Origin of the sequence: Flavobacterium succinicans LMG 10402, assembly GCF_000611675.1 — a bacterium.
Taxonomy (GTDB): Bacteria; Bacteroidota; Bacteroidia; order Flavobacteriales; family Flavobacteriaceae; genus Flavobacterium; species Flavobacterium succinicans.
The window spans coordinates 1-115,343 of the sequence record NZ_JATV01000008.1; the positions used below are offsets into that span (position 1 = coordinate 1).

The following is a 115,343-nucleotide window of genomic DNA, read 5'->3' on the forward strand; positions in this document are numbered from 1 at the left end:
TGCTCGGATGGTGAAATTGGTAGACACGCTGGACTTAAAATCCAGTGAACAGCAATGTTCGTGCGGGTTCAAGTCCCGCTCTGAGTACAAGAAAGCTTCAAACTATGTTTGGAGCTTTTTTTATTTATGACAAATCCTACTGTCACTCTTAGGTGAACGCAAAAAAAATGATTCTAAAAACATTAATGTAAATTATAAAATATGGGCGCTTTTGTGATCAGTAAACGGTTTAATGACACCTATAAATTTGTTTTTACATCTCGTAAAGGGAAAGTGATTTTTACCAGTCAAAGCTATGAGTTGAAGTTTGAAGGGGAAGAAGATATTGAGTTGATTAAGGCTTCGGTAGGTGAGATGGTTTTTGTTAAGGTAAAATCTGTGAAAGGGATGTATTTTTTTAAGCTTTTGTTGGGGGAGCGTCATTTGGCTACTAGTAGAAAGTATACCACCGAATTGCGATTGATTAAGGGGATTAATGAAATTAAGTCTTCTGCAGTTAGTTCTGAGGTTTTGGACTTCTCGGATAATGATTTTGTTTTTCCAGATTAATCGGGGTGGGGTTGTGTTGTTGCTGTGGTGCTGGTTTTTGGTTGTTGTGAGCAGTGTAAATGGGTTGGGTGAATATTTGTTAGGTGTGTTTATTGGATAAATGTTGTTGATTGTCTAGGTGGTATTGTGTGTTGTGTTGAGGTCGAATCATTATGTTAAATTAGTATAAAACAAAAGCTCAAGGATTTCTTGAGCTTTTGTTTTATATGCATAAAAAAAGCCATCACATGGATGGCTTGATTTTTTCTGTAATTTAAAAATTACTTAGCTGGAGCAGCTTCAGTTGTAGCAGCAGGTGCAGCAGCAGAATCAACTACAGTAGCAGCAGAATCAACAGCAGGTGCAGCAGCAGAATCAACTACAGTAGCAGCAGAATCAACAGCAACTTCAGTTCCTTCAGCAGCAGCGTCAGCTTTTTTACAAGATACAACAGTTAATACAGCAACAGCAGCTAAACTTAAAAATACTTTTTTCATCTTAATTTTATTATAAAGGTTAATTATTAATTCGAGGCAAAGATATAAAAAAATTAATACGCAAAATATTTTTTTGGATTTTTTTTGAATTATATCCTGTGCTCTCATTAGGGTACATTTCAAATAGTGTGCCAAACTATTATTTACCCCTAAAATAGTTATGGCTAGGGATTATTTTTTACTTTTTTTGTTTTTTTTAGGATGAACTAATTGTAGTTCCTCGATAAGATTTTTGGCACCTGCATACTTGTCAATTACAAAAAGAACGTATCTCATGTCTACCATGATATTTCTGCAAATACTTGGGTCATAATAGATGTCGCTCATTGTTCCTTCCCAAACGCGATCAAAGTTAAGGCCGATTAAATTTCCTTGAGCATCTAGTGCTGGACTACCAGAATTTCCCCCTGTTGTATGATTGGTTCCAATGAAACAAACAGGCATTTTTCCGTTTTCAGCATAATTGCCATAGTCTTTGTTTTTGATGAGTTCAATTAATTTAGGAGAAACATCAAATTCATAATCGCCAGGGATGTATTTTTCCATTACACCATCCAAGTAAGTTACAGGGTTGTAGTAAACACCATCTCTAGGTTCATATCCTTTTACTTTACCATAAGTGACTCTCAGTGTGCTATTAGCATCTGGGAATATTCTTGATTCTTTTGTACTTAATTCTAATTGTGCTTTCATATAGTTGCGTTGCAACTCTGTGATTTTTAAATTCAAAGCATCATAAGAAGGAGCTACTTCTTTTAAAAAGGCATCAGCCATAGATTTTACTAAAACAAAAGCAGGATCTAGATTGATTTTGCTAAGTACTGTTTTGGTGTCACCGGTTAGTAATTCTTTAGCGCCTGCATAAGAAGTAAGTTTAGAATTAGAATAGATGTTTTTGGAAAGTTGATTTACATCTATATTATTCAAAGAAGAAGGTAGAAATTGTTTTGGAGATTTCGTGGTGTATAAAACGAGTAGTTGTTCGAATACTTTTTCGTCTACTATTGGGCTAAAGTCTTTGTAGAAATCCCCTAATCCGTTGTAGAGATTGTTTTTTCTATCGGTAAAGGCTTGTTCTCCTTTAGTGTTTAGAATTTGTTCTAATTGATAGAATTTAAACGCAACAGAAAGTAGTTCGGTGTTTCTAAGTACGGTTTCGTTAAAATAGTCTCTTGCTAGAGCATAAGGCGCAATTTCATTGTAGTATTTTTCGAAGTCACTCAATAGTGTGCCGTATTCTTTTTGTTTGTTGGCTTTAATCACGTTTTCTTGAAACTTCTTTTCTGCTTCTTTCTTTACCGCAACGGCATTCGATTTTTTGATCCCTAAAGTTTCACCTTGCCATTTTTTCCAATAATTAGCCGTCCCAGCGTATTTTGAAGCGTATTGAATTTTGATCGCATTGTCTTTTCTCATGAAGCCATCCGCAACTTTTAGGGCTTGTTCTCTGATTTCTATTCGGGCAGGATTCAATTCGTTTGCAATTTGATTGATCGCAACAGAAGGTAAGTATTCATTGGTTTTTCCTGGATATCCAAAAACCATGGTGAAGTCGTCTTCTGCAATTCCGTCTAAAGAAATTGGTAAGAAATGTTTTGGAGTGTACGGAACATTGTCTTTTGAATAGGCTGCAGGACGATTGTTTTTATCAGCGTAAATTCTGAAAAGTGAAAAATCTCCGGTATGACGTGGCCAAACCCAGTTGTCTGTATCGGAACCAAATTTACCAATTGATGTTGGTGGCGCACCAACTAAACGTACGTCTTTGAAGGTTTCGGTAACAAAAAGCAAGTATTGATTACCGTCGTAAAAGGTGCGAATTTTGTTTTCTTGCCAAGCTTCTTTTGGAAATGAATTGCTTAAAGCGCTAATGTTTTCTTGGATTTTCTTTTGCTTTTCGGCTTCATTTGATAGTGTATTTACGCCTTCCAAAACTTGTTTAGTAACATCTTCAATTTTTACAATAAAGGTAACTACTAAATCTTTGTTAGGTAATTCGTCTTCCATTTTGAATGCCCAAAAACCATCGGCTAAGTAATCGTGTTCGGTACTAGAGTGTGATTGAATCTGTCCGTAGCCACAGTGGTGATTGGTTAATAAAAGTCCTTTTGGTGAAATTACTTCTGAGGTGCAACCTCCGTTAAAATGAGGAACAGCATCTTTTAAGCTTGATTTGTTGGTGTCGTAAATATCTTTAGCAGACATTTTCATGCCTAGGCTTTTCATTTCTTTTTCGTTCATCCCTTCTAAAAGCGAAGGAATCCACATGCCGCCTTGTTGGGCATAGGTTTGAAAAACAAAAAGGAGTAAGAGTAGTTTTAAAAATTTCATAGTATTTGTTATGGATTAGAATTGAGTTTTTGAATTTATAATTGAAATTTCATAAGATTTCTTTTGTGAATGGTAAAGCCGTTTTTTAAGTACAGTTGTTGTGCTTTTTCATTGTGCTCTTCCACTTCTAAATACATCAATCGGAAGTTGTTTTTATGGCAAAATTCTTGAGTAAAAGCAATGGCTTTTTTTCCTATTCCTTTGCCTTGGGCCTTGGGTTGAAGGTATAATTCGTCTAAAAATGCAATTTTACCTTGGTATTCAAAACTAAAAATGAACGTTAGAATCACATAGCCGACTACTTCTTTATTGTATTTTATCAACCAACATTCTCCTAGGTGTTTGTCGGTAATGAATTCTTCAAATAATTCTTTGGCTACTAAAGCGTCAAAAGGGTAGTGGTCTATAGCGTAAAAATCTTTCATGAGTGCTGTAACGGTCTCAATATCTTTTTTTTGTAGTAGCTCAAATTGAATCATAAAATTTGATTTAAAATCGTTGTAGTTGCGCCTTTGTTGTTTTGCACATAAATGCTACAAATTTCGCCTTTTTCTTCTCTAGTTGTGGTATTATTTAACAATTCGTTAAATATTAACTCAAGTTCAGTCTTGTTTTTGATGGAAATGCAGCCTTTAATTTTTACTAAAGCTGTCGCTTCTGCAAAATGCGAATAATTTGGTCCAATTACGATTGGAATTCCAAAAGTAGCGGGCTCTAAAATGTTATGTACGCCAGGATTTCCAAAACCACCACCTACATAAGCAATGTCGGCATAGCTGTAGATTTTGGTTAAAATGCCAACTGTGTCAATAATAAAAACTTGTTGGTCAGATAGGGATTGATTTTCTTTTTCAGAAAATAAGACTGTCGGTTTGGTAATTTGTGCTCTTAATTTTGCTATTTGTTCTGCTTTTATATTATGTGGAGCAATAATGAATTTTACGTTTTCATTGTCGTATTCATTAATGTATTGAGTGATAATTTCTTCGTCTTTTGGCCACGAACTGCCTACAACAACTGTGATTTTGTCATTCTTGAATTCGGATATGAAATCAAGGGTGTTATCTTTTTCTAAAATGGTACTCACACGATCAAAACGCGTGTCTCCAGAAACCAAAACATTTTGGTGACCAAGGCTTTGCAAGAGTTGTTTGGAAGATTCGTTTTGCACAAAAAAGAATTCAAAAGCGTCTAATGCTTTTCTGTAAAAGCCACCATACCATTTAAAAAACGCTTGGTTTTCTCTTAGAATTCCAGAAATCAAATAGGTTTTGATGTTTCGTTTTTTGAGTTCGTTTAAGTAATTCGGCCAATATTCGTATTTGATAAAGAAAACCAACTCGGGATTTACTAACTCAATGAATTGTTTGGCATTTTTTTGAGTATCCAATGGTAAGTAAACCGTGCAATCAGCCACAGTATTATTCTTTCGTACCTCGTAACCTGAAGGCGAAAAAAAAGTGACGATAATTTTATGAGAAGGAAATTTTTCTTTTAGTTGTTCAATAACTGGAAGTCCTTGTTCGTACTCGCCTAGAGAGGCCGCGTGAAACCAGATCGTTTTGTCGTTGGGCTGAATTTTATCTTTTAGAGTTTCAAAAACAATAGTGCGACCCTTAACAAAAAGCGCCATTTTTGGGCTAAAAAGCGCTACAATTTTTAACAGCAATCCTGCAAGACGAACAATGCAATTGTACAAAAAAAACATATGATTAAATTTTGGCTAAAATACAGTTTCTTTATGGTTTTTCATTGTGCTAAGGCATTAAATGACTATTTTTGTCTCACTTTTTTTCGAAAATAAATCAGGATATTTTCTCTTTATTTTCAAACTTTAAATTATTTTCCAATGAAAAAAATCCAAATGGTTGACTTAAAAAGTCAATATGATAAAATAAAAGACGTAGTAAATAACTCAATTCAAAACGTTTTAGATACCAATGCGTACATCAACGGACCTGAAGTGCATACTTTTCAAAAAGAATTAGAAACGTATTTGGGAGTTAAACACGTCATTCCATGTGCCAATGGTACCGATGCGTTACAAATTGCGATGATGGGATTGGGTTTACAGCCCGGAGACGAAGTAATCACTGCCGATTTTACGTTTGCAGCAACCGTAGAAGTGATTGCATTATTACAACTTACCCCAGTTTTGGTAGATGTTGACATGCACAACATGAACATTTCTCTAGAAGCTATCAAAAAAGCCATTACTCCAAAAACCAAAGCGATTGTACCTGTACATTTGTTTGGTCGTGCGGCCAACATGGAAGCGATAATGGCTTTGGCCAATGAGCATAATTTATATGTAATCGAAGATAATGCACAGGCTATTGGGGCCAATTGCAAATTCTCTGATGGTACCAAAAAGAAAGCTGGAACTATCGGTCATGTAGGAGCGACTTCCTTTTTTCCTTCTAAGAACTTAGGATGTTATGGCGATGGTGGTGCTATTTTTACTAACGATGACGCTTTGGCACACACCCTTCGTGGTATTGTAAACCACGGAATGTATGAAAGATACCATCACGATGTGGTGGGCGTAAATTCGCGTTTGGATAGTATTCAAGCGGCAGTTTTGAATGCCAAATTACCATTGTTAGATCAATACAATAAAGCGCGTCAAGATGCGGCTCGCAAATATACCTTGGCTTTTCAAGATCACGCTAATATCATTGCGCCAAGTATTTGTGACATCTGTGATTGCCATGTTTTTCATCAATATACCTTACGCATCATCAATGCAGATCGCAATGGATTAATGCAGCATTTGTTGGATAAAGGTATTCCATGTGCTATTTATTATCCAATTCCATTGCACGCACAAAAGGCTTATTTGGATCCAAGATATAAAGAAGAAGATTTTCCAGTTACGAATCAGTTGGTGCAAGAAGTGTTATCTTTACCTATGCATACTGAGCTTGATGATGAGCAAATTAAATTTATTACCGATAGTGTTTTAGAATTTTTAGGATAGTTTTTAGGAGCTATTTCCTGCTGTACGCTGTATCTTGCTTGGTCTCGTAGAAAAAACGAGACCAAGCAAGGATGCCGCTTCCATCAGGGCTAACCCAAACCACACAATTATGAAGATATTGGTTACAGGAGGCTTAGGCTTCATCGGTTCTCACACCGTAGTAGAATTGCAAAACAAAGGATTTGAAGTCCTAATCGTCGATAACTTATACAATTCGTCTATTGACGTTTTACAAAGAATCGAAAGCATATCTGGAATTGCGCCGCATTACAAAAACATCGATATGCGCGACAAAGCAGCCGTGCAGGCGCTCTTCAAAGAATATTCAGATATTGCAGGAGTCATTCATTTTGCAGCTTCCAAAGCTGTAGGAGAAAGCGTTGAGAATCCGTTATTATATTACGAAAATAATATTGCAGCCTTAGTGTATCTATTGCAAGAATTGCAACAAAAAGATGCAGCTTCCTTTATATTTAGTTCCTCTTGTACCGTTTACGGTCAGGCCGAAAAAATGCCTATTACCGAAGATGCTCCTGTACAACAACCCATGTCACCTTACGGGAATACCAAAAAAGTAGGAGAAGAAATCATTAGAGATACTGCAAAAGCATCGTCTATCAATGCGATTTTATTGCGCTATTTCAATCCTATTGGAGCCCATCCAAGTGCCGAAATTGGAGAATTGCCAATTGGTGTGCCACAAAATTTGGTCCCATTTATCACGCAAACTGGAATTGGATTGCGCCAAGAATTATCGGTTTTTGGAAATGATTATCCAACGCCTGATGGTACAGCGGTTCGCGATTATATTCACGTAGTTGATTTAGCCAAAGCACACGTTATTGCTCTAGAGCGCTTGTTAGACAAGAAAAATACAGAAAAAGTAGAGACTTTTAACTTAGGAACAGGTAAAGGAAGTTCAGTACTCGAAGTGATTCAGAGTTTTGAGCGCGTAAGTGGTCAAAAATTACCTTATAAAATCATGCCTCGAAGAGAAGGTGATATCACAGAAGCCTATGCCAATACCCATAAAGCCAACACAGTTTTGGGTTGGAAAGCCGAGTCTACGCTCGATGAAGCAATGGCAAGCGCCTGGAAGTGGGAACAAAAAATACGCTCGTAAATAGTACTCAGTGATCAGTAAAAAGTAATCACTAAGAAGCACCAAAGTATCCATTGATAGTTTGGTGTTTTTTTCTTTAAAGAACTATTTGTAAATTCGTTAGGTAAAAATATAAAGGAATGAGTGCTAAAAAAACATCCTCAAAATTGCCCAAAGTAGAAGAACCAGCTGTGGTTTATGAATCTTCGCAGGTGAAGCATAAAGGAATAGATAGGGCTACATTTGATTTCGATACGGAGTTCGCTAATGGATTGACTCCAGAAGAAGCAAAAGAAGAAGCTAAAAGAAGAATTAGAGCGTGGTGGGGAAAATAAAAGTTATTTTTACCCCCAAAGTAATTGCTGATTTGGATGATCTTGTTCAGATTTTATACAAAAAAGAGTATTTTGGATTTATCGAATCTGCTGAGGAATATGTCTCAAGGATTTATGATGCTACTTCCGAAAGATGTCAACTGGACATACATAAAATAGCTCCGAAAAACATCAGTCATTTAGGGACCTATTATATTTTTTACAAGTCGAATAAAAGAACTACTTGGTGCATATTTTTTGAAAAGAAAGCAACCGCTATTTTGATTACTGGAATTAGTAATAATCATTGCGAAGAAGCGAAAGAGTTATAAATAAAAGTAAAGCCGAATCCCAAGGATTCGGCTTTTTTGTTACTTTATAGCAGCTTCTTTCATTTTGTCGGCGGCTTTGTCTAGTTTTTCAGCGCCTTTTTCGAGGACTTTACTCGTTTTGGCCTGTAAAGTATCTACTGCTTTTTCTACTTTTACGGTGGCAGTATCTATTTTTTCTTCTACTTCTGAGGTTACAGCCTCTTTGGCTTCATCCAATTTTTCTTTGGTTTCTTCCTTGCAAGAAACGGTTACCGCCGCTAAAAAAGCCAATCCTAAAATTATTTTTTTCATAATCAATGTGTTTTTATGGGTTGTTATTTTTTTGAAAACTAAAGATAAACAAAAAATCCCCACAAACTTTACGTTTATGAGGATACTGTTGATAAGAATTGCTATCTAAATTCTGAAATTTGCTATGTGAAATTTCTAAGCATTCGCAGTAGCCACTTCTTTATTGATTTTTCCAATCAGTCCGGTCAATACTTTTCCAGGACCTACTTCTGTAAATAATGTTGCTCCGTCGGCAATCATTTGTTGTACTGATTGTGTCCATCGTACTGGAGCAGTCAACTGAATGATTAAGTTTTTCTTGATTTCGTTAGGGTCAGAAACCGCGCTTGCCGTTACATTTTGGTAAACTGGACAAATCGGAGTAGCAAAAGTAGTCGCTTCAATAGCTGCTGCTAATTCTTCTCTAGCTGGCTCCATCATTGGAGAGTGAAACGCGCCGCCAACAGGCAAAATCAAGGCTCTTTTGGCACCTGCTTCTTTCATTTTTTCGCAAGCCAATTCCACAGCTTTGTATTCCCCAGAAATCACCAATTGACCAGGACAGTTATAGTTTGCCGCCACTACAACACCATTAATCGAAGCGCAAATGTCTTCAACTATTTTGTCGTCTAGGTTCAAAACAGCAGCCATCGTCGAAGGGGTAATTTCGCACGCTTTTTGCATCGCCAAAGCTCTTTGAGAAACTAATTTCAATCCGTCTTCAAAAGACAAAGCGCCATTGGCTACTAAGGCAGAGAATTCACCCAAAGAGTGTCCAGCTACCATTTCTGGTTCGAAATTTTCTAAAGTTTTGGCCAAAATAACCGAGTGCAAAAATACCGCAGGTTGTGTTACTTTGGTTTCTTTTAGTTGTTCTGCTGTGCCTTCAAACATAATATCGGTGATGCGGAAACCTAAAATTCCGTTGGCTTTTTCGAATAATTCTTTGGCAAGTGGAGAGTTCTCATATAAGTCTTTGCCCATTCCTGTGAACTGTGCGCCTTGACCTGGAAAAACGTATGCTTTCATTTTTTTATAATTTAAATGTTTAAAAAAATTGGTCGTATCGTAAACCAATTGGGCAACAAAAATAGTGTTTTTTAGCAAAATGCTCTTTTGTAGTTGAATTTCTTTGCGAGGTCTTTAGTGAACTGTTGGATTGTTTATCTTTACGAAGACGTTTTTTTGCGTGAGCGATGGCAGTGGAGCTCTCCCGATTTTTTTATCGGGAAGCGGGAACGTATAGCGCGACCCGAAGTTTTTACGTAGGGGCACGCCCAAATCAATAAAATTACAAATCGATAATTTCAAAAGTATGCCTTCTGAAAAAGAAAAAATGCTCGCTGGCGAATCCTATCTTAGCAACGACAAAGAGTTGGTGCAAGAGCGATTGTGGGCCAAGAAAATGCTGCAACAAATCAATGCCGAGTATATCGTAAACGGCAAAACACGCGGGCTTTTCAAGCAATTACTGCCCAATGCGCACAAGCGTTTGTACATCGAACCGCCGTTTCATTGCGATTATGGGTACAACATCCACACGGGCGAGAATGTCTATTTCAACCTCAATTGTGTGGTGCTTGATACGATGAAAATCACCATTGGCAACAACGTCTTTTTTGGGCCAGGCGTGCATATTTATACCGCCTCGCATCCTTTGGACATCGTTGAGCGACGCACCTTCGAGCTGTCTAAACCCGTCACGATTGGCGATGATTGCTGGATTGGCGGCAATACCGTGATTTGTCCTGGGGTTACCATTGGCGACGGTTGCACGATTGGCGCCGGCTCGGTGGTGACGAAGAATATCCCGTCACATTCACTGGCCGTAGGCAATCCCGCGCGGGTAATTCGAAAATTGCAGTAATCTTTTTTAGGAGCAGAAAGAAGCGGCTTTTTTATAGGCAAAGTCCCGTCATCCGCTGTATCTTTGCGGCCAAACCCCGGCCACAAAGGATGCCGCTACTACCGGGGCTAGAAGGCAAGAAAGGGCTTGATTAGCCAACATCCCGAAAATAAAATTAATCTATGAAAGTTATCCTACTTACCCCAATGGAAATCGAAGCCGAGAAAGTGCAAAATGCCTTGCAACGCTTCCCATCTTTACAAAATGACTACCAAATCGTTATCTCTGGCGTGGGAAGAGAAACCACCGCCAAAGCGATGATGCATTTGCCAGCGCACGATTTGTGTGTGTTAATTGGCTTTGCCGCCATAGTAGGAAAACCCGAAAATTTGCCAGCCGAATTACAATTAGGAATGCCGATAGAAATTACCAACGCCTCGCTTTATGGTTACGAAGGACAATTGTTCGAAAACGGCAAACCTATATTGACAGTATCCAAAACCAACTTGCTTTGTTTGTCTTCGTTAACTTCGGATAAATTTGTCAAAACGACGAATTTGGACGAACGCACCGTGGTGAATATGGAAGATTATACCTTTATGTATCTCAAACAACCACAAGATTTTATTGTGCGTATTATTTCAGATTTCTTGCCTCATACCCACGAAATCGACTTTTTTGAAGAAGTAAAACCCATTGACTTTTACAAAGCCATCGAAGCGATTGAGAGGGTTTTGTAGGTGAAAGATTTAATGTGCAACTATTTCTTGATGTAATAATTCTACATTAAAATTAACTTTTGCATTTAAAGCTCGAAAAACTTTAATAATCGTATCAAATCTTGCGTCAGTTACGCTGTTTTCAATTTTAGAAATTTGAGCTTTTTTTACACCAACTAATGCACCTAATTGTTCTTGAGTCAAGTTTCTTTCTTTGCGAATTTGTTTAATGGTTTGTCCAATCAAATCAATTTTCAATTCGTTTTCAAAATTATCTCTATTTGGAGTGCCTTTTTTTCCAACGAATTTATCTGTTACTTCATCTAAACTGTACGTTTTCATACTCTTATTTCTTTTCGTTAAAATATTTTACTCTTAGTGATTCTGCTCTTTCAATTTCTAGTTTGGGAGTTTTATCGGTTTTCTTTATTATGCCGTGGGTAGCAATTACAATTGTGTCCTTTTTGTCTGATTTATCCCAAAAGGCAAACAATCTAAAATATTGTTTGTTATATAAAGTTCTAAACTCCCAAATTTCGCCATCAAGTTTTTTGAATAATTCATTATCGTTTACGCTTCTTGATTTCCAGATATTATAAAGTATTTTTTCTCTAGATTTCGGCTCTAGACTTTCCAAAAATTTTATGACTGGTTCAAGAAATTCAACTTTAAATTTATAATCCATTGTTCACTAAGCATAATTTTTTGTAAAGATATAAGTTTCCTTTTTAAGAAACAATTTTTTCAAGTTTATCATTTTAGACGTTCAATCTATTACCTTATTCTATCGCTTCAATAATTTCTAGCAATTGTGCTTTCAACGCCTCGTTGGTGATTCCTTTTTCTGCATCAAAATTGGTGGCAAAACTTGGTAACGAAAAAGCACCTTTAACATCGGCTCCTTGGAAAGGAAATCTGTTTTTGGCCATCTCCAAAACCGAAGCACCTCCTCGTGGTCCGGGAGAAGTAGCGAACAAAAGCGTTGGTTTTTCTTGAAAGGTTTTACCGTTGATGCGGGAAGTCCAATCCAAAATATTTTTGAAAGCAGTCGAATAGGCACCATTGTGTTCTGCAAAAGAAATGACAATAACATCGGCACCGCCCAGTTTGGCAAGAAAATCGTGCGCTAGTTGCGGAATTCCAGTTTTGGTTTCTTTGTCTATTGAGAAAATGGGCATTTCGTAGTCGTTCAAATCCAAAACTTCAACTGTTGCGTTGGCGAATTGATGTGCGGCATAGGTTGCCAATTGTTTGTTGATAGAGGTCGCGCTAGAAGATGCGCCAAAGGCTAGTATTTTTTTCATTACAGATGTTTTTATTTTTATTCATTCATATAATACGTCAATGCTCCCGAAGGACATTTTTTTACCGTACTGATAATGGCTTCGGTAGTCGAATTTTCGGGAACAATCCACGGTTTTTCTTTGGGTTTAAATACGTCGGGATTGTTTTTTACACATTCGGCAGCGTGTTTGCATAAGCTGTTTTTCCAAACAATGGTTACTTCGCCGTTGCTGTACTCTTTGGTTAAATCTTTGGCGTCCATAGTATTTATAGTTGAGTGTTAATACTGACTTTGTTTTTTAATAGTTTCGAAACGGGACATTTCTCGGCTATCAAAAGTAAGCGTTCTTTTTGCGCTTCGGTAATGATTTCAGAAAAAGTGATGGTTCTCGAAATGGTAGTCTCCAATTCGGACTCGTTATTTTGTGATAGATTCAACGCAATCTGAATTTCGGGAATGTTCCAACCTTTGCGGTCGATGTACATTCGCAAGCTAGAAAGTGTACAACCCGCCAGCGAAGCTAATAAAGTAGAATAGGGGTCAGGACCCAAATCTTGCCCTCCAATAGTTTCGGGTTCGTCCATTAGTAATTCGCCGTTACGCCAAGAAATGGTGCACAAGTATTTTTGTGCACCAATACTTCCTTGAACGTCTTTTTCTAGTAAGTTTTCCATTTTAAAGTACGTCTCTAAATTCTGGAGTTTTGTCGAATACTTTTTTGGCAAACGGACAAAGCGGAATGATTTTTATGTTGTTTTCTCGCGCATAGGTCACCGCTTGAGCGACCATTTGTTTGCCCAAACCTTTTCCTTCATTGCCGGGATTTACACCCGTGTGGTCAATTATGATTTTGTCTTCTCCAGCAAAAACAAACGTCATTTCTGCTTCTTGTTTGCCCTCAATTTCAATAAAAAAACTCCCTTTTTTATCGTTGATTTTTACTTGTACTTCGTTCATAACTTACTTTTTTACTGAATACTATGTGTTGACGACGGACTACTTTTTTATTGTTCCATCGGGATTTCCATCACCAAAAATTTAGCAGCTGTTGTTGCCTTGATGTCAATTTCTGGAGTATCCCAAATTCCAAGGGCGTCTCTTTTGCTCAGTTTTTCTCCGTTGACTTCTATTTCGCCCTCAATAGTCATAATGTAAAAACCGTTACCTTCTTTTTGTAAGGCTAATTTTTTAGAGAAATCGGCATCAAAATCAGACAAATAAAACCAAGCATCTTGATGAATCCACACGCCAGCATCGTCTGGATTTGGAGATAGAATTTGAGCAAAATTGTTTTTTTGCTCGGTAACGTCCAAAGTGATTTGTTGGTAGCGAGGCTCTACATTGCGGTATTTTGGGAACAACCAAATTTGGAACAGCTTGGTTTGTTGGTCCGCATTCGGATTGAATTCACTGTGCTGAATACCCGTTCCAGCACTCATTACTTGTACATCGCCTGTTTTGATAGTTGCGGCATTGCCCATACTGTCTTTGTGTGCCAAATCGCCTTCAAGCGGAATGGTGATGATTTCCATATTGTCGTGTGGATGCGTGCCAAAACCCATTCCTGCAGCAACAGTATCGTCGTTCAAAACGCGTAGCATACCAAACTGCACTCTATCGGGGTTGTACCAACTAGCAAAGCTAAAACTGTGATAAGCATTCAACCATCCGTGGTTAGCGTGTCCTCTTGAATCTGCGGTATGTAAAACTGATTTTTTCATCTTCGTATAAATTTAGTGATTACTATGATACAAAGGTATGCTCGTTGTGAGCAAAAGGCACTTAACCTAGATTAAGAAAGTAGTGTTTTGATACAAATGTGAAATAGGGGGTCAGTTTTTGCTTGAAATAGATATCGATCACTTCTTCAATAATCTACTCTTCATTTTACTAAAGAATTCAGGTGTTACGCCAATGTAAGATGCAATGTGTTTTTGAGGGAGTTTGTGAATTAAAGAGGGGTATTTTTTGCAGAATTTTTCGTAGCGTTCTTCAGCGGTCAAGCTCAAATTATCCATCAAGCGTTCTTGGTGGGTTACTAAAGAATTCTCGGCGAGTATTCTGAAAAAGCGTTCCAATTTTGGGATGGCTTTATAGAGTTCCTGATGGTTTTCTTTGGTTATGGTAACTATTTCAGCATCTTCTAGGACTTCGATAAAAAGATTGCCGGGTTTTCCAGAAATATAACTGTACATATCGCCCATCCACCAACCTTCGCAGGCAAAATGCAATACGTGTTCGATAATATTGTCGTTGATATTGAAGCTTCTCAAAATCCCAGAATTGACAAAATAAGTACTGTCTGCTACTTTACCTGCCTGCAATAATAACGATTTGGATTTGTGTTGTTGAGTCGTTGTTTTGGACAAAAATAAGGTCTCTTCCTCAGGGGTTAAGGCCACGTGTTTGGCAATATTTTGAAGAATTAAAGCCATTTATTTTATTTCTGGTAACAATTTGAAATACGTCACCTTAAAGCGATTGTCTACGATTTCGCCAATTACTTCAGCTTTTCTCACTTTGACACAAAAGCCATCTGCTGCATGCGCATCGCCGTGTTTGTCAATGTGTGTACCGTCTACGAAATAAGACTTTCCGTCGATACGAACGGATAAATCACATTCTTTTCCTTCCATTCCAAATTGGCATTGCCCACAAGAAGCTTCTACAATTTGTTTCTTAGGGGTTTCTTTTTTTTCTTGTGCTGTTACAGCAAAACTTACGAATACCAGAATAAGAGTTATAATTTTTTTCATAAACGAAATAAAAATAGGGTTAGATTTTTTCAAAAATAGGAATAAAAAAGGACAGCTCGCAAGCTGTCCGTACATTATTTAATGAAAGTGATCTTCCTCGATTTCGAATTCGGCGTCTTTTTCCCAAATCTCCATTTCGCAGGGTTTGCAATTGAATTTGAGTTTGTATTCCAATTCACCTTGTTTTAATACCAATGGTTCTTTTACTTTTTTGTCCATATTTTCTCGATGGTATTTTGGACAACGTTCCAATTCGTATTTGATACAATATTTCGTAGTCATTACTCTGGATTTTCCAGGATCCCATTGCAGTTCAAAGGCTTTTTCGATTTCGGTAACGCCGTGACGTTCGTAGAATTTACGGGCTAGTTTGTTCGAAACATTGTACATAAAATCTAGCTTGGTCTCAGGGAAAGGATGGTCTGTTTTTACCAATTGATGTTCTTCGCGATGGTAGTTTTTTAAACGAATCTCGGATAATTGTTCCAAAACGGTGCGTCGCATTTCGTTGATTTTGGAAATTGGCAAGAACCAATTCTCAGTGAACAAAATAGTGATCTCATCTACTGTGTAAGGAGTGAAACCAGTTTTGGCTAAATTGATTTTGAAATTATCAGCGAGTGATTCGTTGTTTTTGGTCGTTTCTTTGGCATGAACCAAGCTAACACTGCTTACGTTGCCATTTTCGTCAGTGGCAATTAATTCAAATCCATTTTCATTCTCGGTCAACAATAAATCCGTATGTATTTTACGAATCGCACTGTCTTCACGAGCTACTAATTTGATAAAAGCCGCATCATTATTACGATAAATAAACGTACCGTCTTTGATTTCTTTCAACACATTAGGATACGCCAAACCATTTTCAACTTTGTTGATGTATAATCCCTCGGCTTCTTTATTTTCATTAATAAAACAAAGGCCATCACCGTTGTTTAGGAATTCGCCGTTTTCGATTTCGTAGGCATTTCCAACGGTTTTAATCAATTTACCAATGTATTGTCCTTTCGATTTTGGGCTTTCCCAAGAACCAATGGACTGATGTCTTTCGTTGACAAAATAATCGGTATAACCACGATTAAAGGTTTTGTTCAAAGCGGAATCAAAAGTGTAGGTACAAGTTCCAGAAGAGGCTTTGATGTATTTGTCATAACCATCTCCTTCTAAGAAAGCGTCTAATTTTTGACGCAAATACGAAACGTTATTTTTTACATATACAATATCTTTCAAACGACCTTCGATTTTGAAAGAGCAAATTCCTGCTTCCACTAAATTTGGAATTTGGTCCGAAACGTCAAAATCCTTAATCGAAAGTAAATGACTGTTTTTGATTAAAGTCTCGCCATTGCCATCGATGAGGTTGTAGGGCAAACGACAGTTTTGGGCACATGAACCACGATTGGCAGAACGTTCTCCATTGGCTACACTCATATAACAGTTGCCGCTGAACGACACACAAAGTGCTCCAGTCACAAAAAACTCTAGTTCTACATCGGCTGTGTCTGCAATTTCTTTGATTTGGTGTAAATTCAATTCACGAGCCAAAACCACGCGTTTCATTCCCGCATCTTTTAAGAATTTGATTTTGTGTGGGTCGCGGTTGTTGGCTTGCGTACTGGCGTGTAAAACGATAGGAGGTAAGTCCATTTCCATAATGGCCATGTCTTGAACAATCAAGGCATCAACTCCAATATCGTAGAGTTTCCAAATCATTTGGCGGCATTCTTCCAATTCGTTATCGTACAAAATAGTATTGATTACAACAAAAACTTGCACGTTAAAAAGATGCGCATATTTTACTAATTCGGCAATATCATTAATGGAATTGGTGGCGTTAGAACGTGCTCCAAATTTTGGTGCTCCAATATACAGTGCGTCTGCTCCTGCATTGATGGCCGCCATACCATGAATTAAATCTTTGGCGGGAGCGAGTATTTCAATTTTCTTCTTCATTACTACAACTTTAGCTTTTTATCGGTTAGTGAAAAAAAGTGTGCAAAGGTCTTATAAAAAATTTAAGATTTCTAATTCAGGAATAGATTTTTTTCGGAATAAATGTATCGAAGTTTTGGCTTTCATTTATTTGGCCATTGATTTTACAAAAAAAGCCTCAAGAATGATCCTTGAGGCTTAGTGTAAAAATATAACTTTGGTTTATCCAGCCAAAGCGTCTTTTATTCTTTTTAAAGCTTCGGTTAATACAGCTTCGCTGGTAGCGTAAGAAAAACGGATGCAATTTGGATTTCCAAAAGCGTCACCTGTTACGGTTGCTACGCAAGCTTCAGCCAAAAGATACATCGAAACGTCGTTAGCGTCTTTTATTTCAGTTCCTCTTAGTGTTTTTCCGAAGAAAGAAGAAACGTCAGGGAATACATAAAAAGCGCCTTCAGGAACATTGATTTTGATGCCAGGAATTTCTTTTAATAGTCCCACCACTAAATCTCTACGACTGTGGAATGCTTGTACCATTTCGTTAAGTACTGATGGATCGGCATCAAGAGCCGTGATGGTAGCGCGCTGTGCAATACTGTTAGCACCAGACGTCACTTGACCTTGGATTTTAGTACATGCTTTGGCGATAAATTCTGGGGCACCAATGTAGCCAATTCTCCAGCCTGTCATAGCAAAAGCTTTAGCCACACCATTAACGGTAATGGTTTTTTCTAACATGCCAGGGATAGAGGCGATGCTACAAAAAGTTCCTGAGAAATTAATGTGCTCATAGATTTCGTCTGCTACCACATAAATATTTGGGTGTTTTTCTAATACTTTGGCCAATGCAGTCAATTCTTCTCGGCTGTAAACGGATCCAGAAGGGTTGCAAGGTGAAGAAAACCACATCATTTTTGTTTTAGGAGTGATGGCTGCTTCTAATTGTTCTGGGGTGATTTTGAAATCGGTTTCTACTGAAGTCGGAACTTCTACAGGTACACCACCTGATAATTTCACAATTTCGAAATAAGAAACCCAGTAAGGTGCAGGCAAAATCACTTCGTCACCATCGTTTAACATCACTTGGGCAATGTTGTACAATGATTGTTTGGCCCCCGTTGAAACTACAATTTGAGTTGGTTTATAGTCTAAATCATTGTCTCTTTTGAATTTTCTGCAAATAGCTTCTTTTAATTCTTGATATCCATCTACAGGAGAATAGGTGCTGTAGTTTTCGTCGATGGCCTTTTTTGCAGCTTCTTTTATAAAATCAGGAGTGTTAAAGTCAGGTTCTCCTAAACTTAAACTGATAATGTCTTTTCCTTGTGCTTTTAATTCTCTTGCTAAGGCTGCCATCGCCAGAGTTTGCGAGGTAGCAAGGTTGTTAATCCTGTCTGAAAGTGGGTTCATTGTTATAGTAAATAGATATTAGTTTGTCTTAGTTTTGGTATTCGAGACCTAGGCTAGTTCTGGTTTGGTACCAAGGTCTTTCAAGTGCTTGAAGTGAGCAATTACAGCACTTGTCATTGTTTTGTATTCGTAATAAGGAAGGTTGCATTCTTTAGCCGTTTCCTTTACTATTTTAGCAATTTTACTATAGTGAATATGACTGATGTTTGGAAAAATATGATGCTCAATTTGGTGATTTAGTCCTCCAGTGTACCAGTTGATGAGCCAGTTTTTTGGTGCAAAATTGGTTGTAGTGAATAATTGGTGAATAGCCCAAGTATTTTCTATTTCTCCGTTTTCATTTGGTAGCGGATTGGTAGTTTCTTCTACTACGTGAGCCAATTGAAAGACAACACTCAAGATTAATCCTGCGGTGTAATGCATTACAAAAAAGCCAATCAATACTTTCCACCAAGTAATTCCAATGACCATCGGCAATACAATCCAAATGGATACATATATCATTTTGGTAATGATTAAAGTGGTCCACAATATTTTAGGGCTTTTAGGTGTGCCATAGGATAATTTACGTTTCAAGTAACTTTTCATCTGTTTGAAATCGGTGGTAATGGCCCAATTGAACGTCAATAAACCGTACAAGAAAATAGAGTAGTAGTGCTGAAAACGGTGGAATTTTTGCCATTTGGCTTCTTTCGTAAAACGAATAATTCTTCCTGCATCTAAGTCTTCGTCGTGTCCAGGAATATTCGTGTAAGTGTGGTGTAAAACATTGTGTTGCACTTGCCAGTTGTATACATTTCCAGCTAGGATGTAGATCGAGCCTCCCATGAATTTATTGACCCAATTTTTGGTGGAATACGATCCATGATTTCCGTCGTGCATTACATTCATTCCAACACCTGCCATTCCAATCCCGATAACGATGGTTAGCAATAGATAGGCCCAAAATGGTAAATCAAGAGTTAGAATTATGAAATAGGGAGCCAAAAAAACAGTAAACAAAATAATTGTTTTTAAATGTAGTTTCCAGTTACCCGTTTTTTGAAGGTTGTTTTCCTTAAAGTAGTTGTTAACCCGAGAGTTGAGTGTTCTAAAGAATTTTAAATTATCTTGTTTAGAAAAAGTGGGCGCAGTAGTGTTCATAACGATTTTTATCTAGGGGCAAATGTAAGTATTATAAATTTTCGATTATACATTATAGACTTAAAAATTTCCGCGCTAAAATAAGTACTTTTGTTAAAAATTTTACCATGGACGAGATTCTAAAGTATTTTCCTAATCTGACTGATTTGCAAAAAGAACAGTTTGCCAAATTGGATGTTTTATATCATGATTGGAACGAAAAAATAAACGTTATTTCTAGAAAAGATATTGATGCATTGTACACCAAACATGTTTTGCATTCGCTAGGAATTGCTAAAATAAATAAATTCGAGCCCGGAACTTTTGTTTTGGATGTGGGCACTGGTGGCGGTTTTCCCGGAATACCTTTGGCTATTTTGTTTCCAGAGACTCGTTTTTATTTGATTGATGTGATTGCCAAAAAAATAAAAGTAGTCAAAGCGGTGGCGGAAGCTTTGGAATTGAAAAATGTAAAAGCAGAACAAATACGTGCCGAAAATGTAAAAGGAGATTTTGATTTTATTGTAAGCCGTGCCGTGACCAATATGCCCGATTTTGTATCTTGGGTAAAAACTAAAATCAAAAAGCAACACAAGCACCAATTAAAGAATGGTATTTTGTATTTAAAAGGAGGTGACTTGACCGAGGAATTGAAAGATTTTCCGAAAGCCACGGAATACAATTTAGCTGATATTTTTGAAGATGAATTTTTCGAAACCAAAAAAGTAGTGCATTTACCCTTGAAGTTTGTAGTGTAAATCGATCAACTTTGAGAAATGGATAAACTAAGTTGTAATTTGGTTTTTTACATATTTTAATGACGAATATTCTTATTCTATTTCAGATTTGGTCTTGTTTTGTTTTCTTTTTGAATACTTTTGCTAATAATTTAGTAGGTGTATTTTAAATCAAAATTTGTATGTTGACAAAGAGAAAAATTGTTGTTTTTGTAGTTTTGTTTGTATTTTCTATGAGTTCGAATGCTCAAAAAATCAATGACAAAATTTTAGGTTCTGTAGGTAAAGCGGTTAAAGGTTTTAGTTTTAGTAATGAAGAAGCAGTTGCTTTAGCGAAAGCTGCGGTTGATCAGATGGATAAGGAAAATCCGGTGGCTGACGCTAAAGATAAATATGATATTCGTTTAAGAAAAATTTTCGGAAAGCATGCCACAGAAAATGGACTTAAGCTAAACTTCAAAGTTTATAAGCTAAAAGAAGTCAATGCTTTTGCCTGCGCAGATGGAAGTGTTCGTGTGTACCAAGGTTTGATGGATGCAATGGATGATAACGAGGTTTTGGCTGTGATTGGTCACGAAATTGGCCATGTTGCTAATAATGATTCTCAAGATGCTGTGAAAGCCGCCTACAAGAAAGAGGCTTTTATGGATGCGATTGCTTCCCAATCCGATAAAATTGCGGCCTTAACTAGTAGTGATTTAGGGAAATTGGGAAATGTCATTATTGATAGTAAACATTCAAGAATGCAAGAGTCAGAGGCCGATATGTATTCTTATGATTTTATGAAGAGAAACGGTTACAATGTAAATGCGGTAGAATCTGCATTTTCAATTTTAGCAAAATTAAGTGAAGGTGTTGATGCTTCTTTTTTAACCAGAATCACCAGCTCACATCCAGACGCTAAAGAAAGAGCAGAGAATGCTAAAATGCGAGCAGAAAAAGACGGTTTGTACAAGCCTTATGTTAAGAAGTCTGAGGCATCAAAAACAAAGACAGTATTAAAAAAGAAGAAATAATAGCGGTAGAATTAGGAGCGTTCTCTGGTATTCAAATGTTTTTTGTGCACCAAGACCTTCAATTACGTACTTTTTCGAAAAATGGGTTTGGTATAGTTTTAACCTTTTATTCGTAAAAAAATATAAAACCCACATGAACTCAAACAACTTGAATTCTTGTGGGTTTTATTATTGATTTTTTAAATAAGCTAGCCAATTTTCTTTATAACTACTTCCAATTGGTATTTCTGCTGCATTTATTTCCACTTCGTTTTTTGAGTAAGCCGTTAGTTTTTTGGTTTGAATAATATAAGAACGATGGATTCGGACAAAATTTGAATCCAGTACTTTTTCGAAAGTAGAGATATTCTGCTTAAGATGGTGCGATTTTCCGTTTTCGAGGTGAATGGTAATGTAATCTTTTAGACTTTCGATATAAAAAATTTCGTCCAAAATAATTTTGATATTCCTGTTCCCTGATGATACAAAAATGTGATTTTCAAGAACTTCTTTTTTTTCTTTTTTTTGAGTTTGTAACTGTCTGAATTTTTCTATTGAAACAAAAAATCGATCAAAAGTGATGGGTTTCAAGAGGTAATCAATCACATTGAGTTCGTAGCCTTCTAACGCATATTCTCTGTAAGCCGTTGTGAAAATTACTTTAGGGGGATTCTTTAGTTTTTTTAGAAAATCGTTTCCTTTGAGTAACGGCATTTCAACATCCAAAAACATCAAATCTATCGTATTTGATTCTAAAAAAGCATAGGCTTTCAAGGTATTTTCAAAAGAAGTAACCACTTCGAAACTTTCGAAATGAGCTAAATGTGACTCAATTAATTCTCTAGCCAAAGGTTCGTCGTCAACGATAATGCATTTGTATTTCATACAATAGAGGAATAAGTAGTTTCTAAATTTCTAAAAATCTAATTTAGTTGTTTTGCATTGTCTTTTGTGATTTTTTCTAAAACTTCTTTTCCGTTTTTGTTTTCAGGGTTTAACTCAATTGATTTTTTATACATTTTGATGGCCTCTTCTTTTTGATCAATTTTCAATAAAGCTTCACCATAACTGTCATACGTATTTGCATTTGTTGGGTTTAACAGCATGTTTAACTTAAAAACTTCTGCTGCTTTTTGGTTTTCATTTTTGCCTAACAATTCATACCCCCAAGTATTCAAATCATCATCAGAATTATTGAAAGTCAAATCCTCAGCTTTTTCTTCATTGCAAGCCGTTATCGAATATTGTAACGCACGTTCTTGAATTTCAGCTTTTTGATTAGAAGTTCTTGCATACAATTTTGCTATCGTAGTTATTATCAAAGGCGGATTACCCATCCAAATGCCATGACCACAACCATGTGCTATAATACCTGTAACATTCGCGTTGTTGGCGACATAGTTTCTATGGCATTCTTTCCAACGTTCTATTTCTTCGGTTGTTTTTAAGAAAGGAATTCCGTTCACAAAATCAACAACCGGAATATTTTGAGGAATTGATACTTTGCTCATTATTTTCACAGTTTCAAGAATAGTCGAGGCCATGTAATAAGTCCCTTTATTATTTTTCTTCCATTGCGGAATCAATTTGTCTTGTGTAGCGACTACTTTTTCGATATAACCGTCTTCATAATAATTATGATTCACGTCAATTAAAACAACACCTTTAACTAATTTAGGATGTCTTGAAGCATAAAGTTCAGAAAGATAACCTCCATAAGAATGTGAAACCAGCATGATTTCTTTATCATAACCAAGTTTTTTTAAACCAATTTCTAAATCTTCAATACTGCTTATAATTCCGTGTTTTGAATCGTCCTTTTGTAATGTGTCGATTGTACTTTTGCCAAAACCGGCACGATCATACGTAATTAAAGTAGCATTTGTAATCTTTGAAGTCTGATCTAAAATCGAGTTCCAAACTGAGCCATCGTTTCCTCCTCCGGCATCAAATAATATTGGTATTCCTTCCCCTTTGATAATTTTAAAATGAATTTTATGATTGCCAACATCGACCAAAGTGTCAATGACTTTAGATTGGCTTTTCGCCGAAATAAAACTGAAGAAGACAATAGTACTAATTAAGAAGTAGTTTTTCATGTAATAATTTTGAGGAGTGATTTTTAAGAAATTCTAAGCTGTAAGAGAAAGTTTAACGGTATAATTGGCCAGCGTCTCGTCGATCTCTAATTGATGTTTTTTTGGATATAATAAATCGAGTTGTTTTCTAACATTCTCTAAACCAATTTTAGATTTATCCGAAATTCTTTCAAAGCCATTCTGAGGTTTTGTGTTTTCAATAGTAAAAATGATTTTTTCTTTTTTACTTTCTAAATGTAATCGGATTGTAGCTTTTTCAGTTTCGTTAATTACACCATGTTTAAAGGCGTTTTCTGTAAAAGTCAATATAATCAAAGGCGAAATTTTATTATTTTCCTTGATCTCTTTGGTAAATAAAACATCTAATCGGTTTTCGTTGTAGCGTAATTTTTCTAAGGCAATATAATTTTCAATTAAGGCAATTTCTTTTTCAATAGCAACAAAATCCTCGTTGCAACGGTATAAAACAAAGTCCAGAATTTCAGATAATTTCGCAATTACTTCAGGTGCTTTCTCATCTTTTTTAAGCGTTAAAGTGTAGAGATTATTTAGGGTGTTGAAAAGAAAATGAGGGTTCAATTGGTTTTTTAAAACCTTCAATTCCATTGATTTTTTCTCTTCTTCAAGTTTTAAAAGACGTTGTTGTTTTCTGTTGAAGCTAATAAAACCTAAAATTATAATAGGATAGGTGATAAAAGAAAATTCTCTAAAAATTAATTTGAAAGAAGTCAGCCTTTCCGGAATAGTCATTTTATGTCCTAGCCAATCATCAAAAAAGCCAGGAAATTTAGGTTCAAGATAATAATATTTTAAAGTCATTAATAGAGCAAAGACGAAATACAGCCAACCCAAAGCAGAAACGACAAAAAGCAGGTATTTCTTTTTATTCAGTGTTTGCGGAATAATCCAATAAATCAAGCCGTAGCCGGCTGTTGCTTGTGTCAGAATTTTAAATGTATATACAAAAATAAAATCGTAATAAGTGGTATCGTCAGATTTTCCAGATACATATAATAATAAAAAAGAAATCCAATATACACAATGCATTATGACTCTTTTCAGGTCCTTGTTTTTTAATAAATTCATAAGGTATCTTAATTGGAAGCAAGATAATAAAATATTGAAGTTGGACTAATTCACTAAGATAAATAATGCGTTTTTGCTTCTAAAAAAGGTCTTTTCGCACACGAATATAGTTTTTGTTTTATTTTGATTATTTGAATGTAAAAACATGCTTTTTGAATGCTCATAATTTTAGCGATTTATTCTAGTTCTATATTCGCTAAAACTATAAAGCATGATAAAACTCATTCTGTGCTTCCTGTTATTTGTAATAACTGAGCTGAAAAGAAATTTATTTTAAAAATGAATACTAAACTAAAACTTCATGAAATTACTAATTAAAACTGTATTTGGAATTCTAATTTTACTAAATTATTCAAATTCATTTTCGCAAGAAATTAAATACAATCCTTCTTCAAAATCGATAAAGCCAACATTATTTGCTGATTTAGACGAAACGTGCCAAACGCCAGACGGAATGGCGTTGGACAAAAAAGGAAATTTATATCTGTCGGTTACCAATCCAACAACTTTTGAAAAGTTTGGAAGTAAAATTCTAACTTTCGATAAAAACGATAAACCGATCACTTGGTTCGATAAATTGCCGTTGCATCCAGAAACCAAAAGAGTACATCCAATGGGAATGGAGTTTGGTCCTGATGGAAATTTATATGTGATAGACAATCAGTGTTTTGCAAGGAAATCGGATATTTCAAGATTAATTAGGGTTATTGTGAAAGATGGAAAGCCAATTGAGTCAGAAGTTTTAGTCGAAGGATTTAATTTTTCTGATGGACTTCGTTGGTTTAAAAACCGAATTTATATTACAGATGCATCCTTTAAAAATAGTACGGAAAGTGGTATTTATAGTTTTTCATTAGAAGAATTAAATAAAAATAAGATTGTTTTAGATGTTTCAAATAAACAAAAAAATCTAATTAGCACTTTTAGATTGAAGCCTGAAACCGAGAAACATTCACTTGGAATTGACGGAATCGCATTTGATAAAAAAGGCAATTTATATGCAGGAAGTTTCGGAGATGGTGTAATTACTAAAATTGATTTTTTTAAAAATGGAAAAGTAAAATCGAAGAAAGTTGTTTTTGATTCAGATAAATTAAAATGCTGTGACGGTTTTTTTTATGACAAGGAAAGGAATGCTATTTTCATCGCCAATTATGATAACAACAGTGTGCATCAACTGGATTTAAATACTAACACAATCACTACAATTTGGGAAAACGGTAACAATGATGGTGCCGACGGACAATTGGATAATCCTTGTGAGACGATTATTTATAAAGGAAAATTATTGGTGGTAAACTATGATACATTTAAAGGTCCAAAAAACACAGAAATAGATAATTTTCATACAATTTCTAGTTTTAAGTTGGAAAAATAAAATGGCAAACTCGCACGCTACGATTTCTCCTTTATCGCAATTTACAAAATTGGAGAGCATGACAAAAACAAACCCCACAAGACCTCAAAATAATTTGAATTCTTGTGGGGTTTTAAATCTTAAATCACAAATCGTTAATCCAAAATCTGCAATCTTTTACATCTTTATTCTCCTAAAAATGGATATCTGTAATCTGTTGGAGTAACAAACGTTTCTTTGATAGTTCTTGGAGAAACCCAACGCAATAAGTTCAAGGCAGAACCAGCTTTGTCGTTGGTTCCTGAAGCTCTTGCGCCACCAAACGGTTGCATGCCTACTACAGCACCTGTTGGTTTATCATTGATATAGAAATTACCTGCTGCATTTTGTAAAGCTACAGTTGCTTCTTCGATGGCGTAACGGTCTTGGCTGAAGATGGCTCCTGTTAAAGCGTACTCAGAAGTGGTATCTACTAATTTTAAGGTTTCTGCCCAATTCGCATCTTCGTAAACATAGATTGTGATTACAGGACCGAATAATTCGGTTTCCATTGTCGTGTACTTTGGATTGCTGGTTACGATAATGGTAGGTTCGATAAAATACCCAACCGATTTGTCATAATTTCCACCAACAATAATTTCTGCATCAGCATCTTTTTTCGCTTGATCAATATAGCTAGCTAATTTGTCAAATGATCCTTCGTGAATTACAGCAGTAATGAAGTTTCCAAAATCTTCTGGAGAACCCATTTTCATTGATTTGGTATCTGTAATCAATTGCTCTTTCAAGGCTGGCCACATACTTTGAGGTACATAAGCTCTTGATGCAGCAGAACATTTTTGTCCTTGAAATTCGAAAGCGCCACGAACAATTCCTGTCGCTACTTGTTTTACGTTAGCACTTGGATGCGCTACCACGAAATCTTTACCACCAGTTTCTCCTACAATTCTTGGGTAGGTTTTGTAATGGTGAATGTTCGTTCCGATTTTAGACCAGATATCTTTAAATACATGTGTTGAACCTGTAAAGTGGATTCCAGCGAAATCACGACTAGCCAAAACCGTGTCGGTAATCATTAAAGCATCTCCAAAAACCACATTGATTACACCATCAGGAACTCCTGCTTCTTTGAACACATCGATGATGATTTTTGCAGAGAATACTTGGCTGTCGCTTGGTTTCCAGATCACTACGTTACCCATCATTGCAGCACTTGCTGGAAGATTGGCAGCGATAGCAGTAAAATTGAATGGAGTGATCGCGTATACGAATCCTTCTAACGGACGGTATTCCAATCGGTTCCACATGTCAGAAGTGGAGGCTGGTTGATCAGCATAGATTTGAGTCATAAACTCTACGTTAAAACGTAAAAAGTCAATTAACTCACAAGATGCATCAATTTCAGCTTGGTGAATATTTTTAGATTGCGCAATCATCGTTGCAGCATTAATTCTAGCTCTGTATGGTCCAGCAATCAACTCGGCAGCTTTTAAGAAAATAGCAGCACGTTGTTCCCATGCCATATTTGCCCATGCTGTTCTGGCTTCAAGAGCACTAGCAATGGCTTTTTCAACATGTACTTTTTCGGCTAAATGATACGTTCCTACTACGTGTTGGTGATCGTGTGGAGCGGTCATAGTTCTGGTGTTACCCGTTTTTATTTCTTCACTACCAATATATAAAGGAACGTCAATTTTTGAATTCCACATTTCTTTGTAGGCCGCAAGTACTGCTGCTTTTTCAGGTGAGTTTGGGGCGTAACCTTTTACAGGTTCGTTAACTGCTTTTGGTACGTTAAAAAATCCTTTTAGCATGGTTTTTATTTTAGATGATTGTAAATACTAATTAATATTATTGGGTTTTTCCAAAATTTGAGGTAAAAGTACAAAGTAAAAATGAAATTTTCATTCTAGAATATAGAATAAAAGTCAAATTAATTCAAGGCAAAAGGAGCGCACAATCTAAAATTAGGCACAAATACTTTGAAATTTTTAGTGGTAGTAAAATTTATCATGTTGAAATACCCTTTCATGGCGCCATAAGGAGAGGAAAGTAAACAACCAGAACTATACGTGTGTTGCTCTCCAGGTTTCAAGACGGGTTTTTTCCCGATTACACCTTCTCCGTCTACCATTTCGTTGTCATTGAGTGAGTCATAGATTTCCCAATGACGCGAGGTCAGTTGAACGGAATCTTTACTATGATTTTCAATAGTTATCTGATAACTAAAGGCAAAGTGAATTTTATAGTTTTTGAAGTATGTCCCTTCAAAACTAGTCAAAACCGAAATTTTTATGCCTCGTGTTATTTGTGAAACCATAGGGTGTGAATAGTTACTAGTGGTACAAAATTACAAAAAAATGTATTGGAATTCTTTTTTTTAACTTAATTGGTTGCGCCTACAGATGTTAGTGCGACAAATCCTATGACGCGATCATATCGCTGCGTGTTTTCTCTATAATAAACGATCACTTCGTATTCATTTTCGGTTTGAAAAAAGTTGCCGTCGATGCTGTTTTCTAAATCTATTTTTCCTTTGGCATCGGCCACCACATATTGATAATTAGTAAAGCCTTGTTTGATTAATAATGCTTTTTCAAATACTTTTTTCTTTTCATTGTATTCCATTTTATTTTCGGGAGCAATAGCGTAATTATTAAACATGCCATTGATGTAAATGCCTTTGTCAATTTGAAAAGCTGGAGCCGATAAACTAAAATAAACCCAAGCATAATCGGCTTCAATTTTTGGATTGGTGGCATTAAGGTTGCGTACTACAAAATTTCCGTTTACATCTTGCGTAAAACTATAAGGAAAATTGGCTCGGGCATCGTCTGTAAATAAGAAACTGTTGTAAATCCCACCATTAGAACTAATTTTAGCTACATTATTGGCTGCATTTCTAATTTCTTTATTATCAAAAAAACGGAATTCATTGCCTGCCCAAAACTGAGTTTCGGTATCGTACTTGTAAATCAATTCATTGCCAATGGTGTATTGTGGGACAATGTTTTTGATGCCCGTGTTGAATTGACGGTTTTGTAGCAACAAAACTTTGACATTTTGCAACGGATTTTGAAAGGTAAGGCTCTTGGACGTTATGGTGAAATCTAGATTTTGTTTGCTTTCAATGGTATTTAGATTTCGGCCTCTTTTGATTTGTAATCTTACACTGGCGAGATCTTCGTAGATAATAAATTTTCTAGAAAAAACAACTTCTCTATCGTCGTTTAATATTTTAATAATATAATTCCCGCTTAAGGTTAATTGGGTAAACTGATTGGGTATACTGAGTTGGTAATGTGAATAGAGTTGAAGGCAGTTGAAGGAATTGGAATAGTTGATGATTCTTTGATTATCAAGCCCTTTGAGGTATTCTTGTTTGGGTATGTCTGAGGGTACCCAATTATAATCGCAATGCATAATTTCGTAATAATAATCAGCTTCATTCCCAAATAAATCATCAAAGTTGAGCTCAAAAGATTCTCCTAATTTAAAGACCGGAATTACATTTTGGCCATTGTCCATAAAGGAAACGGTCTTAATGTTGTATGGTGGAAGTATTTCTTTAATAGCTTGAGCTTCAAGTGTGTCTATGAATAATAAGCCAAGTAATCCAAAGATGATTTTAAAAAAGGGGTTCCTCATTTTGATTGTTTTGTAATGTAAATATACTAAACCGCTTTATTTAACGTGTTTTTTTGTAGTTAAATCGTCGACATGATTTTTTTGGAAGTAATTTCTGTTAATTTTTTTATAATGTAGATTTTGATTTGACGTTAAATCAATAGTTTTACATGATCAACAAAAAATTATTTATGAAAAAAATCAACCAATTCGCATTGGGGATATTATTGTTTCCAGTAACAATGATAGCCCAAACTATGGATTATGGACAGGCTATTCCATTTGATCCGAATGTCAAAACCGGTAAACTCGATAATGGGTTAACCTACTACATTAAAAAGAATGCCAAACCAGAAAAAAAGGTAGACCTTAGATTGGTCGTAAACGCAGGTTCTATTTTGGAAGACGATGACCAACAAGGATTGGCTCACTTTATGGAGCACATGTGTTTTAACGGAACCAAACGTTTTCCGAAAAATCAATTAGTAGATTATTTGCAAAGTATTGGAGTTAAATTTGGTCAACATCTTAACGCTTACACTAGCTTTGACGAAACCGTTTATTTTCTTCCAATTCCATCCGATAATCCAGAAAAATTAGAAAAAGGATTTCAAATTTTAGAGGACTGGGCATTTAATACCGTACTGACACCTGAGGAAATTGATAAAGAACGCGGAGTAGTTCTAGAAGAATATCGTTTAGGATTAGGTGCTCAAAAAAGAATGATGAGTCGTTATCTTCCTAAAATGATGCACAATTCTAAATATGCCAATCGTTTGCCTATTGGTCAAAAAGAGATTTTAGAAAAATTCAAATACGAAACCTTAACTCGTTTCTATAAAGATTGGTACCGTCCAAATTTGATGAGCGTTATTGTGGTTGGAGATATTGATGTGGCCGAAATGGAAAAGAAAATTAAAGAACATTTCTCAGCTTATAAAAACCCAGCCAACGAAAAAGTGAGAAACGTTTTTGAAGTACCCAATCACAAGGAAACTTTTGTTGCGGTAGAAAGTGATAAAGAAGCTTCGAATACTCAGGTGCAGTTGGTCTACAAAGATTATGATGCACCAAAGAAAATTACAACAATTGGAGATTTTAGAAGTTACCTTGTAGAAGGCTTGTTTACCACTTTATTGAACAATCGTCTTGAGGAATTGACTAATTCTGCTACACCGCCCTTTACTTTTGGATATTCCTATTATGGAGGGACGTATGCTAGAACTAAAAAGGCCTATCAGTCTGTTGCCATGATGGCTGAAGACAAGCAATTAAGCGCTTTGAAAGTGTTGGTGACTGAAAATGAAAGAGCCAGGAAATTTGGATTTACTGCTGGTGAATTGGATAGAGCTAAAGCGGATTTCTTAGCCCAAATTGAAAAAAGCTATAATGACAGAACTAAAACAGATTCCGAGAATTTTGTAGAAGAAATACAATTGAATTTCCTTGAAAAAGAACCAGTACCTGGAATAGAATGGACTTTTGAAACCATGAAAAAAATATTGCCAACGATTGCTTTGGCAGATGTAAATGGGTTTATCAAAAATTATATCAAAGAAGATAACCGTGTGGTTGTTTTTACTGGACCACAAAAAGATAACTTGAAAAAAGTTACGGAACAAGAAGTGTTAGAAACGCTAAAAGTAAATGAAGCGGATTTGAAACCTTACGAAGATAAGGCGGTGGCGACGAGTTTACTTAGAAAAGAGGTAAAAGAAGGAACTGTAGTAAAAAGAGAAACCAATGCTATTTTAGGCACCAAAACGTTAATCTTGTCTAATGGCATAAAAGTAGTATACAAAACGACCGATTTCAAAAACGACGAAGTGCTTTTTGAAGCAGTAAGTTTAGGTGGAAGTAATTTGTATTCTAATGAAGAGATGAAAAAAGTACAATTTGCAAACGGTGCTCTTGCTGAAGCGGGATTCTCTGGATTGAAATTGAATGATATCAACAAATTCATGACTGGAAAAATTGCACGTGTTAATCCATACATTGGTCAAACAACAGAAGGACTTAGAGGGAATACCACCCCAAAAGATTTAGAATATTTGTTCCAAATGGTGCATGCTTATTTCACGGATTTGAATTTTGATCAAGAAGCATTTGAAGGCTTTAAACAAAAACAAGCTAGTTTTTTCAAAAACATGGCTTCACAACCACAATATTATTTCCAACAAGAGTTTTATGCCTTTTTGAATAAAGAAAACCCAAGATTTAACGGAATCATGCCAACAGATAAATCATGGGCAGATACAGATTATAAATTAGCGTACGACAAATACAAAGAGCGTTTTGCTAATGCAGCCGATTTTGAATTTTTCTTCGTTGGAAATGTAGATGATAAAACCATTGAAGCTTTTGCTACTAAATACTTGGCGTCTTTACCTGCAACAGCAACTAAAGAGAAAACAGTAGACTTAGGTTACCGAATGCTAAAAGGTGATTTGAAGAAAGTGGTAAACAAAGGAACCGATCCTAAAAGTAATGTGAATATTATGTTTTATGGTGAGGCTAAATATTCTCCAAAAGAGGCTTTAGTAATGGAAGCTTTAGGTGAAGTGTTGACTATCAAATTGATTGAACAATTGCGTGAATCTGAAAGTGGGGTATATGGGGTTTCAGCTCGTGGTAGTATGAACAAAGTGCCTTACGGATCTTATAATTTTACTATTAATTTCCCTTGTGGTCCTGATAATGCAGAGAAGCTTACAGCATCGGCATTGAACGAGTTACAAAAGATTATTACCAACGGTCCAGAGGAAAAAGATGTAGCCAAATACAAAGAAGGGGAATTAGCTGATTATAGAAAAGACAGTAAAGAAAACCGTTTTTGGTTGACTAATTTTACTAGATCTTTCTTGAACGGAAGCAATCCTGAAAATGCCTTGAAATACGAAGCAGAAGTGAATGCTATAACTGCAAAAGATATTCAAGAAGTGGCCAAAAAATATTTAACCAAAGACAAAGTAATTGGGATGTTGATGCCTGAAAGTAAGTCATAAATTACAAAAAGAACATAAAACCAAAACCTGCTATTTCATTGAAGTAGCAGGTTTTTTTAGGTTAAAATAAAATCTAAATTTTCTTCAAGTTCTGGGTTGATGTGCTGTTCATCAAGCAACGCATCCGAAAGCAGTTTTTTGTTTTCCTGCAAACGAATGATTTTTTCCTCCACCGTATTTTTAGTAATGAATCGAATTACATTCACTTTGTTCAATTGCCCAATACGATGGGCACGACCAATACCTTGCTTCTCGGCAAAAGGATTCCACCAAGGGTCCAAAAACAAAACATAAGACGCTTTGGTAATATTGAGTCCCACGCCACCTGCTTTTAAGGAAATGAAAAACAATTTTGAGCGCTCTTGCTCTTGGAATTTCTGAACTTGATAGGCGCGCTCTTTTTGAGGCGTAGCACCTGTGAGTTCACAAAAATCAATCTTGTTTTCGATGCTCCATTTTTTATAAAATTCCAGATTCGATACAAACGAACTGAATACTATCGTTTTTTGATTGGACTGTACCAAGGTTTCCAAATAACGCGTCACTGCTATATATTTTCCAGAATCCATTTCAGAGTTGGCATCGACCATTTTTGGGTGATTGCTCAATTGTCTCAAACACATCAATGTGTTGATAATATTGATTTTGTCAATGCCTGAACCATCGGTTTTTAAAAGTGCATTTCTCGCTTTCGACTTTTCTTCTTCGTATAATTTCTCTTGTTCGGGTTCCATTTCGCAATAGAAAATTTGTTCAGAGAGTTCGGGTAAGTCTTTTAAAACTTGTTCTTTGGTACGTCTTAAAATAAATGGACTGACTAAGGTTTTGAGTTCGGCGAGACTGTTTTCGTCTTGTTTTTTCTCAATCGGAAATTTGTAATGCTCGGCAAAAAAAGCATAACTTCCCAAAATATTCGGATTGATAAATTGCATTTGCGACCACAAATCGTCTAATGAATTTTCAATAGGCGTTCCGCTCAACGAGATTTTATGAGTAGTTTGCAGTTGATTAATGGCTTTGAATATTTTCGAATTTTTGTTTTTGATGTATTGGCTTTCATCCAAAATCAAATAGCGAAATTCGTATTTTTCTAAAATCGAAAGGTCTCTCGCTACCACCGCATAACTGGTGAAAATCAAGTCGTACTTTGCTAATTTTTTAGACAATAGTTTTCGGTCTTGTCCTACATACTGAATTCTTCGAAAATGAGGCGTAAATTTTCTAGCTTCGTTATACCAGTTGAACACCAAAGAGGAGGGAAGCACAATCAAGGCTTTTAGGTATTCTTTGGCTACAGGAATTTCGTTGCCGAACAAATCGAGTTGGGTATTTTCGGCTTTTTCAAATTCTAGTTTTTCTTGTACGGCAACCAGCGTGGATAAGGTTTGCAATGTTTTTCCCAATCCCATATCATCGGCCAAGCAAGCGCCTAAACCGTTGTTGTAATGTTCCAAAAGCCATTGTACACCCTCTATTTGATACGGTCGCAAGGTGGCTTTAACCAAAGGCGAAGGTTGGTATTGAACAGATTCCTTCACGTGTAAGGATTGTTTCAGTTGTGGGATGTCTTCAAAAACCGCAAAATTGCTTTTGAGAACAGCGATACTTCCATTTTTGATTTTTGCCAATTTTGCCATTGCACTGTAGCGCGTCATCCATTCTGATGGAATCAAAAAGTAATTTCCGTTGGGTAAGGCAAACAGATGATTTTTGTTTTTTATATTCGGAATCAACTCGCTGAAGTTAAATTCAAAATCATCACAAACCACCGTCATTTTGATGTCAAACCAGTCGTTTTGAATGGTGTTGGAGAATGCAATCGTTACGGTATTACTGTCGATTTTCTTTCCGTCTATTTTTAAATTTTCTAATGAAAAACCTAAGGATTCCAGTTTTTCTTTATTTTCGATTGCCCATTGAATGGTTCCGAAAGCGTCTTGATTGGCTGTATTTTGATTCAACCAAAACAAATTATTCTCGTTTTTACTTAATCCCAAATCCAATAACGCCTCGTTATAGGTAAGTTCCGCATCCGTTCGTTTGAATTGCATCAATTGGATGTTGTTCAAATCCTTTAAGTCAATTTCTGAATGGGTGTTTTTGGGTTTAGTAGCATCAAATACAAAGCCATCGTACTCAAATAAAAGCCCAATAAAATAGCTGTTTTTGAAAAAATCATGCACTAGCTGTAACGTACATTGGTGTATGGTTTCGCGAGTAATGACTTCAAATCCTGTAGCCGTAATGTCTACTTTTTTAGCAATGTCTTTGATGAATTTTTCAAAATAATCAGGCACTAATTTCGAGGGAATTTTCACTACTTTTTTGGTCAAAAAAGGGGTGATTTTTTTCGAATTGATGTCTTGTAGTTGATACAGTTTATGATACGCAACCAACCATCCCGGTTCATCCAAAAGCAAGGTGACCTTGGTGTTGGAGGGGTAAAATGAGGTAGTCTCGTCTTTTAGTAAAAGGGTATACGAAATCCCGTTGTCGTGTTTGTCAAAATGCAGTTCGGTTGCTAAGGCTGGATTTTGAGTAGCGATACGGCTGATGCGAAAATCTTTTTCCTTTCCCAAGTTTAATGAGAGCGGGAAATCATTCTCGTTTACTAAAGTATAAAATTGCGCTAAGCTTATTTTTATAAACTGTTCAATGCCGAATTTTAGTTTCTCGTCTTTAAGTAAATCTTCAATATTTTTGGCCGATTTGCTTTTGGTTCGGTATTTCTTAAACAGCGCTTCAGGTTGGAGTACTTCACAAAGCGACACAATTTTTTGTGTAGCAGTATTTAAGTTCTCAAGCGTTATCCCCATACTTTGAAGGACTTCAGGACTGGCTTTTTTTTCTAAATAGGTAATGGTATCCGTATGCCCAACTACATACGAAGTAGGGATATAGTAATTGAGTCTCGCTTCGAAACTGATATCAAAGCAAAACTGGAAATTTTTTTCGGGTTCCAAATACAATTATTTATAAGATTGTTTTTGATTTTGGTTTGTTGTAAATACAAATTAACAACTAAATAGCTAGAAAATATTTGTTGAATCTGTGTCTAAAAATTTAACCGCAAATGGCGCAAAGTTTTACGCAAGCACTCAAAGGTTTTTTTAATGCTGTCAAAACTTTTTTAAATCTGTGTAATCTGTGTAATCTGTGTCAAATTTTTTATTTAAAACAAACTGGGATAATTTCACCTTTGGCCAAACAATATTTTTCTACCAATTCAGGTGCAATTTTTCGGGTATAATCTTCTTCGATTACCGTAAAACCAATGCTTCTTAATTTGTCAAAATAATCACGGCCGTAAATGCGTACGTGGTCGTATTGTCCAAATATTTTCGCGCGTTCTTTTTGGTCGGTAATTGAGTCATCGGCAAACGTCACCTCACGATTTAAGTCCTGCGGAATCTGTAAAATGGCCATTCCGCCAGGTTTTAGAACACGATACAATTCCTGCATCGCTTTGGTGTCGTCTGGTATATGTTCCAAAACGTGGTTGCACAAAATCACATCGTATTGATTGTCTTCAAAAGGCAAATTGCAAATGTCTGCTTTTACATCTGCCAAAGGCGAAAACAAATCGGTAGTGGTGTAGTCCAAGTTTTTTTGTTTGCGAAACAATTTGTAAAAAGCTTGTTCAGGAGCAAAATGCAAGACCTTTAATGCTGAATTTGTTTCAGCATCTCTCAATTTAATTCTTTTGGTGTTTGTAACTAAAGAATCTGAATCAAGTTCAGATTGAAAAAAATCCGTTTGCTCGTTGAGGTACAACCACAATAAGCGGTGTCTTTCTAGCGAAAGTGTACTTGGTGAAAGCACGTTGTTGCGCTGCGTTTCGTATCCGTAAGGCAACATCGATTTAAAGCTTTTGCCATCAATTGGGTCCGTAAATTTGTCCCCTTTTAAGGTAAAAGCAATGATTGGTCGCGCCACATAACTCAAACGAATTAATAGCGGACGCGGAATGGTATTGAGTACGGTTTTGAAAAGTCTTTTCATAGTTGTTACACGGAGATTCACAAAGAAACCGCAGAGATTCGCAAAATTTTAAAAATCTCTAGCGGTATTTATGAATCGTTTTATATTATTTTTTAAAATCTTTGAATTATAATTGATTAGCAATCCCAGTGGATATTGTCCTAATTTTAAGTAGGTTAGAATCTGAGCAAAATGAACTGATGTAAAACTTTCTACAGTTTTTAATTCCACGACTAATTTGTCTTCGATTAATAAATCAATTCTATATCCATGATCAATTTTTATTTCTTTATAGATAATTGGTAACATTACCTCTTTTTCAACTTTAAAACCTGCTTTTTTTATTTCATAAAATAAACATTGTTGGTAAGCAGACTCTAAAAGGCCGGGGCCTAATTGTCTATGAACTTCAATAGCAAGCCCTATTATTTTATAAGAAAGTGATTCTAAATCAGGTGAAATTTTAGATGGCTCTTCTTGCATTTTATTACCAGATTTGGATAGAAATTTTGTGTATCTCTGCGATTTCTTTGTGGATCTTCGTGAAATTTCTATCTATACCACCAAAGGCACCTTTCTAAATTCCTCTTCTTCGTCGCTTTCAATGCCAAGTGCTTTGTAAATGTATTTGAAAGTCGATAAAATTTCCGGTTTTCCGTCAATGATGGCCACATCGTGTTCAAAGTGAGCACTTGGTTTTCCATCGGCAGTAGTGATGGTCCAGCCGTCTTTGTGTTGTTTGATGTTTTTGGTACCCATATTGATCATCGGTTCGATGGCTACCACCATACCTTCAACAAAAAGTTTACCGCGACCTCTTTTGCCGTAGTTTGGCATTTCGGGGTCTTCGTGCATTTTCTGTCCTACACCATGGCCTACCAATTCACGAACCACGCCATAACCGTGGGCTTCAGTATATTTCTGAATCGCATTTCCTACGTCTTCCACGCGATTTCCTAATTTGAACTCGCGAATTCCAACATACAAAGATTCCTTAGTAACTTGTAATAATTTTTTCGTTTCAGGTGCCACTTCGCCAATCTCAAACGAGTAGGCGTGATCCCCATGAAATCCATTTTTGAAAGCCCCACAATCTACCGAAATCACATCCCCACTTTCTAGCGGTTTGTTGTTCGGGATACCGTGTACGACCTGAGAGTTTGGGCTCATACACAACGAATTCGGAAAACCGTACAATCCCAAGAAACTCGGTACTGCACCGTGGTCGCGAATAAATGCTTCGGCCAATTTGTCTAAATATAAAGTAGTCACTCCTTCTTTAATTTCGGAGGCAATCATTCCTAAAGTTTTGGAAACAATCAAAGCACTTTCGCGCATCAATTCAATTTCTTCTCTTGATTTTACAATAATCATAGCAGCTAAATTTTCAGTGGGCAAAAGTACGACTTTTAAAATAATTGATTCGTTTAAAAGTTTAATCGTTTAAAAGTTTAAAAGTTTAATTGATGTAAATATTACTTTAGTCTTTGCGTTCCCTTACGTAACCCCTTGCGTCCTTTTCGGTTAAGTAAAATCTTATATGCCCTTCAATTCCTTATATGGTTTAAAAAACACCCGCAATTTTGTTCCAAAACTTCTATGGCTTCAATGTTTAAAAATAAGTTACTTTAGTCTTTGCATCGCTTGCGGTTAAGTTTAGCCACGGATTAAACAGATTGAACGGATTTTTACTAAATCTTATCTTTTATGCCCTTCAATTCCTTATATGGTTCAAAAAGACACCCACAATTTTAACCAAAACTTCTATGGCTTATATGTTTAAAAATAAGTCACTTTAGTCTTTGCGCCCCTTACGTAACCCCTTGCGTCCTTTTCGGTTAAGTAAAATCTTATATGCCCTTCAATTCCTTATATGGTTTAAAAAGGCACCCACAATTTTAACCAAAACTTCTATGACTTATATCTTTTAAACCCCAAAAAATCAATCAGGATTCGCCATAATCTTAAACAACTCCGAATTCGAAATCAAAAATCGATTCTCTAAAGCAATGGCCGCCAGTTGAGCCGAAACCAAATTGTTCTCACGCGTATTAATCAAGAACAACGAACTTTCTCCAAACGAGAACAATCGTTCTTCAGATTGCAGCATCGTTTGATTATTTTTGACCAAGCCCTCAATCAAACTACGTTGTTTGGTAAGCGAAGTGATTTCTGTTTTTTGAGCCGTAATTTTGTTGGTCAATTGTACTCTTTCTAAACTAAGTGCAAACTCAATTTCTTGAACCTTGTATTGCGCCAATTTTAATCCGCCGCGCTCTTTTCTCAAAAACAACGGAAAGGCAAAATTCACTCCAATCTTGTAATCATTAAATTGGTAATTATCGATATAACTGGGTTCAGATAGATATGAATAGCTCAAATCGATTTTCGGTAACAAGGCATTCGCTTTGAGTTTACGGTCTACATTGAGCATATCTATTTTTCGTTCCAACGCATTTATTTTTGGATGGTTTGTTATCGAAAAATCTTGATTTTGTAAATCATTTGTGCGCAAGGTTTCCTGAATCGTAGCGGCCAATTTATTTTCTGGAATCAATGCATCCGAAAGTTCTAGCGGAATACTATTGTCCAACCACAAATAGTTGGAAAGCTCCAATTTGGCTTTGGCTAATTTCAATTCAGAATCCTCTAGACTTAGCGTTCTGTTTTTTACAATAATTCCAGCTTCCACACTATCAATTGCAGGTTTGTCTCCTTGTTGGATTAAGGTTTCGATACCTTTAAAACGGATTTGAGCATTTTTTTGATAGACTTTGTATAACTGAACCTCATCATAGTTTCTTTTCCAATTGAAATACGCTACCGAAGCGTCATACAAAACCGCAATGGCTTCAAGTTTTCTTTCGGCTTGGCTCAATTGCACTTGCATTTTGGCCTTGCGAACATCTGCCATTCGTTGGTTAATCAATAGACCTTGACCCAACGGCACACTAATCCCAAACGAAGTCAAGCCTTGATTTGGAACCGTGTTTTGAGGGTTTAAGTAAATCCCTTCGTTGTTATCAAAACCCGCTTTAACCTCTATACCATACCAAGTCGGAATTTTAAAACTACTATTCAAAATAGAATAATACTCCTTGTCTTTGAATTGCTTTTTGTCAAAATCAACCTCTATTTTTGGGTCGAATCCACCTCTGGACATCATCAAATTTGCTTGAGCACGGGTGATTTCTAAATCGGCATTTTTTACTAAAGGATGGTATTTTTTTACATAACCCAGAAATTCATTATAGCTGAATTCATTGCTGGAATTGGCCACAGGGACGGTGTTTTGAGCCTGAAGCAAAGTAGCATATAGTAAGAAAACAAGTAAGCACTGTTTCATTATTTTTTTGCATTAATGGGTTTGTCATTTTTTTTAGTTTTGTAATAATCTGGAGGGAATCCGTTGAGGGTTCTCCAAATTTCGAACCATACTGGAACCGTATTTAGTAACGCAATGGTTTCGGCGCCAGAGCCAACTCGTAATTGGCTGGGCCAATCGGCTTCGTTTGGGTCAGGGGCGATCAATACCCTGAATTTCCCGTTGTCGCTAATAAAATTTTCTATGGCTACAATTTGTCCTCCAAAAGTTCCATAAGACATGTCAGGCCATCCAGAAAAGACTATGGTTGGCCATCCATCAAACCAAACTCTAATTTTTTCTCCTTTTCTGATCAAAGGCAAGTCAACAGGGCTAACATATGTTTCGACCGCAATATCATATTTGGCAGGCATAATGGTGGCAATGGGAGTGCCTTCTTTGATGGTTTCTCCAATACCAGCTTGCAGCGCGCGGTTAATATAGCCGCTTTGTACTGCTCGAATATAATACATGCCGTTGCGGATGCTATAATTGGCGTATTGATTTTCTAGTTTGTTTACTTGCGCTTCGGTATCAAATTGATTGCTTAACGCGGTAAATTGGTCGCTTTGTGCTTTGGATACTTTTTCGCCATACTCTGCGGTAATTCTCCCGATCTCTACTTTGGTATTGATGAAATCATTTTTGCTGGTTAAGAGTTTGTTTTCTTGAGTGATAATTTTGGCCTCAACTTCTTGTTGTTTGAGTCTTTTTTCCTCTACATCGGTTAGGGCTTTGAGTCCTTCTTTGTTTAATTGTAAGGCACGATTGTATTGTGTATTGGCAATTTTTAACTGCGTTTTTACGGCCTCCAAATCAATAGAATCACTTTTTATTTTGAAAATCGCTTGTTTGATTTTGTTTTGTGCTTGTTCTAATTTTAGTCTTTTTTCGTTTTCAATATTTAGAATTTGAGCATCCAAAGTGGTTACTTTCGAGCCGTACGATTGTAAGGCTTGTTTCTTAGCATTGACTTGTTTTTGGGTGTTGGCTACTAAGTTGGGATCCATGTAATCTTCTTTGATTTCGGATATGAACATGATAGTATCTCCTTTTTCAACAAAATCGCCTTCTTGTACGTACCATTTTTCGATACGTCCAGAAATAACACTTTGTATAGATTGTGGACGTTGGTTGGGTTTTAATGTAGTTACGGCTCCTGATCCAGAAATGTTCTGGGTCCAAGGTAAAAACAACGCAATGATAGCCAGTATTGAAAAAGTCCAAATAATTCGGTTCAATATTTTGTAATGCGGCCTTGCGCTTAAATCTCTAACGGTTTTGTAGCGCTGTAATAATTCGGAGCTGGTTTTATTGCCTTCTGAAATATTTAACATGTTCTTTTATTTTTTTATATCTGAAATGATTTTTCCTTTTTCCATGGTGATGTACCTGCTGCATTTAGTTTTCCAATGCGGATTTTTTGAAGAAACCACGATCGTCCAATGGTGTTTTTCTGAGGTAATAAAATCAATGATCTCATTGGCTGTGGCCTCGTCCATATCATCTGTTGGGTCTTCGTAAAACAAAATTTTAGGTTTGCTAACAATACTTCGTGCTAAAAGAATTTTTTGTGCATTTGAGGAAGAAAGTTGCTGTCCTTCTGGGAAAATCAACGTATCAAGACCTTTTGGCATTGATTTGATGTATTGTGCAAGTTGCACTCCTTCTAAGGCCCATTTTATATCCTCGTCAGTGCAATTAGGATTATTGAAAATGATATTCTCTAATATAGTTCCTTCGAAAGGAGTTTCAGTATGAATGATGCCCCCAATTTGAGAGCGGTATTGTTTTAAGTTGATTTTTCTGAAAGTATCATCATTGATGTATAATGCACCTTGGGAGGGTTGCAACAATCCAGACAAAATTCTAATTAATGTTGTTTTTCCGGATCCGTTTTTCCCATCTACAAATACGCGTTCTCCTTGATCTATTTTTAGGTCGATGTCTTTTAAAATTGTACTAACGGTTCCAGGGAATTTTACACTAACCCCTTCTGTAGCCAAGTTGATAGAATGATAGCATTTATTGGCTTCATATTTAGTGTCTTCTTCCATGGCTAAATCAGTAACTAATCCAATTTTCTCAACGGCTGTTAACACATCATATACGGTTTCTAAACCTAATATAATTTTTTCAACTGAATTGATTACTAATAGAATGATGATTTCGGCAGCCACAAATTGACCAATATTCATTTCTTGAGAAATAACCAAAAAACCACCAATAGAGAGTAAACTTGCGGTAATGATAACTTTAAAGAAAATTAAATGACTAAATTGTCTTTTTAATACCCCAAAAAGAGATTCTCTATAGTTGAGATATTCTGTAGCAAACTTGTCATTTTTTTGTAACGCAAAATCATAATTCAACTCTTTTCTAAAGCTGTAATTATTACGTGCCATTTCTTGTAGCCAGCCAGCTACTTTATATTTGTATTTAGAGACTTTTAAACTATTGTCTAATCCAATAAAATAGGAATATTTAAAAATTAAATACAATAAAATGATAAGCAAAACCCCCAACATAATGAAGTAAGGATGATAAAACGAAAGCAATAGGATACCAAATAAAATTTGAAGCAAAGCAGCCGAAAAATCAATCAATAATTTTGAAGTTCCTTTTTGAATGGTCATGGTATCAAAAAAGCGATTGGCTAATTCTGGTGGGTAGGTATCGTTTAATTCTTCAAATTTAATTCTTGGGATACGCGCTGCAAATTCAAAAGAAGAACGAACAAATATTTTTTGTTGTAAGTTTTCGGTAATTCGGAGTTGCATTAAAGAGAGAATACCTACCAATGCCACACCGATTACTACCACCACCACCAAGACGATCCAAGACACGGTTACACGTCCAGATTGTATAAAATTGATGATAGCTTGTATGCCTAATGGAAGAGATAAACTTACTAATCCTGCAAAAATGGAGTAAAAGAAAATTTGATAAACGTCTTTTTTGTCTAACAGTAATAATTTATAATAGCGTTGTAGTGGTGTCATTAGTTGTGTTTTAAAAGACTTGTAATTAAGTGAATATAAAAATCAGCTGGGCTTATTTGGGCGTTACAATTGGTAATTGTTTTAAGATGATTCATCAAAAAATGTTGATGGCTTGAACCCTCAAAAAGCGAAGAAGCCAAACTTTTTGCAAATGGATATTTTGGGTCAACCTCTTCAATCATCTGAATTACTCGATTGATTAACCGTTTGTAAATCAAAAAAAAGCCTTCTTTGTTTTCTTCGTCTACCTCTTTAGTGTGAATCGATTTAGTGAATTCTTGAATAATAATCTGATTCAAGATATATTCGTTAATGTGTGTTGTAGAGGTGTCATCTTCTACTTTTTCAGTGATTACCTGTATCGCTTTGATGAGTTTATCCATTGGATTGATAATGTTGTTGGTCGCAAATACCAAACGGTATTCCACCCAGCTCCAATACCAAGATGATAAATATACCAATAATTTATGCTTGTTTTCGAAATAGCGGTAAATAGAGCTTTCATTCGATCCTATTAGTTCCCCTAGTTTTTTAAAAGTAAATTCTTCAAAACCAATTTCGTGTATCAATAAAATACTATGTTGAATGATTTTTTTTCCTAAAACGGATGTCTCAGGATCTTTAACATATACTTTATGATTGATTTGAATTTTTATATTGTTTAAAATGCTGTCCATTTTTTTAATTTACTATCAGTATTTAGTATTGTACTTTTGTTTTATTTGGGGCTATTTATAGTAAGAGAATAATTTTATGAAAGTGGGTTGGTTAATGCATAGCTAACACTTTCAATAAACCTTAGTTCATTCTGTTTTAGAAAAAAGGAGAGAATTAAAAGTTAATTCTAAATCCAAAATTCATGTTTTCTTGAAGATTCATAGGCACTCGAATTGGATTGTCTTTTAGGTCCAGTTCTTGTAAATGTTGTAAGCCTTTGAGTTCTTTAGGAATTTCTTTGAAGCGATTTTGGTTCAAATACAACTGCGCTAAATTTTTTAGTAAAGCAATTTGACTGGGTAATTGGTCCAAATTATTGTTTTCTAAATGCAACATCGTTAAATTGGGTAATTTGGCTAAAGCTTCAATAGATTGCGGTAAATTCAAGTAGTCGTACTCATTAAGATAGACCTCTTCTAAGCTTTTTATGGTACTAATTTCTTCTGGCACTTTTTTAAAATCGTTACCACTCAATTCCAGTACTTTGAGTTTTTTTAAGCTAAGGACTCCTTTTGGTAAAGTTTTTAACTGATTGTTGTTTAAGTTAAGATATTCAAGATTTTTAAATTTTATCCAAACAGGAGAATCTACATTTATTTTTTGATTACTCAAGTTCAAGCGGTATACTTTTTCAGGCTCTTTAATGGCTTTTTCCCAGCTGGTATACACTTTTTTTTGCAGAAGTGAATCCTTCGTTTGTCCCCAACTCAGTTGTAAACCAACAGCTAACAGGATAATGATTTTTACAAATAGTTTCATAGTGATCGTTTTATTGTGAGTATTCTGGTTTTGGTATTGAAATAATTATCAACAAAAGTAATAGTAATACTTTTAATTTTGTTTTATTTAACGTTTAATTAAGATTTGGTTGTGCTGTCAAATTGTAGGTTCAGTTTTTTGTTTTAGGAACCAAAAAAGTTATCTTAGAGGGATAAAAAAACAAGTAGTATGGGTAAATATGTTACCGCACAAGAAGCTGTAAAAATTGTACAATCGAACGACAGAGTCTATGTACATGCGGCCGGTGCAACACCAAATTGGTTAACACAGTGTTTAACGGATAGAGCTTCAGAACTTCGAAATGTCGAGATTTGTCATTTGCATACCGAAGGTCCAGCTCCTTATGCCGATCCTCAATATACCGATAGTTTTCATGTGAATTCCTTTTTTATAGGTCAAAATGTACGGCATACTTTGGCTGCAGGAAACGGTTCTTATACCCCAGTTTTTTTGAGTGAATTGCCTAGATTGTTTCGAAAAAGGGTTGTGCCGCTTGATGTGGTATTCATTCAGGTTTCTCCACCGGATCAACACGGTTATTGTTCATTAGGGGTCTCGGTCGAAGCCGCAGTGGCTGCCATCGAAAGTGCTAAAACCGTTATTGCTCAAGTAAACGTAAACATGCCTAGGACTTTTGGTGATGGTATTTTGCACGTAGCAGAGATTGATTATTTGGTGGCCTACGATTGTCCGATACATGAGAAAAAAGAAGAACAAATTACACCATTAGAATCCAAAATAGGTGCCTATATCGCATCCTTGATCGAAGATAAAAGTACGCTTCAACTCGGTATCGGATCAATTCCAAACGCGGCTTTGGCCAATTTAATGAATCACAAAGATCTAGGATTGCATACTGAAATGTTTTCTGATGGTGTCATTGATTTGATCGAAAGCAATGTTATCAATTGTAATTACAAAGGGGTAACACGCGGTAGGGTTTTATCCACTTTTATGTTGGGATCAAAACGCCTCTATGATTTTGCCAATGATAATCCTTTTATTGAATTAAGAGAATCTTCTTATGTAAATGACACAGCCAAAATCAGGAGAAATCCAAAAATGGTAGCCATCAACTCGGCCATCGAAGTAGACATTACAGGTCAGGTTTGTGCCGATTCTATTGGGGCCAATATGTATTCTGGAGTAGGAGGGCAGATGGATTTTGTGAGAGGAGCTGCTTTGAGTGAGGGTGGAAAGGCCATTATCGCCCTGCCTTCAGTCACCAAAAAAGGAGCGAGTCGTATTGTCCCTTTTTTAAAACAAGGAGCAGGCGTAGTTTCTACACGTTCGCATGTGCAATACATTATTACAGAAAATGGTATTGCTGATTTATATGGAAAAACGCTCAAGCAAAGAGCGGATCAAATGATTAAAATTGCCCATCCAGATCATCAAGAGTCGATCGATAAAGCTTATTTTGAATTGCTCAAACAATCACGAGCGCAGTGAGTTTTTTAGGTGTTTATTGAGGTCTTTTAGGTATAGTCAAAAATTAGCTAGAGGCACGCCTAGGTGGCCACTAGCTAATTTTTAATCGTTATATAAAAACCAAAAGCTATAAATAATTATATTTGTGCAAAAATCAACCTTATGTTTGGAATTGGAGGAGGAGAACTCATTTTTATATTGTTTATTGTATTAATGTTATTTGGTTCTGACAAAGTTCCCGAAATGGCGCGTACTATGGGCAAAGCCATGGCACAGCTAAAACATGCCACTAACGATATTAAAAACGAAATTCAAAAAGGAGCCGAAGCCAATGGCTTAGACCAAAAGTCATTATCGGATTTAACTGGAGGATTTAATGCCGAAATTGAAAAAGCCAAACAAAGTCTATTGGGTGATTCAACAAATTCGATCACAAACCTTGCCAACGACATTACTTCTGAAATCAATCAAGCAGCAAAAAGTACTGTAGCTGATGCAAAAGAGAGTGCTGATGCAATCAATAATCAAGCTGAAGGCCCTGTAAAAAGACAAATGTAATGTTAGAAAAATTAGAAGCGTTAGATGTTCAATTATTTGTTTTTTTAAATAGTTTAGGTTCTGAAAGTTTTGATGGTTTATGGTTAATTGTCACCAAACAAGTTACTTGGATTCCTCTTTTTGTCCTTTTTTTATATCTTATTTATAAAAAAATAGGCATCAAACAGACCTTAATCTTATTCTTGTTTGTATTCGTTTTATTGACCATCACTGACCAAACCGCCAATTTTTTCAAAAATACTTTCGAGCGTTTGCGTCCTTGCAACAATACCGATATCAACTCCTTTATACGAGTAGTACAGGTACGAAATTCTTTTAGTTTTTACTCCGGTCATGCAACAAATTCAATTGCAATTGTTGCCTTTTTGTTTTTGATTTTAAGAAAACAGTATCGCTTTTTTGGAGTGTTTTTTCTGTGGCCACTAATCTTCGCTTACAGTCGTATTTACCTTGGGTTGCATTATCCATTGGATATATTGACGGGTTACGCTTTTGGAATAGGGTTTAGCTTCATCGTATACAAAATATACAAAGTGTTGCAAAAAAAGTATTTTCCAGTGGTTTATTTGTAGCTTAATCCAGCTGTACATTACAATCTTTAGGCTTGAAATTGTTTTTTTATTGGCCCCAAAAAGAGCTTCTTTTAGTCGCTTTTTTTGGACCATAAAAAATACATTTCAACCCCAAAGGATTTTCATTCCCATCTGGGCTAAAAGAGGTTTGCCACACGAGGGTATTTATAAAACTCGACTTACTGTTAAACCATCTCTAATTGGGAGCAACACTGTTTCAACTCTTGGGTCATCCGCCAAACGTTTGTTGTATTCTAATAATACTTTGGTACTCATGTCCTTTTCTTGCAAAGGCTCTACCACTTTGCCACTCCACAATACATTGTCCGACAAAATAATGCCTCCAGTATTCATTTTCGGAACAATAAGCTCAAAATAATTCAAATAATTTTCTTTATCGGCATCAATAAACACCAAATCAAATTTTAAATCAATCGTTGGGATAATGTTTACGCCTTCTCCTAAATGCTGCACGATTTGAGCGCCCCAAGCCGATTTGTCAAAATGTTTGCGTTGAAAATCAACCAGTTCTTCTTTAATATCTATCGTGTGCAATTGACCGTCTTTTTGCATGCCTTCACACAAACACAAAGCAGAATAGCCGGTATAAGTACCAATCTCAAGAATATTTTTTGGTCGAATCAACTTCGAAAGCATGCTCAATACTCTTCCTTGAAAATGGCCACTGAGCATTCTGGGCAATAAAATTTTTTGATACGTCTCCTTGTTCAATGCCGCCAAGTGTGCGGGTTCTTTTTCGGAATGTTGTTCAATATAGTCCTCTAAATCTTGAGATAGAAAATGCATCTTTGTTATTTTTTGGTTTTAGTCACAAAGGTATCATTTTGTAGATTGGGATACAAAAAAGCCTTTAGATTAGTCAGGGCAAACGCATGAGTTAATTTTCAACACGAATTTCACTAATGAGCATGAATTCTTGATAACCAAAACAGACTATTTTCGTTTATTAAACAAAAATTATGATCCGTGATAACTATAATCGAATAGTACTTACAATTATTTTGGTCTCCAAATCTGAGAAATCTATGTCAGATTGTTTTTTTTGAAACTGCCCTGTTAGATTACTGCATCCAAGCTCTTGTTAATGCCAACACTAGAATAAAGCGATTCCTTTAGTTGCATTTGTTTTTTGTTTGGGAAGTGTTGCTTTTTTGCCTTTTGTGCTAGGGGTTTTGACTGCAGTTGCTACTAGTAATGCACCAGCATTGTATTGAGTGTTGATTTCGTCATAGGATAAGGCCACATTGTAAATTTTTAATTCATCAATATCAGCATTGATACTTACCAAGGAATTAATATTTCCAATTTTGAATACAGATCCCAAGGTGTTTCTGTTGGGCGCATTAAAATTTTCGATCAAAATCCCATTTCTGTAAATGCTAGCAGTAGTGCCATCATATACATAAACGTAATGGTACCATACTTCTGCAGCAAGTGGTAAATCGGTGATAAAATCATTTTTGTACCCCCAAGACGCAACGTTCAATGCCGATTCATTAGTAGTGGTTCCTTGATGGATCAGACCGCAGTATTGATTGTTAGCGGCAGCTCCATAGCCCCAAATATAATTGGAATTACTGATGTCGTTAAATTTAATCCAAATCGAAATAGTTCTTGAAGCAGAAGATTGCGGAAGATTTCCAATATTAGCGGAGAGACTTTGTTGGTTTAAGCGAATCGCTTTTTTATCTATTCCCGAACGATCCTTTACATATTGTACCGTACCGTTAAATGTAGCCGTTTGATCTTTGTTTACTAAAGAGGCATCAAATTCAAAAAGATGAATAGGGTTTTGAGCGCTAGTGATTAACACAAAAAAAATAAAAATGAGGGCTAAGTCTCTTTTCATAATCAAAGGAATTTGGCGTGAATTGTGAATTTACTGCTAATCTAAAGGCTTTATTTTGGGATTAAAAATTTTGACGATGAAGGGTAGTATTTACTCGTTTAATTTCTTTTTTTACGCTAAATATTTTTTTTCAGATATAAAAAAAACCACTTAAAAAGTGGTTTTAAAATTATGTATAGTGTAAATGCTAATTTTTGTAAAGATTGAAGTTAACCAAAATTTGATCCTCTACTTTAATCAAACCAGCCATTTTAACTGGAGCCGTTAGACCAACGTCTGAAAAGTTAAAAGCTATTGTTCCATAAATTTTGTTGTTATTACTTTTAAGTAAAAAATCTTTGTAGAATCTGTTTTTGTTAGTGATGCAAAAGTTTAAATCGCATTTGAAATTACTGCCAAAGGGTCTTATGTTAGATAACGTTACAAAACTCGAAGGGAACTGATTTACTTTAACGGTTGATTGTAGATCTTTAGTCATTATTTTATTTCCACAATCAAATTTCACCATTGGAATTTCGGCTTTGATACTGTTTTTAGTAGCAATATTCAAAAAAATGGTGTCGTTCTTGGAGAAAGTGGTACTGCAATTGTACTTGCCTACAGTAGAATGACCAGTGATGCTAATTTCAATTTTATTGATAATAAGGGAGGGATCATTTGTATGAAAATTGGGCGTAGCACTTCCCAAAAAAAAGAGAAATACTACGCTCAAAAAACCTATTATTATTCTTTTATTCATTGAATTAGAAAGTAATTACAGCTTCAAACATTAAACCGTTGAATTTACCTTGGTAAAGATCGTTCACTGCTCCATTGGCATTAAATTGACCAAAATCTTTGTATTGTTGATTTACATAAGCCAATTTTGATAAGATATTTTTTGTCATAAACCAACCTGCAGAAGCTTCAAAACGATTAATTGAAATTTTGTTTGCATGTACATTGTCTAATTTACCTGACAAGGTGTTGTATCGTCCACCTACATAAAATTGTTCAGTTTTTCCAAAACGGTATACAACATCACCTGCAAATTGGTTAACTGTACGACTTTCGTCCATTCCTTTTTTGTTACCACCTTTAGCAGTTTCAATAGTTCCGAAAAACTCTAATCCTTTGTATTTTACAAATGGGTTAATCATTACAGAAGTTAGCTTGTTACCAAATCCTGGGTTAAAACGTCCTGTGTTTTGATTCCCTTGTAAGTCTTTTGTAAAATCATTGTCAACGGCTGTGGTTCCATTTTGATAAGCAGCATGAGTCATTACTCCGTAGTAACGGCTACCAGCTCTATCAGAAGAATATAAATTTCCGCTTGTGTTCGCATTGTGGTATAATGATCCTGTAAGACGCACTCTTAAGTCTTTGTTAAGTTGTTTGTCATATCCTAATTTTGCTAAAACAGTTGGACTTACTGTTGTATTTTGATCAGGTGCTGCAACCGTTGGTTTTCCTGGGACGAACTCAGCAACGTTCTGGTTCAATTTAGAGTTGGTTACTCCAATCATGCTTACCCAACCATTTCTGTTGTAATAAACTTCCATCCCCATTTCAGTTATGAATGCATCCATAATGTTTCCTTCTATAAAAGGGTTCATCAAAGCATTACCGTTATCTGATCTTCTAAAGTGTGCATCACCATAGTTGTTCTCCATTTGACCGATTTTGATCGTAGCATATTTCATGAAGTCTTTCAAGAAATCTTTTTTAATGAAATCTAATTTGTCAATTTGTAAATAGCCACCTTTTACCCAAGTTTCGTTGTGATGTCTTGCCGCTAAATAGATATCCAAATTCACGCGTACCCCATCAAACAATTGTGCTCCAATAGTCATATTGGCTGTAGGTAAATTGAAATTGTTAGCCAAATTATTTAAGCGGTAACCTGTGATAGTATTCCCAGTTGGCCCTTTAAATGCACCTTCTTGGTGTCCGTTAAAAGAATTAACAGCTTGAAATTGTAAAGCAAAAGCAGCTCCTAAGTCAAGGCTTAACCCTTTGAATTCTACACTATCCTTTTTTACATCAAATTGATTGATTCCTGTTTTGTCTCTTGGAATTAAGTTTTGAATTTGTCCAAAACGATCCTGGGCTTGTACAGCAGTTAAGCTTAATAAAGCAGCTGCTAAAAAATAAATTACTCTCATGTTGTTAGTTTTATTTGTAATTAAGGTTGAATTTTATTGTTAGATCTTTTCCTGTTTTGATAGTGCCTAATAGGGCAGTAGGTGCTTTCATTCCAAATTCGTCAAAAGTGATTTTGTTGGCACCTTGAATGTTAACTACTCCATTTACTACGGCTACTTTTATTTGTGTTTTTAAGTCTTTGCTAACTCCTGCAATGGTGTAGGTTCCTGTAAGGTTCCAAGTAGTCTCGTTTACTTTTGAAGCCGATTTCAAAACATATTTAATGGTTTTGAATTTTTTTATATTAAGCGTTTCGTAAGCTATTTTATCCATCCCGCTTTTTCCACTTTTAATAGTTTCAACTGCTAAATCAATGTTGATGGAGTTAATATCTACAACTTTTGAATCGGTTACAGTAAGATTAGCATTACCATTTTTGGAAGCTGAAGTCATTTCCCAATCATGTAATGTTGAAGTTCCAAAAACCGAAAAACTAGTTTTGGTATCTAAGATGTAATTTTTTTGTGCCGATGCTGTAATGTTAATAAAAACCAAAGCAAAAAGGACTAGTATAGATTGTTTTTTAGAAAATTTCATTGTTTTCAAATTTGATTATTTTACATTTTTGTTTTTATAAAGCCAGATTTTTTGATTTTAATTTATTATTTCGGCTTTTTTTTTAATTATACCGCAAATAAATAAAGAATAGATTTTACTAAACATGATAAAAATCAGATCTAATAATTTTAACATTTCTACAACGATATAGTTGTTAATTTATTTAGAAATAGTTTTAATAAAAACAATTCCGTTGATTATTTTGAAAGAAAAGTATTGTTTTTTTTTCGGTAATCAAATCTTTGTTTTTTACTTTTAAATGAATTCTATAGTAGATAAAAGTTCCAATTTTTAAAAAGTTTTTTACTTTTTATGCCGTCAAATTGCTATTCCTGCTAAAAATCGAATTCAAAACATTAAATTTTGAATAAATTTGCAGCATGGAAATCGAAAAGAAAGATATTAGAGCATTGTCTAAAGATGAATTGAGAGCCTTTTTTGTAAGCAATGATGACAAAGCTTTTCGTGGCAATCAAGTCTATGAATGGTTGTGGACCAAAGGGGCGCATAGTTTTGAGGACATGACCAATTTGTCTAAAACGACAAGATCTGCTTTGGAAGCCAATTTTGTAATTAATCATATCAAAGTTGATACTATGCAACGCAGTGAAGATGGTACTGTAAAAAATGCCGTTCGTTTGCATGATGGATTGGTGGTCGAATCGGTTTTAATTCCTACCGAAACTAGAACCACCGCTTGTGTTTCGAGTCAAGTGGGCTGTAGTTTGGATTGCAATTTCTGCGCTACCGCTCGATTAAAACGCATGCGAAATTTAGAACCCGCCGAAATTTACGACCAAGTGCTTGCGATAGATAGGGAGAGTAGACTTTATTATAATCATCCGTTGTCTAATATCGTTTTTATGGGAATGGGAGAGCCTTTGATGAATTACAATAATGTATTGAAAGCTATAGAAATGATTACTTCTCCGGAAGGATTAGGCATGTCTCCCAAAAGAATCATGGTGTCTACCTCGGGTATTCCAAAAATGATTAAAAAATTAGCCGATGATGAGGTGAAGTTCAAATTGGCAGTATCACTTCATTCTGCAATAGACGAAACTCGAGCTAGAATTATGCCTTTTAGTGCCAATTTTCCTTTGAAGGAATTGAGGGAATCTCTAGAATATTGGTACCGAAAAACCAAGTGCAAGGTTTCCTATGAATATGTGGTTTGGAAAGGTATCAATGATGATAAAGCTTCAATTGATGCTTTGGTTAAATTTTGCAAATATGTGCCTTGCAAAGTGAATCTCATTGAATACAACCCTATCGACGATGGCGAATTTCAACAAGCCTCAGAAGAAGCTGTGGATGCCTATGTTAAAGCGCTTCATGCGATTGGTGTTGTGGTCAAAGTAAGAAGAAGTAGAGGGAAAGATATAGATGCCGCTTGCGGACAATTGGCGAATAAAGAAGCATAAGCTATTTCGTTGCCTTTTTTGTAAAATCATAAATGCCATTTTATTTTTTTATTTTTTCTGACACTTATTTCTGTGGTGATATTTATCACGTTTTAATATTTAAATAGGATGTATTTTCGCAAAAAGGCTAGTTTTTTGTGAAAGTAGTATTACGTCATTTTTTATTGTTTTCTCTGCTCTTTGCTGTGGTGTTCTATAGTTTTAGAATGGCTTTTGCGATCCTTTATTATTCGTTTGATAATGTTGCATTTACTGAGAAATACTGCGAAAATAAAGCCAAACCTCTCTTGAAATGTAATGGGAAATGCCAGTTAGCCAAACTAGCGAACGAAAACAAAACCGAACAAAACGAAACTGTCAATTTTTCTCTAAAAGAAATAGTTTTGTACTTTCAATCGATTACCAATACAGATTTTTTAGTTTTTTTGCCTCAAAAAAGCACTATTATTTCTAAGAAGAATAGCTATCGTTTTGCTCTTTCTCCTTTTCTTTTTCGTCCGCCAAATGCTAGGTTTTTAATATCGTAAAATCAAAATTAATTTATTAAAAACGCAACAATGAAAAACACATTCATTATAGCTTTGCTATGGTGTTTTGTTTCGTCGACGGCACAAACCAAAGAGACGAATGCAAACCAAACCCCAAAAGACACGTTAAAAGAAAAGTCCATTTTACTCAAAGAAGTAATCGTTACCGGAAACGTAAAAACCGATCCCAACCTAACCATTGTCAAAAGTGATTTCTCAGAGAAGGCCGTACAACCCAAAAATTCTGGAGAATTGTTCACTGACATTAATGGTTTTTCACTAATCAAACGCGGAAATTACGCCGTAGATCCTTCCTTTAGAGCCAATCAATACGAACAACTCAATGTTCAATATGACGGAGGAACTCGAGCTTTTCATGCTTGTCCCAATCGAATGGATCCTATTACAACCTTAGTAAATCCAGAAGAAATTTCAAAAATTGAAATTATTAAAGGTCCATTTTCTGTTCGTTACGGAAACACTTTTGCAGGGGTCGTTAATATGGTTTCTCAATACGGAAACGCTAGTTCGAAAGCTTTTGCTGGCTCCTTTTCTTCTGGATACGAGAGTAATAGCAACTCTTTTGTCACGATTTTACAGCTTTCTAGTAACTGGAAGAAATTTGATATTGTGGGTGACTTAAGTTATCGCGACTATGGAAATTATAAGGATGGGAATCAAAATGAAATCCCTTCTTCTTTTAATAGTAAGGGATATGGGCTAAAAATGGGATATCAATTTTCTGAAAACCAACGGTTACAAGTCAATGTGCGTCAAAATTTTGGAAGAGATGTGCTTCATGCCGGATTACCAATGGATACTGATGAGGATAACAGCAGCATTGCGAGTTTAGATTATACTTCGAAAAGTAATGCTCCCTTTTATAAAGGAGTAACTGCCAAAGTATATTATTCGTATGTGGATCACATTATGAGCAATTACAGCAGGCCATCATTTGCAAATAGCTCAGCAATTGCGAAAGTAAATGCAACTACTTTTGGAGGAAAAGTAGAAACAGAATGGGATTTATCTCCCAAATGGAAATTGTTTGCAGGAGTCGATATGGTTCATTTATCGCGAGACGGCGGAAGAGATCGTCTGGTAAAAAAGAATATGGCTGGAGTGGTTTTACCCAAACCGCTTGCTTTTTATGATAAAATTTGGCAAGATAGTTACACGGCTACTTTTGGAACTTTTGCCGAAGCCAAATGGTATTTATCAGAAAAATCAATTGTTAATTTAGGTGCTAGAGTCGATATTGTTGGTACTGATGCCAGAGATTTAGACGAAAGTTTTATTAAACTGTATCCGAATATTGAAAAAAGAAATGAGACAAATTTTAGTGGAACGATCTCTTATAAACGACTGCTTTCACCCGATTACACGTTAGAAGTAGCTTTTGGTAGAGGAACGCGCTCTGCTAATATTGAAGAGCGTTTCATTGCTTATTTTAACATCGGAAGAGATCCTTACGAATACATAGGCAATCCAAATCTAAAAGCAGAAACCAATAATCAGTTTGAAATTGGCTTTACAGGGAAAGAAAAACTTAACGGTTTTGCCAATCAAATTAATTTTGGAGGGTCTGTGTATTACTCCATCTTCGAAAATTATATCTTAGCTGTGGTTGATAAAAATTTGGTTCGAAAATACAATCCTACAACGCCTCCAATTCATCCCAAAGTATTTCAAAACATTGATCGTTCTTTCAAAACCGGATTTGAATTTTTTGGGGATGTAAAATTTGCTAACTATTTTAATTTTTTAACCGAAATGGCTTATGTGTACACCGAAAATCAGGATTTTAACGAGAGTTTGCCGCTCACTCCTCCCTGGGTAACCCGATTAAAATTAAGCTATGAAAAAGGGAAAGTTTGGGCTTCTGTTCAGTATACACTTACGGCCAAACAATCCAAAATTGCTTCTTCTTATGATGAGATTGCCACTCAGGGCTATGAAGTGATGGATTTGAAAGTAGGCTATAAACCCATTAAAAATTTAAGCGTTGGAGCGAGTGTTCTCAATCTTTTGGATCAATATTATAACAACCACTTAGCCTTTGCGTTCAACAATCAAGCTGGTTTTGGTAGGACACCAATAACCGAACCCGGACGAAATTTCACCTTGTTTTTGAATTATAAATTTTAGAAACCCAATACTATAAAAGAGAGGAGCAATCCTCTCTTTTTTGATTAGTAGCCAGCTGACAAGGTTGTAAAAGCTTTCGCAGTTTGATGAAATTTTTTTGAATGTTTTTTTTTATTGTCACTTTTTGTGACAATAAAAAAGCAAGTTGTTGTTGGTGGCTGATTTGATTGATGTTAACAAAAAGGTATTTTGTATCAAATAAAAAAAAACGGTTTTTAGATTTTTTTTATTTTATGTGCTATATTTGAACCCTCAATGAACATCACCTCACAAATAAAGCAGCCCATCTTTGATGAAATGGAACTTTTTGAAAAAAAGTTCTATGAATCAATGACTTCTCAAGTGGCGTTGCTCAACAGAATCACGTATTATATTGTCAATCGAAAAGGAAAACAAATGCGTCCAATGTTTGTTTTTCTTACCGCAAAGATGATTTCTGGAGGAACAGTAGAAGAGCGTACTTATCGTGGTGCTTGCGTGATTGAGCTGATTCATACCGCTACATTAGTACATGACGATGTGGTTGATGATAGCAATCGTCGTAGAGGTTTTTTCTCCATTAATGCCTTATGGAAAAATAAAATTGCGGTTTTAGTTGGTGATTATTTGTTATCCAAAGGTTTGTTATTATCCATAGATCATGGCGATTTCGATTTGCTACGAATCATTTCAGTAGCCGTTCGCGAAATGAGCGAAGGAGAACTATTGCAAATAGAAAAAGCCAGAAGACTCGATATTACAGAAGAGGTGTATTACGAAATTATCCGAAAAAAAACAGCTACACTTATTGCGGCTTGCTGTGCTTTAGGTGCTAGATCTGTTAGTGATAATGAAGTTGTTGTTGAACAAATGCGCAAGTTTGGAGAGCTTATAGGTATGGCTTTTCAAATTAAAGACGATTTGTTCGATTACACCGAAGACGCTATCGGTAAACCTACTGGAATTGATATCAAAGAGCAAAAAATGACTTTGCCTTTAATTCATGTTCTAAATACCTGTACTACAAAAGAAAAAAGTTGGTTAATTAATTCCATCAAAAACCATAACAAAGACAAAAAGCGAGTAAAAGAAGTTATTGCTTTTGTAGTTAACAATGGTGGACTTTCTTATGCCGAACAAAAAATGATTGACTTTCAACAAGAAGCATTAGCTATTCTTGAAAATTTCCCCACTTCAGATTATAAATCGGCCTTGACCTTAATGGTCAATTATGTAATCGAAAGAAAAAAATAATTTTTTTTCGTCTGTAAAGTTCCGTAATCATTGGTATTTCTATTTTTTTATCAAAAATAAAACAACTGCATGCAACCTTTTTGTTGCTTGCCTCGTCTATGCTAATAGAAGTCGGTTTTACAAAAACAACAACTGCTGACCAACACGTTTTATTATATGAAAGTAATTCCATTACATCATGAAGAACAAAAATTGATTCAACTTGCCATTGAAAACAATAGGCAGGCGCAACAACAGTTGTATTCTAAATTTTCTTCAAAAATGTTAGGAGTTTGCAGACAGTATATCAAAGATATTCATCAAGCAGAAGATGTAATGATTACCGCATTTATGAAGGTTTTTGTGAATCTAAGAAATTTTGAAAACAAAGGAAGTTTCGAAGGTTGGATACGCAGAATTATGGTCAATGAATGTATTTCTTTTTTGAGAGTTAATAAAAAAATGAAATATACCGAAGACGAGTTTTTTGTTGAGGAAAGTTTTGATGCCATTGGAGATCAGTTCTCGGTAGAAGAAATTCAAAATTTAATCGATACACTTCCAGAAGGGTATAAAATGGTGTTTAATTTATATGCGATAGAAGGATACAAACATCAGGAAATCGCTCAATTGCTTGGTATTTCTGAAGGAACTTCAAAATCACAATTGTCGCACGCTAGAAAAATGTTACAACAGCAGATTAACTGCTTAAAAAATAAGCAAAATGGAACTAAATAATTTTGAACAACAAGTCAAAGAGAAGCTCTCCAATCGAGAAATTACTCCCTCAGCTCAAGCTTGGGGCCGATTAGACGCCATGTTGTCTGTCCAAGAAAAGCCAAAGAAAAAAATGACTTGGTGGTATGTGGCAGCAAGTGTTACGGGACTATTATTGGTAGGGACGCTTTTTTTTAACACATCAAAAGAAAGTAATGTTATAACACCCTCTCAAGAAATCGTGGTGACTTCTACGGAAGATAAAGATTCGGTTACATTAAAGCCTTCAATTGAACCTACAAACGAAGTAAGTGTTCAGCCTAAATCTGTTTTAGCAACAAATGTCTCTAAGGTTGCCAATAATCAAAATACAAACACAAAAAATACGCATCAGGAGCTTTCAATCAACAATCAAATCACAACCACCAACAATCAAACGAGTACTACTATCGAAAAAAGCACAGAGCATCAGGCTATTGCTGCAATAGACGAAAAGGTACAAGTAGCACCCACAGTAGTCCCAAAAAAGCAAAAAATTCAAGTCGATCCTTCTACTTTATTATCACAAGTTGATGGAGAATTGGAGCTCTCTTTTAGAGAAAAAGTAATTGCAAAAGTGAATAAAAATTATCAAACCGTAAAAGTGGCTTTGGCCAACAGAAACAATCAAGAATAAAACAATCAATCATCAATCAAATTTTTAAAAACTAGTAATCATGAGAAATTTTACCATTTATCTAGCCGCCTTATTCTGTCTATTCGCCAGCAAAATGATAGGGCAAGAATCCTTCGAAAAACGAGCTAAGGAAATCGCAACACGCATTGAAAAAATCACCAAAGAAGAAAAAGCAGCGCTAAAGGAAGAAATCGAAGCCGTCAATCTTCAATTGCAAGCCGGTACAATTACCAAAGAAAAAGCCGACGAAAAAAAGATAGTTTTGGCCGAAGCCAGAGCCATCAATATCGAAGCCAGAGTTGCCAAAGAACAAGAACAATTGAACGAATTGGTACAGTTAAAAGTGGATGGAAAAATCAAAGAAGACTCTGTTAGACCATCTGTTACAATCTATTGGAACGATGACTTTGACTTTAAAAATAAAAAGAAAGAAAGAAAATTTGGTGAAAAAAGAACCACAAGCCAGTTTGTTTTTGCTGCCGGTTTAAACAATCTTATGGTTGATGGCGCGATGCAAGACAAAGATTTCAAATTTATGGGTTCTCATTTTTACGAATGGGGAACTACCTACAACACCAGAATCCTAAAAGACAATAACTTGCTGCATTTCAAGTACGGGATGTCTGTAATGTACAATAATTTACGTCCTACAAATAACCGAACTTTTGTAGTAAATGGAAACCAAACTAATCTTGAAGTATACTCAAAAGACCTCAAAGAATCTCGTTTCAGAAACGTTTATTTGGTAGTGCCAATGCATCTAGAATTCGATTTTTCGGGTAGCACCATGAAAGATGATAAACGCCAATTCCGAACCCACAAGGCCTTTCGTTTTGGTCTAGGAGGCTATGCCGGAGTGAACTTAAAATCAAAACAAAAATTAGAATACCGCGAAAACGACGATAAATTTTACGTAAAAAACAAATCCGATTTCAATACCAGTAATTTTATTTACGGTTTGAGTTCCTACATCGGCTACAAAGAAACGAGTTTGTATGTAAAATACGATTTGAATCCATTATTTAAAAACAATACAGTAGATCAAAACAATATTTCTATGGGAATTCGTTTCGATTTCAATTAAACCCAGAATCCGCATTAGACTTCGTAGCGAAACTGAATTATTCAATAAAAGCAAGAGCTCACGGACTATTTTTGAAGAAGGAATACTTTTGTATTTTGAATTTAAAAATGGGAGTAAGTTCTTGCTTTTGAAGAAGAATTTAGTTGTAGTAGATTTCTAATGCGGAATCTGGGTTAAAATTAGGAGCGAATCATCAGGCATTTCAGGCACATCGTTCCCGCCATCATTCCTAAACCTCGCGAGCTGAACCCCAGCTCACGAGGTTTTTCCCTTCTGTCGGGGCTATAAGACTAGCATGGTTTTTTTACTTGGAAGAAATTTGGTAATATCGGGTGAATGATAAATTATGTTTTGTAACTAATCAGGTGTTTTTTTGAATATTAATTGCCTCCAACTTTAGTTGGAGGGGTGCAATTTGAAAGTTTTAAAGGCTTTAGCCAAATAAAAGCAGCTAATTTTGGCTAAAGCCAATGAAATCAATCCCCATAACTCCAGCTAAAGCTGGAGCCAACTCAAAGCAAGACAAGCTGAATAGTTACTATATTTTTTTTGAAGCCACCCTGTCTATTTGAATCCGCGAAATCTGCGTGCCATAATGCGTACGCTGATTTAGTAGATTCCCCCAAGCTTTTTTGATAATTTATTAACTACTCAATTTGTCTTTTAAACAGCAGTAAGACTAAGTTTAATTATACAAAATTAACTTTGTATCTTTGGCCTTTTCCAACTTTATTCCCTTATTCAATTGATTTCAAAAGCAACCATAGATACCGTTTTCGAAACCGCTCGTGTAGAGGAGGTTATTGGCGATTTTGTACAATTAAAACGCGCTGGGAGCAATTTCAAAGGCTTGAGTCCTTTCTCAGACGAGCGTTCACCTTCGTTCATGGTATCGCCCGTAAAACAAATTTGGAAAGATTTTAGTTCTGGAAAAGGAGGAAATGCAGTGGCTTTTTTAATGGAGCACGAACATTTTACCTATCCAGAAGCCATTCGATATTTGGCCAAAAAATACAATATCGAAATCGAAGAAACAGAACAAACCGATGCCGAAAAAGCCAATACCGATGTTCGAGAAAGTATGTTTTTGGTGTCTGAATTCGCGAAAAATTATTTTCATTCCACACTATTAAACACCGAAGAAGGAAAGGCGATAGGCTATTCGTATTTCAAAGAGAGAGGCTTTACCAGCGAAACCATAAAAAAATTCGGTTTAGGCTATTCTCCAGAAACTTGGGATGCGCTGACGAAAGAAGCGTTAGGAAAAGGATATCAATTACAATATCTAGAAAGTACAGGCTTAACCATTCCAAGAGACGATCGCCCTTTTGACAGATTCAAAGGAAGGGTGATGTTTCCTATCCAAAGTATGTCGGGTAGAACCTTAGGATTTGGAGGCCGAATCTTAACCAATGATAAAAAAGCGGCCAAATATTTAAACTCTCCAGAGAGTGAAATTTATCATAAGAGCAAAGTCTTGTACGGAATTTTCCAAGCCAAACAAGCCATTGCTAAACTCAATAATTGTTATTTAGTTGAAGGATATACGGATGTAATTCAATTCCATCAGGCGGGAATCGAAAATGTCGTAGCCTCTTCAGGTACGGCTTTAACACCCGACCAAATCCGTTTAATTAACCGATTAACCAAAAACATTACCGTACTTTTTGATGGTGATGCTGCAGGACTTCGCGCTTCCATTCGAGGCATCGATTTGATTTTGGAGGAAGGAATGAACGTAAAAGTTTGCACTTTTCCTGATGGCGATGACCCAGATAGTTTTGCCAAAAAAACATCTTATGATGATTTGGTAGCTTATTTAGAGCATAATGCAAAGGATTTTATCCAGTTCAAAGCCTCGCTTTTAATGAACGAAGCTAAGAACGATCCGATCAAAAAAGCGGATTTAATTCGGGATATGGTAACGAGTATTTCTAAGATTCCAGACCGCATTCAGCGAGAAATATATTTGCAAGAATGTTCTAGGATTATGGATATTTCGGAACAAGTTTTGGTGAGTACTTTAGCGCAATTAGTGCAAAAAGATGTTGCCGAAGTAGGTAAAAAACAAAAGCAAGAGCAAAAAGCTTTTGAAGTTGTAAAAAACGAAAATCCTATAGCTCCTGATAAAGTCGATGTCTTGTACCGTTTGGAACGAAAAATCATTGAAATACTATTGCTGTATGGGAATAAAAGTGCAATTTTTGAGGATGTATTGTTAAAAGCTAATGCCGATGGCGAAATTGTTCAGGTTGTTGAACAGAAAGAATACAAAGTTTTTCATCGTATTTATCTGAGTTTGCAAGAAGATGAAGTAGAGTTGGCGAACCCCTTGTTTAGAGCTATTTTTAATGATTTGATTAATTATTATTTGCAAGAGCAGGCAGAGGGTATTGAGCAGTATTTGAAAACTTTGAAACCTGAATTTGCTCAAGAAGTAACAGATATTTTAATGGAGGAGGAGCAAATTGTCTTACACAATTGGGAAGGACAAAATATTTTTGTAAAGCAAAAAACAGAAACCATTAGTCAGCATACTTCAGAAACCATAATTTCAATTCGTGAATATTTAATCAATAAGTTGATCATGGATTTGATGAATGAATTTTCAGTAAATCCAGAAGCTGATGGGGCCGAGTTGATGGTAATGATTAATGATTACAACAAACTCAAAGTGAATATCACCGGAACAATTGGAAGAATACGTTCTACTTATTTATAAAAAATGTTACCCAAGATGCTTTTCTGAGAATGGTTTGTATGAAAATCATTTTCGATAGATTCTGAATATTTTGCCATAAAAAAGAGGCTGTCCAACGTTTCGGACAGCCTCTTTTTGTAAACAGCTAAATTTAGCTAGCTCAAATTGCTACACAATTTCTAGTGTTTTGGCTTTGTTGACTAAATCAACCAAATTGGTTACATTTAATTTTGTCAACAAGCGCAATTTGTAGGTGCTAATTGTTTTTTCGTTTAAAGAAAGAATATCGGCTATTTCATGGTTTTTCTTCCCATCGCTTAAATAGCGTAATACTTCTATTTCTCGGTTGGATAATTTACGGTATAAACGTTCGCTTTTACTTTGTTTGGCTATCAAAGCCATGTTTTTACGAACATTCTCGTTTACGATAATTTTTCCTTGCTGAACTTTGACAATAGATTGACCTAGTGTTTCAAGTTTTTCAGTTTTGTGCACATAGCCCGCCACACCTGCTTTAATTGCATTTGGAGCATAAATTTGTTCCGAAAGGCTGCTATAGATAATGATTTTTGTGTTAGGGTAGTTTTTCAACATTGCCTTGATTTCAAAAATACTAGCTAATCCTTCAAGTTCTAAATCAATTACTAAAACATCAATTTCTTTGCTTTGAAGAATTTCTCGAACCATCGAAAAATTACCTACATTGGCTACAATTGAGATCTCATCATGATCCTTGAAGTACGATTTAACTCCAAAATGAGTTACTGGAAAATTATCTGCTAAACAAACTTTAATCATGGTATTTTTTTTTTAAGAGTTGTCTATCAAAATGATTCGATAAATGTAGTAAAAAAAATACAATAATTTTTAATATTTAAGAAAATTTTTTAATTTTCTGTAAAAACACACACGGGTATTGGGTTCATTTTGTGTTGATTAGCTGAATTTAGGCGTTTGTATATGGTTAAAACCTCTTTTTCTCTATTATCAAAGTCATCTGATGTTTTGCCAGCTTCGTCTTGTAACATGGCCCACTCCAATTCATCATAGCTAGCACCTAATTGATCCTCATCGGAACGGTCGTCACCAAATAAACCATCGGTTGGAGGAGCAACCAAAATCGAATGGGGGATCTTTAAATAACTTCCTAAAGCATAAACATCTGATTTTAGTAAATCTGCAATCGGACTTAAATCCACTCCGCCGTCACCATATTTGGTGTAAAATCCAACTCCAAAATCTTCTACTTTATTTCCTGTCCCGGCTACTAATAAACCATGTATTCCAGCATAGTAGTACAAAGTGCTCATACGTAAACGCGCTCTTGTATTGGCCAATGATAAATTCATTTTATCGGTATTTTCGTGTTCTGGAACAGCCGTTTTAAAGGCTTCAAAAACAGGTGTAAGGTCTGAAATTGCACTTTTTACGTTTGGAAATCGTTCTTTTAACTGCTTGATGTGTTCTTGAGCGCGACTTACTTGAGAAGGTGCTTGATGAATGGACATTTCTATACATAAAACCTCTAAACCTGTTTGGGCACAAAGTGTTGAGGTTACAGCCGAGTCAACTCCTCCCGAAATCCCAATAACAAATCCATTTGACTTTGCATTCTTCGCGTAATCCGTTAACCATTTTACAATTTTTGAGTTAACTTTTTCTGGTGTTAAAGATGTTTTTTTAATCATTATAGTTTATGTTTTAAAAAGCAGGAATGTATATTTGCACAATGTTTTAAAGGAAATCAAATTTGAAATGATTTTAAAGCGAAAATAATTAATATATATGAAATGACCATGTTTCCAGTCTATAAACTCGAAAAAGGTAAACCTATAAAATAGCTTCGAATGAATCAAAAAATAATGAGAAAGTGTCTTTTGTCTTTACTATTGGTGTTGTTTTTTTGCTCTTGCGACAAAAAGAGTAAAGTAGAAAAAATTGTAGAAGAAATTCCAGTTGAGATAAAAGTAGAGCGTTTTGATCAAGCTTTTTTTGAAGCAAAACCAGAGAATTTATTACAATTGAAGCAAAAGTATCCTCTTTTTTTTCCACAAGGAACTGAAGATGCGGTTTGGATCGAAAAAATGCAACATCCGCAATGGAGAGAGCTTTACCAGGAAGTACAAAAAAAATATAAAAATTTTGATCCTGTAGCTGCTGATATCGCTACCTTATTTAAGCATATTAAGTTTTATTTTCCAAAAATCAAAAATCCAAAAGTTGTAACGTTGATAGGTGAAATGGATTACAATACCAAAACGATATATGCTGATAGTTTGGTTTTGGTTTCTTTAGAATTATATTTAGGAAAACAGCATCGATTTTATCAATTTCCAGAATACATCAAACAAAATTTTGAGCAAAATCAGATTGTACCTGATATTGCTTCTAGTTTTTTGCAATCCAAAATACCGCCTGCAACTGATAAAGCCTTTCTTTCTCAAATGATTGCCTTTGGCAAAGAATTGTATGTAAAGGAATTGTTGTTGCCTGATTTTTCGGAGGCAGATATAATGGGGTACACCGCTGCTCAACAGAATTGGTGTTTAGAGAACGAAGGCTACATTTGGCGTTATTTTATAGACAAAGAAATGTTGTACAGTGTAGATGCCAAGTTAATTCCTCGTTTTATAAGCCCAGCTCCTTTTTCTAAGTTTTATTTGGAGATTGATAATGATTCACCTGGGCAAGTGGGCGCTTGGATTGGATGGCAAATGGTGCGTTCTTACATGAAAAATAACGACAGTTCATTGGAGGCTATGTTGGCTATGAGTGCAAAAGAAATTTTTGAAAAATCGAAATATAAACCTAAGAAATAATGTCAAACACACATACATCAGAAATTAAATTTCAAGTTGAATTAGACGAAAACCGAGTACCCGAAAAACTATCTTGGTCCGCTGAAGATGGGGGAGTAGCACTTCAAGAAGCGAAGGCGATTATGCTTTCTATTTGGGATAGCAAACAGAAGGAAAGTATGCGCATTGATTTGTGGACCAAAGATATGCCAGTAGATGAGATGAAAATCTTTTTCCATCAAACCTTAGTGGCGATGTCTGACACCTTTAAAAGAGCCACCAATGACGAAAAAATGGCGGCCACCATGATTGATTTTTGCGATTATTTTGCCGAAAAGTTGGAGCTAAAACAACAATAATAAAACATAAAAAAAGTGATGTAGAAGTTTATCTAGATCACTTTTTTTTATTGTTTGTATTTTAAGTCTTTTAATTAGAAAGTTTAGTTGGAGCCAGTTGTGCAATATCCAGCTTTTAATTTTTGCTTCTCCTCAGGTTTATGTCCTGATCCTTTTTTTTAATAAACTTTTCATTTAAAAACAAAAAAAAACTCCTTAATTGCTTAAGGAGTTTCTTGGTGGGCGATGAGGGGTTCGAACCCCCGACCCCCTCGGTGTAAACGAGGTGCTCTGAACCAGCTGAGCTAATCGCCCTATTTTACTAGGTTGCTATCATTTCGTGATTGCGAGTGCAAATATACAACCCTTTTTGGGATGTGCAAGCAAAAATGAAAAAAAATTACAAAATTTCTGCAACTACAAAAGTACTTCCACCTACGTAGATAAAGTCAGTAGGAGCCGCATTTCTCAATGCTTCCGCGTAGGCTTCTGAAACAGAAGAATATACTTCTCCGTTCAGACCAAAAACCTCCGCTTCGGTTTGAAGTATGGTTGCTTCTAAGCCACGTGGAATATTGGGCTTGCAGAAATAATAAATCGCATTTTTGGGAAACAAAGGCAATACTTCTTTCAAATCTTTGTCATTAACTACTCCCAAAACGAGATGCAATTGGTCAAATTTCTCTTTTTGAATTTGACGCATTACGATTTCAAGACCGTTTTTGTTGTGAGCCGTGTCGGCAATTACTTTGGGTTGTTCTTTCAACTGTTGCCAACGACCTTGTAGTCCTGTGTTTTTTATTACGTTGGCCATTCCCATTTGGAGTTGTTTTGGCGAAACCACTATTGTTTTGTTTTCGTTCAAAACGGCTATGGTCTGCATAACGGTTTTCTTGTTGTGCACTTGGTAATCGCCTAATAAATCCGAGGGATAAGTACTCGAAATCAAATCCGAGGCCAAATGAATTTCTGCAAAACAACTTTTGGCTTTGCTAATAAAAACAGGCAAGGTTTCTGGAGTGTATTCGCCAATCACTACAGGAATACTTGGTTTTATGATGCCAGCTTTTTCACCAGCTATTGCTACTAGTGTATTTCCTAGAAATTGAGTGTGGTCCAATCCTATATTGGTAATGATTGAAACTAAAGGCGTAATAATATTGGTAGCATCCAATCGGCCACCCATTCCAACTTCTATGATAGCGATATCGACTTGTTCTTTTACAAAATAATCAAAAGCCAAACCTACCGTCATTTCGAAGAAACTCATATCCTGTGCTTCAAAAAACGAACGGTGTTGGTTCACAAAATCACAAACAAAGGCCTCTGGAATTTCTTCCCAAGCTTGTTCAGGAGTTGCATTCGAAATAATTTTGATACGCTCTCTAAAATCAGTGAGATGAGGCGAGGTGTACAAACCTACTTTTAGTCCTGCTTCTTTAAGAACAGAGGCTAGGAGGTGAGAGGTAGAGCCTTTGCCATTGGTGCCTGCCACGTGTATGCACCGTAATTTTTGCTCGGGATGCCCCAAGTATTCGGCTAACAAATGTACGTTGGTCAAATCTTTTTTATAAGCCGATGCGCCTTGCAATTGATACATGGGCAACTGATTATAAAGCCAGTGGAGGGTTTCTTGATAATTCATTTTTTGAGTAAAAAAGAAGGGTTTAAAATAATTTTCATTTTTTTTAGTTTAATACTAGAACGAAAAGTATCTTTAGTGCAAAATTGAAATATTTTTTAGAATTAATTCGTAAAAATCAAGAATAAAATATGTTTACTTTACTCTCTCTACAAGCCGACTCACTTACTGCTGCGACTTCTACTGCTGTTATTGAAAATGTTGCTCCAAATACTGAAATTTCGGTATTGGAATTTATTTTGAAAGGTGGGTTTTTCTTAATTCCGATTGCCATTTTGTTATTCTATACTTTTTATATAATTGCCGAGCGCTATTTATACATAGACAAAGCTTCAAAAATAGACGATCGTTTATTACGCGATGTGGGAGAGCAATTGCAATCCGGAAATATAGAATTGGCTAGAGCCATCGTAGAACGTTCTACTAATGCTTCAAGCACAATTATAAAAGAAGGAATTTTGGTGATTGGTCGTCCAATCGCAGAGATTGAATCGAATATGGATCGCGCTGCCGATATCGAAATTGGTCAAATGGAAAAGCATTTAGGCCATTTGGGATTAATAGCAGGTATTGCTCCCACACTTGGATTTATCGGAACCATTTCAGGGGTAATCAAAATTTTTTACAGCATTTCGGTTACAGAAAACATCAGTATCGGAAACATTTCTGGTGGATTGTACGAGAAAATGATTAGTAGTGGTGCCGGATTAATTGTTGGAATTATCGCCTACAGTGCCTACCATTTGCTGAACGGAAAGATTGATAATTTTGCGCTAAAAGTGCAAAAACAGATTTTAGAATTCGTTAATATTATTCAAAGAGCATAGTTATGGCGATAAAAAGAAAAAGAAGATTTCACGCCGAAGTAGCGACCTCTTCGCTCAGCGATATTATGTTTTTCTTATTGTTGTTTTTCCTAATCATCTCCACATTGGCCAATCCAAATGTGATTAAAATGACTTTGCCCAAAGCCAAGTCCAACGAAAAAACGAATAAGCAATACATTAGCCTTTCGGTTACCGAAGACAAAAAGTTCTACCTCGATAAACAACCCGTTGCTTTCGAAGACCTAGAAACCACTTTGATGAGTAAAATTGGCGGAGAAAAAGACCAAACGGTCATCGTCCGCATTCCATTCAACTTACAAGTACAAGATTTAGTAGACGTCCTTCAAATCGGTGTCAAAAATAACCTAAAGTTTGTCATAGCCACCAGTCCAAAATAAGTATAATTTGGGCGTGACCCCATAAAAGCAAAGGGGCGAATAGCATAGGTGTTATTCGCCCCTTTGCTTTTCTGCGGTCGGGCTATCCGCGCTACTTCGGTAGCCAGCTCCTATCCCTCACGCATTTTAACTAGTCCCAAGACGTATTGTTGTTACGCTATCTAATTCAAGTTGAAATTATAAACAATCTTGCCGACTTGTTTCTCTGGTGCGTTGCTGCTAGCGTCCCATTTGGTGTTCATCGCCGCAATTTTGGCTTGGTCCAGAAGACATTTGGCGGTATTGGTGGTTCCTTTACTTCCTGCAATGGCACTTATGGTGTTGCCGTTACGGTCTACGGCTACTTCTACGACTACTTTGCCTACTTCGTTGCAAGTATATTTTGGGACAGGTTTTGAGATAGCCCTGCGGTTGCCTAGAGAATAGCCTGCGCCTCCACCAGAGCCACCGCCGCTTCCTGCGCCATAACCACTTCCGGTGCCAATGCCATTTCCAGTTCCGTTGCCTCCGCCTGTGCCACCACCAGAACCTCCAGAGCCATAATAATCTTTGGCGCTCAAACTTCCGTTGGCTTTTCCTTTGTTGCCAGCTACTTTATCGTCGCCATCGCCTCCTTTGTTGGAACCTTTTAGGATACTCGATAGGGCATCGTTGGTAGCATTGGAAACTTTTGATTTTTCGACAACGGGTTTTGTCGTTTCTTTTGAGGTAGGCGTGGTGTTTTTTACTTTCTCCTTTTTAGGAATAACTACGCTTTCTTCTGTAGCCGTTTCTTGTGATAAGATGGCCTCGTCTGGAGTTGCCGATGTGGGTGCAACTTTGGTTTGGTTTTTTACGTCCAACACTTCGCTTTGGTAATCGGCACCCTGTCCCATTTCGCTATCGCCAAAGTTGACCGTCAGGCCACCGCCGCCACCGCCAGCAAGTGCTGTAAAGGAATCGGGGTTGTAGGGAGGCCAAAAGCGGATAAAAAATAAAATCAACAGCAGTATTCCGTAGATTACTAGGGAAAAGGCGATGGCTTTTTTCTTATCTGAGGTAACTGGGGATTGCATTATGGTTTTGAATTTTAAGTATGGGTTAAAAACGCTGAAAAGTACTAAAAATTGTCAAGAAATGCGTCGGGTTGTATTGAAAATGATGGCAAAAATTGACCTTGTTGCTCTCTAGCCCCGATGGCAGTGGCATCCTTTGCCTTTTTTCTTTAAAAAGGCAAAGATATAACGGACAGCGGGACGATGCTGCCCAGAAAGCCTTTTGTTGCTGCTCCTAAAAATGAAATGGGAAAGTATAAAAAAAGGTGCGGTTGATGAGCCGCACCTTTGGGAAATTTGTATGTTGATTTTATACCAATTGTTTCAAAGCGATTTCGAAAGCCGTCGCGCTAATGTTGTTTTTTGCAGCGCTTAAAGCGTGTGCTTTTACGATAGCATTTTTGATGGTTTCGGACGTGTCTTGAAAGATGGCTTCGTCAGTCATTTGTACTTTTTTCTCCATAAAATATGCAAAAACTCTAGCCATTCCACAGTTGGAAATAAAGTCTGGAATCAAGCTTACTTTGTGGTCTACGTCTTCCATAATTGGGCCAAAGAAGATTTCTTTGTCGGCAAAAGGAACGTTCGCGCCACAAGAAATAACTTCCAATCCGTTGGCAATTAAACTGTCGATTTGGGATTGGGTTACCAAACGTGAGGCAGCACAAGGCGTGAATATTTCTGCGCCAATAGTCCATATTTTTTGGTTGATTTCTTCAAATGGAATCATATCTTCGGAAACCAATTTGTTACCGTCTTTGTTCAAAAATAAGGTTCTGATTTCTTCGAAAGAAAAACCATTTTCGTTGATTAATCCTCCGTCTCTATCAATGATTCCGACGATTTTAGCGCCCATTTCGGCTAGATAAAAAGCTGCGGCCGAACCTACGTTTCCAAAACCTTGAACAATCGCTTTTTTGCCTTTGATATCGCCACCGTAAATGCTGTAATAGTGTCCAACAGCTTGAGCCACGCCATAACCGGTAATCATATCGGCAACGGTGTATTTCTTGGTTACATCGGGAGAGAATTTTGGGTTTTCTATTACTTTGATTACACCTTGGCGTAATTGCCCGATGCGATTGATTTTGTCTGCTTCGGTAGGTTTGAAGTGTCCGTTAAAAACTCCTTCTTGTGGATGCCAAACGCCACATTCTTCGGTCATTGGGATGACTTCGTGGATTTCGTCTACATTCAAATCACCACCAGTTCCATAATAACTTTTTAATAAAGGAGAAACTGCCTTGTACCAACGTTGCAAAACGCCTTTTTTTCTTGGGTCGTTAGGGTCAAAGTTGATACCTGATTTGGCACCACCAATCGCAGGTCCAGAAACAGAGAATTTTACTTCCATCGTTTTGGCTAGAGACAAAACTTCGTTCATATCCAATCCTTTTCTCATTCTTGTACCGCCACCAGCAGCACCTCCACGTAAGGAATTGATTACGGTCCATCCTTCGGCCTCGGTTTCAGAATCTTTCCAATTGAAGATGATTTCAGGCTGTTTATTTTCAAATTTCTTTAATAAATCTTTCATTAAAAATGGGTGTTATTTTGTTAAGCAAATTTACTTTTTTCAGTATATGAAAAAAAAAAATTCACATTTTTTGAAATATTTGATACCAATCGGTATCTTTGCGTATGAAGTCGTCAGAAATTACAAAAAGCAAGGTGCTGCAAGAAGCAATTACTCTTTTTAATATAAAAGGGTATCGCGCTACTTCATTGAGTGACATTACCAATGCCACTGGATTGACAAAAGGCGCCATTTATCGCCATTTTGAAAATAAAGAGCAATTAGAAATCGAGGCATTTCAAAAGATGATGCATTCGATTTTTGGGACTTTGCAAAAAAGAATCAAAGCTGAAAAGAACACAAGAGATAAGTTGTTTTGTGTTTTAGAGCTTTTTCAGGCTTATGTTATTGCTCCTGATTTCGTGGGCGGTTGCCCATTATTAAACCTAGCAATTGAGGTCGATGATACTCAAAGCCCACTTAAAGACAAGGCTTTGGCAGTGTTACATTCATTCAAAAATTGCATAGAGACAATAATTATTAACGGTAAAACTCATAAAGAAGTAAAGGGTATTGTTAATGAAAAATTGGTTGCAATTGTTATTTTGTCTTCGCTGGAAGGAGCGATTATGATGAGTAAACTTCAGGATTCTACTGCTGATATTGAGGCCGTGGTAAAACACCTTAAAAATTGGATTGTGGCTGATGTTTTAATTTAAAAGATAATCGATCAAATTAATACCAATCGGTATCAAAAAGCATTAAGAATAGAAAAATTTAAGAAATAGCAGCTTGTGAAAGTAGGGTTTTAGCTTCTTTTATTTGTCAATATTGATCTAAAAATACTTCTTAACAGCAAAAAAAAAACATTGTTGGTGAATGGAAAGCATTATTTTTGGGAGAAAGAATTTAAAATAGTTTTCTAAATTTAGTATTTGCTTGACAAGTACATATGACAGAAAATGCCGTTGTGAGTAATGTTATCACAACGGCATTCTATTTTTTTAATGTCAAAAAGAGAGTGAAATGCTTTTATTTTACTTTTCCTAAAAGCGCTTCTTTGAGTTCCAAGTCTACTGGATTTTCAGAAAGCCAAATACCAAAAAAGGCTTTTTTGAAATCAAACCCTTGAATTTTCCCTTCCAATTGGTTGTTTTTGTAAACTAAAATAGATTTTTCAGTTGAAGAATAAATTAAATTGAAGGCGTCATTCTCTACTGTTGCTTCTCTATTTAATATTTTTTCTAATAAATCTAATTGGTTTTTAAATTTATCCAAGTTTTCTTCTCCAATAGATTTTGTCATTCCTTTGTGTAATGATTTTGATAGTTTTTGAGAACTTACCAAAGCAGAGGTAACTTGCAAACGAATCCCCATATTGGTATCACTATCCAAAATATCTTTGGCATCTTCAGATAAAACAGTCAAATACAAAGCTTGCACATATACTTCTGTCCAAAATGTAGTTCTTGAACCAAATCCGTTGAGTTGTAATTTTTGGTTCTCAAAATCGATTGTTCTTGGAACTGAAACGCCGTTGATAGAAAATTTTTCTTGAGCTTTTCCAGTTGCAGCGCAAAGGGTTAACATCAAAATTAAAAGTAATGTAATCGAATTTTTCATAATTTATTGTGAATTAAAAAACAGTGTGCAAATTTAAATCAAGAAAAAGGTTTCTCAATATAGTTTTTTTGAATTAGTTAATTTTTCAATTATTCTGAAATAATTTCAAAATCAATAAGGTGTAAATGTAGTATATAGTATATTTTGAATGTTTTATCGGTACTTATAGTGTTAAAAATATAGTATTAAAAAAGGGGTAAAATAAAGTGGTTGAAAGGTTTAAGCTATAAAAAAAAGTGAGTATGTAAATTATTGCCGATGATAACTTGGATGAGGATTTATAATTTGTAAAAAAAGCAATCGTTATTAAATTCGAATAGTTAAATCTAATTTTTATTTTTTTTCCAAAAAAAATAGATAATATTTTGAACAAACGCTAAATTCACGAAATCGTTTGAATTTCTGATTTATTAATTCTATTTTTGGCTCCAAAATGTCAATAATTACAATAAATAACGATACATACTATGGATTTTAATCTTACTGAAGAACATTTAATGATTCAACAGGCAGCAAGAGATTTTGCTCAAACAGAATTGCAAGCTGGAGTTATTGAAAGAGATGAACACTCTAAGTTTCCGACCGAACAAGTTAAAATGATGGGTAACTTAGGTTTCCTTGGGATGATGGTCGATCCTAAGTATGGTGGAGCGGGCTTAGATAGTATTTCTTATGTTTTGGCGATGACTGAAATTGCCAAAGTAGATGCGTCTGCTGCCGTAATTATGTCAGTAAACAACTCTTTAGTATGCGCAGGATTAGAAAAATATTGTAGCGAAGAGCAAAAAATGAAATACTTGGTGCCTTTGGCGAAAGGCGAAGTTATTGGTGCGTTTTGTTTGTCAGAGCCTGAAGCAGGTTCGGATGCGACTTCACAAAAAACTACCGCTATAGATATGGGAGACCACTATCTATTGAATGGGACAAAAAACTGGATCACCAACGGTGGTACGGCGTCTACTTATTTAGTAATTGCTCAAACCGATATTGAAAAAGGACATAAAGGAATCAATGCTTTCATCGTAGAAAAAGGATGGGCAGGATTCGAAATTGGACCTAAAGAAAAGAAAATGGGTATTCGCGGTAGCGATACACATTCGTTGATGTTTACCGATGTAAAAGTGCCTAAAGAAAACAGAATTGGAGCAGACGGTTTCGGATTTGCATTTGCCATGAATGTGTTGAATGGTGGGCGAATTGGTATCGCTTCGCAAGCGCTTGGAATTGCAACAGGGGCTTATGAGTTGGCTTTGAAGTATTCTAAAGAAAGAAAAGCATTTGGAAAAGAGATTTTTAATCATCAAGCTATCGCATTCAAATTAGCCGATATGTATGTTAAAATTACAGCGGCGAAATTGTTGATCATGAAAGCCGCTTGTGAAAAAGATGCTGGACAGGATATTGCGCATTCTGGTGCAATGGCCAAATTGTATGCTTCTGAAATTGCTTTGGAAGTAGCGAATGAGGCCGTTCAAATTCACGGTGGAAATGGATATGTGGCAGAATACCACGTTGAGCGTATGATGCGTGATTCAAAAATTACTCAAATTTATGAGGGAACTTCAGAGATTCAAAGAATAGTGATCTCAAGAGGACTCACGTTATAATTTTTTTTTTTTTTAAAGGTAAGCCATTAAAAGATATTATTGTTGTGTGAACGATAATCTTCTTTTAATGGTTTTTTATTTTTAATAATAGATATATTTGTCCTATGTCGGATGAATTAAAGTATTGGTATTTGCGAGATCACAAATTGTTTGGCACCTTAAGCGGAAGCCAATTAAAACAATTGTGCATTATTACGGGATTTAAAAAAGCTAGAAAAGCCGAAGTTATCTACTTGTCTTCCTCTGATTTACCTCGTGTGTTTTTGCTCAAAAAAGGAAACATAAAAATCGTATCTGTTGATGAAGAGGGTAATGAAACCATAAAGGATATCATACAAAAAGGAGATCTATTTGGAGAGTTGGAGTTAGATAGCGATAAAAATTCAAACGAATATGCTAAAGCGCTCACAGATGAGATTATAATTTGTAGTTTTTTACTTTCGGATTTTGAGAACTTGTTGTTGCAATATCCAAACTTAGCTTTGTCGTACACGAAGTTTGTGGGGCTAAAAATGAAACGTATAAGGAACAAGTATGCAAATCTTATTTCAAAAGATGCCAAAACCCGATTACTTACTTTTTTAAAAGAGTGGGCAGAAAGAGAGGGAAAACACCATGGACATCGTATTATTCTTGACAATTATCTTACCCAAAATGATATTGCTCAAATTATTTGTACCTCAAGACAAACGACTACCCAATTACTCAACGATCTGGGAGAAAAGGGGATACTTCATTACAGCCGAAAAGAAATTGTCATTGAAGATATCTCGCTTTTGTGATTTTTTAGAAACTGTCAAGTAACCGACATTTGCATTTGTCAAAGCGATGTAGTTTTGGAGTAAAATATAAATATTATGAAAAAATTACTCTTAATCACTTTTCTATCATTAGTTGTAATGGCTAATGCTCAAAAGGAACTGCCCAAGACAGCACAAGATATTTCTCCTTTGTTAATTGGAGAAAAAGTGCCAGCGCTTAGTTTACTTTCATCTGAAGGAAAAAAAGTGCAACTGCTAGATTTGTTGCAACAACAAAAAACGATATTGGTTTTTTATCGAGGCGGATGGTGCCCGTATTGTAATGTGCAATTAGCAGCTTTAGGGCAAAGCGAACAAGAATTGTTAGGTCTAGGATACCAAATTGTTGCCGTAAGTCCAGATGCTCCAGCGGCTATGAAAGTCACAGACGAGAAAGAAAAACTAAATTATTTGCTGTTATCTGACAGCAAAGGCGAATTGTCTCGAGCGATGGGTTTGGCTTTTCAAGCTCCAGAAAACTACAAACCAATTATAACAAAGGGTTCCGAAGGAATCAATGCTACTTTTTTACCCGTTCCTGCAGTATTTTTTGTTGGTACGAATGGTTTGATTCAGTTTGAGCACATTAACCCAGATTATAAAAGTAGAATTTCTACCAATTTATTGCTTGCGGTAGCCAAAGTATTGCCATAGTTTTTTAGTGAAATAAATGAACTGTAAAAAGAATTAGCTCAAAGTAGTATTACTTTGGGCTTTTTTTTGGTTTTCTGTTTCATGTACAATTCAGTCTTAGGCTTTTTGGTAAATCAAAAGTAAGAGCTTTCAGATGGTTTCCGAAGAATAAATTCGATCTAGATTCATCTTCAATGTGTAAATCGGATTCATAGAAGGGTTATAAAATGAGTTTTTATTAAATTCATCAACATTGTACGATAAGCTTTTGCATTTTACAAACTCAGATTGTTTCGGTTTTGTTATTTTTGCTCTATGAAAAAAATTATCATTACGGGCACCAGTAGAGGTATAGGATATGAATTGGCTTTGCAATTCGCTAATGCGGGTCATCAAGTTTTGGCTATTTCAAGAAAAACTCCCCAAGCGTTGATCGAGAACGAAAACATCACTTGTTTGTCTGTCGATTTGTCTACGGAAGAGGATTTGTATAAAGTAACCGATTTTTTGGATAGTACTTGGAAAAATGTAGATGCGATCATTCATAATGCAGGCGCTTTATTGAATAAACCTTTTGCTACCATTACGCAAGCGGATTTTGAAGCCATTTATAAAGTTAATGTTTTTGGAGTGGCCAATTTGACGCGAGTTGTTTTGCCTTATTTGCAAAAAGGAAGTCATGTGGTTACCATTAGTTCGATGGGTGGAGTACAAGGAAGTTTAAAATTTGCTGGTTTGGCGGCTTACAGTTCTAGTAAAGGAGCGGTAATTACCCTTTCAGAATTGCTAGCCGAAGAATATAAAGCACAAGGTATTGCGTTCAATGTATTAGCGTTAGGAGCCGTTCAAACTGAAATGCTTGAAGAAGCTTTTCCTGGGTATCAAGCCCCACTTTCGGCAGCAGAAATGGCAAACTATATTTTTGATTTTGCTCTAAACGGAAACAAATACTATAACGGAAAAGTATTACAAGTAACAACTAGTAATCCGTAGCCCCTTAACCCCAAAAGGGGAATTACTATGAGCGAAACTCTTTTAAAATATTTGCCCGAACATGCCGTAAAGCCAGTTTTTGAACTGATTGTTGCGAATCAAGTGCATCTGAAAATTGTCAATGAGCGTGTTACACGTCATGGTGATTATCGTAAAGGAATGAGCGGAAAGCACGAAATTACGGTGAATGCGAGTTTAAACCAATACCGTTTTTTGATCACTTTAATCCATGAAATTGCGCATTTGGTGGCTTTTGAAAAATTTGGTCGTAACATTAAACCCCATGGTGCAGAATGGAAGTATACTTTTCAGCGCTTAATGATTCCTTTTATTAGACCCGAAATTTTCCCCAACCACTTGCTGCCCTTGTTGGCGCGTCATTTTAAAAATCCAGCAGCAAGTAGCGATACAGACACTACTTTAGCTTTAGCTCTAAAACAGTTTGACCAACAAAACGATAAAAATTATATCTTTGAGATCCCTTATGGAAGTGTATTTAGAATCCATAACGGTAAAATTTTCCAAAAAGGAGCCTTAAGAACCAAACGATACGAGTGTGTAGAACTGAGTTCTAAACGCATGTATTTATTCAATCCGAATGCGGAAGTAGAATTGTTGCCGCATTGATTGCGGTGCTTAATTCTAGTAAAACGAAATACCATGAACAAAAATTATTACGCCATTTTGATGGCTGGAGGAGTAGGATCCCGGTTTTGGCCTGTAAGCACTACAGAATTTCCAAAACAGTTTCACGATATGTTGGGAACGGGAGAAACACTTATTCAAAAGACATTCAGTAGATTGTCGCAGCTAATTCCTAAAGAAAACATCTTAATTCTGACCAATGAAGCTTACAATGCGATAGTGTTAGAACAACTGCCAATGGTGAGTCAGGAACAAATTGTTTTGGAACCTGCCATGCGAAATACGGCTCCTTGTATTTTATTTGCCTCCCTAAAAATAAAAAAGAAAAACCCAAATGCTGTTGTTGTAGTAGCACCGAGTGATCACTGGATTGAAGATGAAATGCAGTTTATAGCCAATTTGCAATTGTCTTTTGATCTCTGTGCTCGAGAAGATTCACTTATGACGTTAGGGATTTTACCAACGTTCCCTAATACAGGATATGGGTATATCGAATACGATAAATTAGATAGCAGACCGATAAAAAAAGTAGTACAGTTCCGAGAAAAACCAGATTATGCTACAGCCCGAAAATTTATTCAAAGTCGTAACTTTTTATGGAATGCGGGAATTTTTATTTGGAGTATTCATTCCATTCTGAAGGCTTTCGAAACCTTTCAGCCCAAAATGTTAGCGCATTTTATGGAGGGTTACTCTAGTTATAATACACCCACAGAAAATGATTTTATCAAAGAATATTATCCTTTGGCCGAGAATATTTCTATCGATTATGCCATTATGGAAAAAGCAAAAAATACTTTTGTTTTGTCAGCGACTTTTGATTGGAATGATTTGGGAACTTGGGGTTCATTGTATGATAAGTTGCCCAAAGACGACAAAGATAATGCAGTAGTCAATGCTACAGTGGTTTTAGAAAATGCCTCACATAACATCATTCGAACCGCTACTAAAAAGACCGTGGTTATCGATGGTTTGCATGACTTTATAATAGTTGATAAAGAAGATGTTTTGCTGATTTATCCTAAAAGTAAGGAACAAGATATTAAGTTAATTGCTAACAAATTGAAGCAATAAAAAAAGAGGCTTGATCGCAAAATCAAGCCTCTTTTTTTATCCTTTTAAGTAGGCTTCGCGCACTTTTTTGAATAAGTTCGATGAATACACAAAATCAACTATCGCTTGATTGTCGGTTCTAAAAATTTCTTCTTTGGTACCTTGCCATTCTTTGATTCCGTTTTTCAGGAAGAGGATATTTTCTCCAATTTCCATCACAGAGTTCATATCGTGTGTATTAATCACTGTGGTAATGTTATATTCCTCTGTGATTTCTTTAATCAAATTATCAATGATAGTTGAGGTATTTGGGTCCAATCCTGAGTTGGGTTCATCACAGAACAAATATTTTGGATTGTTGACAATGGCTCTTGCTATAGCAACTCTCTTTTGCATCCCGCCAGATATTTCCGAAGGTAATTTTTTGTGTGCGTCAATCAAGTTGACTCTTTTTAAAACAAAATCTACGCGATCTCTGGTTTCCGATGGAGAATTGTGTGTGAACATTTTTAGAGGAAAACCAACATTTTCTGCCACTGTCATAGAGTCAAACAAGGCGCTTCCTTGGAAAACCATACCTATTTCCGTACGTAATTCTCGTTTTTCTTCGGGTAAAAGATCGGAATAAATTCTGCCATCAAATGAAATTGTGCCCACTTCGGGTGAATGAATTCCCAAAAGACTTTTTAGTAAAACAGTTTTTCCAGAACCACTTTGCCCAATGATCAAGTTGGTTTTTCCAGCTTCAAAAAGGCAAGAAACTCCTTTTAATACTTTGCTGCTCCCAAAAGACTTTTCTATGTTTTTAATTTCGATCATGAGCCCAATAATAACTGCGTTAATATGTAATTGAAAGTAATAATACAAACCGAGGTCCATACGAACGACACGGTACTAGCTTTACCTACTTCGAGTGCGCCACCTTTCATGTAATACCCATGAAAGGAAGGTATAGTAGCCAATAGCATGGCAAATATTAGCGTTTTGATAAATGCGTAGGTTATGTGAAAAGGAATGAAATCCAATTGTACTCCTGTAATAAAAGATTCACTAGAGGTAAAACCACCATAAACGGCAGCCATCCAACCACCAAAAATGCCTAAAAACATACTAATTCCTATAACGAATGGAAATAATAGCAAGGCAACTATTTTTGGGAAAACTAAATAATTGAGTGAATTGACTCCCATTACTTCTAAGGCATCAATTTGCTCGGTTACACGCATGGTACCTATACTTGAAGTTATAAATGATCCCATTTTACCGGCCATAATTACCGAAATAAAAGTAGGGGCAAATTCTAAGATTACCGATTGACGTGTAGCAAAACCAATTAAGTAGGTTGGAATTAACGGATTGGTTAAGTTCAAAGCGGTTTGGATAGATACAACTCCGCCCACAAAAAACGAGATAAAACAAACAATCCCCATGGAGTTGATGATTAGGTCATCGATTTCTTTAAAAATAAGATCTTTCATCACAGACCATTTGGTTTGTTTGATAAAGATTTCTTTGAGCATCAAGAAATATTTCCCGATTTGTGATATGTAGCGAATTAGCATCATAGGTTGTAAAATAGTACCAAAAATAGTAATTAGTTTTCAACTGTTTGTTAAAACAGTTTTTCTTTCATTTTTTTCCAGCGGTAGTTTCTGAAAAATTTAGCTTGCTCTGCTGTTACAAATAATGGTTTGCCAGATGATTTTGCTTTCCAAAAACCCATTATGTAATCTATAAATAAAAGAGGTTTCCCTTTTCGCATGGCCAATTTTAATGATGAAATTGCCGTGATGATAAATCCGTAACCCAAGCTGTAAAAAGCTTCTCCTTGTTTGTATCGAGCGGCTTTGTTGTAGCTTGCGCCAGTTGGTTTGAGGTGTTTTACATGCAAACTTTCGTCAGTGACTACTTTCCAATTGTAAAACTTGCACAGCAACTCGTCAACGGTATCCCAACCCATTGCAGGTTTTAGCCCGCCAATTTGTTGGAAAGTCTCTTTTCGATAAGCTTTTAGCGCACCACGAATATGGTCTTTATCGGTTAAGTTTTCGAGTATCCACTCCCCATTTTTTTCGATGTAACAAAATCCACCCACCATGCCAATGCGCTCATCGGATTGGAAATGTTTGATAATGGTTTCGAAATAATTGGAAGGGAATATTAAATCGGCATCAATCTTTACAATTAAATCATAGTTGTCGTCCAAGGTTTCGAATCCTTTTTCAAAAGCTTGAATGACTTTGCTACCTGGCAGATGTATGTTTTCTGATGATTTGTTGACTAAACTTATGTATGGATTGTTTTTAGCAAATTCCAATACAACATCAGAGGTTCTATCTGTTGAATTGTCATTGACCACTACAATTTTTGAAGGCAATACAGTTTGCGAAATCAGTGATTGCAGTGTCAAACCAATTAAAGCTTCTTCGTTATAAGACGGTATGACGATGTAGTATTTCATAAAAAATAAAATTCCAAAATTTTAAAATTCCAAATTCCAAAAGATTGGATGAGTCCAAAATTGGAAATTGGAATTTCATTTTTGTGATTTGTTTTTAGGCTCGTTCAGCGTAAACAATGTAATATCTTGGTGTAAAAAAACGCAATAGCGGACGGAAGCCTATTTTTTTTACGGGATGTGTAAATTTTTCTCTGGCAATGATTTTCCAGTCTGTTTTTTCTAACAACCAGTCCAATTGCCAGTCTTCAAATTCGTGGTAGTGTCTGTCCCACATGTCAGATTTGCTACGATAAGCAGGTGAAAACCATAAACGAAGTGGGATTGAAATCAATAATTTTTCGCATTTTACATTTTGTAAAACGGTATAGGGATTCAATAAATGTTCAAAGATTTCGAAGGCGGTAAAAACTGTATAGTCTTCAGTTTGTAAGGCGTTTTGATTGTTGTCTAAATCTTCGCCAGTGGTGTTTTTTACGGTATATCCATTTTCTTCCATAATTTTTGAGAAAGGGTTAGGAACTCCTAAATCAAAAATGGTTTCTTGGGTAGTGATGTGTTTTTGTAAAAATTCTAAAGTATGCTTGAATCGTTTATTGGGAAATGTTTTTTCGTACATAGTAATGTGTGTTGACCTTTTGGAAACAAGGCGCAAATATACAAATTATATGCGTTTTGAAGGCATTGTATAGCCCAGATAAAAGCGAAAAGCCCACAGCTCTGGGGTTTAATTTTTGCTGGTGCATCAAAGCGACTAAAAGAAGCTCTTGAGGCGCCTTGTAAAAATAAACTCCAGGGCGAGGACTTGTAGTGGATAGCTGGATGGGCTCCTTATTATGTGGATAGTCCTTAGTGATTAGCATTTGTTAGGGAAACTTCAGCTAAGGACTTAGGACTAAGTTACTAATCACTACTAATAGCGATATACAAAGGCGTTCACATTCATACCGGCACCAACGGAGGCAAACATAATGACGTCTCCTTTGTGAATTTCGTGGTTTTCGATTTGTCCTTTGGTGAGCAAGTCGAATAAGGTAGGAACAGTTGCAACACTGCTGTTGCCTAATTCGTGTATGCTCATGGGCATGATATCGGCAGGAGGCGTTTGTTTATAGAGTTTGTAGAATCTGTTGATGATGGCTTCGTCCATTTTTTCGTTCGCTTGATGGATGAGGATTTTTTTGACTTCGCTGATGTCGATGCCGCTTTTATCCAAACAGCTTTTCATGGCTGCTGGCACTTTACTGAGTGCAAATTCGTAGATTTTACGTCCGTACATTTTAATGTAACGTGTTTTTGGATCTAAATCGGGATTGTATGATTTTCCGAAAAATAGATAATTGGCTTCGTCTATGGCAAAAGTTCCGCTTTCGTAAGAGAGCATACCTGTTTCAGAATCTGAGCCTTCAATAATAGCTGCTCCAGCTCCATCAGCATAAATCATAGAATCTCTATCGTGCGCATCTACAACTCTTGATAGGGTTTCGGCTCCAATGACTAAACAACGCTTGGCCATTCCTGAAGTAATAAAGGCATTGGCTTGTAGCACGCCTTCAATCCAACCAGGGCACCCGAAAAGAATGTCATAAGCCACACATTTTGGATTCTTGATTTGCAATTTGTTTTTTACTCTTGTCGCTAGACTTGGTAAAGTATCTGACTGAATGGTTCCGTGGTTTACATCGCCAAAATTATGGGCATAAATGATGTAATCGATGGTTTCGGGATCAATTTTGGCATCTTCTATTGCTTTTTCGGAGGCAAGATGTGCCATGTCCGAAGAGTTGATATGATCCTCTGCATATCTGCGTTTTTCGATTCCAGTTATGCCTTTAAATTTATCGATAACCACATCATTAGGGTAGGCGAAAGGTGTTCCATCCTCGTTTAAAAAGACGTGTTTATCGAAGTCGGTATTTTGGATTTTTAGGGTTGGAATGTAACTTCCAATCCCTGTTATTTGTATTTTCATTAGATATAAATTGGCATTATAAATGCTAAAGTAAGCATTAAAAAATAATTTGTAGCAGAAAATATACTATGCATGCATATAATTATCAAATAACAGTATTTTTGATGATTTATTGTATATTTTTTAATGAAATTTATATTTTTTTGTTATTTCAATCGATTGAAATAAGCTGTTATTAAGCTTTTTATTTTTTTGAAGGTTATCCTGAGTTGTTTTTTGTGAACGTATTATTTTGGAATAAAAAAACCCGACAAATTTTATTCTGTCGGGTTATGTAAATCAGATAGTGTTCGTTTTTTAACTTTCCATATATGCTTCAATAGGAGCACAGCTACAAACTAGGTTTCTATCTCCGTAAGCATCATCGGCTCTGCGAACGGTTGGCCAGAATTTGTTTTCAGCGATGTAATCCAATGGGAAAGCAGCTTGTTCTCTGCTGTATGGGAAATCCCAAGTTTCAGCAGTTAGCATTGCTAAAGTATGAGGTGAATTTTTCAATACATTATTACTGTCCTCGATAGTTGCTGCTTCAATTTCTTTTCGGATGGAAATCATAGCATCACAGAAACGATCCAATTCTTCTAAGTTTTCACTTTCGGTTGGTTCGATCATTAAAGTACCTGCTACTGGGAAAGAAACGGTTGGAGCATGGAAACCATAATCCATTAAACGTTTAGCGATATCAGTTACTTCGATTCCTTTTTGTTTGAATGGGCGACATTCCAAAATCATTTCGTGAGCTGCACGACCCATTTCCCCAGAATATAACGTGTCATAGTGACCGTTTAGTTTTTCTTTGATGTAGTTGGCATTTAAAATAGCGTGTTCCGTTGCTGATTTTAATCCCTCAGCACCTAACATAGAAATGTATCCATAAGAAATTAGGCAAACCAAAGCAGATCCCCAAGGTGCAGCAGAAATAGCGGTAATTGCATGTTCTCCTCCAGTTGGAATTACTGGGTTTGATGGTAAAAATGGAACCAATTGAGGCGCCACACAAATTGGTCCAACACCTGGTCCACCACCACCGTGAGGAATCGCGAAGGTTTTGTGTAAGTTCAAGTGGCAAACATCCGCTCCAATAGTTGCTGGATTAGTCAAGCCTACTTGAGCGTTCATGTTCGCGCCGTCCATGTATACTTGACCACCGTTGTCGTGAATTAATTTTGTTATTTCGATAATGGCACTTTCATAAACTCCGTGAGTAGATGGATAAGTAACCATCAAACACGAAAGGTTGTCTTTGTGTAGCATCGCTTTTTCACGTAAATCTTCTACGTCAATGTTTCCGTTGTCTAAGGTTTTGGTTACCACTATTTTCATACCTGCCATAGCAGCAGAAGCTGGGTTGGTTCCGTGAGCTGAAGATGGAATTAAAGCGATGTTTCTGTGGTGATCTCCACGAGATTGGTGGTATGCACGAATCACCATTAATCCTGCATATTCTCCTTGCGCTCCTGAGTTAGGTTGCAAAGTAGTACCAGCAAATCCAGTGATTACATTTAATTGTTGTTCTAATTTGCGCAACATTTCTTGGTATCCTTGTGCTTGATCTAGTGGAGCAAAAGGATGTATGTTGTTCCATTGTGGGTTGCTAAGTGGCAACATTTCAGAAGCTGCGTTTAATTTCATTGTACAAGAACCTAAGGAAATCATCGAATGGTTCAATGATAAATCTTTACGCTCAAGCATTTTGATGTAACGCATCATAGCTGATTCAGAATGGTATTTATTGAAAACATCGTGTTGTAAAAACGAAGATGTTCTGTTCAATTCTTCTGGGAAATGATTGGTAACTGTTAATTCAGCAATCTCAGGAGCTTGAGTTCCTTTTGCGGCAGCGAAAATGCTAACAATTTTGGCTACGTCTTCGATGCTAGTGGTTTCGTTGAATGCAATAGAAACTGTTGCTTCGTCGATGTAGAAAAAGTTGATTTGGTTTTGCTCTGCTACTACTTTAATTTTTTGAGAATCTGCCTTCACTACAATAGTGTCGAAGAAAGCGCTATTGGTTTGCTCGTAGCCTAATTTAGTCAATTCGTTAGCAGTTGTTGCTGCAACAGCGTGTACTTTATTAGCGATATAGCGTAAGCCTTTAGGTCCGTGGTAAACGGCATACATCCCTGCCATTACAGACAATAATACTTGTGCTGTACAGATATTTGAGGTAGCTTTTTCACGTTTGATGTGTTGCTCACGAGTTCCTAAAGCCATTCTCAATGCTCTATTTCCGTTCGCATCAATAGTTACTCCGATAATACGGCCTGGCATAGAGCGTTTGTATTCGTTTTTGGTAGCAAAGTACGCAGCGTGAGGTCCACCATATCCTAATGGAATTCCGAAACGTTGTGTAGTACCAATTACTACAGCTGCTCCCATTTCACCTGGAGGAGTCAATTTGGTTAAACTCAAAATATCAGCTGCAACGGCTACTTTGATTTCGTTTGCTGCAGCTTTTGAAATAAATTGTGAATAGTCATATACTTGACCGAATTTACCTGGATATTGCAACATCGCACCGAAGAACTCTTCTGAAAATTCAAAAGTTTCGTGGTTACCAACTACCAATTCGATTCCGATTGGCGTAGAACGTGTTTGCAAAACCGATAACGTCTGTGGTAAAATTTCTTCAGAAACGAAGAATTTGTTGGTATTGTTTTTCTTTTGATCGCGAGTTCTTACATCAAAAAGTAAAGCCATAGCTTCAGCCGCTGCTGTACCTTCGTCAAGAAGTGAGGCATTGGCAATTTCCATTCCAGTTAATTCAATAACCATCGTTTGGAAGTTCAAAATCGCTTCTAAACGACCTTGTGCGATTTCGGCTTGGTAAGGAGTGTAAGCCGTGTACCATCCTGGGTTTTCAAAAATATTTCTTTGAATAACAGCAGGAACAATTGCTTGATGATATCCTAAACCAATATAGGATTGGAAAACTTTATTTTTGTTCCCTAATTCTTGAATGTGTTTTGCAAATTCATATTCTGTCATGGCAGGATCCAATTGCAATGGTGCTTTTAGACGAATGTCATCTGGAAGGGTTTCATAAACGAGTCGTTCTATCGAATCAACTCCAATGGTTTTCAACATGTGTTGAAGGTCATTCTCTCTTGGACCAATGTGTCTTAAAGCAAAAGCATCTGTTCTCATTTGTACTAAATAGTGTTTTTATTTCTTTATCAAAAAGGGTTTACTTGTAACGTTTTGGATTACTTTTGAAAAAATCAATCCAACCCCATGGAATAAAGAACTGTAAGTGTTGTTTTTTTGATGCGCAAAAATAAGTATTATTAGTAATTTCTAACCAATTTTAACGGGTAATTTTTATAGATTTTTCAGCCAAATTCAGCATTTAATTATAATTGATTAATTTTTGTTTAATGAAGATTTTCAGACAGTTGTTTAACTTTTATATCAAAGGCAGTCTTCACGTGGGCTTATCGTGTTTGGCTTTATTTTGTATTACTCAACAACAGTTATTTTTTCCTTCTTCCTTTGCTTTGGCTTTATTTGTTTTCTTAGGGACCATTTTGGCTTACAACTTTGTGAAATACGAATTTTTAGTTCGAGTAAGAAAAACTCAGATTCGAAAGGAGTTAAAGATAATTGTTGGTTTTAGTGGTCTGATTTTTTTGGGAATGCTTTACTGCCTTTTTCAATTGCAATGGAGAACACAACTAGTAGCTTTTTTTGTTGTAATACTCACTTTTTTATATGCTTTGCCTTTTTTTCCTAATCGAAGCAATGCTAGGAATTGGAAAGGTATTAAAATTTATATCGTGTCTTTGTGTTGGACTTTGGCGACTGTTTTTTTGCCTGTTTTAGAAGGGGATTTTTCATTAGATGTTTTTGTTCTTCTGTATGGTTTGCAGCGGTTTCTTTTGGTATTTGTTCTCATCCTAATTTTTGAAATCGTCGATTTGAAAAACGATGATCCCTTATTGCAAACCGTTCCACAACACATAGGACTGGAACGAACTAAGAAGCTAGGTTTTGGTTTGTTGATTTTTTTTCTAGCGTTGGATTTTTGGACTGGGAACTTTAGTTTGCTTTCTCTATTTTTTATCCTAGTTACTGCCTTTTTTTTGGCTTTTGCCCATGAAAAACGTTCACATTATTATACTATATTTTGGGTGGAGGCTATTCCAGTTTTTTGGTGGATAACACTTCTTTTTTATCAACATTAAGTAATCTTCATTTTTGATGAGTTGATTTTCTGCAAATAGTATTTGCTTTTACTTGTCTTTTTTGTTTTGTAACAAAGAATCTCTTTCTCATGTCATTTTTAGGTTTAATTCTTTAGTTCTAATATAGTTTTATAAGGTAAAGTACATCCAATTCACTATTCCAAATAAGAAAAGACATAGAAATAATCAGAGTTCTTTGTAACACAAGCATAAAATTCAACGCATATATTTTACTCTTCTTAATGGCATTATAATAATGAAACTAAAGCAGATGATTTTTGCTTAATAGTTCAACTGTTAAGATTGAGCCTTAATATTTGGATAGAAAAATAAAACCTAAAAAACGATGATTACAAATAGTGCTATTGCTATTGAGCTTTATCTGCTTTGTTTTAATGAGGAGAAAATGATTTTACATACTCTAAATTATTATTCTAAAATATGTAGTAAAATAATCATTATTGATAATCAAAGTTCAGATAATTCGATTTGTTTAGCAAGTGACTATAAAAACATAGAATTCTGGTATTTAGATACTGGAAATGAGTTTGTAGAGGATAAATTGACAGAGTCAAAGAATAATTGTTGGAAAGGTAGTACAGCAGATTATGTAATTGTTTGTGATATGGATGAATTTTTATACGACGAGCAATTGTTAGAAAAGTTGTTGATGGCTAAAGAACAAAAAATAATTATGCCTACTGTGATTGGTTATAACATGATGAGTGATGATTTTCCAACAAATTACGAAAGCTTGATAACGGAGCAAATTAAATATGGTGTTCGATCTGAAAGATTTGATAAACAAATCATTTTTGATCCTAAAAAAGTAAAAGAGATAAACTATAGGCCTGGTGCGCATCTGTGTCAGCCTGTTTTCTATGGAAATAGAATTGAATCTTCAAAAATAGAATTGAAACTTTTACACTATAAATACCTTGGAAAAGATTATTTGTATAAAAAACATAAAGGATATGCAAATAGAATGAGCGAAATCAGTAAGGACAAAAAACATGGGGCTGAGTACCTTGATGGGGAGAGTTATATTGATAGTATTTTTGAATCATCAAAATTTCTCGAGAAAATTATTCCATAAGTTAAAAAAAAATAACTAAAATCAAGACAAAATGGACTTTACAATTGACTTTACCTCTGGAGGGAATCATGGTCATCAACTTAAAGACGCATTAGGAGGGCTTACTATTGGGCGCTTATTTGATCTCAATTATGTGAATACACCCTATGAATATTTGGATTATTTTGGCTTTGGATATAAATATCCTGTTGTTGAGCGAGCGGATCGTGAATTAAAATATAAAAATATAGTAAGAGTTGAAGGCCCTCTTTGGTGCGGAATTGACGACTATGAGGAGTTACTAGAACATTTCACGAAAGTGTTACCCGAAAATAGTAATGATACTTTGGTCATTTTTGAAAATGCTTTACGAATTCATCCATTTCAAACAATACCATGGTATTTAGAAGGAAGAACCCAACAGAATGTTTTTAGTGAAATTCAACATGAGTTCTCTAGTAATTTTAATGAAATACATTCATTAGAAGTAACCGAATTTAGATCGCCTATTGAAGTTGCTGTTCATATTAATAGGGGAACGGATTATGATAGAGAGAAGTTTCCACAACACTTTACAAGTCCCTATGCAGTAAGATATATGTTTGATATGGATTATTATGAGAATATCATTTTGCATATAGAAAAGGCCTGTGGTGTAGGTAAGGTTCATTTTAGTATTTATACTGAAAAACAAAATTCTGAGGATATTTTACAAAGATTTTCGAATAGAAAGCACACTAGAGTTTTACTTGGTTCTGATCGTGAGCAAAAAAACTATGATCAAATTCATGCTATTTTTAAATCCTTTGTTCAAGCTGATATTTTGGTTTGCTCCAATAGTAGTTTCTCGGTAATGTGCGCATATTTCCGTAAAGGCAGAAAAACCGTATATCATCCTCATCTTCAATTGCGCTATTTACCAGGACCCAATTACATAAAAACCGAAGATGATGGTAGTCTAGATATAGAGTTGTTACGACAAGAAATAAGTTTTGACACCTTTTCGATAAACCCCTCCTATACCACTACAGCGTAAATTGTTCTCTAGTTGATTTATACCTTTCAAAAACAATTTTTTTTTCACATCCTAACGAGTAACTATTCATTATTTTTAAAAAATAAATTATTTGTCATTGATAATGAATGATTTATGTTTTAAAAATGGGCTCATCGTGTTAATTATACCTTTCGTGCGTGAATAATACTATTTCATGTCATTTTTTTATTCTTGATTTTGCTACTCTTGTAATTTTAGTAAAGAAATTAAAGGGGGATAATATTTATTTTGAATCTTCTTCTAATTCATTTCTCATAATAACCAACATCTGTTTTATAAGATTTATAAAATTTGGTTAGTGCGAGATAGGTAAGAATAGTAAAAATGCTGGAGCAGAAAACCACTTAAAAAAAGAACGGTTTCGTTTGGTAAATAATGACTTTAATAAATTAAGACAACCAACTAAATAACTAAAATATGAATTCATTTATTGGAAAATGGGTAGATCAACAAAATGTGTTAATCACAATTACTGGATCTAAAACGAGTATTAGTGTAAGCTACAGCAACGGGCGAGGTCCTTTTCAAGGCACTTTAAGTAGTTCTAATCCATTAGTAGTTACCGTAAATTTTACGGATGATGGAGGAAATAAAACAGGGACATTATCAAGTAATAATGATGAGATAGATTGGGATAATGGAACAACTTGGAAACAATTAGTTTATTTAAGAAGAAATGCTTGGGATGCCAATAACGGTGGGCAGTTTGTGGATCAATCGGGAAATTACACAGACCTATATTGGTATGCAAAAGCTGTACAGGTAATGCAATCTCGCCCAATAAGCGATCCTACTAGCTGGTGGTTTTACGCTGCAATTCATGGAGAATTACTACTGCCTGAATCGGTATATCCAAAGCCGTACCAATATCTAAATTGGGTAAATATTAGTTATATAGGATCTGCAGCAAATTTGAGTACACTTCCATCCAAGTCATTAACCAATCTTTTTTGGGATCAGTGTCAGCACGGAACTTGGTTTTTTCCTCCGTGGCATAGAGGGTATTTGGTAGCACTCGAAAATATTCTTCGTACAATTATTGCTGAATTAAAAGGACCTTCGGACTGGGCATTACCATATTGGAATTATTTAAGTCAAACAACGGTTTATGTTGAGTCTAATATCCCTCCAGCATTTACAGTTACTGTTTTACCTGATAACACACCAAATCCTTTGTATGTGCCTGAGCGATATGGTTCTAGTGTTCAGGTAGGTAACGACGAGAATGAAGCAAATGATGAATGCCAATGGGATACCATATACAGTGAAGAGAAAGCACCATCACAATCCGGTCCAGGAGATTTAAATGGTTATTTTTACGGAGGAGGCGAAACTGGATTTTCACATAGTGGTTCAGAGACAGGAGATCTTGAGCAGAATCCTCATAATTTCGTTCACGGTATGGTGGGTGGCCAAAATGCTGCAAAACAGATTGGTCTTATGGGCGTTCCCGCAACAGCAGGACTCGACCCTATATTTTTCTTGCATCATTCTAATATTGATCGTATGTGGGATGCTTGGAATATAACAGGAAATAATAGTAATCCATCGGATGCAGATTGGCTAGTGGGGCCTACAGCGAATGGTAATTCACAATTTGCTATGCCGTTGGATTCATCAGGAACTCCTTGGTATTACACGCCTGGAGATGTTCAATCAACCAATAATTTGAAGTATAATGGATCTTATTATTCTTATACATATAGTGATCTCTCTTTAACTTCTTATGACACTGTTAAACCGAGTTCTCAACAAGACAGTTTATCAGATAGATTAACTAAATTGGGAGCAACAAATTTAGAAACAGCAGTTAAGATGACAAATCAAACGAACAATGAATTAGTAGGTGCAAGTAATGGTTCAATTATTTTAAAAAACACAGAAGCTAAAGCTACTGTACAATTGGACAAAACAGCATGGAAATCAGTAAAGAATAGTCTTTTAAAAGCGTCTGTTTCTGCTGTTCCTGACGAGGTGTATCTCCAGTTAGAAGGTGTAAAAGGTGGCGGAGACTCTAATTTTCTTTCAGTTTATGTAAATCAAACATTTGTGAAATCTGTTTCTCTTTTTGGACTCATTGGGGCATCGATGAAAAACTCGTCTCACGGAGGAGCTGGACTTACTTATAAATTCAATATCACAAGTATTATTGATCAATTACACCTTGAAAACGCAATTGATATTGATGCGATAGATATTCAAATAAAGAGTAAAGATACTCTTCTAGATGGTAATGAAATTACAGTTGAGCGAATAGGAATTTACCGTTCAGGGCAATAAGTGAATAAAATGAAGCTTTCTCAAAATAAACGAATTACGATTAGTTTGTTGGCAATAAGTGCTTTGTTTTGGATGTTGCTTTTGGTAAACCCAGGACATATTATGGCTATGAGATACTGTCATGTTTTTGCTTCATGTCCTTCTCCTACATCATATCAGATGTTGCTTGGCATGAAGTTTTTTTCATCCCAGTTTATTGGTTGGGGACTTATGGTGGTAGCAATGATGCTTCCTAAATTAATTCTACCGATTCAGTTTATTTACCAACAAAGTTTTAAGCGCTATCGTTTTGTATGTGCTTTAGTATTCGTGTTGGGTTATATACAGATTTGGATGATTGCTGGTTTTTTTATGATAGCAGTAATAATGGGATTTAATCTTTTACTACCAATGTCTTACATTCCGGCAATGGGGTTGTTTGCTATGGCTATAGTGTGGGAAATTTCACCAATGAAACAGTGGTTTTTAAACCTTGGTCATGATCATCGAATTTTATCAGCTTTTGGGTTAAAGGCTTTTAGAGACTCATTGTTTTTTGGACTTACCCACGGTGTTTGGTGTTTTGGCTCTGGATGGGCATTGATGCTATTTCCTATGCTATTACCCAAAGGGCATAATCTAGCAATGTTACTGGTGACTTTTATTATGATTAGTGAGCATCTAGAAAATCCTAGATTTCCGATGTGGTTTCTTACCCCTCGATTGAAATTGTTGAAAATCATTATTGCTCAGACTAGAATTAAATTGATAACTTCTTTTTGAATTTAGTTACTAAACCGAGATTATCTATAAAATTAATATCACTTATAATTTACTTCTTAAACTGATACTCTTGTATTTTAATAAAAAAATAGGAGTATCAGTTTTTTGCGGATTATTATTTTAGCTATGTGCCTAGCTTTAATTTTAAAAAAAGAATACTATCGTAGAGCTTATCTATTGAAAAAAAACACAATGTCATAAATTTTTCCTATTAAATTAAGGTAGAGATTTAGTGTAAAAAGATGGTTACTCATAAAAAGTATACTCAAAAGGAAATCCCTCTATAATAAAACATATAGTGTTTTTTAATTTTTATTAAGAAGCTACTTTCTATAGTAAATCAAAAAAATGTTAATACTTGATAATCAGTATTTTGCAAATCAAGTAACTTGTTGTGCTTTTTATACCTTTCATGCTTGAATAATTCTGTTTCATGTCATTTTTTTAGTCTTGACTTTGCTTCTCTTGTAATTTTAATAATGAAATTAAAGAGGCGTACTACTTATTTTTGGAATTTTTATGATTCATTTTTTATAAAATAACGAACATGTTTTTAGTGAGTTATAAAATTTATTTAGAGAAACCTATAAAGGATAATTAATTCAAAATTGTGGAGCAGAAAACCACGTTAAATAAACGAACTGTTTCGTACAGTTATATACGAAGGCGGAATCTGAAAAGCCTTATGAGTAAGAATAAAAACTAATTGTTATGCAAGCTATACCTGTAAAAGTTAAAAACGTGAGTGTATATCCTTATGTTGATTGGAATGGTGGAGGTGTTGGGCCGGTGATTCTTCCTGTTATTGAGGGAGCAAGTGGGACTTATGCTGTTGGGACACTTATAATGTCTGCTTTTTACAATCTTGATTTAGATTCAGGAAATCAAAGCCCTCAACTTGTTATGCATCAACGCTATGTGGCAATGGGAGAGACGGAAGATGGCGCACCATTTACTACTCCGTGGATGTATTGTACTAATACTAGTAATCAGCCTCAGTTTGGTAGAACTATTAGAATGAATCAACAAGATTCTGAAACAATTAACATGGATGCTGCTATGTTACCAGCTTACATTACTTTGGGATCTCTAACTGATATTACGGTGAGTCAGTTATTTTCACCGCCAGCAATTGGAGAGTTAATGCTGATTGAAAATGGCTCAGGTAATGTAATTGCTACTAAGACAGGAACACCTCATGAAATGGGAGTAGAAGTTGTTGGAGGAAAACGTGTCGGCACATTAAGAGTAGGAATGAAAAACATTATGATTACTGGTAAGAACAAAGAAGGCAAAACCTTTACCATGGGTAATTTAACTTGTTTGAGCTCAAATGAAACAGCACTTTTTTTACAGGAATTTAAATTCTAAAGACTAGATTGTTTTTTATAAAATGTATTAGATAGGAATAAGAAAATGTGAATAAAAAATCATTAACAATTAAAAATGTAAATCATGGGAATAATGATGCCTTATGGAGCCGCAATTCGAGAAGCTATTGCTTCAAACGATTTGGAAAAAATGCAAGCCATAGCTGAACAAACAAAACAAATTGTAAAAGGACAAGGAGATATGCATGTTGCATTGTTAGAATTATTAGAAGCAATTGATTCTTTAAAAAAAAACTTTAAATAATTACTGACTTGTACAGCAAAACAAGGGTGTAGCCGAAAAACCTTAAGAGTAGGAATAACTATAAAATATACGTATCATGGGAGTAGTAATGCTTTACGCAGCAGGAATCAGAGAGGCAATAGTTTCAAATGATTTAGAAAAAATGATTGCAGTAGCCGAACAAGCTAAACAAACTGTCAGAGAACAAAAAGATTTAAGTGCAGCATTGTTAGAATTGCTTGATGCAATTGACGCACTAAAAAAGTAATCAAAATTGGAGAGCGGTTTTTTAAGTTTTACTTTTTAAACCGCTTTTTTAGTGATTTACGGAACTGAAATAGCAAAAAAAAATGGAAAAAACTTCTACACGATACAGAGTAAGAGATGATTATAAAACAGCTACCCCCGTTCATGTAGTTTGGGAAATAACGTTAGCTTGTAATTTAAAATGCTCACATTGTGGTTCAAGAGCCGGTAAAGTTAGACCTGGTGAATTGACTACAGAACAATGTTTTGATGTTATTGATAGTCTAAAACGTCTAGGAACAAGAGAAATTACTATTATAGGTGGAGAAGCTTTTTTGAGAAAAGATTGGTTAGATATTATTCAAAGAATTCATCAAAGCGGTATGGAATGTTCTATGCAATCTGGAGCCTATAATCTTACAGAGCAACGAATTATTGATGCAAAAAAAGCAGGAATTAGAAATATAGGTGTTTCCTTAGATGGACTGCCAGCTACACATAATAAAATAAGAGGAAGAAGCGATTCTTTTGATCATGTTATCAATTGTTTGCAATTATTGAAGCAGCACAATATACCCTCTAGCGTAAATACAGTTGTTACAAAAAGAAGCAAAAATGAATTGAAAGAACTTTTGGATGTATTAATCGAAAATGGGGTGAAAAATTGGCAAATACAATTGGCTGTTGCCATGGGCAATGCCGTAGATAATTCGGAAGAATTAATTGTACAGCCCTACGAGTTAATAGATTTTTATGACAAACTTATTGTAATCTACAGAAAAGCCTTAGCTAATAATGTTTTAATTCAAGCAGGAAATAATATAGGTTATTTTGGACCGTATGAACACATTTGGCGACAAGGAAATGAAAAATATTATACCGGATGTTCAGCAGGACATACCGGAATTGGAATTGAAGCAGATGGTAAGATCAAAGGTTGTCCATCACTGCCTACAACCGAATACACTGGTGGAAATGTAAAAGATATGAAGTTGGAAGATATCTGGAAATATAGTGAAGAAATGGTTTTTTCTCGATATCGAAATAAAGAAGAATTATGGGGAGGTTGCAAAGGTTGCTATTATGAATCCTCCTGTTTGGCAGGCTGTACCTGGACTAGTCACGTTTTATTTGGTAAAAGAGGTAATAATCCTTTTTGCCATTATAGAGCGTTAGAATTAAAAAAGAAGGGGCTACACGAACGTATAAGAAAAATACAAGAAGCACCTGGATTATCATTTGACATAGGCCTTTTTGAAATTGTAGTAGAAAATGAAAAAGGTGAAATAGTAGAAGTGCAATCACCTAACGATGTCGCTCCGATCTCAGTTTTGTCTAATTCTGATAGAATACCCAGAATCCCAAAGGCGCTTAAAATGTGTAATGGTTGTGATAATTATGTTTATGAAGAAGAGGTTATATGTACTTTTTGTAAATCCGATATTCAAAAGGTAAACGAAGAATATGCCCAAAAGTTACAGAGAGCAATTGTTTCGTTAGAAAAATTAGAACTTTTAATGATGAAATAAATGAGAGCTTTCAATCAACTACAAACTGAAATTGATACTTATTCTGAAAGTATTGAAAATACATTGAGCCTGTCAGCAATTACAATTCAACATGGGCTTAATTCTTTTCGATATGGATCTTCTAGCTTTTTGGATGTGATTTTTGATGCTATCCAGGTAACAAGTGAAACGGTTTTTTATGATTTGGGTTCGGGTTATGGGAATATCATTTTGTTTGGAGCTTTAAAATATCCTGAAGCACAATTTAAAGGGATTGAAATCCTACCTGAACGAAATCAAGTTTGCGCATCCATAATTCAAAAAGAGCAAATAGCAAATGCTAGTGTTATTTGTGGCGATATTTTGAAAGCCGATGTTTCTGATGGAAATATCTTCTATCTCTACAATCCTCTTTTTGATTTTCAATATGGTGAATTGTTAAACAAATTATATCAAATTTCATTGATCAAATCGATTGTGGTGATTGCAGAGTCACGTTGTGTATACTTCGATCAAACCGATTGGTTAGAAGAGTATCATGTAATAGATATTGATATTGTTCGGAAAATAAAATATTATCGTTCAAAATCGCTTAATCATAATTTACGGTAATAAAATGGATTAGAGTAAACAAGTAATTTGCTATTTCATGCAATGTTATTGTTGATTTGAAAAAGGAACCTTGTTTGAATTTATTGAGCATTTAATTATAAAAAAGGTTTAGGTTTATGTTGAGGTATACTGTGGTCATTCCTTTGTTTAATAAAGAAAAATATATTGCAAAAACAATTTCTTCTTTGGCTTTTCAAACTAAAAAGCCTCATGAAATAATTCTAGTAGATGACGCTAGTACTGACGCAAGCTTAGAGGTCGCTAAAAATAGTTTTTTAATGCATAACGAAGCTTTTTCTACTACTAAAATTGAAACTATTGCATTAACAAAAAACTCAGGGCCAGGTAATGCTAGAAATATTGGATTAGAAATAGCAACTGGAGATTTCATTAGTTTTTTGGATGGAGACGATTACTATGAAAAAGAGTTTATTGAAACGGCTGTGAAGTATATGTTCAAAGAACAAATAAACTTTTTAGTAGTCGGAATAAAATTGAATCCATCTGGCGCAGAGTTACCTCAAATAAAAAAAATAAAGCAACATCTTACTCCAATAAATAATGAGTTGTTTGGTTTACATCATCCTTTATTCGCGGTTAGCTCCCCTTATTTTTTTATGGGACGCGGGAGTAATGTTGTTGTCGCTCGTAAATGTATAGGTTCACATCGTTATGAAGTCGGGTCTTTATTGAATGAAGGTGTTGATTTTTGGTATAGAGTTTTAAAATCAGTAGTTGAAAATAAAGCGACGAGTATTGGACTATTAACTGGAAGTTATATTCGCGTAACAGAAGTACAAGGAAGTCTCTCTAGAAAGAAGTATACGCATTGGAAAGAACTAAATATTCCGCCAACTGTAAGACGTTATGAAAGAAGCGATGATCCATTTGATTTGCAATTGGTTGGAATGCTAAGCTTACGTTGGTTTGGACATGCTATGAAAAACTTAGAGGATATAAATCATAAAATAATCTTTACCTATCACCATAAAAAAATTTGGATAAAAGCACTTGTATATAGGCTTAAAAGACGTTTTGTGAAAACAAAATTAAAAACTCAAGTTATATTGTAAGAAAAAGAAGTTTAAATGCACACGAAAACCGGTGTGCTTTTGTTTTTTATTAGATATTTATCGTAGCAAAGATTTTTCGTTTTATGCCAAAAATTAATGTATTTGTGACATTTTATATTAATGAACGGTTGTTAAAAACTAGGTTTACTATAAATAAAAATGAACGCTTTTCCGACAAAGAATTATTGATTTATTTACTAAAGAAAGATTTACAAAAAGTACGATTAAGTTAAAAATGCTAACCATTAAACATAAATAGTTATGACAAATTTGAGTTCAATCATTCTTCCGGTTCTTCAAGGAATGGAAGCATCTTATTTAAAGGATCAATTATTAAAATTCTTGCCCAATCAACAAGAATCATTTTCAAAAATTGAAAAAAGCTTCAATCAATTAACGTCTAAAGTTCAGGATAAAGAACGATTGCAACGTTTTTTTCATAGTTGGAGTCAAACAAATAATAGTGCGATGACAGTGGCAGGGATTAGTAATCGAATGACGATGCTGGTGCATAAAAATCAACCAATTGTAGACGAAAAAGCGCTTTTGCTTTCAATTACAAGCTTAAACAGAATTGTAGATGAAGATTTAGCCGTAGTAGGTCGAATTTTACATTCTCAGATGTTTTATACCATGGCCACAACTATTTGTACTGATGATGATTGGCTTTCACGCAAGTATTTAAATCAAAGTGCTTGTGATTTCAAAGCATGGAAAGATCAAAATTCCTTGCGAAATAAAGATATAATGATTGCTTTATTGACCACATTGATTCATGAGATTTATACTCATGGTGAGGTAGAGTTCATACTTCCAAAATTTAAATCATGGTTGATTAATGATTATAATTACTCAGAGGAAGCGTGCGAAAAAACATTGGCATGGATCAGTGTACATTGTGGACCAACAGAGAAAAATCATTTCTTTTTTGCGGTTAGTGCAGTTTTTTATTATGCACAGGCCATGAATATTGATATAGAATCTTATGATTTAGAGCCAATTATTAAAGACTATTTAAATAAAAAATCTGCCGTAATGGAAGATGTAGTGGAGCTAAAAGAACTTAGTTATTAATTTAATAGTACTTATGGCTATTACTAAGAAAGAAACGAAATCCCAACTCATTATGCATAAAATTCAGTTACTGCAAAATCAAGCGGATAAACAGAAAAAATGGAACGAGTTGTTTTCTGAATATTTTCAAAATGATTCTGGACTAAATAGTCATTCTTTTGCTAATTCTTCAGTGATGCTATCTTCAGAATACTATCAAGAGATGAATCGATTGTGTGCCATTTTAAACAAAACTTGTAGAGCAATTGTTTTAAATTATTTTGAAGATAGTAGAATTCGTAAATACTATCAGCTCGATGAAGAACTTGAAAATATTTTAAGAAAAAGTAATAGCGAAATATATGATCAGGGTTTTTATCGCCCTGATTTTTTATATGATATCCACGATCAAATAAAAATTTGTGAGATTGGAGCACGATATCCCTTAAACGGCTGGATGATTAGCTATTATTTGAAATTGATAAATGATCGGCTTAATTCTAGTGGAATAGTACAAAAGGTTACCCCTAAGTGTATAAAAAACATAGTTAATGATTTACGGAATCAATTTGCTCCTAGTGGGAAGGTCGCTTTTGTTCATGATGATGAAAAAGGAACCGAAATTTTTCTTCTTCAAAAGGAATTAGCCAAGTTTCAAATTCAATTAATTTCTGTTAAACCTCAGGATTTAACTGTTCTTAATGATTTCATTTGTGTAAATGGCGAACCTATTTTGCACTTTATTTTAGAAATGGATCGAGAAGAATTAAAAAAAATAAAGGTAGATGTTCTGGATAAGTTAATCCAACAAAATTCATATTTTAATGATATCCGTACCCTAATTTTAATTCATGACAAAAGAGTATTGGCAGTAATGTATGATGCGCAAATTATGAATGATTATTTGGATGAGGAAGAATATGCTTTTTTACGAAAATATCTAATACCGAGTTTTATTATTAGCGATGCTACTAGTTGTGATCCTTTTATTGATTGTGAACAAAATTTGATTTTAAAATTGAATAGTGGCGGTAGAGGCATAGGCGCATATCTCAAAAGTCATTGTACTATTGAAGATTGGGAGACTATTGTAAGGGAGAATTGGAGTAGTTATTTAATTCAGCATTTTGTAGATCAGAAAGAATTTATCGATACCGAAAACCATCGTCGAATCCATTTGGTGGGAATGTTGTTGTGCAAAGATGATAAAACGTATGGAGCAGGTTTGTTTCGTGGTTCAGATGAATCGATTGTAAATGTACATCAAGGAAGAGCATTGATTTATCCATTATTTGAGAAATAGTATAATTATGAAGCATACTGTGGTTATACCTCTTTATAACAAAGAAAAGTATATCTATGATACTATTCGTTCGTTAGCCTTTCAGGAAAAAAAACCATCTCAAATTATTGTTGTAGATGATTGTAGTAACGATCGAAGTGTAATTTGTTTGAAAGAAGCTTTGTCGTTTTTTGCGCCACAGTTTTTACAAACTACGATTCAAATTGTTGAATTAGATGAAAACACTGGTCCTGGAAATGCAAGGAATATAGGGATTCAACGAGCTACAGGGGAACTTATAAGTTTTTTAGATGCTGACGATTGCTATACTCCCACTTGTATAAGGGAAGTAGGTTGTATTATGGAGGAGAGAGATTTGGATATAGTTATTCTAGGTATTTTATTGAATCCATCCAACTACTATTTGCCTGCTATTAAATCTTTTGTAAGCGAAATGCATTATCTTTCGAATCATTTATATCTACTACCTAATATATTACATACTGTTAGTTCACCAGATTTTATCATGGGGGTTGGCAGTAACGTTGTTATACGTAGAAAACATCTTAATGAGATTCGTTATGAGACAGGGGTTTCGTTAAATGAAGGAATTGATTTTTGGTATCGTGTTTTGAAGAATATGACAGAACCCATTCGAGTAGGACTTCTAAATAAAGCATGCATTGAAGTAAGAGAGGTTGAAGGGAGTTTGTCTCGAACTAGTTATACTAATTGGAGAGATGTAGAAATTCCTGTTTCGATAAAGCGCTATCAAAAGAGCTCCAATCGGTACGATCAACAGCTCATGGGAATGTTGTCGCAGCGATGGTTGGAACACGCTATGGAACGATTGCCGACTTGGCAGCAAAAAGGGTTATTTGTTATTCATCATGCCTTGGTCTTAATTAAAAACTTTTACTATTTCAAAAAAAGGAAATACAAAAAACGATAAACTATGCATTTAGTTGATTTAGCTCCCAAAAAATATGATTTAGTGTTGCGAGATTATTTTGAATTTGCCCGAAAGAACCCTCTATATATTGACTTTTATAAAGACATTTATAAAGCTCCTGATGCTCCCATGTTGAGTAAAGAAGAATTAATGTCAATTTTAAAAACCAAATTTAAACTTCACGATCAAAATACGGGAGTATATTTGGTGCGGTCGGGCGGAAGTACTCAGGAGCCTTTGGTTTTTCCGGTAGATATTCAAGAAAATCAAGATCAGCGAATTGCTATGGCAAAAGAGTTAGTTAAAAAAAATTTTTTTACCTCTAAAACAATTGCGCTAAATATTTTTGGTTATTCTGATATGTATCGAACCGCAGCTATTATGGATGACATTTTAGAAAAATGTAATGCAACAACATTGTCATTAAGTGCTCATGCAAGTTATGATGATATGCTACAAGCTACTAACTATTTCAATCCGAATTTTATTCTGGGAACACCTTCTAAACTATTGTGTTTTGCCAAATTTTTAGAGGAAAATAATATACAACTTGAAATTGAAAATTTGTTTTATGCGGGTGAATTTTTAAGACCAAGCCTACAAAAGCTTCTAAAAAAAACATTAGGCTACGAACAAGTTTATTCTATGTACGGTTCTGCCGAGACTGGAATTTGGGCATGGTCGGATGTCACTAAAAGACCTTCCTTTTTCTCCGTTATAAAAGGTATTGTAGTGGAGATTATAGATCCTGATGTTAATGGATATGGAACCATCGCGGTCACTAATACTTTTCGCAAAAGATTTCCTGTTTTTCGATACGCTATCGGAGATTTAGGTAGATGGATTGATATAGATGGAGACTCTTTTTTAGAGTTAAAATCTAGGGAAACAAAATCATTTATTGTTGGAGAACAACATTATAATTTGGATCAAATTGCCTTTTTTACGCAACAAGCAGAAGCCTTTCAGTTGCAATTGTCCTATAATGAAAAGGTTCAAGAAGTAATTCGATTACTGATTGTTCAAAAAGTCGTTGAAATGGATAAACCCGACTTTATAAAAACAACAACAGAAGCATTACAGCACTTGTTCCATTATAATGAAAAATTTATGCAATTAGAGGTGCTACTAGTTCCTATAGATGAATTATATACTGATCCTAATACGGCAAAAACACCATTGCTTGTAGATTTAAGAGATTGATTTTTTTTTTTTTTAAGGTTACAATAAAGCTGCCTTATTTTTTTGGTAAATAAAAAATCCGAAGCCATGCTTCGGATTTTAAGATAGAGCTTCAAAACAATGAAGTTTTATGACTAAAATTTAGCGATTAATAATTATTTCTTAGGAGTTGGTTTGTCAGTTTTGGCATCCATCATCTCCATTAGTTTCATACCTAGTAATCCGCTGATTCCACCTTCAGAACCATTTGTTCCTGAAATTAAGACATCGGGAATTACTTTGATATTTCCTTTTCCAATTTCCTCGGTAATTTTGTATTTAGTGAAGTTATCACCGCCCATTGCTGAAACCTGTAATTGATAAGCTTCGGCTGTAGATTGACCAATAGCCTTGATTTTTTCAGCTTCAGCTAAACCAGTTTTAGAAATTTTTTCAGCTTCTGCGCTTGCATTTAATCTAGTAGCTTCAGCTTGTGCTCCAGCTCTTGCTTTAGTAGCTTCGGCTTCTGCATTGGCACGCATTTTAGTTGCCTCTGCCTCTGCATTTACGTTAAGTTTCAAACTTGTAGCATCTCCTTCTGCTTTTTTAACAGTCGCATCAGCCGTTCTTTGAGCAATTTCAACACTTTGAGAGGCTTTTACGATTTCTTTTTGCATATCTGCAATAGCAGTTTCTTTTTCTACACCTTGACGTTGTTCTTGCGCCATTCTTTGGGTTTGATAGGTTTTTTGTTCCTCTTCCGCAATTTTTCTATCAGTCAACGTTTTCATTAAAGAATCCGGAGGAACGATATCACCAATTAAAGTATCAACTGCATTTACGTTGTATTCATCCAATACTGCTTTGATATGGTTTTTAGCTGATTCTTGACGCTCTTTACGAGTACTTAAGAATGAAATTACATCGCTGTCTTGCGCTGAGTTTCTAAAATAGTTACCTATAGTTGGTTCCAAAACTTGCGACACTAAGTTGGTCATACTACCAAAACGAGCAATAACTTTTGGTGCTTCGTTAGCGGGAACGTGAATAATTTGCGCTACATCCAAATTAAAAGGGAAACCATCTTTTGAACGAACGGTAATTGTTGATAGATTTTTGTCAAGGTCGTGTGATTCACTTCTAGCATTTGCCCAGTTTAAGACTAGGTTTGTTGTTGGAACAGGCTCAAGTTTTGTTGTGTATTTATTCAAAGCATATTTACCTGGACCAAACGGTTCCATCCAAACACCACGTTGTCCTTTTGATACAATATTACCGTGTTTGAAAGTGTCTCCTGTAACATCTTTTCCGTCTTCGCCGATATAGGAAATCACAACTCCTACATAACCAATTGGGACATCTGTCATTGGGTTTTGTTCTATTTGAATTGCCCAAGTATTGATATAGTAAGAACCTGCCAACATTACTTGAGGTTGCAAGCCACGATTTCCACCATGCTCTAGGAAATAGTCAAAATCTTGAAAGTTATTGTGGCCATCTACATATTTACCTGCAATTTGTCCTTGCGGAATTGGATCACCATCTAGGGCGGTTACAATTCCAACCATATTTTCAAAAATCTTTATTTGTTCGGCAATTACAATTTCGAACAAAAAGGTATTTATACGATAAGATCCAGTGGTTATAAAAGCGGATTGCCTTCCTTTTTGTCCACCGTTAGTTAAGAAAGCAGTGGCGTCTTGATAGTTGTCACTGTCTACTTTTCTTGCAAGGATGCGTCCCGTTGGGATTTCTTTACCATCTTTACTCAACACTAATCCAATTTTTCCTTCAGGAATAATAGTAAATGGGGTCATATCTACTGAAAATTGCCAAATCCACATTCCCCAATATAGACCCGGAGCGAGCGTTTGGGCTTGAAACCCTGCTTCGCCTTTAGTGGCTATAATTCTTCCGTCAGGTAATGATTTGTCCGCACCAAACAGCACGAATTTTTTGGTTACTAATCCAATTTTGTCCTCAGGAACGATAACCATTCCAAAGAAAACTCTTAAAACAAATTTGTAAAGAACGATGGATAAAACTAGTAAAAATACCCACCAAAAATCTAGAATTGCAGTCATTATGAAATATTTTTTTGATTACTACTATGTTTGAATTTTATAGATAATGACTATAGAAAAATACTGTAATTTCTTTTTTTAGTTTCTGAATTCAAATTATATAAGAAAATTGAAATCCCTTTTTGAAGTTACAACAGCTGTGTGTTATTTTAGAATGTCGTTATGGTATAAAATCTCTAATTATACGGAAACACTTATTAATTGTTACAAAAAAATAAGAAATATTTTAGAAAATAAAAAAACCGAAATTTCCATTGTCACTTTGTTTTGATTCTTAACTTGTGCTTTTCAATTATTCTGGAGTTTTATTTTGTTTTGCTGATTTTTGGGTTGATGTTGCAATTATTTATTTCTAAAAGATAATATTTGGTGAGTATGTTCACTAAATAATATAATAATTGGTGAATACAGTATCCTAAAAGTATAATAATTGGTGAATAATTAATTATTTTATTACATTTGATTAAAATTAATGTAATGATAACTAGGAGTTTATTAGATAGAATTCGAGATAGGTTAAATAAAGGCAAAGCTATTGTTCTGGTTGGTCCTAGGCAAGTGGGAAAAACAACCTTGCTCAATGAGTTGTTAAAAGGTATTTCGTATTTGTTTTTGGACGGAGACGACTCGGTGATAATGGATACTTTGGCTAATGCCAATACCGAAACGCTAAAAAGTATAATTGGCGACTACAAATATGTTTTTATCGATGAAGTACAACGCATTCCGAATATTGGTTTGAAACTAAAAATCATTGTAGATCAAATCAAGGATGTCCAAGTTATAGTGAGTGGTTCTTCAGTGTTGGATATTCATAATTTGACCCAAGAACCGCTTACAGGTAGGAAATTTGAGTTTCAAATGTTTCCAGTTTCTTGGGCCGAATTTGAGAATAATGTGGGCTATATGAAAGCAAAACAACAACTCGAACTCCGATTGTTATATGGTATGTATCCAGACGTAATTAATAATTTTGGAAACGAATATGAAATTCTAAAGAACTTGGTTTCAAGTTATTTGTACAAAGATATTTTGGCTTTGACAGGCATTCGAAAATCCGAGGTATTAGAGAAGATTCTTCAAGCTTTGGCGCTTCAAATTGGGAGTGAAGTGAGTTATAATGAACTTGCCCAGTTAGTTGGTGTTGATAAAAATACGGTAAGCAGTTATATCGATTTGCTCGAAAAGAGTTTTGTGATTTTTAAATTAAATAGTTTCAGCCGTAATGTTCGAAATGAAATAAAAGCTAATCGAAAAATCTATTTCTACGACAATGGTGTTCGGAATATGCTGATAGGAAATTTTAATTTTTTAGAATTCCGACAAGATAAAGGTGCTCTTTGGGAAAATTTCCTTATTTCAGAACGTATGAAAGTATTGAGTTATCAAAACAGCATAGCAAAGCCATATTTCTGGCGAACCACACAACAGCAAGAAATCGATTATGTCGAAACGGTTGCTGATGATGTGAATGCCTATGAATTCAAATGGAAAGCCAAAAAAGTGAAATTACCCAAAACTTTTTCGGACAACTACAAAGGAAGTTTTGAGATTATTACAGTAGATAATTTTAGGGAGTTTTTGAAATAGTAGATTATGGACTTTGAAAAATTAATTATAGATAGTAAACAGAAAGATATATCAACTTTGAAAGAAGAGATTAGTCAAATAATGTTAGACAAGAGATATACGACTGATATTTTTACAACTTTTACATTCAATGGTTTTTATCGAGCAAGGAAGCATAACAATGTTAAAGGTAATTTTGTGGATGGAACTTTGTTCGAATTTATAAATGAAAAAGAATTTTGGAATCCACCGATTGAATTTGCAAAATTAGGGAGGTGTAATAATGATGGGGAGAGTATGTTTTATTGTTCAGGTGATTTTATAACTGCTGTTCTTGAAGTTAAGCCTGAAGTGGGAGATTATATTACCATTGCTAATTTTAGTAACTTTTATACTGACTCTGTTCCTCAATTTAGAATCAATCCAATAGGTAAAACTTATTTAGTTAAAATTCCTAATCTTCAAAATTTATTTGATGGCTATATTTTAGATGAAAGTCAATATGAAATTGAAAATTTTTTAGACAAATTATTTCATCAAGATGTTGATGACAATGAATTATATAAGTATAAATTGAGTGTTGCAGTATCTCAAATTTTTATGACTGATGGAACACACAGAAAAAAAAGTTTAATACAAACTGATGGTTTGTTGTATCCTAGTATTATTAGAAATCAAAAAAGTTATTGTTTTGCTTTGAAACCTTGGTGGGTACATTGTTTTTTTGAAATCACTACGATACAAACAATTCAAGTTATTGAAAAGGGTAAAGATTTTTTAAAACTTAAGTTGTTGAGAAATGGTCGAGTTAAGGGTGAGAAAATATATCCAGCAGATTTTTTTGATATTGAATGGAAAATTCCACCAGTCAAACCTGAAAATACGGAAAGAATTGAATTTTAGTTTATTTGAAATAAAAAATTCCGAAGCACTGCTACTTCGGAATTTTCTTTGAATTCTAAATTCTAATATCTGTAATCTTTTACAATAACCCCGCTCTTTTCAAAAGCGCATCCGCCTTTGGTTCTTGCCCTCTAAAGCGTTTGTAAAGTTCCATTGGTAATTCGGTACCGCCTTTTGAAAGTACGTTGTCTTTGAATTTTGTCGCCACTTCTTTATTGAAAATGCCTTTTTCTTGAAAATAGGCAAAAGCATCGGCATCGAGCACTTCTGCCCATTTGTAGCTATAATATCCAGACGAATAACCGCCTGCAAAAATATGGGAGAAAGAAACCGACATACAGTTTTCGGCTACATCTGGATATAAGGAAGTGCCTTCAAAAGCTGTTTTTTCAAATTCTTTAATGTCAGTAATTGCGTTTGGATTGTTACTATGAAAGGCCATATCTAAAATACCAAAACTCAATTGGCGAAGCGTGGCCATCCCTTCTTGGAAACTAGCGCTTTCTTTTATTTTGTCGACATATTCTTGTGGAATAATCTCGCCCGTTTCATAATGTTTAGCGAATAATGCTAATGCTTCTGGTTCGTAGCACCAGTTTTCCATTACCTGACTTGGTAATTCTACAAAATCCCAGTACACTGAGGTTCCTGACAAACTTGGATAAATAGTGTTGGCCAACATACCGTGTAATCCGTGACCAAATTCGTGGAATAAAGTCGTTACTTCATTAAAAGTTAATAATGAAGGTTTGGTAGCGGTTGGTTTGGTGAAATTACAAACATTAGAAATGTGTGGTCTTTCGTTAACACCGTCTTTGATGTATTGCGATTTGAAAGAAGTCATCCAAGCACCGTTTCGTTTGCCTTTTCTTGGGAAAAAATCGGCGTAGAAAATAGCCACAAGTTCTCCAAACTCATCTTTTACTTCATACGTAGTTACTTCTTCGTGGTATTTATCGATGTCGAAAATCTCAGTAAAAGTCAATCCAAATAATTTGTTGGCAATAGTAAACGTGCCGTTCAAAACGTTTTCTAATTGAAAATAAGGTTTTAGCTTTTCGTCATCCAAATTGAATAATTTTTGCTTCAATTTTTCGGCATAATAAGCGCCATCCCATTTTTCTAATTGTTCAATGCCGTCTAAATCTTTAGCGAAAGCCGATAATTCAGCAAACTCTTTTTCAGCAGCTGGTTTGGCTTTGGTGAACAAATCATTCAAAAAAGATTTGACTTTGTCGGGATGTTGCGCCATTCTTTCTTCCAAGACAAAATGAGAATGCGTTTCATATCCTAATAGATTAGCTCTTTCGAAGCGTAACTTAGCAATTTTCAACGCAATGGCTTGATTGTCGAATTCGTTATTTTGAAAGGCTTTTTTACCAGCAGCGATGGCGATTGCTGCACGCAATTCACGATTGTCGGCATAGGTCACAAACGGAATGTAACTTGGGAAATCCAAAGTAAAAATCCAACCCTCCAAATCTTTGCTTTTGGCCAATGCACTAGCTGCTTCGATGGCACCTTCTGGTAAACCTTTCAAATCGGCTTCATTAGTTAAATGCAATTGGTAGTTGTTGGTTTCGGCTAAAACATTTTCACTGAAAGTCAGTTTGAGTTTAGCCAATTCCGTATCAATTTCACGTAATTTTAGTTTGTCTTCTTCCGAAAGCAAGGCGCCATTTCGAGAAAAACTTTTGAATTTCTTGTCTAACAATGTTGCTTGTTCGGGCGATAAATTCAAGGTGTCTTTTTGCTCGTAAACCGATTTTATTCTTTGGAATAAGGCTTCGTTTAAGGTAATATCATTGCTGAATTCGGTCAACAAAGGCGAAACTTCTTGGGCGATTTTTTGCATCTCATCGCAAGTTTCTGCCGAATTCAAATTAAAAAAAATAGAAGATAAACGGTCCAAAGCATTTCCAGAAAAATCCAAGGCCTCAATAGTATTTTCGAAGGTCGGAGCTGCTGGATTGTTGATGATGGTATCAATTTCCGCTTTTGCCGCAGCGATATTCTCGATAAATGCAGGTTTATAATCCTCCAATTTTATCTGAGAAAAGGGTGCGGTATTGTATTTCGTGTTGAAGGTACAGGTTAAAATTTCCATATTTTACCGAAGGGACAGGTCGCGACCTGTCCGTACTTTTTTTATAATTAATATTTATAATTGCGGAATCTGTCCGTACTTTTATTGATTAGTAATTTAAAATAGCCGATTTGTTAGTCAGTTATTTATTTTTTCAATCCTTCAGCCGCTTTGTTTACAGCGTCTTTCAATCCTTCTTTGTAAAGGATAATTTTATCTAAAACGCATTTATCAGCACTACCGATGATTTGAGCAGCCAATATTCCAGCGTTTTTAGCACCGTTTAAGGCCACAGTGGCAACAGGTACACCACCTGGCATTTGTAAAATCGACAATACCGAATCCCAACCATCAATAGAATTGCTTGATTTTACAGGAACACCAATCACTGGAAGCGGCGACATCGAAGCCACCATTCCTGGCAAATGCGCGGCTCCACCAGCTCCTGCAATAATCACCGAAACACCACGTTTGTGAGCGTTTTGGCTAAAATCAAATAACTTTTCTGGTGTTCTGTGTGCCGAAACAATATCGACTTCTACTGCTATATCAAATCCGTTTAGGATATCGATGGCGTCTTGCATTACAGGCATATCAGATATACTGCCCATTATTACTGCTACTTTGCTCATTATTTTATATTTAAAGATTCAAAAATTAAATGATTTAAAGATTTTGGAAAGATAGAACTTTATGGTTTTACCAATTATTTATCTTTAAATTATTCCATCTTTTAATTATTTAGAAATCACTCTTATCGTATTCTTTACTTCCTCAGCAATTCTTCTTGCCTCGGCCATATTTTCATTCGCAATGGTCACGTGTCCCATTTTTCTAAAAGGACGGGTTTGTTTTTTACCGTATATGTGAGGCGTAACACCGTTCCAACCTAAAATCGTTTCGATGTTTTCGTAAACTACATCTCCTGAATGCTCTTCGGCACCTACCAAATTAACCATAATTCCAGCCACTTTACTATCGGTATTGCCTAAAGGTAAATCCAAAATGGCACGCAGATGATTTTCAAATTGTGAAGTATAACTCGCTTCAATGCTGTAATGACCTGAATTGTGAGGGCGAGGCGCCACTTCATTTACTAGGATTTCGTCGTCTTCTGTTTGAAACATTTCAACTGCCAAAAGACCTACGTGGTTGAATTGTTGCGAAACATTTAGCGCAATAGCTCTAGCTTTTTCGGCTACTTTTTCATCGATTCTGGCGGGACAAATTACATATTCTACCTGATTGGCTTCAGGGTGAAACTCCATTTCGACTACAGGATAGGTTTTGATTTCGCCTGATGGATTGCGGCAAACGATAACGGCCAATTCGTTTTTGAATGGAATCATCGTTTCGGCAATGCATTCTACATTGGGTAACAAATCTAAATCTGAAGCTTTTCGGACTACTTTTACGCCGTTTCCGTCGTAACCAAATTCCGTACATTTCCAGACAAAAGGCAATTCAACTGCGCTCGATGTTACAGCTAATTGTAAAGCATCAAGATTTTCAAATCGCGTGTAAGGAGCGGTAGGGATATTATGTTGTGTGTAAAAATCTTTTTGCACGCCTTTGTTTTGAATCAAACGCAAGGTTTTAGGTGATGGATAAACTTTTTTGCCTTCATTTTCTAATTTTTCTAAGGCTTCTAGATTTACCAATTCGATTTCGAAAGTCAGAACATCGACTTGTTTTCCAAAGTTGTACACTGTATCAAAATCCATCAAATCGCCTTTGAAGAATTGGTTACAAGCGATTTTGCAAGGTGCTTCGTCGCTAGGGTCTAGTACATAGGTTTGTATGTCGAATTTTCGAGTGTCAAACAACAGCATCTTGCCTAATTGTCCGCCACCTAATATGCCTAGTTTAAAATCAGAAGAAAAATAATTCATGGTTGTGTGTTTGTAAACGGCAAAGATACTTATAATGATTGAAACCGAAAATGCTATTTTATTTTCCTCAATATCTCCCTCGAAACGGCCTTGTAGGCAGCGGATTGAGCGGGATAGTCTTTTTCGATGATGATTTGTAATTCAGGATAAATCCAATCATTCGATTTTCCTAGGACAAATAGCGTGCGGATACAATAGCATTTGGCCGCTACTTTAGTATCGGAAATCAGCCAATCAAAGCAGCATTCCGTTATTTGCTCTATTTGATTTGGACTTAGTTTTATTGTTTTCTTTTTAAAATGATTTTCAACCAAAAACTGCAATACTTTGGCGACTGGACGAATCGCGCTTTCATTGTTGAGTTGATTTAAATGCGAACAAAAGAAATCTAAATTTGGTTGCAGCCATTCTAGTTGACTATAAGCTACTTGTTCCAAAACCCAACAGGTTTTGTATGATTTTTCATCTTCTGTAGCAAAGCAAAGGTGTAGTAATGCTTCAAAATGAGCGGGATAGCTCAAAACAAATTGTGCCGCCAGCACTCTTTTGTCTCGATAACCACTTACATAATCTAGATGTGACAACAGTTCAGTGCTCATTTTGGAGGGTTTTAATTTAAAAATACAAATTTAAAATCAATTGTGAATTGTCAAATCCGAATTCTGTATCTTTGTGCATTATTTTAAACCTAAAAATAATGATACAACTTCACGATAAACAATTTGTTCCGTTTATTTCGGCTAGCGAAATAGATTTTGCTATTACAAAACTAGTGAAACAAATTCAAGATGATTTTGCCGATGAAACTCCTGTTTTTGTAGGAGTATTGAACGGTTCTTTTATGGTAGTTGCTGATTTAGTTAAAAAATACACTAGTTCGTGCGAAGTAACTTTCGTAAAAATGTCTTCTTATGAAGGTGTGGCTACTACCGAAAACGTAAAGCAATTAATTGGGTTAAATCAAGATCTTACGGGACGTTCTGTGATCATTATTGAAGATATCGTCGATACCGGAAATACTTTGGTCGAGCTTAAAGAACTATTTAAAAGTCAAAATGTTAAACATCTCAAAATTGCTACTCTTTTCTTTAAGCCAGATGCTTATAAAAAAGATGTCAAAATTGATTATATTGGAATTCGTATTCCTAATAAATTCATAGTTGGCTATGGTTTAGATTATGACGGAATCGGACGTAATTTACCAGAAGTATATCAGTTAAGCGAATAAACAAAAACATAAATTCACAACCTTAGAAGTCCCTTTTTTTAAGGGTACTGTTTATAAATTTTTTTAAAAAAATGATCAACATAGTTTTATTTGGGAAACCAGGTGCAGGAAAAGGAACACAAGCAGAATTCCTTAAAGAAAAATACCAATTAGTTCATATCTCGACCGGAGATGTCTTTCGTTTTAATTTAAAAAACGATACGGAATTAGGAAAACAAGCACGCGTTTACATGGATGCGGGCGATTTGGTTCCAGATGAATTAACTACCAAAATGTTGATTGACGAAGTAAACAAGCATTTGGATGCCAAAGGAATTTTGTTCGATGGCTACCCAAGAACCATTTCTCAAGCCGAAGCATTAGATGCCTTTTTGCCAACTATCGGAAGCCAAGTTACTGCTACTGTTGCACTAGAAGCTGATGACGAAGTACTAGTGGCACGTTTGCTTGAAAGAGGAAAAACGAGCGGCAGAGTAGACGACCAAGACGAAGAAAAAATCAGAAACCGTTACCAAGAATACAATGAGAAAACTGCTCCTTTGATGGATTATTACAAGGCGCAAAACAAATTTCACGCTGTAGATGGTATAGGAAGTATTCAAGAAATTACCGAAAGATTGACACAAGTTATCGATAATTTGTAGGAGCATTTCCAGCTGTACGTTACAAGTCCTCCTCTTGTGATTTGTTTTTGTAAAGCATCGCCCAAGCTTCTTTTAGTCGCTTAGCGCTACTAACAAAAACTAAACCACAAGAGTCCGGGCTTTTCTCTTCCATCTGGGCTAAAAAGAAGTTTAACTAACAAACATAAAATTGGAAATACTGATTATCTTTTTTCTAATACTCTTAAATGGCGTTTTCTCTATGTCAGAAATCGCATTGATTTCAGCAAGGAAAAATAGATTAGAAACAGCTGCAAAAAAAGGAAATAAAAGTGCAAAAACGGCTTTAGATTTAGCCAATTCTCCTAATAAGTTTTTGTCAACCGTACAAATAGGAATCACCTTAATTGGTATTTTGACAGGTATTTATTCTGGAGATAAAATCACCAAAGATGTAGAGCTTTTTATACAAGGATTTGAAATTTTTCAACCTTATGCCCACTCCATTGCAGTAGGAATTGTGGTGGTCGTTCTTACCTTTTTCTCTTTAGTACTAGGGGAGTTGTTGCCCAAACGAATTGGTCTCAACCACCCAGAGTCTATTGCAAAGACTGTAGCGATGCCAATGAAATTTATTTCGATAATCACGGCTCCATTTATATGGTTACTTACATCTTCTACTGATGCTATTTTAGACCTTTTGCAAATCAAACCAACAGCAGATGGTAAAGTAACCGAGGAAGAAATCAAAGCCATTATTAAAGAAGGGACAGAAGGAGGCGAAGTACAAGAAATTGAACAAGATATCGTAGAGCGCGTTTTCCATATTGGTGACCGAAAAGTCAATTCTTTAATGACGCACCGTAAGTCTGTGGTTTTCTTGCCATTTAATGCCAACAAAGAACAAGTAAGGCAGTTAATGTTGAAAGAGTTGCATTCTATTTATCCAGTTTATGGCGAGAATTTTGACGACATAGTAGGTGTGGTTAACTTAAAAAACATATTCTCTAATTTTGAAAATGATAACTTCAATTTGGCGGATATTATGACCGAAGCGCCTTTTATTATGGAACAAACTACCGCTTACACGGCTTTAGAGAATTTCAAAAAAACAGGTATTCATTATGCTTTTGTATCCGATGAGTATGGCGATTTTCAGGGGGTAATTACGTTAAATGATATTTTAGAAGCTTTAGTAGGTGATGCTGCCGAGTTTTATAAAGATGATTTTCAACTAATAGAAAGAGAAGATGGCTCTTGGTTGGTCGATGGACATTATTCATTACACGATTTCTTGACCTTTTTTGAGTTAGATGAACTAATTAATGATTATGAAGTGACCACAGTGAGTGGTTTGATAATGACTGAATTGTCTCGTATTCCAAAACAAGGAGAAAAATTGATTTGGCAAAAGTTTGAGCTAGAAGTCATTGATATGGATGGGGTTAAGATAGATAAAGTAATGGTGAAAGCCTTAAATGTTTAATGTTGTTGGTTCTCAGAACAAATTTAAACTTTTAAGCTTTTAAACATTTAAACAAGAAAAAATTACAGAAGATTTGAAATTAAAAGGAGGACAGCCAGTGGCTGTCAGGTATTTTTTTTTTAGATTTTTTGAAAAGTAAAAGAAATTATGACAGAAGGTAACTTTGTAGATTATGTAAAAATATTTGTTTCTTCCGGTAAGGGAGGAAAAGGATCTACGCACTTGCATAGAGAAAAATTCATCCAATATGGTGGCCCAGATGGTGGTGATGGAGGTCGAGGAGGACACGTTTATTTAGTTGGTAATAAGGCACTTTGGACATTGTTTCATTTGAAGTTTGCTCGACACATCAAAGCAGGTCACGGAGGTGATGGAGGAGGAGATAGAAGTACGGGGGCAGATGGTGAAGATAAATTTATCGAGGTGCCATTAGGAACTGTTGTAAAAGACAAAGAAACGGGTGAAACACTATTTGAAATTACTGAAGATGGTGAGAAACAAGTTCTTTCTCGAGGTGGTAAAGGTGGTTTAGGTAACTGGCATTTTAGAAGTTCAACCAATCAAACGCCAAGGTATGCACAACCTGGTTTGCCTGGCGTTGAAATGGATGTGATTCTAGAGCTGAAAGTTTTGGCTGATGTTGGTTTAGTAGGTTTCCCAAATGCTGGAAAATCGACTTTGCTATCGGTATTGACTTCTGCAAAACCAAAAATTGCCGATTATCCGTTTACGACTTTAAAACCTAATTTAGGAATTGTAGCGTATCGTGATTATCAGTCGTTTGTAATTGCTGATATTCCTGGAATTATTGAAGGTGCTGCTGAAGGAAAAGGGTTAGGACATTATTTCTTACGTCATATTGAAAGAAATTCTACGCTGTTGTTCTTGGTTCCAGTAGATACGCCAGATATCAAAGCGGAATATGAGATTTTGGTTAATGAATTGACCAAATACAATCCAGAAATGTTAGATAAAGAACGTTTATTGGTCATTTCAAAAATTGATATGCTCGATGATGAATTAAAAGCAGAATTAAAAGCAGAATTAGACGTAGCTTTCAAAGATGTTCCTTATATGTTTATTTCATCGGTTGCCCAACAAGGTTTGACCGAATTGAAAGACAAGTTATGGAAAATGTTGAACGAATAATTCGTTTTAAAATCTAAAAAATAGGTGTTCTTGTAAAAGGATACCTTTTTTTGTTTTATATAATTCATAAAAGGAAGTTAATATCTTTGAGTTAAAATAGGATTTTAAGAGCATTTATTAAAATAAAATGCTAAAATGATTTATATTCGCAGCACTAAAATAACATTTACACCTATGAAAAAAATTGTATTATTCTTGACTATGTGCCTGATGGCTTTTCCAGTAAAAGCAGATGAGGGAATGTGGTTTTTGATGTTTATCGAAAGATTGAACCATAGAGATATGGAAAAAATGGGCTTACAACTAACTGCCGAAGAAATTTACAGCATCAATAACCATAGTTTGAAAGATGCTATTGTACAATTCAACGGAGGATGTACTGCCGAAATCGTTTCTAAACAAGGTTTGGTTCTAACGAATCATCACTGTGGATACGACGCTATTGCAGAACTTTCTTCAGAACAAAATAACTATTTGAAAAATGGTTTTTGGGCAAAAGACAAAAGTCAAGAGCTAAAACCAAAGTCGTTGTTCGTTCGTTTCTTTGTACGTATGGATGATGTTTCTAAACGTATTTTATCAAAAGTAAATGATAAAATGACCGAAACTGAGCGCAACAAAGCCATTCAACAAGAAATTGCTTTGATCGAGAAAGAAAACAATGAAGGAGGGAAATACACTGTTTCTGTTCGTCCTTTTTTTCAAGGAAATGAGTACTACTATTTTGTGTACCAAGATTATAAAGATGTTCGTTTGGTAGGAACTCCTACAGAGAGTTTAGGAAAATTTGGTGGAGACACAGACAACTGGGAATGGCCACGTCACACTGCCGATTTTTCTATGTTTAGAGTGTATGCAGATAAAGATGGAAATCCAGCAGAATATTCTCCTGAGAATGTGCCATTGCAACCAAAACATTACTTGCCAATAAGTTTAAAGGGTGTGCAAGAGAACGATTATGCAATGATTTTAGGGTATCCTGGTCGTACCAACAGATGGATGCCAGCTAATGGAATCGAGCAAAACGTAAAATTTGCTTATCCTGCATGGGTTGAAGGTGCCAAAACAGGAATGGACAACATGAAGAAATACATGACTCAAAACGAGACTGTAAACTTACAATATGCTTCTAAATATGCTTCTACAGCTAACTATTGGAAAAACCGTCAAGGAATGATTGATGCTTTGACCAAAGCTAAAACAGCTCAAACTAAAACTAAAGAAGAAGCTAAATTTAATGCTTGGGCTAACAAAGCAGAGAATAAATCAAAATACGGTAATGTAATTAGTACTATCAATAACTATTACGCTC

At 35.4% G+C, this 115,343-nt stretch carries 110 protein-coding genes and 2 tRNA genes (1 of these 112 running past the window's edge); 56 read left to right on the top strand and 56 right to left on the bottom strand.

Features of this window, described 5'->3' with window-relative positions; all coding sequences use genetic code 11:
* Position 1: 1 nt before the first annotated feature.
* Positions 2 to 87, top strand: a tRNA-Leu gene (locus AO58_RS0108905).
* 114 nt (positions 88 to 201) lie between these two features.
* A complete protein-coding gene (locus AO58_RS0108910; protein ID WP_024981381.1) occupies positions 202 to 549 on the top strand; it encodes a hypothetical protein in 348 nt (115 codons plus the stop codon).
* A gap of 260 nt (positions 550 to 809) precedes the next feature.
* Here AO58_RS0108910 and AO58_RS0108915 read toward each other — a convergent pair whose 3' ends face one another.
* The 4 genes from AO58_RS0108915 to AO58_RS0108930 form a co-directional block, all read right to left on the bottom strand.
* Complete coding sequence (locus tag AO58_RS0108915; protein ID WP_024981382.1) at positions 810 to 1,025, bottom strand: hypothetical protein; 216 nt, start codon at positions 1,023 to 1,025, stop codon at positions 810 to 812.
* 171 nt (positions 1,026 to 1,196) lie between these two features.
* The gene (locus tag AO58_RS0108920) at positions 1,197 to 3,356 is read right to left on the bottom strand and encodes a S46 family peptidase (protein WP_024981383.1); all 2,160 of its coding nucleotides are present in this window, start codon (positions 3,354 to 3,356) and stop codon (positions 1,197 to 1,199) included.
* A gap of 35 nt (positions 3,357 to 3,391) precedes the next feature.
* On the bottom strand, positions 3,392 to 3,835 hold the full coding sequence (locus tag AO58_RS0108925) for a GNAT family N-acetyltransferase (protein ID WP_024981384.1): 444 nt from the start codon (positions 3,833 to 3,835) through the stop codon (positions 3,392 to 3,394).
* On the bottom strand, positions 3,832 to 5,064 hold the full coding sequence (locus AO58_RS0108930; RefSeq protein ID WP_024981385.1) for a 3-deoxy-D-manno-octulosonic acid transferase: 1,233 nt from the start codon (positions 5,062 to 5,064) through the stop codon (positions 3,832 to 3,834). Before AO58_RS0108930 ends, AO58_RS0108925 begins: the two co-directional genes overlap by 4 nt.
* A 141-nt stretch (positions 5,065 to 5,205) precedes the next feature.
* Between AO58_RS0108930 and AO58_RS0108935 the strand changes: the two genes are divergently transcribed.
* From AO58_RS0108935 to AO58_RS0108950, 4 genes are all read left to right on the top strand, one after another.
* On the top strand, positions 5,206 to 6,336 hold the full coding sequence (locus AO58_RS0108935) for a DegT/DnrJ/EryC1/StrS family aminotransferase (protein WP_024981386.1): 1,131 nt from the start codon (positions 5,206 to 5,208) through the stop codon (positions 6,334 to 6,336).
* 109 nt (positions 6,337 to 6,445) lie between these two features.
* Positions 6,446 to 7,459 (top strand): UDP-glucose 4-epimerase GalE, encoded by a 1,014-nt coding sequence (gene galE / locus AO58_RS0108940; protein WP_024981387.1) that lies wholly within the window; start codon positions 6,446 to 6,448, stop codon positions 7,457 to 7,459.
* 119 nt (positions 7,460 to 7,578) lie between these two features.
* On the top strand, positions 7,579 to 7,773 hold the full coding sequence (locus AO58_RS0108945) for a hypothetical protein (RefSeq protein ID WP_024981388.1): 195 nt from the start codon (positions 7,579 to 7,581) through the stop codon (positions 7,771 to 7,773).
* Positions 7,758 to 8,084: a hypothetical protein gene (locus AO58_RS0108950; protein ID WP_155959413.1), complete on the top strand. Its 327-nt coding sequence runs from the start codon at positions 7,758 to 7,760 to the stop codon at positions 8,082 to 8,084. The genes AO58_RS0108945 and AO58_RS0108950 overlap by 16 nt, the downstream gene beginning before the upstream one ends.
* A gap of 39 nt (positions 8,085 to 8,123) precedes the next feature.
* On the opposite strand, the gene AO58_RS0108955 is transcribed toward AO58_RS0108950, so the two are convergent.
* Together AO58_RS0108955 and fabD are read right to left on the bottom strand one after the other, a co-directional pair.
* On the bottom strand, positions 8,124 to 8,375 hold the full coding sequence (locus tag AO58_RS0108955; protein ID WP_024981390.1) for a hypothetical protein: 252 nt from the start codon (positions 8,373 to 8,375) through the stop codon (positions 8,124 to 8,126).
* A 135-nt stretch (positions 8,376 to 8,510) separates the two neighbouring features.
* The gene (fabD, locus tag AO58_RS0108960; protein ID WP_024981391.1) at positions 8,511 to 9,383 is read right to left on the bottom strand and encodes an ACP S-malonyltransferase; all 873 of its coding nucleotides are present in this window, start codon (positions 9,381 to 9,383) and stop codon (positions 8,511 to 8,513) included.
* A gap of 286 nt (positions 9,384 to 9,669) precedes the next feature.
* Here fabD and AO58_RS0108965 point away from each other — a divergent pair, with 286 nt between their 5' ends.
* Both AO58_RS0108965 and AO58_RS0108970 read left to right on the top strand, forming a co-directional pair.
* Positions 9,670 to 10,221, top strand: coding sequence for a sugar O-acetyltransferase (locus AO58_RS0108965; RefSeq protein WP_024981392.1), 552 nt, complete (start codon positions 9,670 to 9,672; stop codon positions 10,219 to 10,221).
* 161 nt (positions 10,222 to 10,382) lie between these two features.
* Positions 10,383 to 10,940, top strand: coding sequence for a hypothetical protein (locus tag AO58_RS0108970; protein ID WP_024981393.1), 558 nt, complete (start codon positions 10,383 to 10,385; stop codon positions 10,938 to 10,940).
* A gap of 9 nt (positions 10,941 to 10,949) precedes the next feature.
* Here the strand turns inward: AO58_RS0108970 and AO58_RS0108975 are convergent, their stop codons facing one another.
* From AO58_RS0108975 to AO58_RS0109035, 12 genes are all read right to left on the bottom strand, one after another.
* Positions 10,950 to 11,261, bottom strand: coding sequence for a helix-turn-helix domain-containing protein (locus AO58_RS0108975; RefSeq protein ID WP_024981394.1), 312 nt, complete (start codon positions 11,259 to 11,261; stop codon positions 10,950 to 10,952).
* Between the two features lie 4 nt (positions 11,262 to 11,265).
* Positions 11,266 to 11,604, bottom strand: coding sequence for a type II toxin-antitoxin system RelE/ParE family toxin (locus AO58_RS0108980; protein ID WP_024981395.1), 339 nt, complete (start codon positions 11,602 to 11,604; stop codon positions 11,266 to 11,268).
* Positions 11,605 to 11,698: 94 nt separating this feature from the next.
* Entirely contained in the window at positions 11,699 to 12,223 is a 525-nt protein-coding gene (locus AO58_RS0108985; RefSeq protein ID WP_024981396.1) for an NADPH-dependent FMN reductase, read from the bottom strand.
* A gap of 17 nt (positions 12,224 to 12,240) precedes the next feature.
* Positions 12,241 to 12,465, bottom strand: a complete 225-nt coding sequence (locus tag AO58_RS0108990; RefSeq protein WP_024981397.1) for a (4Fe-4S)-binding protein — start codon at positions 12,463 to 12,465, stop codon at positions 12,241 to 12,243.
* 5 nt (positions 12,466 to 12,470) lie between these two features.
* A complete protein-coding gene (locus AO58_RS0108995) occupies positions 12,471 to 12,878 on the bottom strand; it encodes an OsmC family protein (RefSeq protein WP_024981398.1) in 408 nt (135 codons plus the stop codon).
* 1 nt (position 12,879) lies between these two features.
* The gene (locus AO58_RS0109000; protein ID WP_024981399.1) at positions 12,880 to 13,161 is read right to left on the bottom strand and encodes a GNAT family N-acetyltransferase; all 282 of its coding nucleotides are present in this window, start codon (positions 13,159 to 13,161) and stop codon (positions 12,880 to 12,882) included.
* Positions 13,162 to 13,208: 47 nt separating this feature from the next.
* Positions 13,209 to 13,925 carry a pirin family protein gene (locus tag AO58_RS0109005; protein ID WP_024981400.1) on the bottom strand — a complete coding sequence of 239 codons (717 nt, stop codon included), beginning with the start codon at positions 13,923 to 13,925 and terminating at the stop codon, positions 13,209 to 13,211.
* Between the two features lie 138 nt (positions 13,926 to 14,063).
* Positions 14,064 to 14,639 (bottom strand): Crp/Fnr family transcriptional regulator, encoded by a 576-nt coding sequence (locus AO58_RS0109010; RefSeq protein WP_024981401.1) that lies wholly within the window; start codon positions 14,637 to 14,639, stop codon positions 14,064 to 14,066.
* Entirely contained in the window at positions 14,640 to 14,960 is a 321-nt protein-coding gene (locus AO58_RS0109015) for a DUF6370 family protein (RefSeq protein ID WP_024981402.1), read from the bottom strand.
* 78 nt (positions 14,961 to 15,038) lie between these two features.
* On the bottom strand, positions 15,039 to 16,913 hold the full coding sequence (locus AO58_RS0109020; protein WP_024981403.1) for a peptidase U32 family protein: 1,875 nt from the start codon (positions 16,911 to 16,913) through the stop codon (positions 15,039 to 15,041).
* Positions 16,914 to 17,114: 201 nt separating this feature from the next.
* Positions 17,115 to 18,302 (bottom strand): pyridoxal phosphate-dependent aminotransferase, encoded by a 1,188-nt coding sequence (locus AO58_RS0109030; RefSeq protein WP_024981404.1) that lies wholly within the window; start codon positions 18,300 to 18,302, stop codon positions 17,115 to 17,117.
* Between the two features lie 48 nt (positions 18,303 to 18,350).
* Entirely contained in the window at positions 18,351 to 19,445 is a 1,095-nt protein-coding gene (locus AO58_RS0109035) for a fatty acid desaturase family protein (protein ID WP_024981405.1), read from the bottom strand.
* A gap of 107 nt (positions 19,446 to 19,552) precedes the next feature.
* On the opposite strand from AO58_RS0109035, the gene rsmG reads away from it, so the two are divergent.
* Positions 19,553 to 20,182 (top strand): 16S rRNA (guanine(527)-N(7))-methyltransferase RsmG, encoded by a 630-nt coding sequence (gene rsmG, locus AO58_RS0109040; RefSeq protein WP_024981406.1) that lies wholly within the window; start codon positions 19,553 to 19,555, stop codon positions 20,180 to 20,182.
* Between the two features lie 161 nt (positions 20,183 to 20,343).
* Complete coding sequence (locus tag AO58_RS0109045; RefSeq protein ID WP_035717566.1) at positions 20,344 to 21,177, top strand: M48 family metalloprotease; 834 nt, start codon at positions 20,344 to 20,346, stop codon at positions 21,175 to 21,177.
* A gap of 168 nt (positions 21,178 to 21,345) precedes the next feature.
* Here the strand turns inward: AO58_RS0109045 and AO58_RS0109055 are convergent, their stop codons facing one another.
* The 3 genes from AO58_RS0109055 to AO58_RS17575 are packed head-to-tail and all read right to left on the bottom strand — an operon-like array spanning position 21,346 to position 24,302.
* Positions 21,346 to 22,041 (bottom strand): LytR/AlgR family response regulator transcription factor, encoded by a 696-nt coding sequence (locus tag AO58_RS0109055; protein ID WP_024981408.1) that lies wholly within the window; start codon positions 22,039 to 22,041, stop codon positions 21,346 to 21,348.
* Positions 22,042 to 22,079: 38 nt separating this feature from the next.
* Positions 22,080 to 23,255, bottom strand: a complete 1,176-nt coding sequence (locus AO58_RS0109060; protein ID WP_024981409.1) for an alpha/beta fold hydrolase — start codon at positions 23,253 to 23,255, stop codon at positions 22,080 to 22,082.
* Between the two features lie 33 nt (positions 23,256 to 23,288).
* Positions 23,289 to 24,302, bottom strand: coding sequence for a sensor histidine kinase (locus AO58_RS17575; RefSeq protein ID WP_024981410.1), 1,014 nt, complete (start codon positions 24,300 to 24,302; stop codon positions 23,289 to 23,291).
* Positions 24,303 to 24,642: 340 nt separating this feature from the next.
* Between AO58_RS17575 and AO58_RS0109070 the strand changes: the two genes are divergently transcribed.
* Positions 24,643 to 25,719 (top strand): NHL repeat-containing protein, encoded by a 1,077-nt coding sequence (locus tag AO58_RS0109070; RefSeq protein ID WP_024981411.1) that lies wholly within the window; start codon positions 24,643 to 24,645, stop codon positions 25,717 to 25,719.
* Positions 25,720 to 25,883: 164 nt separating this feature from the next.
* Here the strand turns inward: AO58_RS0109070 and pruA are convergent, their stop codons facing one another.
* The 3 genes from pruA to AO58_RS0109085 all read right to left on the bottom strand — a co-directional run bounded on the left by pruA (position 25,884) and on the right by AO58_RS0109085 (position 29,346).
* A complete protein-coding gene (gene pruA, locus AO58_RS0109075) occupies positions 25,884 to 27,512 on the bottom strand; it encodes an L-glutamate gamma-semialdehyde dehydrogenase (RefSeq protein ID WP_024981412.1) in 1,629 nt (542 codons plus the stop codon).
* Between the two features lie 119 nt (positions 27,513 to 27,631).
* Complete coding sequence (gene apaG / locus AO58_RS0109080; protein ID WP_024981413.1) at positions 27,632 to 28,018, bottom strand: Co2+/Mg2+ efflux facilitator ApaG/CorD; 387 nt, start codon at positions 28,016 to 28,018, stop codon at positions 27,632 to 27,634.
* Between the two features lie 65 nt (positions 28,019 to 28,083).
* The gene (locus AO58_RS0109085; protein WP_024981414.1) at positions 28,084 to 29,346 is read right to left on the bottom strand and encodes a type IX secretion system plug protein; all 1,263 of its coding nucleotides are present in this window, start codon (positions 29,344 to 29,346) and stop codon (positions 28,084 to 28,086) included.
* A 170-nt stretch (positions 29,347 to 29,516) separates the two neighbouring features.
* Here AO58_RS0109085 and AO58_RS0109090 point away from each other — a divergent pair, with 170 nt between their 5' ends.
* Positions 29,517 to 32,330 (top strand): M16 family metallopeptidase, encoded by a 2,814-nt coding sequence (locus AO58_RS0109090; protein ID WP_024981415.1) that lies wholly within the window; start codon positions 29,517 to 29,519, stop codon positions 32,328 to 32,330.
* 56 nt (positions 32,331 to 32,386) lie between these two features.
* Here the strand turns inward: AO58_RS0109090 and AO58_RS0109095 are convergent, their stop codons facing one another.
* The 9 genes from AO58_RS0109095 to AO58_RS17095 form a co-directional block, all read right to left on the bottom strand.
* Complete coding sequence (locus tag AO58_RS0109095) at positions 32,387 to 35,293, bottom strand: DEAD/DEAH box helicase (protein WP_024981416.1); 2,907 nt, start codon at positions 35,291 to 35,293, stop codon at positions 32,387 to 32,389.
* Between the two features lie 205 nt (positions 35,294 to 35,498).
* On the bottom strand, positions 35,499 to 36,332 hold the full coding sequence (locus AO58_RS0109100) for a class I SAM-dependent methyltransferase (RefSeq protein ID WP_024981417.1): 834 nt from the start codon (positions 36,330 to 36,332) through the stop codon (positions 35,499 to 35,501).
* Positions 36,333 to 36,380: 48 nt separating this feature from the next.
* Positions 36,381 to 36,794, bottom strand: coding sequence for a GxxExxY protein (locus tag AO58_RS0109105; protein WP_051536657.1), 414 nt, complete (start codon positions 36,792 to 36,794; stop codon positions 36,381 to 36,383).
* A gap of 72 nt (positions 36,795 to 36,866) precedes the next feature.
* Entirely contained in the window at positions 36,867 to 37,685 is an 819-nt protein-coding gene (gene map / locus AO58_RS0109110) for a type I methionyl aminopeptidase (protein WP_024981419.1), read from the bottom strand.
* A gap of 568 nt (positions 37,686 to 38,253) precedes the next feature.
* The gene (locus AO58_RS0109115; protein ID WP_024981420.1) at positions 38,254 to 39,657 is read right to left on the bottom strand and encodes a TolC family protein; all 1,404 of its coding nucleotides are present in this window, start codon (positions 39,655 to 39,657) and stop codon (positions 38,254 to 38,256) included.
* The gene (locus AO58_RS0109120; RefSeq protein ID WP_024981421.1) at positions 39,657 to 41,012 is read right to left on the bottom strand and encodes an HlyD family secretion protein; all 1,356 of its coding nucleotides are present in this window, start codon (positions 41,010 to 41,012) and stop codon (positions 39,657 to 39,659) included. The genes AO58_RS0109115 and AO58_RS0109120 overlap by 1 nt, the downstream gene beginning before the upstream one ends.
* A gap of 6 nt (positions 41,013 to 41,018) precedes the next feature.
* Positions 41,019 to 42,677 carry a peptidase domain-containing ABC transporter gene (locus tag AO58_RS0109125; RefSeq protein WP_024981422.1) on the bottom strand — a complete coding sequence of 553 codons (1,659 nt, stop codon included), beginning with the start codon at positions 42,675 to 42,677 and terminating at the stop codon, positions 41,019 to 41,021.
* The gene (locus tag AO58_RS0109130) at positions 42,677 to 43,354 is read right to left on the bottom strand and encodes a TetR/AcrR family transcriptional regulator (RefSeq protein ID WP_024981423.1); all 678 of its coding nucleotides are present in this window, start codon (positions 43,352 to 43,354) and stop codon (positions 42,677 to 42,679) included. Before AO58_RS0109130 ends, AO58_RS0109125 begins: the two co-directional genes overlap by 1 nt.
* A gap of 154 nt (positions 43,355 to 43,508) precedes the next feature.
* Positions 43,509 to 44,153 carry a leucine-rich repeat domain-containing protein gene (locus tag AO58_RS17095; protein ID WP_035717568.1) on the bottom strand — a complete coding sequence of 215 codons (645 nt, stop codon included), beginning with the start codon at positions 44,151 to 44,153 and terminating at the stop codon, positions 43,509 to 43,511.
* Between the two features lie 189 nt (positions 44,154 to 44,342).
* Between AO58_RS17095 and AO58_RS0109140 the strand changes: the two genes are divergently transcribed.
* The 3 genes from AO58_RS0109140 to AO58_RS0109150 all read left to right on the top strand — a co-directional run bounded on the left by AO58_RS0109140 (position 44,343) and on the right by AO58_RS0109150 (position 46,735).
* Positions 44,343 to 45,626 (top strand): acetyl-CoA hydrolase/transferase family protein, encoded by a 1,284-nt coding sequence (locus AO58_RS0109140; protein WP_024981424.1) that lies wholly within the window; start codon positions 44,343 to 44,345, stop codon positions 45,624 to 45,626.
* Positions 45,627 to 45,767: 141 nt separating this feature from the next.
* Positions 45,768 to 46,163, top strand: a complete 396-nt coding sequence (locus tag AO58_RS0109145) for a twin-arginine translocase TatA/TatE family subunit (RefSeq protein WP_024981425.1) — start codon at positions 45,768 to 45,770, stop codon at positions 46,161 to 46,163.
* The gene (locus AO58_RS0109150; RefSeq protein WP_024981426.1) at positions 46,163 to 46,735 is read left to right on the top strand and encodes a phosphatase PAP2 family protein; all 573 of its coding nucleotides are present in this window, start codon (positions 46,163 to 46,165) and stop codon (positions 46,733 to 46,735) included. The genes AO58_RS0109145 and AO58_RS0109150 overlap by 1 nt, the downstream gene beginning before the upstream one ends.
* Before the next feature lie 165 nt (positions 46,736 to 46,900).
* Here AO58_RS0109150 and AO58_RS0109155 read toward each other — a convergent pair whose 3' ends face one another.
* From AO58_RS0109155 to AO58_RS0109175, 5 genes are all read right to left on the bottom strand, one after another.
* Positions 46,901 to 47,542, bottom strand: coding sequence for an O-methyltransferase (locus AO58_RS0109155; RefSeq protein ID WP_024981427.1), 642 nt, complete (start codon positions 47,540 to 47,542; stop codon positions 46,901 to 46,903).
* 307 nt (positions 47,543 to 47,849) lie between these two features.
* Positions 47,850 to 48,605: a LamG domain-containing protein gene (locus AO58_RS0109160; protein WP_024981428.1), complete on the bottom strand. Its 756-nt coding sequence runs from the start codon at positions 48,603 to 48,605 to the stop codon at positions 47,850 to 47,852.
* A 187-nt stretch (positions 48,606 to 48,792) separates the two neighbouring features.
* Positions 48,793 to 49,344 (bottom strand): hypothetical protein, encoded by a 552-nt coding sequence (locus AO58_RS0109165; protein WP_024981429.1) that lies wholly within the window; start codon positions 49,342 to 49,344, stop codon positions 48,793 to 48,795.
* A 4-nt stretch (positions 49,345 to 49,348) separates the two neighbouring features.
* Positions 49,349 to 50,749, bottom strand: a complete 1,401-nt coding sequence (locus AO58_RS0109170; RefSeq protein WP_024981430.1) for a hypothetical protein — start codon at positions 50,747 to 50,749, stop codon at positions 49,349 to 49,351.
* A gap of 10 nt (positions 50,750 to 50,759) precedes the next feature.
* Positions 50,760 to 51,326: a YceI family protein gene (locus AO58_RS0109175; RefSeq protein ID WP_035717570.1), complete on the bottom strand. Its 567-nt coding sequence runs from the start codon at positions 51,324 to 51,326 to the stop codon at positions 50,760 to 50,762.
* A 401-nt stretch (positions 51,327 to 51,727) separates the two neighbouring features.
* Between AO58_RS0109175 and rlmN the strand changes: the two genes are divergently transcribed.
* The 8 genes from rlmN (at position 51,728) to dnaG (ending at position 61,857) form a co-directional block, all read left to right on the top strand.
* On the top strand, positions 51,728 to 52,771 hold the full coding sequence (gene rlmN / locus AO58_RS0109180; protein WP_024981432.1) for a dual-specificity RNA methyltransferase RlmN: 1,044 nt from the start codon (positions 51,728 to 51,730) through the stop codon (positions 52,769 to 52,771).
* A gap of 137 nt (positions 52,772 to 52,908) precedes the next feature.
* Complete coding sequence (locus AO58_RS0109185; RefSeq protein ID WP_139225524.1) at positions 52,909 to 53,298, top strand: hypothetical protein; 390 nt, start codon at positions 52,909 to 52,911, stop codon at positions 53,296 to 53,298.
* Between the two features lie 30 nt (positions 53,299 to 53,328).
* Positions 53,329 to 55,446, top strand: a complete 2,118-nt coding sequence (locus tag AO58_RS0109190; RefSeq protein ID WP_024981434.1) for a TonB-dependent receptor domain-containing protein — start codon at positions 53,329 to 53,331, stop codon at positions 55,444 to 55,446.
* A 255-nt stretch (positions 55,447 to 55,701) separates the two neighbouring features.
* Complete coding sequence (locus AO58_RS0109195; protein ID WP_024981435.1) at positions 55,702 to 56,679, top strand: polyprenyl synthetase family protein; 978 nt, start codon at positions 55,702 to 55,704, stop codon at positions 56,677 to 56,679.
* A gap of 156 nt (positions 56,680 to 56,835) precedes the next feature.
* Complete coding sequence (locus AO58_RS0109200; protein WP_024981436.1) at positions 56,836 to 57,396, top strand: RNA polymerase sigma factor; 561 nt, start codon at positions 56,836 to 56,838, stop codon at positions 57,394 to 57,396.
* Positions 57,383 to 58,051, top strand: a complete 669-nt coding sequence (locus AO58_RS0109205; protein WP_024981437.1) for a hypothetical protein — start codon at positions 57,383 to 57,385, stop codon at positions 58,049 to 58,051. Before AO58_RS0109200 ends, AO58_RS0109205 begins: the two co-directional genes overlap by 14 nt.
* A gap of 40 nt (positions 58,052 to 58,091) precedes the next feature.
* Positions 58,092 to 59,135 (top strand): hypothetical protein, encoded by a 1,044-nt coding sequence (locus AO58_RS0109210; RefSeq protein ID WP_024981438.1) that lies wholly within the window; start codon positions 58,092 to 58,094, stop codon positions 59,133 to 59,135.
* Positions 59,136 to 59,880: 745 nt separating this feature from the next.
* Positions 59,881 to 61,857, top strand: coding sequence for a DNA primase (gene dnaG, locus AO58_RS0109220; protein WP_024981439.1), 1,977 nt, complete (start codon positions 59,881 to 59,883; stop codon positions 61,855 to 61,857).
* A 147-nt stretch (positions 61,858 to 62,004) separates the two neighbouring features.
* On the opposite strand, the gene AO58_RS0109225 is transcribed toward dnaG, so the two are convergent.
* Complete coding sequence (locus AO58_RS0109225) at positions 62,005 to 62,634, bottom strand: LuxR C-terminal-related transcriptional regulator (RefSeq protein WP_024981440.1); 630 nt, start codon at positions 62,632 to 62,634, stop codon at positions 62,005 to 62,007.
* 89 nt (positions 62,635 to 62,723) lie between these two features.
* A complete protein-coding gene (gene nadE / locus AO58_RS0109230; protein WP_024981441.1) occupies positions 62,724 to 63,524 on the bottom strand; it encodes an NAD(+) synthase in 801 nt (266 codons plus the stop codon).
* A gap of 174 nt (positions 63,525 to 63,698) precedes the next feature.
* Between nadE and gldB the strand changes: the two genes are divergently transcribed.
* Both gldB and gldC read left to right on the top strand, forming a co-directional pair.
* On the top strand, positions 63,699 to 64,655 hold the full coding sequence (gldB, locus tag AO58_RS0109235; RefSeq protein WP_024981442.1) for a gliding motility lipoprotein GldB: 957 nt from the start codon (positions 63,699 to 63,701) through the stop codon (positions 64,653 to 64,655).
* The gene (gldC, locus tag AO58_RS0109240; RefSeq protein WP_024981443.1) at positions 64,655 to 64,993 is read left to right on the top strand and encodes a gliding motility protein GldC; all 339 of its coding nucleotides are present in this window, start codon (positions 64,655 to 64,657) and stop codon (positions 64,991 to 64,993) included. Before gldB ends, gldC begins: the two co-directional genes overlap by 1 nt.
* Positions 64,994 to 65,209: 216 nt before the next feature.
* On the opposite strand, the gene AO58_RS0109245 is transcribed toward gldC, so the two are convergent.
* Both AO58_RS0109245 and AO58_RS0109250 read right to left on the bottom strand, forming a co-directional pair.
* Positions 65,210 to 65,287, bottom strand: a tRNA-Val gene (locus tag AO58_RS0109245).
* Positions 65,288 to 65,372: 85 nt separating this feature from the next.
* On the bottom strand, positions 65,373 to 66,617 hold the full coding sequence (locus AO58_RS0109250; protein WP_024981444.1) for a bifunctional folylpolyglutamate synthase/dihydrofolate synthase: 1,245 nt from the start codon (positions 66,615 to 66,617) through the stop codon (positions 65,373 to 65,375).
* Positions 66,618 to 66,745: 128 nt separating this feature from the next.
* Here AO58_RS0109250 and AO58_RS0109255 point away from each other — a divergent pair, with 128 nt between their 5' ends.
* Positions 66,746 to 67,441, top strand: a complete 696-nt coding sequence (locus AO58_RS0109255; protein ID WP_024981445.1) for a MotA/TolQ/ExbB proton channel family protein — start codon at positions 66,746 to 66,748, stop codon at positions 67,439 to 67,441.
* Positions 67,442 to 67,443: 2 nt separating this feature from the next.
* Positions 67,444 to 67,839, top strand: coding sequence for an ExbD/TolR family protein (locus AO58_RS0109260; RefSeq protein WP_024981446.1), 396 nt, complete (start codon positions 67,444 to 67,446; stop codon positions 67,837 to 67,839).
* Between the two features lie 161 nt (positions 67,840 to 68,000).
* Here AO58_RS0109260 and AO58_RS0109265 read toward each other — a convergent pair whose 3' ends face one another.
* Together AO58_RS0109265 and AO58_RS0109275 are read right to left on the bottom strand one after the other, a co-directional pair.
* Complete coding sequence (locus AO58_RS0109265) at positions 68,001 to 68,894, bottom strand: hypothetical protein (RefSeq protein WP_024981447.1); 894 nt, start codon at positions 68,892 to 68,894, stop codon at positions 68,001 to 68,003.
* A 289-nt stretch (positions 68,895 to 69,183) separates the two neighbouring features.
* Complete coding sequence (locus AO58_RS0109275) at positions 69,184 to 70,410, bottom strand: Glu/Leu/Phe/Val dehydrogenase dimerization domain-containing protein (RefSeq protein WP_024981448.1); 1,227 nt, start codon at positions 70,408 to 70,410, stop codon at positions 69,184 to 69,186.
* A 104-nt stretch (positions 70,411 to 70,514) separates the two neighbouring features.
* Between AO58_RS0109275 and AO58_RS0109280 the strand changes: the two genes are divergently transcribed.
* Positions 70,515 to 71,108 (top strand): TetR/AcrR family transcriptional regulator, encoded by a 594-nt coding sequence (locus AO58_RS0109280; RefSeq protein WP_024981449.1) that lies wholly within the window; start codon positions 70,515 to 70,517, stop codon positions 71,106 to 71,108.
* A 313-nt stretch (positions 71,109 to 71,421) separates the two neighbouring features.
* Here the strand turns inward: AO58_RS0109280 and AO58_RS0109285 are convergent, their stop codons facing one another.
* A complete protein-coding gene (locus AO58_RS0109285; protein ID WP_024981450.1) occupies positions 71,422 to 72,012 on the bottom strand; it encodes a chalcone isomerase family protein in 591 nt (196 codons plus the stop codon).
* A gap of 467 nt (positions 72,013 to 72,479) precedes the next feature.
* Between AO58_RS0109285 and AO58_RS0109290 the strand changes: the two genes are divergently transcribed.
* The 6 genes from AO58_RS0109290 (at position 72,480) to AO58_RS0109315 (ending at position 77,764) form a co-directional block, all read left to right on the top strand.
* Positions 72,480 to 73,619, top strand: a complete 1,140-nt coding sequence (locus tag AO58_RS0109290; protein ID WP_024981451.1) for an acyl-CoA dehydrogenase family protein — start codon at positions 72,480 to 72,482, stop codon at positions 73,617 to 73,619.
* 104 nt (positions 73,620 to 73,723) lie between these two features.
* Positions 73,724 to 74,401: a Crp/Fnr family transcriptional regulator gene (locus AO58_RS0109295; protein WP_024981452.1), complete on the top strand. Its 678-nt coding sequence runs from the start codon at positions 73,724 to 73,726 to the stop codon at positions 74,399 to 74,401.
* A gap of 75 nt (positions 74,402 to 74,476) precedes the next feature.
* The gene (locus AO58_RS0109300) at positions 74,477 to 75,073 is read left to right on the top strand and encodes a peroxiredoxin-like family protein (protein WP_024981453.1); all 597 of its coding nucleotides are present in this window, start codon (positions 74,477 to 74,479) and stop codon (positions 75,071 to 75,073) included.
* Between the two features lie 294 nt (positions 75,074 to 75,367).
* Entirely contained in the window at positions 75,368 to 76,045 is a 678-nt protein-coding gene (locus AO58_RS0109305; protein WP_024981454.1) for an SDR family NAD(P)-dependent oxidoreductase, read from the top strand.
* Positions 76,046 to 76,072: 27 nt separating this feature from the next.
* Entirely contained in the window at positions 76,073 to 76,672 is a 600-nt protein-coding gene (locus AO58_RS0109310) for a SprT-like domain-containing protein (RefSeq protein ID WP_024981455.1), read from the top strand.
* 33 nt (positions 76,673 to 76,705) lie between these two features.
* Positions 76,706 to 77,764: a mannose-1-phosphate guanylyltransferase gene (locus AO58_RS0109315; protein WP_024981456.1), complete on the top strand. Its 1,059-nt coding sequence runs from the start codon at positions 76,706 to 76,708 to the stop codon at positions 77,762 to 77,764.
* Positions 77,765 to 77,800: 36 nt separating this feature from the next.
* On the opposite strand, the gene AO58_RS0109320 is transcribed toward AO58_RS0109315, so the two are convergent.
* From AO58_RS0109320 to gcvP, 6 genes are all read right to left on the bottom strand, one after another.
* Positions 77,801 to 78,562, bottom strand: coding sequence for an ABC transporter ATP-binding protein (locus tag AO58_RS0109320; RefSeq protein WP_024981457.1), 762 nt, complete (start codon positions 78,560 to 78,562; stop codon positions 77,801 to 77,803).
* Positions 78,559 to 79,308 carry an MlaE family ABC transporter permease gene (locus tag AO58_RS0109325; protein WP_024981458.1) on the bottom strand — a complete coding sequence of 250 codons (750 nt, stop codon included), beginning with the start codon at positions 79,306 to 79,308 and terminating at the stop codon, positions 78,559 to 78,561. The genes AO58_RS0109320 and AO58_RS0109325 overlap by 4 nt, the downstream gene beginning before the upstream one ends.
* 47 nt (positions 79,309 to 79,355) lie before the next feature.
* A complete protein-coding gene (locus tag AO58_RS0109330; protein WP_024981459.1) occupies positions 79,356 to 80,204 on the bottom strand; it encodes a glycosyltransferase family 2 protein in 849 nt (282 codons plus the stop codon).
* A gap of 94 nt (positions 80,205 to 80,298) precedes the next feature.
* Positions 80,299 to 80,820 (bottom strand): methyltransferase, encoded by a 522-nt coding sequence (locus AO58_RS0109335; protein WP_024981460.1) that lies wholly within the window; start codon positions 80,818 to 80,820, stop codon positions 80,299 to 80,301.
* A gap of 294 nt (positions 80,821 to 81,114) precedes the next feature.
* A complete protein-coding gene (locus tag AO58_RS0109340) occupies positions 81,115 to 82,173 on the bottom strand; it encodes a 3-oxoacyl-ACP synthase III family protein (protein WP_024981461.1) in 1,059 nt (352 codons plus the stop codon).
* 297 nt (positions 82,174 to 82,470) lie between these two features.
* Positions 82,471 to 85,320, bottom strand: a complete 2,850-nt coding sequence (gene gcvP, locus AO58_RS0109345; protein ID WP_024981462.1) for an aminomethyl-transferring glycine dehydrogenase — start codon at positions 85,318 to 85,320, stop codon at positions 82,471 to 82,473.
* A gap of 230 nt (positions 85,321 to 85,550) precedes the next feature.
* Between gcvP and AO58_RS0109350 the strand changes: the two genes are divergently transcribed.
* From AO58_RS0109350 to AO58_RS0109420, 15 genes are all read left to right on the top strand, one after another.
* Positions 85,551 to 86,357 (top strand): UbiA prenyltransferase family protein, encoded by an 807-nt coding sequence (locus AO58_RS0109350; RefSeq protein ID WP_024981463.1) that lies wholly within the window; start codon positions 85,551 to 85,553, stop codon positions 86,355 to 86,357.
* A gap of 346 nt (positions 86,358 to 86,703) precedes the next feature.
* Positions 86,704 to 87,453: a glycosyltransferase gene (locus tag AO58_RS0109355; RefSeq protein ID WP_024981464.1), complete on the top strand. Its 750-nt coding sequence runs from the start codon at positions 86,704 to 86,706 to the stop codon at positions 87,451 to 87,453.
* Positions 87,454 to 87,484: 31 nt separating this feature from the next.
* Complete coding sequence (locus AO58_RS0109360; RefSeq protein ID WP_024981465.1) at positions 87,485 to 88,468, top strand: hypothetical protein; 984 nt, start codon at positions 87,485 to 87,487, stop codon at positions 88,466 to 88,468.
* A 438-nt stretch (positions 88,469 to 88,906) separates the two neighbouring features.
* Positions 88,907 to 90,769, top strand: a complete 1,863-nt coding sequence (locus AO58_RS0109365) for a tyrosinase family protein (RefSeq protein ID WP_024981466.1) — start codon at positions 88,907 to 88,909, stop codon at positions 90,767 to 90,769.
* Between the two features lie 9 nt (positions 90,770 to 90,778).
* Positions 90,779 to 91,531: a copper chaperone gene (locus AO58_RS17580; protein WP_024981467.1), complete on the top strand. Its 753-nt coding sequence runs from the start codon at positions 90,779 to 90,781 to the stop codon at positions 91,529 to 91,531.
* Positions 91,532 to 92,242: 711 nt separating this feature from the next.
* On the top strand, positions 92,243 to 92,902 hold the full coding sequence (locus tag AO58_RS0109375) for a hypothetical protein (RefSeq protein WP_024981468.1): 660 nt from the start codon (positions 92,243 to 92,245) through the stop codon (positions 92,900 to 92,902).
* 84 nt (positions 92,903 to 92,986) lie between these two features.
* Positions 92,987 to 93,166, top strand: a complete 180-nt coding sequence (locus tag AO58_RS0109380) for a DUF1843 domain-containing protein (RefSeq protein WP_024981469.1) — start codon at positions 92,987 to 92,989, stop codon at positions 93,164 to 93,166.
* 76 nt (positions 93,167 to 93,242) lie between these two features.
* The gene (locus AO58_RS17760) at positions 93,243 to 93,413 is read left to right on the top strand and encodes a DUF1843 domain-containing protein (protein ID WP_074917529.1); all 171 of its coding nucleotides are present in this window, start codon (positions 93,243 to 93,245) and stop codon (positions 93,411 to 93,413) included.
* Between the two features lie 82 nt (positions 93,414 to 93,495).
* A complete protein-coding gene (locus tag AO58_RS0109390) occupies positions 93,496 to 94,920 on the top strand; it encodes a radical SAM/SPASM domain-containing protein (RefSeq protein ID WP_024981470.1) in 1,425 nt (474 codons plus the stop codon).
* On the top strand, positions 94,921 to 95,511 hold the full coding sequence (locus AO58_RS0109395) for a class I SAM-dependent methyltransferase (RefSeq protein ID WP_024981471.1): 591 nt from the start codon (positions 94,921 to 94,923) through the stop codon (positions 95,509 to 95,511).
* A 116-nt stretch (positions 95,512 to 95,627) separates the two neighbouring features.
* Entirely contained in the window at positions 95,628 to 96,584 is a 957-nt protein-coding gene (locus tag AO58_RS17585; RefSeq protein WP_024981472.1) for a glycosyltransferase family 2 protein, read from the top strand.
* Positions 96,585 to 96,845: 261 nt separating this feature from the next.
* A complete protein-coding gene (locus AO58_RS0109405; RefSeq protein WP_024981473.1) occupies positions 96,846 to 97,658 on the top strand; it encodes a hypothetical protein in 813 nt (270 codons plus the stop codon).
* 13 nt (positions 97,659 to 97,671) lie between these two features.
* The gene (locus AO58_RS0109410) at positions 97,672 to 98,940 is read left to right on the top strand and encodes a hypothetical protein (RefSeq protein ID WP_024981474.1); all 1,269 of its coding nucleotides are present in this window, start codon (positions 97,672 to 97,674) and stop codon (positions 98,938 to 98,940) included.
* Positions 98,941 to 98,947: 7 nt separating this feature from the next.
* The gene (locus AO58_RS17590) at positions 98,948 to 99,871 is read left to right on the top strand and encodes a glycosyltransferase family 2 protein (RefSeq protein WP_024981475.1); all 924 of its coding nucleotides are present in this window, start codon (positions 98,948 to 98,950) and stop codon (positions 99,869 to 99,871) included.
* A gap of 3 nt (positions 99,872 to 99,874) precedes the next feature.
* Positions 99,875 to 101,074 (top strand): phenylacetate--CoA ligase family protein, encoded by a 1,200-nt coding sequence (locus AO58_RS0109420; protein ID WP_024981476.1) that lies wholly within the window; start codon positions 99,875 to 99,877, stop codon positions 101,072 to 101,074.
* Positions 101,075 to 101,208: 134 nt separating this feature from the next.
* Here AO58_RS0109420 and AO58_RS0109425 read toward each other — a convergent pair whose 3' ends face one another.
* Positions 101,209 to 103,116: an SPFH domain-containing protein gene (locus AO58_RS0109425; protein WP_024981477.1), complete on the bottom strand. Its 1,908-nt coding sequence runs from the start codon at positions 103,114 to 103,116 to the stop codon at positions 101,209 to 101,211.
* 477 nt (positions 103,117 to 103,593) lie between these two features.
* Here AO58_RS0109425 and AO58_RS0109435 point away from each other — a divergent pair, with 477 nt between their 5' ends.
* Positions 103,594 to 104,706 carry an ATP-binding protein gene (locus AO58_RS0109435; RefSeq protein ID WP_024981478.1) on the top strand — a complete coding sequence of 371 codons (1,113 nt, stop codon included), beginning with the start codon at positions 103,594 to 103,596 and terminating at the stop codon, positions 104,704 to 104,706.
* A gap of 6 nt (positions 104,707 to 104,712) precedes the next feature.
* Positions 104,713 to 105,588, top strand: coding sequence for an RES domain-containing protein (locus AO58_RS0109440; protein WP_024981479.1), 876 nt, complete (start codon positions 104,713 to 104,715; stop codon positions 105,586 to 105,588).
* Positions 105,589 to 105,667: 79 nt separating this feature from the next.
* On the opposite strand, the gene AO58_RS0109445 is transcribed toward AO58_RS0109440, so the two are convergent.
* The 4 genes from AO58_RS0109445 to AO58_RS0109460 all read right to left on the bottom strand — a co-directional run bounded on the left by AO58_RS0109445 (position 105,668) and on the right by AO58_RS0109460 (position 110,165).
* Positions 105,668 to 107,695 carry a M3 family metallopeptidase gene (locus tag AO58_RS0109445; RefSeq protein ID WP_024981480.1) on the bottom strand — a complete coding sequence of 676 codons (2,028 nt, stop codon included), beginning with the start codon at positions 107,693 to 107,695 and terminating at the stop codon, positions 105,668 to 105,670.
* Positions 107,696 to 107,820: 125 nt separating this feature from the next.
* A complete protein-coding gene (purE, locus tag AO58_RS0109450; RefSeq protein WP_024981481.1) occupies positions 107,821 to 108,306 on the bottom strand; it encodes a 5-(carboxyamino)imidazole ribonucleotide mutase in 486 nt (161 codons plus the stop codon).
* Between the two features lie 105 nt (positions 108,307 to 108,411).
* Positions 108,412 to 109,566, bottom strand: a complete 1,155-nt coding sequence (locus AO58_RS0109455) for a 5-(carboxyamino)imidazole ribonucleotide synthase (RefSeq protein ID WP_024981482.1) — start codon at positions 109,564 to 109,566, stop codon at positions 108,412 to 108,414.
* Positions 109,567 to 109,619: 53 nt separating this feature from the next.
* The gene (locus AO58_RS0109460; RefSeq protein WP_024981483.1) at positions 109,620 to 110,165 is read right to left on the bottom strand and encodes a HEAT-like fold family protein; all 546 of its coding nucleotides are present in this window, start codon (positions 110,163 to 110,165) and stop codon (positions 109,620 to 109,622) included.
* Positions 110,166 to 110,263: 98 nt separating this feature from the next.
* On the opposite strand from AO58_RS0109460, the gene hpt reads away from it, so the two are divergent.
* The 5 genes from hpt to AO58_RS0109490 form a co-directional block, all read left to right on the top strand.
* Positions 110,264 to 110,794, top strand: a complete 531-nt coding sequence (gene hpt / locus AO58_RS0109465; RefSeq protein ID WP_035717575.1) for a hypoxanthine phosphoribosyltransferase — start codon at positions 110,264 to 110,266, stop codon at positions 110,792 to 110,794.
* A 71-nt stretch (positions 110,795 to 110,865) separates the two neighbouring features.
* Entirely contained in the window at positions 110,866 to 111,438 is a 573-nt protein-coding gene (locus AO58_RS0109470) for an adenylate kinase (RefSeq protein ID WP_024981485.1), read from the top strand.
* A gap of 220 nt (positions 111,439 to 111,658) precedes the next feature.
* On the top strand, positions 111,659 to 112,882 hold the full coding sequence (locus tag AO58_RS0109480) for a hemolysin family protein (protein WP_024981486.1): 1,224 nt from the start codon (positions 111,659 to 111,661) through the stop codon (positions 112,880 to 112,882).
* Between the two features lie 147 nt (positions 112,883 to 113,029).
* Positions 113,030 to 114,031, top strand: coding sequence for a GTPase ObgE (gene obgE / locus AO58_RS0109485; protein WP_024981487.1), 1,002 nt, complete (start codon positions 113,030 to 113,032; stop codon positions 114,029 to 114,031).
* Between the two features lie 174 nt (positions 114,032 to 114,205).
* A protein-coding gene (locus tag AO58_RS0109490; protein WP_024981488.1) for a S46 family peptidase crosses the window boundary here: on the top strand, positions 114,206 to 115,343 show its 5' portion. 1,007 nt of this gene lie beyond the right edge of the window; only the first 1,138 of its 2,145 coding nucleotides appear in the window; its start codon is at positions 114,206 to 114,208; its stop codon lies beyond the right edge, outside the window.

Coding starts and splice junctions, on each gene's coding strand:
- AO58_RS0109060 (WP_024981409.1), bottom strand. CDS start 23,255: ATGAAAAACTACTTCTTAATTAGTACTATTGTCTTCTTCAGTTTTATT.
- AO58_RS0109275 (WP_024981448.1), bottom strand. CDS start 70,410: ATGAAAGATTTATTAAAGAAATTTGAAAATAAACAGCCTGAAATCATC.
- AO58_RS0109460 (WP_024981483.1), bottom strand. CDS start 110,165: ATGAGCACTGAACTGTTGTCACATCTAGATTATGTAAGTGGTTATCGA.
- AO58_RS0109105 (WP_051536657.1), bottom strand. CDS start 36,794: ATGCAAGAAGAGCCATCTAAAATTTCACCTGATTTAGAATCACTTTCT.
- AO58_RS0109320 (WP_024981457.1), bottom strand. CDS start 78,562: ATGATCGAAATTAAAAACATAGAAAAGTCTTTTGGGAGCAGCAAAGTA.
- apaG (WP_024981413.1), bottom strand. CDS start 28,018: ATGGTTTCACAAATAACACGAGGCATAAAAATTTCGGTTTTGACTAGT.
- AO58_RS0109405 (WP_024981473.1), top strand. CDS start 96,846: ATGACAAATTTGAGTTCAATCATTCTTCCGGTTCTTCAAGGAATGGAA.
- gcvP (WP_024981462.1), bottom strand. CDS start 85,320: ATGAGAACAGATGCTTTTGCTTTAAGACACATTGGTCCAAGAGAGAAT.
- AO58_RS0109030 (WP_024981404.1), bottom strand. CDS start 18,302: ATGAACCCACTTTCAGACAGGATTAACAACCTTGCTACCTCGCAAACT.
- AO58_RS0109280 (WP_024981449.1), top strand. CDS start 70,515: ATGAAGTCGTCAGAAATTACAAAAAGCAAGGTGCTGCAAGAAGCAATT.
- AO58_RS0109285 (WP_024981450.1), bottom strand. CDS start 72,012: ATGAAAAATTCGATTACATTACTTTTAATTTTGATGTTAACCCTTTGC.
- AO58_RS0109015 (WP_024981402.1), bottom strand. CDS start 14,960: ATGAAAAAAATTATAACTCTTATTCTGGTATTCGTAAGTTTTGCTGTA.
- AO58_RS0109300 (WP_024981453.1), top strand. CDS start 74,477: ATGAAAAAATTACTCTTAATCACTTTTCTATCATTAGTTGTAATGGCT.
- AO58_RS0109330 (WP_024981459.1), bottom strand. CDS start 80,204: ATGAAATACTACATCGTCATACCGTCTTATAACGAAGAAGCTTTAATT.
- AO58_RS0108970 (WP_024981393.1), top strand. CDS start 10,383: ATGAAAGTTATCCTACTTACCCCAATGGAAATCGAAGCCGAGAAAGTG.
- map (WP_024981419.1), bottom strand. CDS start 37,685: ATGATTATTGTAAAATCAAGAGAAGAAATTGAATTGATGCGCGAAAGT.
- rlmN (WP_024981432.1), top strand. CDS start 51,728: ATGGAAATCGAAAAGAAAGATATTAGAGCATTGTCTAAAGATGAATTG.
- AO58_RS0109480 (WP_024981486.1), top strand. CDS start 111,659: ATGTCAGAAATCGCATTGATTTCAGCAAGGAAAAATAGATTAGAAACA.
- AO58_RS0108930 (WP_024981385.1), bottom strand. CDS start 5,064: ATGTTTTTTTTGTACAATTGCATTGTTCGTCTTGCAGGATTGCTGTTA.
- AO58_RS17590 (WP_024981475.1), top strand. CDS start 98,948: ATGAAGCATACTGTGGTTATACCTCTTTATAACAAAGAAAAGTATATC.
- AO58_RS0109335 (WP_024981460.1), bottom strand. CDS start 80,820: ATGTACGAAAAAACATTTCCCAATAAACGATTCAAGCATACTTTAGAA.
- AO58_RS0109210 (WP_024981438.1), top strand. CDS start 58,092: ATGAGAAATTTTACCATTTATCTAGCCGCCTTATTCTGTCTATTCGCC.
- AO58_RS0109150 (WP_024981426.1), top strand. CDS start 46,163: ATGTTAGAAAAATTAGAAGCGTTAGATGTTCAATTATTTGTTTTTTTA.
- AO58_RS0108935 (WP_024981386.1), top strand. CDS start 5,206: ATGAAAAAAATCCAAATGGTTGACTTAAAAAGTCAATATGATAAAATA.
- AO58_RS0109375 (WP_024981468.1), top strand. CDS start 92,243: ATGCAAGCTATACCTGTAAAAGTTAAAAACGTGAGTGTATATCCTTAT.
- purE (WP_024981481.1), bottom strand. CDS start 108,306: ATGAGCAAAGTAGCAGTAATAATGGGCAGTATATCTGATATGCCTGTA.
- AO58_RS0109090 (WP_024981415.1), top strand. CDS start 29,517: ATGAAAAAAATCAACCAATTCGCATTGGGGATATTATTGTTTCCAGTA.
- AO58_RS0109350 (WP_024981463.1), top strand. CDS start 85,551: ATGAAGATTTTCAGACAGTTGTTTAACTTTTATATCAAAGGCAGTCTT.
- AO58_RS0109265 (WP_024981447.1), bottom strand. CDS start 68,894: ATGCAATCCCCAGTTACCTCAGATAAGAAAAAAGCCATCGCCTTTTCC.
- AO58_RS0108975 (WP_024981394.1), bottom strand. CDS start 11,261: ATGAAAACGTACAGTTTAGATGAAGTAACAGATAAATTCGTTGGAAAA.
- AO58_RS0109100 (WP_024981417.1), bottom strand. CDS start 36,332: ATGAAAAGACTTTTCAAAACCGTACTCAATACCATTCCGCGTCCGCTA.
- AO58_RS17580 (WP_024981467.1), top strand. CDS start 90,779: ATGAAGCTTTCTCAAAATAAACGAATTACGATTAGTTTGTTGGCAATA.
- nadE (WP_024981441.1), bottom strand. CDS start 63,524: ATGATTAAAAAAACATCTTTAACACCAGAAAAAGTTAACTCAAAAATT.
- AO58_RS0109295 (WP_024981452.1), top strand. CDS start 73,724: ATGTCGGATGAATTAAAGTATTGGTATTTGCGAGATCACAAATTGTTT.
- AO58_RS0109340 (WP_024981461.1), bottom strand. CDS start 82,173: ATGAAAATACAAATAACAGGGATTGGAAGTTACATTCCAACCCTAAAA.
- AO58_RS0108910 (WP_024981381.1), top strand. CDS start 202: ATGGGCGCTTTTGTGATCAGTAAACGGTTTAATGACACCTATAAATTT.
- AO58_RS0109190 (WP_024981434.1), top strand. CDS start 53,329: ATGAAAAACACATTCATTATAGCTTTGCTATGGTGTTTTGTTTCGTCG.
- AO58_RS0109175 (WP_035717570.1), bottom strand. CDS start 51,326: ATGAAATTTTCTAAAAAACAATCTATACTAGTCCTTTTTGCTTTGGTT.
- galE (WP_024981387.1), top strand. CDS start 6,446: ATGAAGATATTGGTTACAGGAGGCTTAGGCTTCATCGGTTCTCACACC.
- AO58_RS0109045 (WP_035717566.1), top strand. CDS start 20,344: ATGTTGACAAAGAGAAAAATTGTTGTTTTTGTAGTTTTGTTTGTATTT.
- AO58_RS0109160 (WP_024981428.1), bottom strand. CDS start 48,605: ATGAAAAGAGACTTAGCCCTCATTTTTATTTTTTTTGTGTTAATCACT.
- AO58_RS0109225 (WP_024981440.1), bottom strand. CDS start 62,634: ATGATTAAAGTTTGTTTAGCAGATAATTTTCCAGTAACTCATTTTGGA.
- AO58_RS0109310 (WP_024981455.1), top strand. CDS start 76,073: ATGAGCGAAACTCTTTTAAAATATTTGCCCGAACATGCCGTAAAGCCA.
- AO58_RS0109155 (WP_024981427.1), bottom strand. CDS start 47,542: ATGCATTTTCTATCTCAAGATTTAGAGGACTATATTGAACAACATTCC.
- AO58_RS0108980 (WP_024981395.1), bottom strand. CDS start 11,604: ATGGATTATAAATTTAAAGTTGAATTTCTTGAACCAGTCATAAAATTT.
- fabD (WP_024981391.1), bottom strand. CDS start 9,383: ATGAAAGCATACGTTTTTCCAGGTCAAGGCGCACAGTTCACAGGAATG.
- AO58_RS0109360 (WP_024981465.1), top strand. CDS start 87,485: ATGGACTTTACAATTGACTTTACCTCTGGAGGGAATCATGGTCATCAA.
- AO58_RS0108995 (WP_024981398.1), bottom strand. CDS start 12,878: ATGGAAAACTTACTAGAAAAAGACGTTCAAGGAAGTATTGGTGCACAA.
- AO58_RS0109145 (WP_024981425.1), top strand. CDS start 45,768: ATGTTTGGAATTGGAGGAGGAGAACTCATTTTTATATTGTTTATTGTA.
- AO58_RS0109070 (WP_024981411.1), top strand. CDS start 24,643: ATGAAATTACTAATTAAAACTGTATTTGGAATTCTAATTTTACTAAAT.
- AO58_RS0109170 (WP_024981430.1), bottom strand. CDS start 50,749: ATGAGAGTAATTTATTTTTTAGCAGCTGCTTTATTAAGCTTAACTGCT.
- AO58_RS0109305 (WP_024981454.1), top strand. CDS start 75,368: ATGAAAAAAATTATCATTACGGGCACCAGTAGAGGTATAGGATATGAA.
- AO58_RS0109315 (WP_024981456.1), top strand. CDS start 76,706: ATGAACAAAAATTATTACGCCATTTTGATGGCTGGAGGAGTAGGATCC.
- AO58_RS0109425 (WP_024981477.1), bottom strand. CDS start 103,116: ATGACTGCAATTCTAGATTTTTGGTGGGTATTTTTACTAGTTTTATCC.
- AO58_RS0109255 (WP_024981445.1), top strand. CDS start 66,746: ATGTTTACTTTACTCTCTCTACAAGCCGACTCACTTACTGCTGCGACT.
- rsmG (WP_024981406.1), top strand. CDS start 19,553: ATGGACGAGATTCTAAAGTATTTTCCTAATCTGACTGATTTGCAAAAA.
- AO58_RS0109390 (WP_024981470.1), top strand. CDS start 93,496: ATGGAAAAAACTTCTACACGATACAGAGTAAGAGATGATTATAAAACA.
- AO58_RS0109200 (WP_024981436.1), top strand. CDS start 56,836: ATGAAAGTAATTCCATTACATCATGAAGAACAAAAATTGATTCAACTT.
- AO58_RS0109195 (WP_024981435.1), top strand. CDS start 55,702: ATGAACATCACCTCACAAATAAAGCAGCCCATCTTTGATGAAATGGAA.
- obgE (WP_024981487.1), top strand. CDS start 113,030: ATGACAGAAGGTAACTTTGTAGATTATGTAAAAATATTTGTTTCTTCC.
- AO58_RS0109435 (WP_024981478.1), top strand. CDS start 103,594: ATGATAACTAGGAGTTTATTAGATAGAATTCGAGATAGGTTAAATAAA.
- AO58_RS0109165 (WP_024981429.1), bottom strand. CDS start 49,344: ATGAATAAAAGAATAATAATAGGTTTTTTGAGCGTAGTATTTCTCTTT.
- AO58_RS0109260 (WP_024981446.1), top strand. CDS start 67,444: ATGGCGATAAAAAGAAAAAGAAGATTTCACGCCGAAGTAGCGACCTCT.
- AO58_RS0109410 (WP_024981474.1), top strand. CDS start 97,672: ATGGCTATTACTAAGAAAGAAACGAAATCCCAACTCATTATGCATAAA.
- pruA (WP_024981412.1), bottom strand. CDS start 27,512: ATGCTAAAAGGATTTTTTAACGTACCAAAAGCAGTTAACGAACCTGTA.
- AO58_RS0109035 (WP_024981405.1), bottom strand. CDS start 19,445: ATGAACACTACTGCGCCCACTTTTTCTAAACAAGATAATTTAAAATTC.
- AO58_RS0108985 (WP_024981396.1), bottom strand. CDS start 12,223: ATGAAAAAAATACTAGCCTTTGGCGCATCTTCTAGCGCGACCTCTATC.
- gldB (WP_024981442.1), top strand. CDS start 63,699: ATGAGAAAGTGTCTTTTGTCTTTACTATTGGTGTTGTTTTTTTGCTCT.
- AO58_RS17585 (WP_024981472.1), top strand. CDS start 95,628: ATGTTGAGGTATACTGTGGTCATTCCTTTGTTTAATAAAGAAAAATAT.
- AO58_RS0109365 (WP_024981466.1), top strand. CDS start 88,907: ATGAATTCATTTATTGGAAAATGGGTAGATCAACAAAATGTGTTAATC.
- AO58_RS0109125 (WP_024981422.1), bottom strand. CDS start 42,677: ATGACACCACTACAACGCTATTATAAATTATTACTGTTAGACAAAAAA.
- AO58_RS0109440 (WP_024981479.1), top strand. CDS start 104,713: ATGGACTTTGAAAAATTAATTATAGATAGTAAACAGAAAGATATATCA.
- AO58_RS0109420 (WP_024981476.1), top strand. CDS start 99,875: ATGCATTTAGTTGATTTAGCTCCCAAAAAATATGATTTAGTGTTGCGA.
- AO58_RS17095 (WP_035717568.1), bottom strand. CDS start 44,153: ATGAAACTATTTGTAAAAATCATTATCCTGTTAGCTGTTGGTTTACAA.
- AO58_RS0109020 (WP_024981403.1), bottom strand. CDS start 16,913: ATGAAGAAGAAAATTGAAATACTCGCTCCCGCCAAAGATTTAATTCAT.
- AO58_RS0109055 (WP_024981408.1), bottom strand. CDS start 22,041: ATGAAATACAAATGCATTATCGTTGACGACGAACCTTTGGCTAGAGAA.
- AO58_RS0108990 (WP_024981397.1), bottom strand. CDS start 12,465: ATGGACGCCAAAGATTTAACCAAAGAGTACAGCAACGGCGAAGTAACC.
- AO58_RS0108955 (WP_024981390.1), bottom strand. CDS start 8,375: ATGAAAAAAATAATTTTAGGATTGGCTTTTTTAGCGGCGGTAACCGTT.
- AO58_RS0108945 (WP_024981388.1), top strand. CDS start 7,579: ATGAGTGCTAAAAAAACATCCTCAAAATTGCCCAAAGTAGAAGAACCA.
- AO58_RS0109470 (WP_024981485.1), top strand. CDS start 110,866: ATGATCAACATAGTTTTATTTGGGAAACCAGGTGCAGGAAAAGGAACA.
- AO58_RS0109250 (WP_024981444.1), bottom strand. CDS start 66,617: ATGAATTATCAAGAAACCCTCCACTGGCTTTATAATCAGTTGCCCATG.
- AO58_RS0109140 (WP_024981424.1), top strand. CDS start 44,343: ATGGGTAAATATGTTACCGCACAAGAAGCTGTAAAAATTGTACAATCG.
- AO58_RS17575 (WP_024981410.1), bottom strand. CDS start 24,302: ATGCATTGTGTATATTGGATTTCTTTTTTATTATTATATGTATCTGGA.
- hpt (WP_035717575.1), top strand. CDS start 110,264: ATGATACAACTTCACGATAAACAATTTGTTCCGTTTATTTCGGCTAGC.
- AO58_RS0109325 (WP_024981458.1), bottom strand. CDS start 79,308: ATGATGCTAATTCGCTACATATCACAAATCGGGAAATATTTCTTGATG.
- AO58_RS0109380 (WP_024981469.1), top strand. CDS start 92,987: ATGGGAATAATGATGCCTTATGGAGCCGCAATTCGAGAAGCTATTGCT.
- AO58_RS17760 (WP_074917529.1), top strand. CDS start 93,243: ATGGGAGTAGTAATGCTTTACGCAGCAGGAATCAGAGAGGCAATAGTT.
- AO58_RS0109455 (WP_024981482.1), bottom strand. CDS start 109,566: ATGAATTATTTTTCTTCTGATTTTAAACTAGGCATATTAGGTGGCGGA.
- AO58_RS0109115 (WP_024981420.1), bottom strand. CDS start 39,657: ATGAAACAGTGCTTACTTGTTTTCTTACTATATGCTACTTTGCTTCAG.
- AO58_RS0109395 (WP_024981471.1), top strand. CDS start 94,921: ATGAGAGCTTTCAATCAACTACAAACTGAAATTGATACTTATTCTGAA.
- AO58_RS0109290 (WP_024981451.1), top strand. CDS start 72,480: ATGGATTTTAATCTTACTGAAGAACATTTAATGATTCAACAGGCAGCA.
- AO58_RS0109005 (WP_024981400.1), bottom strand. CDS start 13,925: ATGAAAAAATCAGTTTTACATACCGCAGATTCAAGAGGACACGCTAAC.
- AO58_RS0108915 (WP_024981382.1), bottom strand. CDS start 1,025: ATGAAAAAAGTATTTTTAAGTTTAGCTGCTGTTGCTGTATTAACTGTT.
- AO58_RS0109205 (WP_024981437.1), top strand. CDS start 57,383: ATGGAACTAAATAATTTTGAACAACAAGTCAAAGAGAAGCTCTCCAAT.
- AO58_RS0109085 (WP_024981414.1), bottom strand. CDS start 29,346: ATGAGGAACCCCTTTTTTAAAATCATCTTTGGATTACTTGGCTTATTA.
- AO58_RS0108965 (WP_024981392.1), top strand. CDS start 9,670: ATGCCTTCTGAAAAAGAAAAAATGCTCGCTGGCGAATCCTATCTTAGC.
- AO58_RS0108920 (WP_024981383.1), bottom strand. CDS start 3,356: ATGAAATTTTTAAAACTACTCTTACTCCTTTTTGTTTTTCAAACCTAT.
- AO58_RS0109445 (WP_024981480.1), bottom strand. CDS start 107,695: ATGGAAATTTTAACCTGTACCTTCAACACGAAATACAATACCGCACCC.
- AO58_RS0109000 (WP_024981399.1), bottom strand. CDS start 13,161: ATGAACGAAGTACAAGTAAAAATCAACGATAAAAAAGGGAGTTTTTTT.
- AO58_RS0109355 (WP_024981464.1), top strand. CDS start 86,704: ATGATTACAAATAGTGCTATTGCTATTGAGCTTTATCTGCTTTGTTTT.
- AO58_RS0109130 (WP_024981423.1), bottom strand. CDS start 43,354: ATGGACAGCATTTTAAACAATATAAAAATTCAAATCAATCATAAAGTA.
- AO58_RS0109010 (WP_024981401.1), bottom strand. CDS start 14,639: ATGGCTTTAATTCTTCAAAATATTGCCAAACACGTGGCCTTAACCCCT.
- gldC (WP_024981443.1), top strand. CDS start 64,655: ATGTCAAACACACATACATCAGAAATTAAATTTCAAGTTGAATTAGAC.
- AO58_RS0109120 (WP_024981421.1), bottom strand. CDS start 41,012: ATGTTAAATATTTCAGAAGGCAATAAAACCAGCTCCGAATTATTACAG.
- AO58_RS0108925 (WP_024981384.1), bottom strand. CDS start 3,835: ATGATTCAATTTGAGCTACTACAAAAAAAAGATATTGAGACCGTTACA.